The sequence below is a fragment of the Nonomuraea purpurea genome, from assembly GCF_042650645.1.
Classification (GTDB): Bacteria; Actinomycetota; Actinomycetes; order Streptosporangiales; family Streptosporangiaceae; genus Nonomuraea; species Nonomuraea purpurea.
In genome coordinates, this window is the sequence record NZ_JBHSBI010000026.1 from 1 (window position 1) to 110950 (window position 110950).

Consider the following 110950-nt stretch of genomic DNA (forward strand, 5'->3'; position numbering starts at 1 on the left):
GGTTACATTCCGAACCCGGAAGTTAAGCTTCTTTGCGCCGATGGTACTGCACTCGGGAGGGTGTGGGAGAGTAGGTCGCCGCCGGACAATCTTTAGGAAGGGCTCTCGGCCGTACTGGCTGAGGGCCCTTTCTGCGTTTCGTGGTGGGGGGGTTCCCAGCTTCGGTTTCCGGGGTTGGGGGCCCTCCCTTTTTTGTTGTGGCCGGTCGCCCCTTGCCGGCGGAGACCCGGGACCGGCCCATTTCCGGATCGTCGACTGCCCCAGCAGTCCGCCCGGTCCGCCCTGACTCCCGGGTGACTGCCAACTCTGGACCGCCATTCACTCGGGCTGCCATCAACTCTGGGCCATCCGCCCATCCGACATCCGCCATCTGCCGGGCCGCGCAACCTTACAGTCGGGCCGAGACCTCCACGCGGGTGAGGCGAAAGTGGATTCTCATGCGGGGATCTGGCGAGGTGTCGTGGGTTCCTGTGGGATGGCGGGCCGGGGGAGCTCGTAGGCGAGGTCGGCGAAGACGGTGTCGCTCAGGGTGCGGAGGTGGTCGCGCAGGCTGGCCTCGATCGTCTCCCCTTTCGTCAGTGGGCTGGAGATGGTCCTGGTGTAGCTGAATGCCTTGGTCACCGCGTCAGTGAGCTCTTTGATGCCTTCCTTGCCCTCCGGGGAGCAGAGGGGCCAGAGGCGGGCGATGGCCATGGAGGCGGCCAGGTACTCCGTGCGGGCCTGGCGAATCTTGTCCAGGAGGTCCTCGTCGTCGAGGCGGGCGTTCTTGTCGCTGCGTATGTCGAGCGAGAGGCTGATGGTCAGGCCCAGCTGGAGGACGGCCGACTGTGCTTCGGTGAACGCCGGCGCAGTTCGTTGGCGAAGGCATCCTGACGTTCGGCGCTGCGCTGCTCGGCCGCGGTCCTGCGGGCCTGCGGGCCTGCTTGGCCTTCGCCCTCTCCGTCATCAGTGACCAGCCGGCGCCCGACATCGCGGCCAGGACGGCGCTTGAGCCGGTGATGAGCGCCACGAGGGCTGTGTCTGTGACCAAGGGCTCTCCACACTTTCGGGCCGAAGATGGCTGGGTTGAAGAAGACGGTGGCTGACGTCGGCCTTCCCCCGTCTGCCTGTCGTTGGGCTCCGCATGCGAGGGTTCCTTGAGGGGTGAGGTCGGGATGGGGCGAGCCGGTTCCGGGGGGATCTGCTCGTCTGCCGATCAGCCCCTGCGGTGCGTCGTCGTCAGGGCAGCGGGATGCCCGCGATTGGAGATCGGCAAACCGCGACGCATCGGGTCGGAGAACTGCGATGACTGTCGCTCCGGGCCGAACCGGGGTGGTCTGCTTGCGCCTCCGAGCGTGAGGAAGCTGATCGTTTTGTCGGACGTGTATGTGATCATCATGGAAGTTTCCGCGGTGAGGACCGCCCAAGAGGAGATTCGCCATGAGCACGCCCCTGGACCTGTACGAGATTTCTCGGCTGACGGACGATGGCTGGCTGTCGTCAGCCGCGCGGGCGAGCCGGTCGTCTACGACGTTCCCTCCTTGTCCGAGCGGCTGCGCGTGCACCCCCCCCGCCTCGGTTTCGGCGTTGTTCGGCGGGGACAAGGCGGTCGGCTCGTGAAACGTGACGGGATGTCGTGCCCGCGCCGTTCGCAGGACCGCCGACCGGCTCCGGCGGGCTGCGAAGATCACGCCGACCGCAGTGCGGTGTTCGCCGCAGGATGGTTCCCAGGGAGGGCCGGGCGGGGTGCTCAGCCGTTGGCGGCTGGTCACGATCCGATAACTCCGTTAGACGTGCAGGGTGCCGGAGAAGATGGTGACGGCGTGGCCGGACAGGTGGACGCGGTCCCCTGCGTGCCGGACGTGGACGATGCCGCCTCTGGGCGAGAGCTGGGCGCCGACGAGGGAATCCCGTCCCAGGCGGGCCGACCAGTACGGGGACAGGGCGCAGTGGGCCGAGCCTGTCACCGGGTCTTCGGGTACGCCGACGTTCGGGGCGAAGAAGCGGGAGACGAAGTCGGTCTCCGTGCCGGGGGCGGTGACGATGACGCCTCGGGCGTCCACGGCGGTCAGCGCCGCGATATCGGGCGACAGAGTGCGTACCGTTTCCTCCGAATCGACCTCGATCAGCAGGTCGAGGTGGCTTTTTCCGACCCGCAGCGGGGTGACGCCGAGTGCTTTCTCCAAGCCGTCGGGAACGGGTGAGGGGGTCACCTCCTTGGCCGGGAAATCCATTGTGATCATGCCGTCGGGCAGGTGATTCACGGTTAGCGTGCCACCGGCCGTCTGGAATTCGACCGGGCCGGTTGCCGCGCCCGTCGAATAGAGGATGTGAGCGGTCGCCAAGGTGGCGTGGCCACAGAGAGTGACCTCTACTGTTGGGGTGAACCAGCGAAGGGAATCTCCGAGCAGGAAGGCGGTCTCGGAGTGCTTGAGTTCTGCGGCTACGCTCCGCATCCATCGATCGTTAACCGGACTCTCCAGCAGGCAGACTCCCGCGGGATTACCCTTGAAAGCCGTGCCGGTGAAGGCGTCCACGGTGAAGAGCCGCATGGGGCCGATGCTATACGGGGGCGGATATCCAGCTGCAAGCGGGTTGCAAGCCGTACAAAATGGAATTAGGGCTGGGCGTGTCGCGTGGCGAATGCGGAATCGTCGGTTACCGTCCAATGTGTAGGGACGTGCCGATTACGGTGAGTTCCTGAGGAAAGGACAAGCCGATGGGGGCAGTGCGCAAGGTGGTGAGCTACCTTGGCCTGAGCGGGGTCGATCACTACGACGAGGGCTATGACGACGACGAGCACTACGAGGACGAGTACGTCCCCGCGACCGAGCGGGCTGCCAGACGGTGGCGCGCGAACGTCGACTCGTCACGCATCGTGATGGTCCAGCCGCTCAAGTACAACGACGCGCCGTTGATCGGTCAGCACTTCCGTGACGGCCAGACGGTGATCATGGACGTCACGGGCATGTCCATGCCTGAGGCGACGAGAATGGTCGACTTCGCCGCCGGGCTGGCGTTCGGTTGCGAGGGCCGGATCGAGCGGATCGCCGAGCGGGTCTTCCTGCTGGCTCCGGCGCACGTGGAGATCGAGACCACCTGAGCGCGACCTGGGCAGGGCACCCAGAACCAGGTCAGGAAGCGCGCGGGCCGCGACGGACGAGCCGGGTCAACTCGGCTGCGTCCTCGGCGGCTTGCGTCGCGCGTGCGTCCGATTCGCGGGCGTAGGCGTGCATGGCCCAGACTGCGCCCTCGGCCAGTTCCTTCAGCTCGTTGACCTGGGCGGCCACGTAACGGGCGTCGGCCTCGACGAGCCTGCGGCGTTGCCAGAGCTGCCAGCCGGCCAGGCCGATCATGGCCACGCCGGCCGCTCCGACGATCGCGCTGCTGGTGAGCAGCGCGCCGACCAGGCAGCCGACGCCCGCGACGATGAGCAGCATGGCGGCCCACGGGCGGGCGCGCGGCACGACCCCGTCGGTGATGATGGCCTGCTCCGCCTCGGCCAGCGAGGACTCGTCGGGGCCTTCGGGGCGAAGGTGGATGCGGTGGCCGAGCAGCGGCACGGTGAGCGTGGTGGGCGGTGCCAGGGCGCTGTCGGCCTGGAGTTCCTCGGCCACGCCGCGCAGGATGGGTGCGGCCACGTGCAGCGCGATCGCCGCCAGGTGCGGGTCGGCGCCAGGGCGCAGGTCTTCGAGCAGGTAGGAGTTGAGCGAGGCCATCGGCCCGGCCGGCCCGCCCTGGCCGATCATCGACCGCAGCACGGCCAGCGGCTCGTCTTCGGCCCAGGTGGTGGCGGGGCTGCCGGAGCTGTTGTCGAGTGGGGCGGAGGAGTCGTGCTGGGCCTGCCGCGCGGAGGTGATCTCCGCGCAGCGCCCGCGCAGGCGGGTCAGCCGGGCGGCCGCCACGGCGGGCTTGGCCAGCTCGGGGATCTCGGCCATGTCGGGGAAGTCGACCAGCGACGGCGGCACGACGACGGAGGGCTCGCCCGGCACGAGCGCCTGCACCCACTGCTGCGGGTCGGCGTGCTCCGGCATGGACAGCGCGTCCAGTTTGCGCAGCACGAAGATCTTGCCGGCGGGGCCGAAGGCGCCCCGGGCGGCGGCCAGCCAGAGCGAGCGCTGGCCGTGGGTGACCGGCCGTTCGAGTGACAGCTCGCCGAAGGCCGTGCCGAGCCAGGAGGCGTGGATGCGGCTGCCCTGGCCGGACACGGCGAGGGCCAGGCACAGGAAGAGCGCGGTCTGCTGCTGGTCGCGCCCTGCGGCTCTGCTGAGGGGCTCCAGCGGGTCGTCGCCGGAGAGGATGGCCACCAGGGCCTCGATGGCCGGGGGCAGCCAGTTGCCGGGTACGTCGGGAAAGCCAGGGGCGGTGGGAGGCTCGGTGCCCTTGGCGGCGAGGTGAGCGAGCAGCGCCTCAGCGTAGCGATGCAACTCCGTCGCTGCTGGGGGACTCGCAGTCAGGTCTGTGCTCAAGGCAGAGAACTCCCCCATTTCGGCCTCAATTCATGACCGCGTAAAGCCTAACCGCTGGGGCGCGCCAACGAGGTGAAGACGCGCCCCAGCGGAACGGGAGACTTTGGGTCAACTGCCTGTTACATACGCTCGGGAACAGGGACGCCCAGAAGGTCGAGCCCGGTCTCCAGGACGTCGAGGACCAACGCGCACAGGGCCAGCCGCTGCTTCCTGGTCTCGGCGTCGACGCCCTCCTTGGCCACCGGGCACTCGTCGTAGAACGTGCTGAAGAGGCTGGCGGTCTGGAAGAGGAAGGCGCACAGCCGGTGTGGCTCGGACTCGGCGGTGACCTGGGCGATCGTCTCGCCGAAGCCGAGCACCTGCAGGCCCAGCGCGCGTTCGGCCGGCGCGGCCAGCACGATGGGGCCGCTCGCGTCGGCAGGCTCGACGCCCGCCTTGCGGAAGATGGAGCGGATGCGCGCGGTCGCGTACTGCATGTAGGGGCCGGTGTTGCCGGTGAAGCTGATCATGCGGTCGAAGTCGAGGACGTACTCGCTGTCGTGACTGACCGACAAATCGGCATATTTCACCGCGCCCATGCCGACGGCGTGCGCGATCTCCTTCCGCGTGGCCTCGTCGTAGTCGAGGCCACGCTCGGTGATCGCCGCCTCGGCCCGGTCGACGGCCTCATGCAGCAGGTCCATCAGCTTGACGGACTCACCGGAACGCGTCTTGAACCTGCGCCCGTCCTTGCCCAGCATCATGCCGATCTGGACGTGCTCGGCCGAGACCGACTCGGGCAGCCAGCCCGCCAGCTTCGCTGCGGCGAACACCATCCGGAAGTGCAGCGCCTGATCGGAGCCCACGACGTAGAGGATGCGCTCGGCCTTGAGGTCGTGGACCCGGTAGCGGATCGCGGCCATGTCGGTGGTGGCGTAACCGTAGCCGCCGTCGCTCTTCCTGATGATGAGCGGCAGCGGCTTGTCGTCGGAGCCGGTGAAGCCGGGCGGGAACAGGCAGAGCGCGCCCTCGCTGAGCACCGCGACCCCGGAGGACTCCAGGTCGTCGCAGGTCTTGCCCAACATGGGGTTGTACATGCTCTCGCCGGCCAGATCGGCGTCGGTCAGCGTGACGCCGAGCAGGGCGTAGAGCTTGTTGAAGTAGCGGACGGTGGCGTCCATGAACACGTGCCAGAGCCGCATCGTGGCGGGGTCGCCCGACTGCAGCGTGGTCACCCGCGTCCGTGCGCGCAGCTTGAAGTCGTCGTCGCCGTCGAACTTCGCCCTGGCCGCCTGGTAGAACTCGGTGCCCATGCCGGCCTCGAGCTGCGCGACCGCGGTCTCCTCGCCGATCTCGAGCAGGTGCTCGATGAGCATGCCGAACGGCGTGCCCCAGTCGCCGAGGTGGTTCTGCCTGATCACGGTGTTGCCGAGGTGGGAGTGCAGGCGGGCCAGCGAGTCGCCCACGATCGTGGTGCGCAGGTGGCCGACGTGCATCTCCTTGGCCGCGTTGGGCGCGGAGTAGTCGATCACCACGGTCTGCGACGGCGTGATCGAGCCGACGCCGAGCCGGGGGTCGTCGAGCATGCGCTGGGCCTCGGACTCGATCCACGAGTCTGCGAGGGTGATGTTGAGGAAGCCGGGGCCGCTGACCTCGACTGTGCCCGGGAAATCGGACAACTCCGTTTTGATCGCCTCTGCGACCTCCCGCGGGGCCCGTCGCAGTCGCTTGGCCAGGCTCATCGCGACGTTCGCCTGGAAGTCGGCGAACTGGGAGGGCCGGATCAGCGGATCTGCGTCGGCGTACTCGGAGCCGAACGCGTTGGCCAGCGCCTGCTGGACGCGCTCGGTGAGCACTATCTGCGGGTCGGTCATGGTCTAAGAGTACCGGCGAGCTTGACCGCGGCGCTTATCACAATCGCCGCGACGATCGAGATGCCGACGGCGGTCAGATCGCCCGCGACGCCGCCGGGTTCGAGGGCGAACAACGTCCTGACGAACGGCAGCGTCAGGCCGATCCCGAACAGCGCCGCCATGGAGCCGACCAGGGCCACGCGCCACCAGCTGAGCGGCCTGGCGATCAGCACGAGCACCCACCACGTGGTGAGGAACAGGGTGATCACGGCCGCGGTCTGGCTCTCGACGAGGCTGGTGGCCTCCTGCTGGGCGATCCAGAACGACAGCAGCACGGCCGCCGCGCAGACCACCCCCGCGGGCACGGCGAAGCGCAGCACCCGGCGGACGAACCCGGGCTTGGAGCGTTCGAGCGTGGGCGCGAGCGCGAGGAAGAAGGCGGGGATGCCGATGGTCAGGGCGTTGGTGAGGGTCGTGTGGCGGGGCGCGAACGGGAAGGCCATCCCGGCGGCGCCGACGAGCAGCGACAACATGATCGCGAAGAAGGTCTTGGTGAGGAACAGGTTGGAGACGCGTTCGATGTTGGCCAGCACCCGGCGGCCCTCGCCGACCACGTGCGGCAGTGTGGCGAACTTGTCATCGAGCAGCACCACCTGCGCGACCGCCTTGGTGGCGGGGCTGCCCGCGCCCATCGCGATGCCCAGGTCGGCGTCCTTCAGCGCGAGCACGTCGTTGACGCCGTCGCCGGTCATGGCCACGGTGTGGCCGCGCGCCTGCAGCGCCTTGACGAACGCGCGCTTCTGCCGGGGCGTGACCCGTCCGAAGACGGCGTTGGAGTCGAGTGCCTCGCCGAGCTGCTCGGCGTCGCCGGGCAGGGACCTGGCGTCGATGGCGCGCTCGCCGTCGGGGATTCCCAGGCTCGTCGCGATGGCGGAGACGGCGACCGGGTTGTCGCCGGAGATCACCTTGACCGTCACGCCCTGTTCGGCGAAGTACCGCAGGGTCTGGTGGGCGTCGGGCCTGATGCGCTGTTTGAGGGTGACCAGCGCGACGGGTTTCGCGCTTTCTGTATGGGACAGGCTTTCGGCCTGGCACAACGCGAGCACTCTGGCGCCGGTGGTGGCCAGCTCGGCGGCCCTGTCGTAGCCGTCGCCGCCGTCGAGCAGCACGTCGGGAGCTCCGAGCAGCCACGTGCCGCGTTCGCCGAAGTCGGCGCCGCTCCATTTGCGCGCCGAGGAGAACGGCACGCTCTCGGCCGCCGTCCACCCGTCGGGGACCTCGGGGTAGTGGGCCCTGATGGCCTGGGCGGTGGCGTTGGGCTGGTGGTCGACGTGGGCGAGGGCGGCCAGCGCGGCGTCGACCGGCTGACTGTCACCCAGCGGCAGCACCTGGTCGAGGTCCATCCCGCCGGCGGTGAGCGTGCCCGTCTTGTCCAGGCACAGCACGTCCACCCTGGCCAGGCCCTCGATCGCGGGCAGCTCCTGGACCAGGCACCTGCGCCGGCCCAGCCGGACGACGCCGACGGCGAACGCGATCGAGGTCATCAGCACCAGACCCTCGGGGATCATGGTGACGATGCCGGCGACGGCGCCCGTGAGCGCGGTGCCGAAGTCGGCGGAGCTGCGGAGCTGGCTGTAGATCAGCAGGGCGCCGATGGGGACGACCAGCCAGGTGATGTACTTGATGAAGTTCGCCACGCCTTCACGCAGCTCGGAGTGGGCCAGGTGGAACTTGCTCGCCTCTTCCGCGAGCTTGACCGCGTACGCGTCGGTGCCGACCTTCGTGGCCACGAACGCGCCCGAGCCCGCCACCGCGAAGCTGCCCGACAGGACGGGGTCGCCCGGCTGCTTGTGCACGGGGTCGGCCTCGCCGGTCAGCAGCGACTCGTCCACCTCCAGCCCGTTGGACTCGATCACCTCGCCGTCGACGAGCAGGCGGTCGCCCGGGCCGAGCAGGATCAGGTCGCCCAGCACCAGCCGGTGGGGCTCGATCGAGCGCTCCTCGCCGTCGCGCCGGACTCTGACGGGGGCCTCGTTGATCACCGCGAGCTTGTCGAGCGTGCGCTTGGCGCGTAATTCCTGGATGATGCCGATCAGCGCGTTGGCCACCATGATCAGCCCGAACGCGCCGTCCTGCCACTCGCCGAAGATCAGGATCAGCGCCCAGAGCACGCCGATGACCAGGTTGAACAGGGTGAAGACGTTCGCCCTGATGATGGCGCTCAGCGATCTGCTCGACCGCCGAGGGACGTCGTTGGTCTTCGCCTGCGCCACCTGCGCTGATGTGAGCCCTTGGGCCATCGGGACCAGCCCGTCCACAAAGCCCCCTGTTTCTGTGGATCGGTCTCACACCCTATGGGGTCACCAGAGCCGATGGGAGCGATGTGTGGCGGCAATCCTGTCGGCGATGCCTGAGACGATCCCGCCGGCCGACAGGTCGGCGGCGAGTTTGCAGGCCGCGCTGATGCCCTGGGCCTTGGAGGAGCCGTGGGCGATGACGACCGTGCCGTTGAGGCCGAGCAGCACCGCTCCGCCGTACGCCTCCGCGTCGAGGCGGCGGCGCAGCTCGCGGACGCGTGAGCGCTGCATGGCGGCGCCGAGCCTGGCCAGCCTGCTCTCGCTGAGGGTCTCGCGCAGTTCGTCGAAGGCGTAGCGGACCGCGCCCTCCATGGTCTTGAGCGCCACGTTGCCGGTGAACCCGTCGGTGGTGATCACGTCGACCTTTCCCGCCAGCAGGTCGTGGCCCTCGACGTTGCCCGCGAAGGTGAGACCGGGGGAGCCCTGCAACAGCTCGTGGGCGCGTTTGACCAGTTTGTTGCCCTTCTCCGGCTCGCTGCCGATGGTGAGCAGGCCGACCCTGGGGTCCTCGATGCCGTGGGCCAGCTCGGCGTAGGCCGCTCCCAGGTGCGCGAACTGCACCAGCATCTCCGGCTTGACTTCGGCGTTGGCGCCGGCGTCGAGCAGCAGGGCCGGTGTCGGGCGGGTGGGCAGGGCGACGGCTATGGCGGGCCGCAGCACGCCCTGCTGGGCTTTGAGCCGGAGTCTGCCGGTGGCCACGATGCCCGCGGTCGAGCCGGCCGACACGACGGCGCTCGCGTCGCCGCGGCGTACGAGGTGGCAGGCGATCGCGATGCTGGAGCGCGGCCGGCGCAGGCTGGCCAGCGCGCCCTCGTTCATCTCCAGGGCCTCCTCGGCCCGGACGATCGGGACCTCCTTGGTGGCGTCGTGGTCGGCCAGCGCCTCGTAGAGCACGCGCGGCGCGCCGACGAGCACGACGGAAAGGCCGCGCTCGCGCACGGCGTGCACGGCTCCGGCCACGATCTCGTGGGGTGCGTGGTCGCCGCCCATGGCGTCGAGCGCGATGGGCCTGCTGTCGGACAATGCTCACCTCGTACGGCATCGAGCCCGCCGCCACACGCGGGCTCGGTGTGTCCGCATCACAGGCAAGGCCGGTGTCAGGTTAACCGGCGGGTAGGCCATGTTGGTTCCCGGCCTGGTCCGATCCACTCGCGTGGGGCCTCAGTGCAGGTTCCAGTCGGCCTTTCCGCGCGACACGATCACCTTGGAGAACTTGGACGCGCCCGTGATCCGGATCAGTGGCCCGTCGGCCTGGGAGCCCCCGGTCACGTTGCGCTTGCCGAACATGGAGCTGCCCTCGTCGATCACATGGGCGTTGTCGGGCACGCGCACGATCATCTTGCTGAACCACGCGTCGGTCTCGATCGTGATCTCGCGGCCCGGCAGCACGGCCTCGGACAGGTCGATGATGAGCGCGCCGAACCTGGCCGACAGCCGGGTCTGGCGGGAGGCCACCCAGCGGCCCTTACGCACGATCTTGCTGAACTTCGAGTCGATGACCTGGCCTTCTATGGCTGCGGGTACGTTTGACGCGGACACATCGGGCAAGTCTCGGGTGAGGGGCACGAGTTCGCCGACCGTTGTGGCCGTGTAGGCGAGATCGAGGCGGTCGGCGTGCTCGACGCTGGTGAGTCGGCCTGTGGCGAGGGCCTCACTCAGCACCGCGGCCACGCGGTCGCGGTCGGCGTCTGAGGCGCGCAGCTCGGGTTGGTTTGTCACAGTGAACGAGTCTATGACGAATCAAGATATGTCGCGAGTGTCGGTGAACCTGAGGGAAATCTTGGAGCCCAGTGGAACCAGTGACGGCGGTGACAACGTCCGGGTATTAAGGACCGTAGACGCGCGGCAGGCTCGTGAGGTTTACACCTGATCGAACAAAAAAGATGGGAAAGGCCTAGTGATCTTGAACCAGGCAGGTACTCGACGCTTCAAGGCGTACACGTCCAAGCATCTCGACGAGCTCCTGCGGCGGGCGGGGCTCGGGGATGAGGAGCGGCTGAAGGTCCGCGCCGTCGCGACGGTGCTGCCGTTCCGGACCAACGCCTACGTCGTCGATGAACTCATAGATTGGTCGGCCGCGCCCGACGATCCCATTTACCGGCTCGTCTTCCCGCAGCAGGACATGCTGCCGCAGGCGGACGTCGCCCGGCTGGCCGACCTGCTCAAGGCCGAGGCGCCGAACGCCGAGATCCAGGCCGAGGCAAACCGTGTACGGGCACAGCTCAATCCTCACCCTGCCGGTCAGAAGGAGCTCAACGTCCCGAAGCTGGGCGACGAGCCGGTGCCCGGCATGCAGCACAAATATGCGGAGACCGTGCTCTTCTTCCCCAAGCAGGGGCAGACCTGTCACGCGTACTGCACCTATTGCTTCAGATGGGCGCAGTTCGTGGGCAACGCGGACCTCAAGTTCGCATCCGACGACATCGATCAGATGGTGTCCTACATCCGCCAGCATCCCGAGGTCACCAGCGTGCTGATCACCGGCGGCGATGCGATGATCATGGGTGAGCCGGTCATCAGGCGATATATCGATCCTTTGCTGGAACTGGAGCAGCTCGAATCCATCAGGATCGGCACAAAGGCGCTGGCCTACTGGCCGCAGCGCTTCACCACGGACCCCGACGCCGACGCCACGCTCGGCCTCTTCGAGGAGGTGGTCGCATCAGGCAAGAACCTCGCGTTCATGGCGCACTTCTCGCATCCGCGCGAGCTGGAGTCGCCGCTGGTCGAGTCGGCGGTCAAGCGCATACTCGGCAGCGGGGCCACGATCAGGACCCAGGCGCCGTTGATCAGGTCCATCAACGACGATCCCGCCGTGTGGTCGTCGATGTGGCGGCGGCAGCTCAGGATGGGGATGATCCCTTATTACATGTTCGTCGAACGTGACACCGGGCCGCAGGACTACTTCGCGGTCCCGCTGGCGCGCGCGTACGAGATCTTCAGGGACGCCTACGCCTCGGTCTCGGGGCTCTGCCGCACGGTGCGGGGGCCGTCGATGTCGGCCACGCCGGGCAAGGTGTGCGTGGACGGCGTCATGGAAGTCGCCGGAGAGCAGGTCTTCCTGCTCCACTTCATCCAGGCGCGCGACCCTTCGCTCGTGGGGCGGCCGTTCTTCGCACGCTACGACCCGACGGCGGTCTGGCTGACGGATCTGCGCCCGGCCTTCGGCGAACGTTTTCCGTTCGAGCCGGCGGAAGCGCTGCTTCCCGCCTGAACGGCGGCGCCGCCGCCCAGTTGATCGGCCGCGCGTCCATCGCGACCGGAAAATCTACGCTCCCGGCCCGTGGCAATTGTTTTCGCGACCCTTTGTTCACGGGCCGCCGGAGTTGGTGTAAGCGCACCCCGTAAGTGCGTGCAATATTGGAAACAAGACCCTCCTATTTCCCGTTTTGTCTCCCCGCTCAACGGTCCTTCTTTACTCGGTAACCGTGCTGCAAACCCCTGCTACATGGGAATTCATGCGCCTGCGGGCGGTCACAGTGAGTGATAGAACTGCTTTCGTAGCTCAGCCGTGACGGCACGCTTCGTGTGGTGCCCATAGCGCGCCCGCCACGGCATTCGGGGGTTATCGATTCGCATTTCCACCGCATTCGAGAGCGATCGATCACGAGCCGGGAAGGCAATCATGAATCGAGTAGTGAAGACGGCCGTCGCCGTCACAGCATTCGGTCTGGCGGCGGCTTTGGCCGTGCCGGCCCAAGCAGACGTTCGTCACAACAACACCAAGCACAACACCTCGCGCAGCGCCACCCTGGGCGACAGCCCCGTGGGCGGCCTCCTCGGCGGTCTGGTCGGAAGCGGCCTGCTGACCGGGCTGCTCGGCGCCACACCCAAGTCGGCCGCGCAGCCGGACGCCCGCATGTCGGAGATCGAGCGCGACCGCGCCAGCGAGGCTGCGGCACGCAAGCAGACCCAGGCAGAAGAGGCCGGCTTCACGGCCAACGCGGCCGAGGACGTCATCAGCGGCGGCGCACCGCTCAGGGAGCTGTCGCCGATCGTCGGCGGGTTCGCACTCGGTCAGGCCGGCCTGGCCAAGTCGCTGCCCGTGCTGGGCGCGGCCCGCATGGCGCAGCCCGCCACCCCCGCCGTCAAGGGCGGGGCCGCCTCCCAGAACACGGACGTGTACGGCTCGGTCAGCGGCCTGGTCGACTCGTCCATCGGGGGCACGATGTTCGGCTGGTCCTCCGGCCGCCTGCTGCCGGAGAGCGGCAACGGCCTCATGAACACCGGCAACGCCACGGTCGGCAAGACCGCCAAGGGCTTCGAGTCCCTGTCGGCCGAGACCGCCCTGGGCGGGCTCAGCTCGACCGCCAAGCGCACGCTGCCGCGCGTCACCAGCAGTGAGCTGGCCCCGGTGGTCGGCCAGGTGGCGCCGAAGGAGGTCGCGCCCGTCGTCGAGGCGCTGCCCGGCACCACCCAGACCGCCTCCGCCGAGGAGCTCAAGCCGATCGTCAAGGACGCCTCGACCTTCGTCGAGACCAACGGCTACAAGGCCGCCGACCGCTACGGCGACGTGATGGTGGCCCTCGGCTGGTCCTCCGAGTCGCTGGCCGGCTCGGTGCGGGAGTCCTGGAAGCGCGACTGAGGCGCCGCGTCGCGAGCAGGCGCTGTGGAACATGACTCGCCGGGAGTCCATTGACTCGCGATGAGTCGACATGACGGTTCGCGGGCGTCCTAGGTGCCGACGCCCGGCGGTCCCGCCCCTATGAACGATGACACCGCGATGAGCGGGACGTCGTCACGGGCGAAATGCCGTCACAAACCAATGTGGCCGGCCGATGGTGCGCTCAAAGGTGCCGAGCGCCCGGCTGTGATTTCAAGGCCGCAACTGTGATCTCAAGGCCGCGTGGCCTTGATGATCGGGCCCGGACGGACGCGTCCGGGCCCGATTCTCACCGCTTTTCTCACACCGCGCCGCGCTGCAGGGCAGCGGCGTCCCGCCGACCCGGATCTTTCTGGGTCGGCGGCTTTTTTATGATCGTTTTTTACGGTCGCCCAGCCAGACGGCCGAACGCCGTACGTGGCCGGTGGCCTCCAGGGGAACGGCCTCTGACCCGCACATGGCCGGGCGCCGTTACGACGCGCATTCTTGGCCCCCTGAGGCTGACATGCAGGCCGGGAGCGGGACGAAGGGTCAGGGGAGGCGGACGCCTGTGCGGCGGGCTATCTGGGCCTGGAGTCTGGCCATCTGCCAGTGGAGCTCCAGGAGCTGCTCAGCGAGCTGCATTCTCGGGATCTCGGACACGTCCTCGGTGGCCAGGTGGTCGATCGCGGCCGAAAGCTCTCCCATCGCGCGCCCCTACTCCATCACCGTTCCTTGGATCGAATTGACGTTCGAATCTTATCGGAACGGGAGGCTCGCTGTCAGTCATTTACCCCTCGCGTCGCGTGTGTTTCGCCCGCGAGATCGAGTGCGGGCATGACGAAGGGCCGCACCCTTGTGGTGCGGTCGGGGTGGGGGAGGCTCAGCCCTTGTTGTAGGCGGAGATGACTTCCTTCGGGTCGCCGTCCATCCGGATCTTGCCCTTGTGCAGCCAGATGACCCGGTTGCAGGTCTCCTCGATGACCTTGAGGTCGTGGGCCACGAGGAAGACCGTGCCGGCCGACTCGCGGATCTGGCTGATGCGCTCCTGGCTCTTCTTGCGGAACTCGCGGTCGCCGGTGGCCAGGGCCTCGTCGATGAGCAGGACGTCGTGGGTCTTGGCGGAGGAGATGGCGAAGCGCAGGCGGGCGCCCATGCCGGAGGAGTAGGTGGACATGGGGAGCTGGACGAACTCATCGATGCCGGAGAAGTCGACGATGTCCTGGTACTTCTCCCGCACCTCGGCCGGGGTCATGCCCATGGCGTAGCAGCCGAGGACGATGTTGCGCTCGCCGGTCAGCTCGCGCATGAGGGCCGCGTTGACGCCCAGCAGCGAAGGCTGGCCGTCGGTGTAGACGGCGCCCTCGTGGGGCGGCAGCAGGCCCGCGATGGCGCGCAGGAGCGTGGACTTGCCCGAGCCGTTGCGGCCCACGATGCCGATGGCGTCGCCGTGATAGGCCACGAAGGTCACGCCCTTGACCGCGTGGACCTCTTTCATCTGCGGACGGCCCTGACGCTTGAGAAGGCGCGTGAGGGCGTTGACCGCGTTGCCCTTCTCGCTGTCGGAGGCCGCGCCGTAGACGCGGTAGACGATGTGGAGGTCGTCGACGATGACAGTCGGAGTGCCCGTGGGGACGTCGAGTGGCCGTTTGCCCGTGGGCTCCGGCTTGGGATGCACCTTGACATCCTTGCCGGGGACGGCGGGCTTCTCGCCCTTCACCTGTGACAGCTCCTTGGTCAGTTCAGCCACGCCCGTACCTCTCCTCGGACCGCCAGAAGTACCAGAAGCCGAAGCCGAGAGCGAACACCGCCCAGAATACGCAAGACATCCACACCAATGGGGGTGGGTGGTGGCCGAACTCCGGATTGTGCGTCGAGATCAGGATCTCCCGCATCCACTCGATGAAGGAAGCGGCGGGATTGAGATACATCAGGTTGGCCACCCACTGAGGCAACTCTGCGGACTCGACGACTTTGTCTTGGATGGAGAAGAAGACGCCTGAGGCGTAGAGCCAGGTGCGGGTGATGAAGGGCAGCAACTGGTTGAGGTCGCGCAGCGTGGCGCCCATCCTGGCCACGATCAGCCCAGCGCCGATGTTGAACATCGTCTGCAGCAGCAGGACCACCGGGATCATGAGCCAGAACCAGGTGGGCCACTCGCCGGTGGCCGCCACGATGGCGAGGAGCACGCTCATCGAGATGGCGAGCTGCTGCAACTCCTGGATCGTGTAGGCCAGCGGGAGCGAGGCGCGGGGGAAGTGGAGCGCCCGGATCAGCGAGAGGTTGCCCGAGATCGACTTGGCGCCCACGGTGACCGTGCGCTGCGTGAAGGTGAAGACGAACATCCCGGTCAGCAGGAACGCGGGGTAGTTCTCGATGTCCTTGGCACCGCCCAGGATGACGCCGAACATCAGGAAGTAGATCCCGGCGTTCAGCAGTGGCGTCAGGACCTGCCAGAGCTGACCCAGGGCCGAGTTGGAGTACTTCGAGACGTTGCGTGAGGTCGCGTACGTCAGGATGAAGTGACGCCGCTCGTAGAGCTGGCGCACGTAGACAGGAAACCTCGGCCGCGCGATGGCACGGCGAAGTCCGTATCTCTTGGCGAGCTTGGCCAGCGGCTCCTGCCCGCTTCGGCCGCCCGCCTGGGCGTCCGCGACAGCGGATTCCGGCTGGCTCATGGCAAGGACTCTATTGGATCCCGGTCGGTGAGGTGCCTGTCGCGCGGGTCGGCGACAGTCGGTTGGACGGGGTCTTCGGACGCCGGGTTTCAAGGCGCCGTCAAGACCTGCTCAACCGTAGCCCAGCGAGCCGGGGTGTGGTGGCAAGGGCGCGACCACTCTCCTGTAGGGGGTACTTTTCACCGGCTGTTCACGTCCAGGCTGCACCTGTGAGCGGTCTTTTGTACTATTTGATCCACATTGCCCCAAATGTCTGTGACGCTGGTTTGGCACACGTGTGACCGAACTGCAACGCGCCAGAGACTCCCTGGTGGCAAGTAGTAAGGGATAGTCGCGATCGACTGGCAGGGCGTCGGCTGGTTTGACCATGTCAGCCAAATCCGGGGGGAGACCAGGAACCTCCCGTCAGGCTGCTCACGATCACCGCAGCTCAGCGCTTACGCCCACTGTAGAGGGAGGAATTTCTTTCACCATGCGTGTTACTAAGGGCGCACAGATCGTCGCCGGTACCGCGCTGCTCGCCCTCGCGGTTGCCGCGTGTGGCGGCGGTGCCTCGGACAACGGTGGTACTGCCGCGGGCGGCGCGGAAACGCCGGTCCGCATGGAGCTCGGTGAGCCCCAGGAGCTTCTGGTCCCGTCCAACACCACGGAGTCCGAGGGCTCCGAGGCCCTGGCCGCTGTGTTCGAGCCTCTCGTCAACTACGACGAGAACAAGAACGCCGTCGAGGCCGCTGCCGCCTCGATCGAGAGCTCCGACCAGAAGGTTTGGACGATCAAGCTCAAGCCTGGCTACACCTGGCACAACGGTGAGCCGCTTGTCGCGCAGAACTACGTGGACGCGTGGAACTACGCGGCCAACCAGGAGAACGCCCAGGGTGCCGGGTACTTCTTCCAGCGCGTCGACGGCTTCGCCGACCTCAACCCCGGTGAGGGCAAGCCGGTCACCACGAAGACCATGAAGGGCCTCAAGGCCGTTGACGACACGACGCTCGAGGTCACCCTCGCGGCGCCGTTCTCGCAGTTCAAGGTCATGCTCGGCTACACCGCGTTCTACCCGCTGCCCAAGGCCGCCTTCGGCAGCGACGGCAAGGTGACGCAGGCGTACGGCGAGCAGCCCATCGGCCAGGGCCTGTTCAAGCTGGACAAGCCCTACAGGAAGGGCACCGACCAGAGCATCGACCTGACGGTGTACGACAAGTACCCGGGCAAGAAGCCGTCGAACTGGACCAAGCTCCAGTTCAAGATCTACACCGACTCCGACGTCGCCTTCAACGACCTCCAGGCCGACAACCTGGACATCCACGACTCCCTCGGCCCTGCCTCGATCGCCACCGCCAAGTCCACCCTCGGTGAGCGTTACCAGGACCAGCCGGACGCCGGCGTCGGCTACATCGGCGTTCCGCTCAAGTACAACCCCGAGCTGAACAAGGTCGACGTCCGCAAGGCCATCTCGATGGCCATCGACAGGAAGACCATCTCCGACACGGTCTTCTCCGGCACCCGCTCGCCGGCCGACGACTTCATCAACCCGGCCATCGCGGGCTACCGCCAGGGCGCCTGCAAGGCCTGCACCTACAACCCGGCCGAGGCCAAGAAGCTCTACGACGCCGCCGGCGGCCCCAAGACGCTCGAGATCGGCTACAACGCCGACGGTGCGCACAAGGAGTGGATCGAGGCCATCGCGAACAACCTGCGGGCCAACCTGGGTATCGACGCGACCGCCAAGCCGTTCGAGAAGTTCGCCACCATCCTGGACGAGCTGGACTCCAAGAAGTACAAGGGCCTGTTCCGCATGGGCTGGGCCATCGACTACCCGTCCGCCGAGAACTACCTGGCGCCGATCTTCAGCACCGGCGCCATCGCGAACGGGTCCAACTACGGCGGCTACTCCAACAAGAAGTTCGACGACCTGATCGCCCAGGGCGACCAGGCGTCGTCGGTGGAGGAGGGCCTGAAGTTCTACCAGCAGGCCGACGACATCCTCAACGAGGAGCTGCCCTACATCCCGGTGTACTTCTACCGGAACAACTCCGGCTACTCGACGAAGGTCAAGAACGTCCACATCAACCTGCTCAACCAGGTCGAGTGGGCCAACGTCGAGAAGGTCTGACGATTGTTCCCGGGGGCGGGCGGGTGACGTCCGTCCCCGTGAGGTAAGCGTGGGGGCAGTCTCTTTCGACCGGGAACCCCTAAGGTCGAGGGACTGCCTTCTTCGCGTGTACGGGAGGCTTAAATGGGCCGATACATCATCAGGCGCCTGCTGCAGGCGATACCTGTGCTGTTGGGCTCCACCCTGCTCATCTTCACCATCGTCTTCGCGCTCCCTGGTGACCCCATCGCGGCGCTGGCCGGCGAGAAGCGGGCGGACCCCAACATCGTCGCGATCCTTCGCGAGCAATACCATCTCAACGACCCGCTGCTGCTCCAGTACTGGTACTACATCAGCGGCGTCCTTTTCCGGGCGGACTTCGGCGTCACGTTCGCCGACATCCCCGTGTCCCAGATCATGGCCGGGAAGTTCCAGGTGACGCTGAACCTGGCGCTCACCGCCCTGATCATCGAGGCGGTCATCGGCGTCGGGCTCGGCCTGTGGGCGGCGCTGCGCCGCGGCCAGGCCATCGACACCCTGATCCTCGCCGCGACGCTGCTGCTGATCTCGGTGCCGACCCTGGTGTCCGGCTTCGTGCTGCAGTTCATCCTGGGTGTGAAGCTCAAGCAGTGGACGGGGCTCGACATCTTCCCGATCGCGGGCATCACCAACGGCTGGCGCAGCTATTTGCTGCCCGGCTTCGTGCTCGCGGGCGTGTCGATCGCCTATCTCACCCGTCTGACCAGGACCAGCCTGGCCGAGACACTACGGGCCGACTTCATCAGGACGGCCACCGCCAAGGGTCTGTCACGCCGGCGCGTGGTCGGCAGACATGCCCTGCGCAACGCGCTGATCCCGCTCGTCACGTTCCTGGGCGCCGACCTCGGCAACCTCATGGGCGGGGCGGTGATCACCGAGCGAATCTTCAACCTGCCGGGCATCGGCAACCAGCTCTTCAACTCGGTGTATCTGCGAGAACAGTCCGTCGTGGTCGGTATCGTGACAATCCTGGTGCTGATTTACATCCTGGCCAACCTGGCCGTCGATGTGATGTACGCAGTGCTCGACCCGAGGATCCGCTATGAGTGACATCCAGCCGGGCGGACCCGTCATCGCCCCCGAGGAAAACCCCGTCCCCGCGTCGCAGCAGAACGTCAAGGCGGCCAAGCCGGCCAGCCTGTGGACGGACGCCTGGCACGACCTACGGCGCAACCCCGTCTTCATCATCTCCTGCGGCATCATCGCCGTGCTGGTGGTGATGGCGGTGTGGCCGTCGTTGTTCAGCCCGCTCGACCCGTTCGACGCCAGGACCTGCGATCTGGTCACCGCCAGGCAGGGGCCCAGCAACGGCCACCCGTTCGGCCGTGACAACCTGGGCTGCGACCTGTACGCCCGGACGGTCTACGGCGCGGCCAACTCGCTGGTGATCGGCATCAGCACCACGATCGCGGCCGCGATCATCGGCGGACTGGCCGGTCTCGTCGCCGGTTTCTTCGGCGGCAAGACCGACACCGTGGCCTCCCGCATCACCGAGATCTTCTTCGCCATCCCCAGCATCCTGGGCGCCCTGCTGATCGGCTCGACCTTCCGCGACAGCGGGTTCGGCATCTGGCTGGTCGTCGCGGCGCTGACCATCCTGGGCTGGCCGATGACGTTCCGGATCATGCGGGCGGCGGTCATCACCGCCAAGAACCAGGACTTCGTGGTCGCCGCCAAGGCACTCGGAGCCGGTTCCGGACGCATCATGTTTAGACATCTCCTCCCGAACGCGCTGGCCCCCGTGATCGTCATCACGACGATCAACCTCGGCGGGTTCATCGCGGCCGAGGCGGCGCTGTCGTACCTGGGCGTGGGCGTGCCGCCGTCGGAGATCTCCTGGGGCCTGATGATCTCGGACGCGCAGCGCCGGTTCCTCGACGCCCCGCTGCCGTTGATCTTCCCGGCCGTGTTCCTGAGCATCACGGTGCTCGCGTTCATCATGCTGGGCGACGCCGTGCGCGACGCGCTCGACCCGAAGCTCAGGTAAGGGGGGATGAAAGTGAACAAGACGTCGGCAAACGTGTTGCCCGCCGAGGGAGGGCAGGGCGAACACCCGCTGCTGGCGGTCGAGGAGCTGCACGTGGAGTTCCGCACCCGCGCGGGCATCGTGCGGGCCGTGAACGGCGTGAGCTACACGGTCAACCCCGGCGAGACGCTGGCGGTGCTGGGTGAGTCGGGTTCGGGCAAGTCCGTGACCGCTCAGGCGATCATGGGCATCCTCGACATGCCGCCCGCGGTCATCCCCAAGGGGCAGATCCGCTTCAAGGGCACCGATCTGCTCAAGCTTTCCGAAGAGGCCCGTACGCAGGTGCGCGGCCAGCGGATCGCGATGATCTTCCAGGACGCGCTCTCGGCGCTCAACCCGGTCTTCACCGTGGGCTGGCAGATCAGCGAGATGTTCCGGGTGCACCGGGGCATGTCCAAGGCCGAGGCCATGAAGAAGGCCGTCGAGCTGATGGACCGGGTCCGCATCCCGGCGGCCAAGCAGCGGATCAACGACTATCCGCACCAGTTCTCCGGCGGCATGCGGCAGCGCATCATGATCGCCATGTCGATCGCGCTCGACCCCGAGGTGCTGATCGCGGACGAGCCGACCACGGCGCTCGACGTGACCGTCCAGGCCCAGATCATGGAGCTGCTGGCAGAGCTGCAGCGCGAGAGCCAGATGGGTCTCATCCTGATCACGCACGACCTGGGCGTCGTCGCCGACGTGGCCGACAAGATCGCGGTCATGTACGCGGGCCGCATCGTCGAGAACGCCCCCGTGCACGACATCTACAAGGGGCCGGCGCACCCGTACACGAAGGGCCTGCTGGAGTCGATCCCCCGGGTCGACCTCAAGGGCCAGGACCTGTACGCCATCAAGGGGCTGCCGCCCAACCTGCTGGACCTGCCGACGGGCTGCTCGTTCCACCCGCGCTGCCCGTACCGGCAGGACGACTGCGTGACGGACGTGCCGCCGCTCCACGAGATCAGCGGCACGCGGAGCAGCGCCTGCCACTACTGGAGGGAGGTCCTCGATGGCGAGCGGTGACGAGCGCATCCTTGAGGTGCGCGATCTGGTCAAGCACTTCCCGCTGACCCAGGGCATCCTGTTCAAGCGGCAGATCGGCGCGATCAAGGCCGTCGACGGCGTCTCGTTCGACCTGCACAAGGGCGAGACGCTGGGCATCGTGGGCGAGTCGGGCTGCGGCAAGTCCACGCTCGCCAAGGTGCTGATGGCGCTGGAGCGGCCGACGTCGGGGTCGGTGCTGATCAACGGCCAGGACATCGGCAAGGCCAAGGGCGCCGACCTCAAGCGGATGCGCCGCAACATCCAGATGGTCATGCAGGACCCGTACACCTCGCTGAACCCCCGGATGACCGTCGGCGACATCATCGGCGAGCCGTACGAGATCCACACCGAGGTGGCGCCCAAGGGCGGCCGGCGCAAGAAGGTGCAGGAGCTGCTGGAGGTGGTGGGGCTCAACCCCGACCACATCAACCGCTACCCGCACCAGTTCTCCGGCGGTCAGCGGCAGCGCATCGGTATCGCCCGTGGGCTGACGCTCCAGCCCGAGATCATCGTGTGCGACGAGCCGGTGTCGGCGCTGGACGTGTCGATCCAGGCCCAGGTGATCAACCTGCTGGAGCGGCTGCAGAACGAGTTCGACCTGGCCTACATCTTCATCGCCCACGACCTGTCGGTGGTCCGCCACATCTCCGACCGGGTCGGGGTGATGTACCTCGGCAAGTTCGTGGAGATCGGCAAGGACCTCGAGATCTACGACAAGCCCGCGCACCCCTACACGCAGGCGCTGTTGTCGGCGGTGCCCGTGCCCGATCCCGAGGGACGGGAGCAGCGCGAGCGGATCATCCTCCAGGGTGACCCGCCCTCGCCGGCCAACCCGCCTTCCGGCTGCCGGTTCCGTACGCGGTGCTGGAAGGCGCAGGAGATCTGCGCCGAGGAGGAGCCGCTGCTGCAGATCCGGCCGGGCGTCACCCACGACAGTGCCTGTCACTTCGCGGAGACGCACGACGTGGTGCACGTGAGCTGAAACCTGGCGGGCCCTCCGGCGAGTTCCGGAGGGCCCGCGTCAGGTGGTGGCGATCAGGGCGGAGCCGTGGCCGAACAGGCCCTGGTTGGCGGCCAGGCCGACGCGGGCGCCCGGCACCTGGCGGGCTCCCGCACGGCCCCGCAGCTGGGTCGTCAGCTCGCAGAGCTGGGCGATCGCCTGGGCGGGGATGGCCTCGCCGAAGGACGCAAGGCCGCCGGAGGGGTTCACGGGCAGCCGGCCGCCGAGCGCCGTGGCGCCCTCGCGCAGGAGCTTGTCCGCCTCGCCAGGGGCGCACAGGCCGACGTCCTCCATCCAGTCCAGTTCCAGGGCCGTGGACAGGTCGTACACCTCCGCCAGCGAGACGTCCTCCGGCCCGAGCCCGGCCTCCTCGTAGGCGGCGTGGGCGATCGCCGCCCTGAACGGCCTTTCCCGCGGCGGGACGGCGGCGCAGGAGTCCGTGGCGAAGTCCGGCAGCTCCAGGACCGTGTTGGGGAAGGTCGGGGTGACGGTGGAGACGGCGGCCAGGCGTACCAGGGGGCCCGTGGCGCCGTGACGGCGGGCGAAGGACTCCGAGGTCAGCACCACCGCCGCGCCGCCGTCCGAGGTGGCGCAGATGTCCATGAGCCGCAGCGGGTCGGCCACCATGGGGGAGGCCAGCACCTGTTCGGCGGTGACGGTCTCGCGGTAGCGGGCCATCGGGTTGAGCGAGCCGGCCAGCGCGTTCTTGACCTTGACGGCGGCGAAGTCGGCGGTCGTGGTGCCGTGGAGCGCCATGCGGCGGCGGGCGTACAGGGCGAAATAGGCGGGATTGGTGGCGCCGAGGAGGCGGAAGCGGAGCCAGTCGGGGTCGTCCGGCCTGTCGCCGCCCACCGGCTTGAAGAAGCCCTTGGGGGTGGAGTCCGCGCCGACCACGAGGGCCACGTCGCACAGCCCCGCCAGGATCCGGGTACGCGCGAGGTCCACGGCCTGCGCTCCCGACGCGCACGCCGCGTAGCAGGAGGCCACCCTGGCCCCCGACCAGCCCAGCGCCCGGGCGTAGGAGGCGCCGGCGACGAAACCCGGATAGCCGTTCCTGATCGTGTCCGCCCCCACCACGAACTGCACGTCCGTCCACGCCACCCTGGCGTCGCGCAGGGCGTCGCGGGCCGCGGCCACGCCGTATTCCAGGAAAGGGCGTCCCTGTTTACCCCACGGGTGCATGCCCGTTCCCAGTACCACGACGCTCATTGGACAGGTCTCCACATCCACACCAACGGCCCGTCGGCCAGGGGGCCCGAGGTGAGCTCCAGTTCCATGCCGACCTCCAGTTCGTTCACCGTCAGGTCCCTGACCTGGCCGAGTACCACGATCCCCACTTCGTCCAGCTCGACCGCGGCCAGTGTCACCGGCACGTAGGGATCCGCCGCCACGAACGGCGCCGGCGGCGGGTAGCAGGCGTTGGTGTACGACCAGACCCGCCCCCGCCTGGGAAGCGTGACCTCCTCCATCGAGTCCCCGTCGCAGCGCGGGTTGGGGCAGAGGTCCCGCCTCGGTGGGAAGCACACGGTGCCGCAGGCCGCGCACCTGGTGCCCAGCAGCGCGACGCCGTCCTCGCCGAGCGCGAACCAGCCCTCGATCGCCATCGTCATACGCAGGAGTATCACACAAGCGCTTGTTAGGTTGAATCCCCGCGCCGCCGGTACATGATGAGCACCCGCGCCGACATCCCCGCCATCAGCAGCAGCAACCCCGCCACCACCGGCGTCCTGGACGCGGGCGCGGGAACGGGCATCGGCCGGCTCCCGCCGACGTAGGGGCCAGGGCGGGCGAGCGCCGATGCCGTGGGAACGTCCATGCGCGCCGCCGCCCGCAGGGCGAGCAGCGCGTTGGCCACGCCGTGCCCGTAGGAGGAGCTGTAACCGTCCGAGGGACGGTGCCTGGTGCCCAGCTCGATGGCCATGCGCACGTGAGCCGGCGACATGCCGGGATGCGCCGACTTGATCAGCGCGGCCACGCCCGCCACCATGGCGGCGGCCGAGCTGGTGCCGTCGCCGACCACGTACGAGTCGCCGCCGTCGGCCGTCACGATCTCCGTGCCGGGGGCCACCACCGACAGGTAGTCCTGCCGGTTGGAGAAGCCGGCCACCTGGAGCCGCTGGTCCACCGCCCCCACGGCGATCACGCCCGGGTAGGCGGCGGGGAAGTTCTTCTTGTTGGCCGCGGCGCCGTCGTTGCCCGAGGAGGCCACCAGCACGATGCCCTTGCCGACGGCGTACTGGACGGCCTCCTCCTCCGAGGCCGACCCCTCCCACGAGCCGCTGCCGCCGCCCAGCGACATGCTGATGACGTCGGCGCCGTGGTCGGCCGCATACCGGATGCCCCTGGCCAGCGCGTCGCGTCCGCCGGAGCGCCGCTGTTCGCGCCGCGGGTCGCCGTTCTCCAGCGTGACGCGTACGGACAGGACCTTGGCCTGGGGCGCCACCCCGACGACGCCGCGTGACGCCCCGTGCCCACGCCCGGCGATCAGGCTGGCCATGGCGGTGCCGTGCTGCCCCCATGGGCCCCTGGCGGCCCCGGTCAGGTCGGGCCCCTGGATCACGGCGCCCTCCAGGTCGGGGTGGTCGCCGTTCACGCCGGTGTCGAGGACGGCCACCAGCACGCCCTCGCCCTTGCTCGACCGCCACGCCTCCGGCAGCCGCATCGCGCCGAGCTGCCACTGCCCGGCGCGCGCGACCTCGCCCACGTCGTCGGAGGCGCTCGTCGGCGCGAGCCCGAGCACGAACGCGGCCGTCAGCACGGGCACGAGGAGCCCCCTCATGGGGCCGGCACCCGGGACGGCGCCATCGCGAGCGAGCGCGACCGCCCGCCGGGGAAGGTCGTGGGGGCGATCACGGCGCACGTCACCCGCGCCCTCCAGGGGCTCGGGCCGGCGGACATTATGAAGATGTGCACGGCGGACAGTTGGTACACGTCAACCTCGAACGGGAGGGGAGGGGCGCCCGATCTGCCCGTGCATTCTGACACGAGGGGGTCGGTGCAATCCGACGCTTCAGTAAACAGGCCGATACGTGGAGTAATTCCTATCTGCGGCCTTCGTCCAAAGAAGTCGGTGAAAGTCGGACATGTGAGCCAGGAGGGAGCGGGATGGTCCAGGCGAGAACCGCCACGCCGCGACTGTACGTCTCTCAATCCGCCGTGAACAGCCGCACTCCGCACATTACGATGGCCACGGGCCGCGTGCGGGCGTGCCGATCGTCGCCCGCCCCTTCCGAGGAGGACACCATGGGAGCACCGCTCAGCGGTGACGATGCCCAGGAGACGTCCCGCCAACCGCTGACAGAACGAGAGCTGGAGCTCCTCGCCTTCGAACGCCAGTGGTGGCGCTACGCGGGCGCGAAGGAGCAGGCCGTCAAGGAGGCCTTCGGGTTCTCCGCCACCCGCTACTACCAGTTGCTCGGCGAGCTGATCGACAGACCGGAGGCGCTGGAGCAAGATCCGATGCTGGTCAAACGGCTGCGCAGGTTACGGTCCACCCGCCAGCGCGACCGAGCGGCCAGAAGGTTTGGCATGCGTCCCTGACCGGCTGGGTACGGCAGCCGCGTGAGGAACATCCCTGGAATGAAAGCGATCTTGAATGATCCGGCGGGCGCCGTGATCGGGCTCGACTTCGACGGCACGCTGTCGCCGATCGTGCCCGATCCCGCCGAGGCCGTGATCCATCCGAAGGCCCCCGCGGTGCTCGCCAGGCTGGGCGCGCGCGTCCGCGCGCTGGCCGTCGTCACCGGCCGGCCCCCTGCCACCGTGCTGGAGCTCGGGCCGGGCCTGGCCGACGTGCCCGGCCTGGTCATCCTCGGCCACTACGGCTTCGAACGCTGGGAGAACGGCCGGATCTCCGCCCCGCCCCCGCATCCCGGCGTGCCGCGGGTCGAGGCCGAGCTGCAGCTGCTGCTCGACTCGCTGGGCCTGCGAGAGGTGATGGTGGAGGACAAGGGCCGGGCCGTGGCGGTGCACACCAGACGCGCCCCCGACCCCGGGGCCGCGCTGGCCGCGTTGCGCGAGCCGCTGGCCAAGCTGGCCGACAAGCACGACCTGGTGGTCGAGCCGGGGCGCTTCGTGCTGGAGCTGCGGCCGCCCGGCATGGACAAGGGCCAGGCGCTCAGCCTGTTCCTGACCGAGCGGGCCGCCAGGTCCGTGCTGTTCGCCGGTGACGACCTCGGCGATCTGGCCGCGTTCGAGGCCGTGCGCGCCTGCGGGCTGCCCGGCGTCACCGTGTGCAGCGGCTCGGCCGAGGTGACGGCGCTGACCGAGCTGGCCGACCTCGTGGTGGACGGGCCCGAGGGGGTGGTGGAGTTGCTCGACGAGCTCGCCTCCGCGATCAGCGCCGCGTGACCGGGCGGCGGTTTTCAGCCATTGGCGACTGATCTGCAAGTGGCGCCCCCTACCGTCAGTCGCATGTCCAAGCGATACCTCGCCGTCGCGGCCCTGGCCGCGATCACCCTCCTGGCCGCCCCCCTGCCCGCGCACGCCGCCCCCGCCCAGCCGCTCAAGCTCAGAGGCGGCCTGACCCTCTACCTGCCGATCAAGTGGGAGGTGCGCCGCGTCAGCCCCGACTGGATCCGGGTGGTCACCGGCAGGTGCGCCAAGCCCGGCGGCGCCTACGGCACCGCCGAGTGCGACAGCTTCTGGGTGCTCGGCCCGAAGGCCATCAAGGAGGGCAACGAGCTCTTTTCTCCCTACACCGGTGCCAAACCGTTCTATCCCGCTACCGACGTGCAGCTGTGCCCGCACAACCGCAAGTGGGGCCAGACGCTCGGCGCGGCGAAGGTCAAGGGCCTGCGCCAGGTCGGCCCCGGGCACAAGGCCGCCTACCGCGAGTGGAAGGCCACCTGCGTCTCCTACTCGGGCGGCGCGGTGAAGTCCCGCTACGTGCAGCGCGAGTGGTTCCTGCCCACCACCAAGATCCTGGTCGTCGACCAGTGGAACACGCCCGGCCTGGCCGGCGTGCTCGAGCACGCCGACTGGCGTTAGAGCGCCTGCTGCTCGTCGATGGGCCCCAGAGCGTCGAGCTGGGCCGCCAGCCACTTCTGCGGCGGCAGGGCGGTGGCGGCGGCGTGCAGCTTGTCACGCCGCATCCTGCGTTCGTCCTCCGGCATGACCAGCGCCTCGTGCAGGGCGTCGGCCGTCTCGGTGATGTCGTAGGGGTTGACGACGAGCGCGTGCGGCCCCAGCTCGGCCGCCGCGCCGGCCTCCCGCGACAACACCAGCGCGCATCGCGGCGACAGGATCGGGCCCTCCTTGGCGACCAGGTTCATGCCGTCGCGGATGGGGTTGACCAGCAGGACATCCGCCATCCTGTAGGCGGCCAGCGAGCGCGGATAGTCGTCGTTGACGTTGAGGATCAGCGGATCCCAGTCCTCCGTGGCGTAGGTGTCCTCGATCTCCTGGGCGCAGCGCTGCACCATGGCGGTGTACTCGCGGTATTCGGGCAGGTCGTGCCTGCTGGGGTAGGCGAAGGCCAGGTGCACCACGCGGCCGTGCCACTCGGGGTGGGCGGCGAGGAACTCGCCGTAGGCCACCAGGCCGCGCACGATGTTCTTCGACAGCTCGGTGCGGTCGATGCGGACGATCAGGCTGCGCTCGCCCACCTGCTCCCTGAGCGCCGCCATGTGCGACTCGACGTCGGGCTCGACGGCCCGCTCCCACAGCGCGTCGCCGTCGACGCCCAGGCTGTGGACGCCGATGCGGGTCGTCCTGCCCTGGTGGGTGACGCTGCGCCCGGCGCGGTCGGCCTCCGCGCCCAGGAGAGCCTCACAGCAGTCCATGAACGCCTGGGCCCACCTGTCTGCCAGGAACCCGGCGTGATCGGCTCCCAGAATGCCTTCCAGGACCTCTCTGGCCACAGCGTCGGGCAGCAGGGAGAAGTATTCGGGCGGCGCCCACGGGGTGTGGCTGAAATGGGCGATGCGCAGATCGGGCCGTTCTGCGCGGAGCATCGCCGGGGTCAACGTCAGGTGGTAGTCCTGCACCATCACGCGGGCGCCGTGGCCGGCCTCCTCGGCCAGTGCCAGCGCGAACGCGCCGTTGTAGTCGCGGTAGGACTCCCACTCGCGGGCGAAGCGGGTGCCGAAGCTGGGCGAGTTGGGGATGTCGTAGAGCAGGTGGTTGACGAACCACAGGGTCGAGTTGGCCACGGCGTTGTAGGCGCGGTGGAAGGTGGCGGGCGGGATGTCGAGCATCCGCACCTTGCCGATGTCGTAGCCGGCCTGGTCGATCCGGCCGCCAGGAGTCAGGCGCACGGCGCTGCGGTCGCCGTCGGACAGCGCCGCGCACACCCACAGCACGCCGTCGTCCTTGGTCGCCCCGGACAACCCGGACACCAGGCCGCCCCCGCCGCGTTTCATGGTCAGTTCGCCGTCGTCGGAGACGGTGAAGGAGACAGGTCCTCTGTTGGAGGCCACCAGAACGCTGTTCATCGAGGCTCCTTTCGCCCATAGGATCCCAGCTATGGCGCTAGATGAGCTAACCGAGGAACTCGCCCGCTCCGCCGCCGCCGGAGATCATCGCGCACTTGGCGAACTCCTGGCACGGATCGAGCCTGATGTGATGCGTCACTGCGCCCGAATCCTGCCATATCATCAGGACGCTGAGGAGGCCTCGCAAGACACATTGCTGGCCGTGGCGCGTAACATCGGGCGCTTCGAGGGACGGGCGAGGTTCAGTACCTGGCTGCACATCGTCACGGCCAACTGCGCGCGTACGACGTACCGCTCGCTCAAGCGCAGGGCCGCCGAGCAGACCTCCGACGAGCTGCCCATGCAGAAGCCCGACGTTCGGCGGGTCAGTGTGATCGCGGGCTCGCGGCTCGACCTGCTCGACGCCATGGAGGCGCTGGAGGCCGACAAACCCGACCTGGCTCAGGCGCTGGTTCTGCGCGACATCGTCCAGCTCGACTACAACGAGGTGGCCGAGCAGCTGGGAATTCCGCTCGGCACCGCCAAGTCGCGTATCCACCAGGCACGCAAATACGTACAGGGTGTGCTCGGGGAGGACTATCGCTGAGACTATGCGTCTCATCTGCTGAGACGGATGGTCGTTTGGGTCACTTGGGCGGGTAGAGTCCAATTCAACAACTGAATATTGCTCATCCAGAGGGGTGGAGGGACCGGCCCTGCGAAGCCCCGGCAACCCTCCCGGCTTTCGACTCGCGACCTGGCGAGGCCGACCGGGACAAGGTGCCAATTCCGGTTCGCGGTCAAGGTGGCCGCGGGCGAAGATGAGGGAAGGCCTCGCTTCATGCCGCTTGACTTTGGTCCTGCCGTCGCTCTGTCCTGCCGCGAGTGCGGCACCCGTTACCCCCTCGGCCCCAGTTTCGCGTGTCAGGAGTGTTTCGGGCCGCTTGAGGCGGCCTACTCCTTCGGCGAAGTGACCCGCGCGGACATCGAATCGGGCCCCGCCAACATCTGGCGCTACCGGTCGTTGCTGCCGGTGCCCGCCGACGTCATCAGTAAGCCCAATATGAACCCCGGCTGGACCAAATTGGTCAAGGCCGGAAATCTGGGGCGAGCACTCGGCATCAAGTCCCTGCATGTGAAGGACGACTCGGGCAACCCCACCCACTCCTTCAAGGACCGCGTGGTCGCCATGGCCGTCGAGGCGGCGCGCAACTTCGGTTTCCACACCCTTTCCTGCTCCTCCACCGGCAATCTCGCGGGCGCGGTCACGGCCGCGGCGGCGCGGGCGGGGCTCGAGGCGTGCGTGTTCATCCCCGCGAACCTCGAACACGCCAAGATCGCCATGGCCCGGGTGTTCGGCGGCCGGCTGATCGGCATCGACGGCACCTACGACGAGGTCAACAGGTTCTGCTCGGAACTGATCGGCGACCCGCTCGGCGACAAGTGGGGCTTCGTCAACGTCAACCTGCGGCCCTACTACGCCGAGGGGTCCAAGACGCTCGCGTACGAGATCGCCGAGCAGCTCGGCTGGCGGCTGCCCGAGCAGATCATCATCCCCATCGCCTCCGGCTCGCAGCTCACGAAGATCGACAAGGGCTTCAAGGAGCTGGTGGCGCTGGGGCTGGTCGAGGACACCCCCTACAAGATCTTCGGGGCGCAGGCGGCCGGCTGCTCGCCGGTCTCCACCGCGTACAAGGCGGGACACGACGTCGTCCAGCCGGTCAAGCCCGACACCATCGCCAAGTCGCTGGCCATCGGCAACCCGGCCGACGGCCCGTACGTGCTCGACATCGCCCGGCGCACGGGAGGGGGCGTCGAGGACGTCACCGACCCTGAGATCGTGGCCGCGATCAAGCTGCTGGCCTCGACCGAGGGCATCTTCGCCGAGACCGCCGGCGGGGTGACCGTGGGCGTGCTCAAGAAGCTCGTCGAGACGGGAGCGCTCGACCCGGAGGCCGAGACCGTGGTGCTCAACACCGGCGACGGGCTCAAGACGCTCGACGTGCTCGCCGACGCCAAGCCCACCGCCGTGATCCGGCCCTCTCTCGACGCGTACCGCGCGACTGTCTGACAACCAGGAAAGGCGACTTAAACCATGGCCGTATCTGTGCGGATTCCCACCATTCTGCGTACGTACACCGGCGGCAACGCCGAAGTGAGTGGCGAGGGCGCGACTCTTCGTGACGTGCTCGCCAAGCTCGACTCCGACTACCCGGGGATCGGCGCGAGAATACTTGATGAATCGGGCAAGATTCGACGTTTCGTCAACGTTTATGTTGGGGAAGAGGACGTCCGTTTCGTCGAAGGACTCGACACTCCCGCCCCTGAGGGCGCTCAGATCTCAATCATCCCGGCGGTCGCCGGAGGCTGAGTGCACCACCACACGTGAGAAGGCGCCCCTAGTGGGCGCCTTCTCCATTTCCAGGCCATTTCAACCCTGAACCGCCTTCAGATCGTAGAAATACGTAGTTTGTGGATTGACTCTGTTGCCAAACCCCGTGCCACAGGTATGGTCGAGGGCGATCGTCTGGCTGATTTTCTGTTAAGTCATGCGATTACAGGTCTCGCGGAGGAATGGGCGAGATCTGTGAGCCCAGTAAGAGGAGTCGGAAGTGGCGCAGGGCACCGTCAAGTGGTTCAACGCGGACAAGGGCTACGGCTTCATCGCGGTAGACGGTGGTAAGGATGTATTCGTCCATTACTCAGCGATCCTGATGGACGGGTATCGATCTCTCGAACAGGGGCAGCGCGTCGAGTTCGAGATCACGCAGGGCCAGAAGGGGCCGCAGGCGGAGGCCGTCCGCGCGGTCTGAAAACACCGCTGGTATGCACCGGGCCGGATCGCACGGCAGCGCAGTCCGTGCGAGCCTGCCACCTCCCATTTCGTCGATCCGGGTACGGCGAGTCGTGCGGTGGGCCGCGTCCAGTGGTCCGCCGTAGGTTGCGAGGTTTACCCCCATTAGGGGCGGTTCGCCGTACTGACCTGGGCCAGGACACCCAGGGCCGCAGGCTGTCGCTTGCACTCGGCAGGGTAGAGTGCTAAACAGTCGTTGGCACTCTGTACGGCAGAGTGCCAACACTCGGATCGAGACGATGGGGCCTGCCGAACGGAGATGCAGGCCCATGCCGTCGCGGGCGTCGGCTCGGTCCAGGACAGCCACCCTGCATCTGGGAGGTCTAGCCTTATGGCAGCCAAGATGATCGCGTTTGACGAGGACGCCCGGCGCGGTCTCGAGCGCGGTATGAACCAGCTCGCCGACGCCGTCAAGGTGACCTTGGGCCCCAAGGGCCGCAACGTCGTTCTGGAGAAGAAGTGGGGCGCTCCCACGATCACCAACGACGGTGTGTCCATCGCCAAGGAGATCGAGCTCGAGGACCCGTGGGAGAAGATCGGCGCCGAGCTGGTCAAGGAAGTCGCCAAGAAGACTGACGACGTCGCGGGCGACGGCACCACCACGGCCACCGTGCTCGCCCAGGCGCTGGTGCGTGAGGGTCTGCGCAACGTGGCCGCCGGCGCCAACCCGATGGCTCTGAAGAAGGGCATCGAGGCCGCCGTCGAGCGCGTCAGCGAGGAGCTCTCCAAGCTGGCCAAGGACGTGGAGACCAAGGAGCAGATCGCCTCCACCGCCTCCATCTCCGCGGCCGACCCCGAGATCGGCTCGCTCATCGCCGAGGCGATGGACAAGGTCGGCAAGGAAGGCGTCATCACCGTCGAGGAGAGCAACACCTTCGGCCTCGAGCTCGAGCTCACCGAGGGCATGCGCTTCGACAAGGGCATGACGTCGATGTACTTCGTGACCGACTCCGACCGCATGGAGGCCGTGCTCGAAGACCCGTACATCCTGATCGTCAACGGCAAGGTCTCGGCCAACAAGGACCTGCTGCCGCTGCTCGACAAGGTCGTCCAGTCGGGCAAGCCGCTGCTGATCATCGCCGAGGACGTCGAGGGCGAGGCCCTGGCCACCCTGGTCGTCAACAAGATCCGCGGCCTGTTCCGCTCCGTGGCCGTCAAGGCCCCGGGCTTCGGCGACCGCCGCAAGGCGATGCTGCAGGACATCGCGATCCTGGCCGGCGGGCAGGTGATCTCCGAGGAGGTCGGCCTCAAGCTGGAGAACGCCACCCTCGACCTGCTGGGCCGGGCCCGCAAGGTCGTGGTGACCAAGGACGAGACCACGATCGTGGACGGCGCCGGTGACGCCGAGCAGATCGCCGGGCGGGTCGGCGAGATCCGTGCCGAGATCGAGCGCACCGACTCCGACTACGACCGTGAGAAGCTGCAGGAGCGGCTGGCCAAGCTCGCCGGCGGCGTGGCCGTCATCAAGGCGGGCGCGGCGACCGAGGTCGAGCTGAAGGAGCGCAAGCACCGCATCGAGGACGCCGTTCGCAACGCGAAGGCGGCCGTCGAGGAGGGCATCGTGCCCGGCGGTGGCGTGGCGCTGCTGCAGGCGGGCGCCAAGGCGTTCGACAAGCTGGAGCTCGGCGGCGACGAGGCGACCGGCGCGGCGATCGTGCGCAAGGCGCTGGAGGAGCCGCTCAAGCAGATCGCGGTCAACGCCGGCCTTGAGGGCGGCGTCGTGGTCGAGCGGGTGCGCAACCTCACCCCGGGTGAGGGCCTCAACGCGGCCACCGGCGAGTACGTCAACATGTTCGAGGCGGGCATCCTCGACCCGGCCAAGGTGACGCGCTCGGCGCTGCAGAACGCCGCCTCCATCGCGGCCCTGTTCCTCACCACCGAGGCCGTCATCGCCGAGAAGCCCGAGAAGACCCCTGCCGCTCCGGCCATGCCGGGTGGCGGCGACATGGACTTCTAGGTCTTTTCTTCGCTGTTCATAACAAGAGCGGCCCGGGTTTTCCGGGCCGCTCTTGTTTTCGTTTCCCAGCCATTACGTTTCATAATTGATCCGCTACTTGGAGTGAGGAAAGGTGGTGATCACACGCCTCACCAAAGGAGATGCGGATGTTCTCTCGTACCAAGCGTATTCTCGGCCTCGCCTTCGTGAGCATGGCCGCCGTGGGGGTCATGGCCGTGCCCGCGCACGCCGGCAAGGATTACATCAACGAGGTCGTGATCCTGGAAGAGCTGCAGAGGCCGTTCTGCCTTGCGGCGGCGCAGACCGGGGTAGGGCTCGTCGACGGGCTGGTGTGGAAGGTCATGAACTGCCAGAATCTGACCGGCTGACCTTCAGATCACCATGCGAAAGGCGCCCCGCCAAATGACGGCGGGGCGCCTTTCGTTGTGCGTCAGTCAGATGCCGTACTCGGGGATGATGTGGCCGCGGGCCAGGGTGTTGGCGGTGATGTTGAAACCCACCACCGCCGGGCTGGCGTCGGAGCCCACGCCCAGCTTGTCGACCCCCAGGGCGTGGACGGTGAAGACGTAGCGGTGCGGGGCGCCGGGGGGAGGGGCCGCGCCGCCGTACTGCTTGGTTCCGTAGTCGTTGCGGGCGTGGACCGCCTCCGTGGGCAGCCCCTTGAACTCGGGGCCCGTGCCCGCGCCCGCCGGCAGTTCGGTCACCGAGGCGGGCAGGTCGAACAGTACCCAGTGCCAGAACCCGCTGCCCGTGGGGGCGTCAGGGTCGAAGCAGGTGACGGCGTAACCGCGCGTCTCGGCGGGGGCGCCGGACCAGCGCAGGTGGGGCGAGATGTTCTGGCCCGTCATGCCCCAGTCGTTGAAGACGTGGAGGTCGCTCAGCCTCCCGCCGTCCTGGACGTCGTCGCTCTCGACCGTGAGCGCTGGGACCGAGGGCAGGTGTTCATGGGGAAGCGGTGCGGGCACGACGACCTCCTGGGTTGGCAGCTCCTTGCCCAGCCATCCTAGAAGCGGCCGTGCCCGCCGCGGCTCAGGCCGTCAGCTCGGCCGGCAGTGCCTTGTCGTGCAGGACCGTCAGGGACGTGACCGCGCGGGTCAGGACCACATACAGCCTGGCCAGGCCACGGGGCTCGGCGGCGACGATGTCGGCCGGCTCCACGACGATGACGTGGTCGTACTCCAGACCCTTGGCCAGCGTGGCGGGGACGATCAGGAGGCGGTGCTCCTCGGCCGAGTCGGGGTCGAGGACGGCGTGCGGAAGGTCGGCCAGCTCGTGGGAGGCGCCGGCGACCAGCGCGTCGGGGACGATGACGCCGATCGAGCCCTCCTTGGCCAGGGCGTCCCTGGCGGCCTCGGCGATCGAGCCGGACGGGTGTACCGCGAGCGAGCCCAGACCGGGGCGCAGCGACCGCGGGGCGGCCAGGTCGGGGGCGATGGAGGGGAGCAGGCGGGCGGCGTAGTCGAGGACCTCGCGCGGCACGCGGAAGCCGAGGGTCAGCTCCGTCACCTCGCCCTCGCGCTGCCCCAGGTGCTCAAGGACGGACTCCCACGAGCGGGTCGACCACGGGGTCGTGCCCTGGGCCAGGTCGCCCAGGACGGTGGCCGAGCCGTTGCGGCAGCGCCGGCCGAGCGCCCGTAGCTGCATCTCGGACAGGTCTTGGGCCTCGTCCACCACCAGGTGGCCGAGCGAGGGTGTGCGCTCCATCAGGTCGCGCAGTTCGTCGAGGAGCGCGGCGTCCGCGGCGGACCATTTGGCGGACTTCCAGCTTCGGTAGGGTTTCCGCCAGATGAGCATTTCTTGCTCGTCAGGCGACAAATCGGATTTGGCGGCCTTTTTGGCGGCCTGCGCGAGGAATTCTGGGTCCGACAAAAGCCGATATAGCACCTGTTCCGGGGTCAATTTTGGCCACACCGTATCCACGAGCTGCTTGACCGGCTTCGACCTGGCCACCGCGTCCTGAACCCGGTCGTCGGGCGACTCGCCGCGCTGCTCCATCCTGACCAGCACCATGTGGGCCAGACGCTGCGCCAGAGCCGCCCGGCCCGGGTTGTAGCGGGTGGTGCCGCGCAGGGAGGCCACGATCTCGCGTACCTCGTAGTCGGCCACCCGGAAGCGGTAGGCGCCCTTGGTGAAGACCACGCCCTCCTCGGGCTTGACGATGTGCAGCCACAGGGCGCGTTCGAGCACCGCCGCCATCCTGGCGTCGCCCTTGACCGCGGCCACCAGCGGGCCTTCGGGGGTCGCGTGCTCGCCGAGCAGCCCGGCCACCGTGGTCTGGTCGACCTTGACCTCGCCGAGCGCCGGCAGCACCGAGGAGATGTAGGACAGGAAGGCCTTGTTGGGGCCGACGATCATGACGCCGGACCTGGCCAGCCGCTCGCGGTGGGTGAAGAGCAGGTAGGCCGCGCGGTGGAGGCCGACGGCGGTCTTCCCGGTGCCGGGGGCGCCCTGCACGCAGACCGTCTGGGCCAGGGTGGAGCGGACGATCTCGTCCTGGTCGGGCTGGATGGTGGCGACGATGTCGCGCATCGGGCCGGTGCGGGGGCGTTCGATCTCGTCGGTGAGGATCTTCGACGGGCCGATCTCGCTGCCTTCGCCGAGGGGTTCGTCCTCGAACGCGGTCAGCGCGCCGCCGTGGTAGCCGAAGCGGCGCCGGCGGACGACGCCCATGGGGTCGGCCGGGCTGGCCTGGTAGAAGGCGCGGGACACCGGCGCGCGCCAGTCGATGACCAATGGCTTGCTGTGGCCGTCGTGCACGTGGCGGCGGCCGACGTAGATGGTGCCTGGCAGGTCGTCGCCCGCCGCGCGGTCGAGGCGGCCGAAGAACAGCGGCGTGTCCGGGTGGTCTGCCAGCGCGGCCACGCGCTGGTCGAGCAGCGACTGGAGGATCTGCTGCGACACCCAGTCGCCGGCCGCGTCCGCCGACAACGACTGGGCGTGGGCGCGCATGGCCTTGAGCGCGGCTCTGGAGTCGGCCAGGTGAGTCTGCTCGGAGGCGAGCACGTCGGAGGGTATGTCGGGGGCCAGCTTGTGTGCGGGCATGCGGAAGCGCCTCCCTGAGTAGGTGACGGAGGTGGTTAAGGCAGCGAATCGGCCAGTTTAATAGCGACCGGCGTGGGGTTCCAAAGTGTTTACCGCGTGAGTCCGAAGCCCGGAGGGTAGGGATAGGAGGTGGCGCGGCTCGAACTCCGTTACTCGCCGATCATTCCCACGATCGCGAGCTTCCTGCTCGCGGCGTTGTGGGGGCTGTCGGTGTTCGCGGGCTGGGGCCTGCAGGCCTTCTGTGCCGACGGTGAATCCGTTTCGACGTGCTCGCAGCGTCTTGACAGCGTCTCGACGGTGTCGGGGCTGTTCGCCGCGCTCGCCGCCTGCTGCACGGCGGCGGCGTGGCTTCTGCCGTGGAGCAGACACGACGAGCGCACGTTCGGGCGCCTCATGGGCGCGGGAGTGATCTCCTGGATCGTCGCGGAGGGCGTGCTGTTCCTCGGGGGCCTGCTGGTGGGGTGAGGGGCACCCGGTACCCCCAAAGACAACCAACCTGGAAATACCGAAAATAACGGGCATTTCACGTGGGTTTGTCGGATCATGAGGGTATGTCGCAGGCGGCGTGATAGTACGCAGGTGAGGGGGGTGGTGCGAAATGTCTTCGGCCCGTGGAGTCTCGTGGACGTGATGCCACGCTGATGCCTGGCCGCTCGCCCGAGCGGCCAAGCATCACGGCTCTCACACCCCGCCGTGCACGTCGTCAGCGTCGATGATCTGGTACGCGTACCCCTGCTCGGCCAGGAAACGTTGCCGATGCGCCGCGAACTCCTGGTCGACCGTGTCCCTGCTGACCACCGTGTAGAACCGGGCGCCACCGCCGTCGGCCTTGGGCCGCAACACCCGGCCGAGCCGCTGGGCCTCCTCCTGGCGCGAGCCGAACGTGCCCGACACCTGGATCGCGACGGCCGCCTCCGGCAGGTCGATGGAGAAGTTGGCCACCTTCGACACCACCAGGACCTGGATCTCCTTGTCGCGGAAGGCCTGATAGAGGCGCTCCCGCTCCTTGACCTTGGTCTCGCCCTTGATGACCGGCGCGTTGAGGTGCTCGCCGAGCTCGTCGAGCTGGTCGATGTACTGGCCGATGACCAGCACCTGCTCGCCCAGATGCCGGCGGACCAGCGCCTCGGTCACGTGGGTCTTCGACGGCGTGGTGGCGCAGAAGCGGTAGCGCTCCTCCGACTCGGCCATCGCGTACGCCAGCCGCTCCTCGTCCGACAGTGTGACCCGCACCTCGACGCAGTCGGCCGGCGCGATCCAGCCCTGGTTCTCCATCTCCTTCCACGGCGCGTCGTAACGCTTGGGGCCGATCAGCGAGAACACGTCGCCCTCGCGGCCGTCCTCGCGCACCAGCGTCGCGGTCAGGCCGACGCGCCTGCGGGCCTGAAGGTCGGCGGTCATCCGGAAGATCGGGGCGGGCAGCAGGTGCACCTCGTCGTAGACGATCAGGCCCCAGTCGCGGGCGTCGAACAGCTCCAGATGGCTGTAGACACCCTTACGGCGGGTCGTCATCACCTGGTAGGTGGCGATGGTGACCGGGCGGATCTCCTTCTTCGAGCCGGAGTATTCGCCGATCTCGTCCTCGGTCAGCGACGTGCGCTTGAGCAACTCGGTCTTCCACTGGTGGGCGCTGACCGTGTTGGTGACCATGATCAGGGTCGTGGCCTGGGCGTGGGCCATGGCCGCGGCGCCGACGATGGTCTTGCCTGCCCCGCACGGCAGCACGACCACGCCTGAGCCGCCGTGCCAGAAGGCGTCGGCGGCCTCCTGCTGGTAGGGGCGCAGCGCCCAGCCGTCCTGCATCAGCGTGATGGGGTGCTGCTCGCCGTCGACGTAGCCCGCCAGGTCTTCGGCCGGCCAGCCCAGCTTGAGCAGGGCCTGCTTGACGTTGCCGCGGTCGCTCGGGTGGACGACCACGGAGTCGCCGCCGAGCCGTTCGCCCAGCATCGGCTGGATCTTCTTGGAGCGGAGCACCTCCTCCAGCACCGCCCGGTCCGTGGAGGTCAGGACCAGGCCGTGGACCGGGTCCTTCTCCAGCCGTAGCCGGCCGTACCTGGCCATCGTCTCGGCGACGTCCACGAGCAGCGCGTGCGGCACCGGGTAGCGGCTGAAGCTGATCAGCGCGTCGATGACCTGCTCGGCGTCGTGCCCGGCGGCGCGGGCGTTCCACAGCGCCAGCGGGGTGACGCGGTAGGTGTGCACGTGTTCTGGGGCGCGCTCCAGCTCGGCGAAGGGCGCGATCGCCTTACGGCAGGCGTCGGCCTGGTCGTGGTCGACTTCGAGCAGCAGCGTCTTGTCCGATTGGACGATCAGTGGTCCATCGCTCACTGGCATGTCTCCGTGGGTTCAGTACGGGGGGCCTGGTGCAACAGGACCATCGTCTCCTGATCCCGGCTCGGCCGCTCCGAGACTCCAACAACCAGGGCGCCGAGATTAGTCCGCAGGGCCCGCCGTCAGTCGTCGAACTGGCCGGTCAGGCCGAGGGTGAGGAACGTGCCGATCGCCAGCACGAAACCGAGCCCGAACAGCACCCAGCTCCAGATCACCATCGTACGGGCGCTCTGGGGTTGGGTGCGGGCTCTGCTGAGCGCCATTCCTGCCAGGATCGCGCCGGGCAGCCCGAGGACGTTGCAGCAGGAGACGAGCGCGACGAGGTTGAGCACGAGCGAGACGATGGCGCCCGCATTCGGGCCGGCGTCGCGTGGCGGCTGGTAGCCGTACCCGTAGCCGTACTGCGGGGGCGGCTGCTCGCCGTAGGGTGCTCCGTAAGGCTGGTACGGATACCCCGACGGGTTTTCCTGGCTCATGGTCACCTCCAGACACGTCAACAATTATCACGGAAACCACTGGTGTCTGACCATGGTTCGTGATCTGGTGATGGCTCAGCCGAGCCGGGCGCGCAGCGCCTTACGGTCGAGTTTGAGCACGCTCGTCACCGGCACCGCGTCCACGAAACGCACCTCCCGCGGATACTTCACCCGGCCGACCCGGTCGCGCGCCCACGCGATCAGTTCCTCGGCCGTCACCTGGGCGCCCGGCTTGAGCTGGACGAACGCCACGACCTCCTCCCCGTGCCGCGGGTCGGGGCGGCCGACGACGCCCGACATCACCACGGCGGGGTGCCGGTCGAGCGCGTCCTCGACGTCGCGGGGGAAGACGTTGAAGCCGCCCCGGATGATCAGGTCCTTCTTCCTGTCGACGATGTAGAGGTAGCCGTCGTCGTCCACGCAGCCGATGTCGCCGGTCCGCAGCTCCGTGCCGACCAGCGCCGTGCCCTCGGGGTCGGGCTCGTGCTCGCCCCAGTAGCCGAGCATCAGCGACTCGCCGGAGACGCAGACCTCGCCGACGTCCCCGGCCTCCACGGCCTCGCCCTCGTTGTCGCGGATCGTGATCGTGTAGCCGGCCAGCGGCAGGCCGACGCTGCCCGCCCTGCGCCGGCCCGGCGGGTTGAACGTGGTGACCGCGCTGGTCTCGGTCAGTCCGTAACCTTCGAGGATCTGCACGCCGGGCATCCTGCGCTCGAACTCCTCCAGCGTCTGCCTGCCGAGCGGGGCCGCGCCGCAGGTGAGGTAGGCCAGGTCGGGCAGCGGGTGCGATTCGAGCGGCTCGGCCAGCAGGAGGCGGATCATGGAGGGGACGACGGTGCCGTACTGGACGTGTTGTTCGGCCGCCAGGTTCAGGAACGCCTTCGGCTCGAACCAGCGCATCAGCACCGCCTGCTGGGGGTCGCGCGCGTGCATCCCGGCGACCGAGATGATCAGTCCGTACGCGTGGGAGAGGGGCACAGGCACCAAACCACGATTTTTCCCCTCTTGATGGGATATTTCATAGGCGTCCTTGGCCACCTGCCAGAGGCCCCGATGGCTCAGCATCACGCCCTTGGCCCTGCCCGTGGTGCCGCCCGTGTACATGAGGGCGGCCAGGTCGCCCGGGTCTCTGGTCACGGGCCCGCGCTCGGAGGCGCGTTCGAGGTCGGTCGTGTCCACAAATGTTGGGATCTCGATGCCCGTGGCGCGTACCGTGCCGACCAGTTCGGGCGACGTGACGATCGCGGAGGCCCCGCTGTCGGTGAGGATGTGGCGCAGCTCCTCGGGCCCCACCAGGAACACCACCGGCGTCACCACCGCGCCCGCGGCCCACAGCGCCTGGTAGATCAGCGGCACCTCTGGACAGGTCGCCATCATCACGACCACCCGGTCACCGGGCCGCACCCCAGCCTCGGCGAACCCGCCGCACATCCGGCGCGCCCGTTCGGCGAGCGTGTGGCTGCGGTGCCAGACCCCTTCGTAGAACACCGATTCGTGGTCGTCGAAGCGGTTCCATGACTCCTCGGCCAACTGGCCCAGCGTCTGCTCGGTCACATGCCCAACCTGATGTGACGGCGGTTGCGCCGTCAAGCCTTGACTAGGCTGTGTGGGGCGGGCCGGTATGCAACGTAAATAGACATAAATCTCCTTATATAGTCATTCGTGTTTTCTCGTTGGGCTAGATCGTGTATTGGTGGAGATCAAGGGGTGGCAGGGCCGGTCATGCACGACCGGCCGGCGGCCCCGGTGGTGAGCTCGCGAGAGGATGCCTGGTCAGACGGGCAATGTGACATAGCGCGGCTCTCTGGTATTAAGCGAAAAATCTCGTTAGGCAAGAATATTTCCCGTAGAAAACCTTCATAGTAAGACCCGAGGTGACTTTCGTGACCGACACGCCTGAACCAGGCGGGATCGACCTCGACGACATAACGCCCAGGCTGAAGGCCGTCAACGACCACCTGCGAACCGTGGCCGCCCCGATCACCGGGGACCTGGAGCGGAGGGAGGCCGACGCGCTGCTCCGCTCGTACCTGGAGCCCGGCGGTTTCTCCGAGGCCGTGCGCAAGCTGGCCATCCGCCACCTGCTGGTCCTGGTCGGCGACGACGACACGGGTCGCCGATTAGGGGCCATCGCGCTGCTGTCACGCATGTCGCTGGCCGAGAGCAGGATCACGGTCCTGTCACCGGCCACCACCGCGTCCGAGCTGCTGTCCGGGACCGAGTACGGGCCGGGCCGGGCCTACCTGCTCCACGACTGGATCACCGCGAGCACCGACAGGATCGAGCTGGTCAACCTGTCCCGCAAGCTGGCCGAGCTCGGCTCCTACCTGGTCGTCACCCGCGACGGACCGCTCTCCCAGGCGATCGAGGTCGAACAGCCGTGGGCCGTGCCCGACCCGCGCGAGCTGTTCGACCTGTGTCTCAGCGCGTTCGGCCTGCGGGCGGGCCGCAGCTCCGAAGAGCTCGCCAGCGCCAGGGACCTGGCGCCGACCCTGCCGACGCCCGCCGCCGTCGTACGCCTGGCCAGCCGGCTGACCTCCGACGACGCGCCGGAGAACGAGGAGGTGGCGGCCTGGTTCGACACCAAGCCGCCGATGCGGGAGGTGCTGGCCGCAGCGGCGCCGGCGTTCGCGCACGGGCTGCCCGAGACGGTCTTCAAGCCGCTGCTGGCCAGGCTGGAGAGGCTCTGCGACGAGGAGTCGCCGTCCGGGCCGCATCCGCTCCTCACCGTCTCCGACGGCCTCGTCGTCTTCCGCGCGCCGGGACAGCGCGCGCAGGTGCTGGCCGAACTGGTCGCACGGTATGGGTACTGGGTGTGGCAGCCGCTGCGCGAGTGGGTTCGCTCGCTGGCCCGGGAGGGGCCGGAGGTCGGCGTACAGGCCGCCGAAGGGGTGGCGCTGCTGGCGGCGTGCTCGTTCGACGAGACCCGGCAGGAGATCGTGGAGATCTGGGCCAGAGGGGACGCCGGGGAGCGGGAGATGGCGGGGCACGCGCTGTCGTACATGTGCGCCGACGACACCCTGGCACCCGAGGCACTCCGGCTCGCGCTGACCTGGACCGCCGACCCCGACACGGCGACGACTGCGGCTCTTGCGCTGGCCGGCGGGCTGTCGGTGCGCTACCCGGGTGACGCCGCGAAGCACCTGCAACTGCTGGCAGCAAGCGACGACCCAGCCGCGCCGGTAGCCGAGCAGGCGCGCGCGCGGGTCGCCCTTTGAGACCGTGGTTCCTGTTTCCATCCTGCACGCGCTGCCGTGGCCGGCCACTCGCCGCAGTTGGCCGGCCTCTATCCAGGGAAACGCCCGCTGACCGTGGTGCTGTTGTCCATCAGGTACGCGCTGCCGTGGCCATCCACCCGCCGCAGCTGGCCGGCCTCCATCCAGGGAAACGCCAGCTGACCGTTCAGTGGCGCACCACCGCTACGAAGCGCCTCCTGGGCCGATTCCGTGGTCATGCGACACCACGGAGTCGGGCAACTTGGGCTCGCGTAACGGCGAGGTAGCGGTGAAGGGTCAGAAGCTGTTTCCTGGAGGGCCATCTGCCGGAGTGCGGTGGGTGGCCGGCCGTGGCAGCGCGTACAGGATGAAAGTAAAACGGGTTAGAGGCCGGAGACGCCTGTGATGCGGTGGAGGGCGAAGCGGTGGACGGCGGCTCTGGTTTCGTCGTAGGCCGTCAGGTAGCCGCCCTCCATCCGGGCCGGCTCCAGGATGCGCGAGGTCGCGTTCCCCTGCGAGTCGGTATAGCCGATCCACACCCGGACGCCCTGTTTGATCGCCTCCTGCAGCGCCGAGATCGTGGCGGTCGCGGGCCCGCGCGGCACCTGGCCGCCCGGCGCGTCCATGGGTTCGCGCCGCGCCAGGTGCGCCGCGTCGCCGGCCCGCAGCGCGCGCACGGCCGCCGCCGCCACGCCGGGGTCGAGGCCGTTCTGGGCGGCCACGGGGCGGGCGGGGGCGACCGCCTCGGTGCGGCGGACGTCGAGCTGCGAGATGATCACGTCGCCGTCGAGCGACTCGGCGACGGGCGCGTACCCCATGGCCCGCAGCGAGTCGACCAGCGCCGCCCTGGAGGAGCGGGAGGCGATGACGGTGGGCGCCAGCCGCCGCAGCCGCAGCGCGGCGGAGCGGCGGTCGGCGGTGATCTGGTCGAGCAGCGCGGGGTCGTCGCAGCGGATGTAGGCGCTGGCGGTGCCGACGCGGATGCGGCCGTGGCGCCGCGCCACGTCGGTCACCAGGTATGACAGTGCCTGCGGGACCGGCGTGGCCGAGTGGCGGGCCAGCATGGAGACCAGCTCCTCGCCGCCGTGTCCCGCGTCGAGCGCCCGGCGGATGGAGGTCTCGCTGAACCGGTAGACCGTGGCCCCGCCCTTCGACTCGACGTCGGCGGTGAGCGTCATCCAGCGGTTGAGCTCGCTGGTCAGCGGCCCTGGCGCGACGGCGGTGAGGTCGGCCTGGAGCAGCACGTGGTCGACGGGCTCAGGCAGCAGCGGCGCGAGCACTCCCGCAGGGTCGGCGCCGTCGAGCAGCCCGCGTCCGTGTGCCGACAGCACGCCCAGCCCGGTCATGCCGACCTGCTCGGCCTCCCGCAGCGCGAACTCGGTGAGCTGCTCGCGCAGCGGCCCCCGTCGGCGCGGCTGCTCCCAGGCCAGCCGTTCGAGCACGGAGTCGCGGGCGGGGGCCAGGCCGGGGGCGGAGGCCAGCACGCCGAGCGTGGCCGACCTGATCCCCGGGGCGGACGAACGGCGCAGATCGGTGTGGAGCGCGTTGAGCGGCCTGTCACGCTCGTCGCTGCGTTTGATGGTCGCGCCCGCTTCGCCACTCGTTGGCATCGCTGCGCCCGCTCTCTCCTGGCGAGCTCCTGCGCTCCGGGTGCCGACCAGCCCCGGCATACGGTCCATGTGCAGCCACGTGGCGGCCAGCGTCACCCAGCGCTCGGCCGTGGCCCTGATCCGCCACAGGTCGTAGCCGGGGGTGGGCAGCCACTCGCCGTCCACGCCGCCGCCGGCCGCGATCAGCCCGGCCGCGTGCGCGACCTCGATCACCAGCGCCGCCGCCCACTCGGGCAAGTCCAGCTCGGTCGCCGCGCGTTTCAGGTCGCGCACGCCCAGCCCGCCCGTGCGCAGCACGCCCGGCGGCTCGATGCTCCACCGCTCGCACAGCTCCTCGACCGACCTGACGAACCAGAACGCCTGCCCGGCCGCCGTCCTGTCGGCCAGCTGACGGTCGCGCGCGGAGCCTTGGAGCGGCGGGGGGACGGCGAGCAGGTCGCGGTGGACCCGGCCGCCCCGCAGGTAGAGGCCCACTTCGCGGGGCAGGGCCACGCTCTCCTCACCGGTGGCCGCCAGCAGCCCTCTGGCCAGCAGCTCCTCGATGGGCGAACGGGCGGAGCCGACGCGTACCTCGCGCCTGGCGTTGGGCACGCGCCCCGTCGGCGGGCCCCAGACGAGCTGGTCGAGCGCCCCCCTGGCCTCGGGCGAGACGGCCTCGACCAGCTTGCCGGGCGCGGCCAGCGCGGCCGCCAGGCGTTCCTTGCCCGTGCCGGAGGTGCCGGGGGCGACGTCGTCGGCCATCTCCTCAAGCTGCTCGGGGGCGTGGTGGCGGAAGGCGTCGACGGCTCTGGGGCCGAGCCCGGCCGGGTCTTCGAGCGCTTTGCGTACGCCGGGGCCCAGGTCGAGCGCGTCGTCGGCGCCGTATACGAGGGCCAGGTCGCACAACCTGTCGAGCGCGGCCGTCAGCGCGGGCTCGGGGCCGCTGTCGTCGCTCAGGGCCGCGCCGACCAGCTCGCGCAGCCGTTGCCTGGGCACGGGACCGTCCTGCACGGCCAGGGTCTCGACGACGGCGAGCGTGAAGCGGTCGAGCCTGTCGAGCACCCTGGCGACGGCAGAAGGGCTGCCCGCGCGCGAGGCCAGGCCTTCCAAGTGTGCGGGCACCGGAGTGATCAGCTCGGGACGCGCGGAGACGAGCGCCCGTAGCTGGTCGTCGGTGCGCCCCCTGATCCACTCCGTGAACTCCATCGTTGCCATGGTATGTCCCCCCTGATTGGGGCAGCATTGCTTGACGTGATTGAGCGAGCTGATCAACTGGTACTGAACTACGTCTCCCAAGCGGCCGATGCCGCCCACGGCGTGCTCAGAGCCGACCAGCGGCTCGACTTCGTCAAACGGCTGCGCGCCAGGATCGAGGTCGAGCGGCACGGCAGTCAGAACGCCCGTGAGGTGTCGAAGGTGCTGGCCAGGTTCGGCGATCCGGCGGCCCTGGTGCAGGAGGAAGCCCGCAGGCTGGCCGAGGCCGCAGGGGAGGAGGCCCCTGCCGTCCCTGCTCTCGCGGCTCAGCGGTCCGGCTCCACGCTACGATTCCCGGCGATCGTCGACGATCGTGACGCGCCGACCGGTGTCCGGAGGATCGCGGAGGAACGGTTCGGCGGGCGGCCGTCCAGGGGGCTGCCGTTCGCGGGGCTGCGCAGGGCGGCGATGTTCAGCGCCAACCCGATGGCCACCGGCGGCAGGGACGCCAGGACGGTCGTCAAGGAGCATCCGCGCGACACGGCCGCCCTGGTGATCCTGGTGGTGGCGGCGCTGCTGGTGCCGTTCGACCTGGTGCCGGTCGCGATCTTCGAGGTGCCCGTGGTGGTGTGGGCGGTGGGCGCGGCGCTCGTGTTGTTCAGCGACAGCTGGAACACCGGCGACAAGCTCGCCGGCGCCGTGGCGCCGCTGCTCGGCTACTCGCTCGGCGGGGCGCTCATCGGCGGTCTGCGCGTGGGGCCGCAGGCCGGGTTCGAGGCGTTCGTCACGCAGTTCTTCGACGTCAGCGGCACGATGTTCATGATCGGGACGGGAATCGGCGTGGTCTGGCTGGCCTACCGGCTGCTCGACCTCAACTGACGCTCAACTCACTGGGGCAGGGCTCGGAAGCAGGCCGACGGCCAGACGTACCCAGGCGGCGACGAACTGGTCCTTCTCGGCGTGTCCCGGCAGCTCGCCCACGGTCTCCTGGAACAGCCGATAGTGCACCACGGAGCCGCCCAGCACCGCCGCGATGCCCTTCCAGTCGACCTTGACGTCTCGGTACTCCGGCTGCGCCTGGAACCAGGTGACGATCGCGTCGAACATCGGCTGCAGCAGCCCCTCGCGCACCACGGTGACGAGTTCGGGGAACTGGCTCAGGTCGCGGAAGAAGACGCGGGTCAGCTCCGACTCCTCGCGCACCTTGGCCAGCCCGGCGCGGCACAGGACCGACAGCCGTTCCTCCAGGTTCTCGGAGGACTCCATGGCGCTCAGCGCGGCCAGGCTCTCGGCGACCTGGACCCTGGTACGGCCGGCGTGTTCGTTGATCGCCGCGGAGAGCACCTCGTACTTGGACTTGAAGTGCCTGTAGAGCCCTCCGGCGCCAGGAGACAGCCCTGAGGCGGCCTCGATCTCGGCCACGGACGTGGCGGAGTAGCCTCGCTCGGCGAACAGCCGCAAGGCCTCATCGATGATCCGCTCACGGGTCGATCTGGTCATGTCTGTGCAGATACCTCCGCCAAGAGAGTAGTCGTTTCACGTGCGGTCCTGCTCATGGGGCGGCCCGCCGGACGAGGCCCGCCAGGGCGGAGCCGATGATCAACCAGACGATCGCGGCCAGGCCGTAGTTGACCATCGCGGTCCATCGCGGGTCGGCGAGCTGGAACAGGTTGGCCAGGCCCAGCGACAACACCCCGGCCAGCGACTCGACGAACTGGTACCAGACGTTGGCCGGGTTCGCCTTGAACGCCGTGAACACCGCGTAAAGCACCAGGGCGAGCGCGGCCACCTTGGAGGCGAGTTTCACCAGGTAGACCACGGTTGAGACGGCGCGTTGCCGGGTCGTTGCGGGGCGTCCGCCCGGCAGGGCGGGCCGGTGCGGGCGGGGCGGGGCCGAGGAGGCGACGAGCCGGTCTCCGGGTTGCGGCGGTTTGGGGGTGTGGGGCACGGCCGCTCCTCTCCGATAAGTAATTCCTTTCTTCCCATTCCTGGGGGCGTGGAACAAGGGCAGTTTCGCGGCGAAGGGGGCTGTTTGGCATCCTGCACCTGTGGCGACTTCGGTGGGATTCGACCTTGACATGACATTGGCGGACACGCGGTCCGGGATCGCGGCTGTTTACGATGAGCTGTCCGTGCGTTTGGGCGTGGTCTTTGACAGTGCGGCGATCGTGCGCCGGCTGGGGCCGCCGTTGGAGATGGAGCTGGCGAACTGGTTGCCGGCTGGGGAGGTGGCCGCGGCGGCCGATCTGTATCGGGCGATATATCCGGACGTGGGGGTTCCGGTGCACACCGCCATGGCGGGCGCGTACGACGCCATCGCCGCCGTACGCGCCGCGGGCGGCCGGGTCATCGTGGTCACGGGAAAGAACCGGCGTGACGCGATCGGAACGGTCGACGTGCTCGGGCTATCCGTGGACGAAGTCGTCGGCTCGGTTTTCGGCGCAGCGAAGGGAACGGCACTCGCGCGGTTCGGCGCGGCGGCTTATGTTGGTGACCACGTCATGGACATCGAGGCGGCCCGCGCCGGTGGCGCCGTCAGCGTGACGGTGGCGACCGGTCCGTACACAGTGGGAGAGCTGCGTGATCACGGAGCAGATGTGGCGCTAGGCGATCTGACCGAATTCGGCGCCTGGTTCGCTGGTTGGCGCGAGCGCGAGGAACTCAGGTAATTGTCCGGCATTTACCTGGTCGCCCCAGAGCGCTTCGGGGCATAACCTACATCCATCTATTGTCTTTTCGACTGTTTGAACGAGGTCCTCCTGTGCCGAGTGGCAAGGTCAAGTGGTACGACGCCGACAAGGGTTTCGGCTTCCTCACCCGCGACGACGGCGGTGAGGTCTTCGTGCATTCCTCAGCGCTTCCCACTGGTGCGGGCCCGCTGAAGCCCGGCCAGAAGGTCGAGTTCGGGGTGGCCGAGGGGCGCAGGGGGCAGCAGGCGCTGTCCGTCAGAATCCTGGAGCAGCCGCCGACGCTGGCCAAGACGAAGCCCAAGGGCAAGCGGAAGAAGCCGGACGAGATGGTGGTCATCGTCGAGGACCTGATCAAGCTGCTTGATGACGTCTCGACCTCCTACCAGCGGGGCAAGCACCCTGACGCGGCGCACGCCAAGAAGATCGCGCAGGTGCTCAGGGCCGTCGCCGACGACCTGGACGCCTGATCGCTCCTGGGGGAGGTGGCTAGCCGTTCGGGTTCGTCAGGGGTTTGGTTGTGTCGAGGGTGTCCGTACGCGGCGGGGGTTCGGAGGCTTCCGCCCGTTTCATACGTAGTTTGGCGGCGGTCGCCCGTACCCGTTTCCTTCTGGCGATGAGCAGCCAGCCGAGCGCGGCCGTCAGCAGGACGGCCGGCGTGACGAGCCCGGCCACGCTGCTCTGCGTCAGCGAGAGCACCAGCCCGACCAGGCCGCCGAACACCCAGGCGAGCTGGAGCATCGCCTCCACGACGCCGAACGTGGACGAGCGCACCTCCTCGCCGATCTCGCGCTGGACGATCGCGTCGAGGGCCAGTTTGCCCAGTTCCTGCGCGAAGGCCGTGATGAGCGAGATCGCCAGCGCCGTCCACACCCCGAAGAAGATCGCGGTCGCGATGGTGGTCACGCTGGTCACGGCCAGCGTGACCAGCACGATGAGCTGGGGCGAGTTGTTGCGCGTCCAGTTGGCGACCACGGCCCCGACCAGGCCGCCCAGCCCGGCCGCCCCCGCGAGCAGCGCGATCGTCCTGGGGATGTCGAAGAACGGGTCCTGCGCCCACGGCTCCTCGGCCGCCAGCCACGGCACCGCCTTGTCCTGCACCAGGAACAGCAGGAAGAACAGCAGAAACCCGGAGAAGACCCGGATGGACACGTTGGCCCAGACGGCCTCGGCGACCGCGGGGCCCACCTTGAGCAGGGTGCGCCAGCGGGGCGCGGCGCCCTCCTCCTCCACGTCGGGGGAGTCGACGTGCCGCGGCAGGCGCACGGCGACGACCCCGAGCAGAAGGAAGGCCACCATGGCGACGCGCAGCACGAACGCGCTGCCCAGCCACGCGGTCAGGCCCGCGCCGATCGGCACCGCCACCCCGGCGGAGACCAGCGTGAACAGCGCCACCCGCGCGTTCGCCGACACCAAATTGATGTCGGCGGGCAGCACGCTCGGCATGATCGCCGCCCGTGACACGTTGTAGGACTTCGACAACACCAGCACGCCCAGCGCGCCGATGAACAGCGTCGGCAGATCGCCGGGGCCCACCGCGGCCGCCATCGCGAAGCACAGCAGGCCCCGCCCGAACAGCGTGCCCGCCATCACGTAGCGCCGCCCCGACCTGAACTTGTCGAGAATCGGCCCCACGAACGGCGCCAGCAGCCCGAACGGCAGCATCGTGATCACCAGGTAGAGGGCGACGGAGCCGCGGGCCTCGCCGACCGGGACGCCGAAGAAGACCGTGCTGGCCAGCGCCACCGTGACCAGGGCGTCGCCGGCGCTGTTGCCCGCCGACAGCTCGATCAGCCGGCCGAGCCCGGTGCGGCCCGCGCCGTTGGCGTAAGTAAGCTTCCTGGTGGCTTTGCCGACTTTTTGCGCACCTCGCGCCGTGGCCTTGCCGGCCCTGGCCGTGCCGCCGGCGGTGGCCTTTCCCGCGCGCACCGTCGCGCGACCCGCGTCGGCGGCTCCGCGAGCCATCCGCCGCGTGATATCGCGTGCCCGGTCCCAGCCACCCTCCACAGCTACCAGTCTTACCCGATTCGTCGCGGATCTTTGAGTGGGATCCCCCGTTGTGGGCCTTGCACGTCCGGGCATGGGTGAGAATGAAGTGTGAGCGAACAGCACCTTCAGGCGGAGGTGGCCCGATGAGCCGTACCAGGGCCCGTGTCTCCGCCCCCGACCAGGCCTGTGTCGCCGCGGTCGATCTGGCGCGCGCCGCGGCCGAGGAGCTTGCGCGGCCGGGCGAGCCCGGTGAGCACCTCGGCTACGAGGGCGAAGGCGACCGGATCGTCACCCACTACTTCGCCTGCCTCGACCGCGCCTATCGCGGCTGGCGCTGGGCCGTCACGGTCACCCGCGCCTCGCGCGCGAAGATGGTGACGGTCAGCGAGGCCGTGCTGCTGCCCGGCTCCGGGGCGCTGCTCGCGCCCGAGTGGCTGCCGTGGAGCGAGCGGCTGCGGCCCGGTGATCTCGGTGTGGGCGATCTGCTGCCGACCCCCGTCGACGACGACAGGCTCACGCCCGGTTTCACCGAGACCGACGACGACGCCGACCACCAGGCGGTTTTCGAGTACGGCCTGGGCCGGGCACGTGTGCTCTCGGCCATTGGCAAAGACCGGGCTGCCAGACGATGGCACTCGGGCGAGCACGGGCCGCACACTCCGATCGCACACGCCGCTCCCGCGCAGTGCTCCACCTGCGGCTTCTACTGGCCGCTCGCGGGTGGGCTGAGGCAGACGTTCGGGGTTTGCGCTAACGAGTACGCCCCCGACGACGGCAAGGTCGTCGCCGTCGATCACGGCTGCGGCGCCCACTCCGAGGCCGCGGTCCTGCCGCCGCCCGTCGAGCAGGCCATCCCCATCCTCGACGACCTCGGCTACGACCTGATGGAGGAAGTGGCGGGCTCGGTCGACGAATCCGCCTCGGAGGAACTCGGCCACTCCTGAGCCGGGCTCCTGGGCTTTGCCGGGCGTGCGCTGAGGCGAGGCGTCCTGATTTCGGCGTTTCGCCGGGCGTCCGTCGCGGCGGGGCGTTCCTGTCGGCCGGGGCCGCTAACCTACCCTGGCCCCCTATCCTCAACCAGGATCGTGATCGATGACCGACACCTACGGCACTGACCGGATGCGAGCCGCCGTCCTCTCCGCGTGGACGGCCTCGCCCGCCAGGTTCCGCGAAGACGCCAACGCCGAAGAGGACTTCGCGCTCGGCGGTTACCGTGACCGGCTGATCGTCGAGCTCGCGCAGAACGCCGCCGACGCGGCCCTGCGCGCGGGCGTGCCGGGGGTGCTGCGGCTGACGCTCCAGGGCGACGTGCTGCTGGCCGCCAACACCGGCGCCCCGCTCGACGCCACCGGCGTGGAGAGCCTGTCGACGCTGCGCGTCTCGGGCAAGCGCGACGAGGTCGGCGCGGCGGGCAGGTTCGGCGTCGGGTTCGCGGCGGTGGTGTCGGTCTGCGACGCGCCGTCCATCGGCTCGCGCGGGCTGGGCGCCGTTCGCTGGTCGCGTACGGAGACCGCGGCGCTGGTGGCCGAGATCCCGGCGCTGGCGGGCGAGCTCGCCGACCGCTCCGGCCACGTTCCGCTGCTGCGGCTGCCCTTCGACGAGCCGCCCCTGCTCGACATCCCCGAGGGCTTCGACACGCTCGTCCGGCTGCCGCTGCGCGACCAGGCCGGCGTCGACGCGGTCCGGCGCATGCTGACCGAGACCAGCCCCGCGCTGCTGCTCGGCATGCCCGCGCTTGAGGCCATCGAGATCGAGCTCGACGGGGTCGTCCGCGGCGTGGCCGCCGAGGGCTGGCACGTGGTGTCGCAGTCGGGCGAGTTCACGGCCGAGCAGGTCGCCGAGCTCTTCGCCGACCGGCCCACGGAAGAGCGCGCCCGCCCCTACTGGTCGCTGCGCTGGGCGGTGCCGCTCACCGGCACGGGCGAGCCGGGGCCGCTGCCCGCCGCGGTGCCGCAGGTCGTGCACGCGCCCACGCCCAGCGACGAGCCGCTCGCCCTGCCCGCGCTGCTGATCGCCTCCTTCCCGATGGCCACCGACCGGCGCCACGTCGCCAAGGGGCCGCTGGCCGACTTCCTGGTCGAGCGGGCGGCCGACGCCTACGTACGCCTGCTGCGCGAGCTGCCGCGCACGTCCAAGCTGCTCGACCTCGTCCCTGCCCTGATGGGCAAGGGCGAGCTCGACGCCCGCATCCGCCGCGCCGTGCTCGGGCGGCTGCCCGGCACGCCGCTGCTGCCTGCCCTGTCCGCGCCCGCGCCGGCCGTGCAGACCCCGTCGTTCGCCGACGCGACCGTCTACGAGCCCGACGCCCAGTGGGAGGTCGAGCACCCCGCGCCCGAGCCTGACGGCGACGGCTGGGTGATCTCGGGCCGTGAGGCGTCCGTGGTCGTCGCCGGCTCGGCCGAGCTGCTGACGACTGTGGCCGACTTCGTGCCCGGTCTGCTGCCCGCCGGCTGGCCCGCCAGGCATCCCGCGATGACCTCGCTCGGCGTGCGCAAGGTCGAGCTGGCCGACGTGGTCGATCTGCTGTCCGGCGAGGCCGTGGAGACGCGTGAGCCGTCGTGGTGGCGTTCCCTCTACGAGGTGCTGCCCGCCGACGACCCCGAGTCGCTGGGCGCGCTGCCGGTGCCGCTGTCCGACGGCCGGCTGGTGCGGGGGCCGCGCGGCACGCTCATCCTCATCGACGGCGGGGCCGAGCTCGACCTCACCCCTCTGGGGCTGCGCATCGTGCATCCCGAGGCGGCCCACCCCACGCTGCTGCGGCTGGGCGCCGCCGAGGCCACGCCCAGGACGATCCTCGAAGACCCGCTGACCAAGGCCGCTGTCGCGCAGTCGCTCGACAGCTCCGACCCCGAGCCGGTGGCGCAGGCCGTTCTGTCCCTGGTCGGCGCCGCAGGGCTGGTGCCGGGCGAGGCGCCGTGGCTGGCCGAGCTGGCGCTGCGCGGCGCCGACGGCGAGCTGTACCCGGCGGGCGAGCTCATGCTGGCCGACGGGGCGCTGGCGGGGCTGCTGGAGGCCGACACGCATCTCGGGGTGGCCGCCGCCGAGCTGGAGGAGGCTTACGGCGCCGGGGTGCTGGCCGCGGCGGGCGTGCTCGACGGGTTCGCCGTCGTGCAGGAGTCCGACGTGCTGCTGGACCCCGACGACTGCGACCACGACCTCGACGGCGAGGACGAATGGCTCGACCACGTCCTCGACCTGCTGCCCGACCTCGACGTGCCGCCGCTGGTGCCCGAGTTCGCGGCGGTGCGCGACCTTGAGCTGGTGGCCGACTGGCCTGCCGCGCTCGCCCTGCTGACCCGGCCGCCGCTGCGCGCCGCCCTCCACCCGCTGCGTGTCGCCGGCGTGGAGGTGCCCTCCTACACGGCGTGGTGGCTGGCCAACCATTCGGTGCTCGGCGGGCGCAAACCCCAGGAGCTGCGGCTTCCCGGGGCCGACCCGCTGCTGCACGGCCTCTACGATGACGCGCCGGCCGGGCTCGACGAGGCGGCGCTGTCGATGCTCGGCGTCCGTACGACGCTGTCCGACCTGCTCGCCTCCCACGGCGGGCCAGAAGAGCTCCTCGACCTGATGGCCGATTCCTCGATCACGGTGGACCGGGCCCAGTTGCGCGCCCTCTGGGTGGCGCTGGCGGGCGTCGACCCGTCGCGGGTGGCGCCGCCCTCGCGGGTCAGGGCCGTGCTCGGGGGCTCCATCGTGGTCGCGGCGGCCGAGGACGCCGTCGTCGTCGAGGCGCCCGACCTGCTGCAACTCGTCACCGACCGGCCGCTGGTGCTGGCCCCCTACGATCTGGCCGAGTCGCTGTCCGAGCTGCTCGACCTGCCGCTCGCAGGAGAGCTCACCTCGGGGGCCGTCACCTCGCAGGGGGCCGAGCGCGAGGTGCCCGCCGCGGTGCTCGCCCTGCTGCCCTTGGCGCCTTCCACGTATGTGGAGCACGAGAAGCTGCTGGTGGACGGGGTGGAGTGCGCCTGGCGGTTCTTCGAGGGGTCGGTGCACTGCACGGGGGTCGACGGGCTGGCGCGCGGGCTGGCCTGGGCCACGGGGCAGTGGAACGATCGGCTCGCGGTCGCCGCCCTGCTCCGGGACCCTGACTCCGTCCCCCTCCTGCTGGCCGAGGCCGACCTGTCCTGACCCGAGCGTCCCGGCGGCGGTTGCCGCCGGGACGCCGGGGGTGGTGGTCAGGCGGCGCAGGTGGTGTTCGCGGCGGGGGCCTTGCCCTCCAGCACGTATGCGTCCACCGTCTCCATCACGCACCCGTTGCCGCTCAGGTAGGCGCCGTGCCCCTCGCCCTCGTACGTGACCAGGACACCGGTCTTGAGCTGCTGGGTGAGCGTGGTGGCCCACTCGTAGGGGGTGGCCGGGTCGCCCTTGCCGCCGACGACCACGATGGGGGCCGAGCCGGTGGCGTCGATGCGCTTGGCCGCGTCGTCCCCCGGCACCGGCCAGTGGGCGCACGCCCCGCCCGTGCCCTCAGCCGACAGGATCGGGAAGATCTTCTCAACCTTGTCGTTGATCTTGGCGGTCTCGGCGACAGTGGGGCGTTCGGTGCTGTCGGCGCAGCTGATCGCCTGCAGGCTCGTCATCATCGTCGTGTACGTTCCGTCGGCCTTGCGGCCCACGTACGAGTCAGCCAGGGCGAGCAGCGCGATGCCGTTGCCCTTGAGGGCCGCCGCCGCGGCCTGTTCGAGCATGGGCCAGGTCGTCTTGGCGTACAGCGGGGTGATGATCGCCAGCTGCGCCAGCCCGTAGGTGAGCTCGCGATCGCCGACCTTGAGCGGCTTGGTCTTCAGCCCGTCGAGCAGCCCTTCGACCGTCCGCTCGACGGCGGCAGGGTCGGCTCCGAGCTCGCAGCTCTGCGCCACGCAGTCCTTGGCGAACGCCTCGAAGGCCCGGTCGAACCCCGTCGCCTGGGTCACCGCCCGCTCCTCGACGGTGACCGTGGGGTCGAAGGCGCCGTCGAGGACGAAGCGGCCGACGTTCTTGGGGAAGTGGGTGGCGTACACGGCGCCGAGGTGCGTCCCGTACGAGATCCCGAAATAGTTGAGCTTGTCGTCGCCGAGCGCGGTCCGCAGGAGGTCGAGGTCCTTGGCGGCGTTCACGGTGCCCACGTACGGCAGGACCTTGCCCGAGTCCTTCTCGCAGGCCTGCGCGAACTCCTTGGCCAGCGCGTCCCCGTTGGCGTCCGTGCCCGCGGAGATGAGCTTGTCGAGTTCGCCGCCGCACCTGACGCCGGAGCTGCGTTCGACGCCGCGCGGGTCGAAGCTGACCAGGTCGTAGCGCCCGCCCAGCTTGCCGAACGCCTTGGAGGCCAGGGCCAGCGTGTCCACGCCCGACGCGCCGGGCCCGCCGAAGTTGAAGACCAGTGAGCCGAGGCGGTCGTCGTCGGTGGCCTTGACGCGGATCAGGGCGAGGTCGATCTTCTCGCCCTCCGGCTCGGCGTGGTCGAGCGGGACCTGGATCTTGCCGCAGTCGACGCCGGGCCCGGGGTTGGCCGACTGGCCGTTCGGGCTGGTCAGGTCGGTGCAGCGGCCCCAGGCGACCGTCCCGTCCTGGGCGGCCGTGGGTTTGGCGGCGGGCGGGTCGGCGGGCTGGTCGGCGCTGCCGCAGGCGGTGAGGACCATCGCCCCCAGGAGGACTGTCACGATGGGCTTCTTCATGCTGTCAAGCATGGTTGGCCGGGGATGTGCCGATGTAGTGGGGCAAAACACCACTTACGAATGACTTCGGCGAACCGCCGGAGATGACGAATGTCAGGTCACTTGCCCCGGGGACGGCGCACGAGCCAGAGGCCGACCAGCCCGAACCCCATGCCGGTCACGCAGGTCCAGATCCACCACGAGTTCTCGGGGGCCGGGCGGAAGATCAGCAGAACGACCAGGGCGACGGCCCACAGCGCGATGCCCACGCCGACGGCCGCGGTGTCGTTGGTCTCGATCGGCTCGGGGTCGGGATGCCACTGGCGCTCCTGCACGTGTCCAGCCTAGCTTCCAATCGGGTCTCGATCTCATCACTGGCTCTTTTCGCAGCTCACCACTACTGTCACTGTTCGCGTCGTGAATGACACAAGTGGTGCGATAGATCGTTTCTTCGCAATCTCCGCACGAGGTTCGACAATCTCCCGAGAGGTACGCGGCGGCCTGGCCACGTTCTTCACGATGGCCTACATCGTCGTGCTGAACCCGATCATCATCGCCAACGGCACAGACGTGGAAAAGCAGGTCATCGGTGACGGGACGACGCCCAACGTGGCGCTCGTGGCGGCCGGGACCGCGTTCGTCGCGGGCGTGCTGACGATCCTCATGGGCGTCGTCGGCCGGGTGCCGTTCGCGATGGCGGCAGGGCTGGGCCTCAACGCCTTCGTGACCTTCAACATCGCCAGCGTGATGACCTGGGAGGAGGCCATGGGCCTGGTCTTCCTCGAAGGCGTCATCATCGCCATCCTGGTGCTGACCGGGCTCAGGACGGCCGTTTTCCACGCCATCCCGGCCCAGCTCAAGACCGCGATCAGCGTGGGCATCGGCCTGTTCATCGCGCTGATCGGCTTCGTGGACGCGGGATTCGTGCGTCGCGTGCCCGCCGGGCCTCCGCTGGAGCTGGGCATCGGCGGCGCGCTGACCTCGTGGCCGATCTTCGTGTTCATCGTGGGGCTGCTGGCCACCGTTGCCATGGTGGCGCGCAAGGTCAGGGGCGCCATCCTGATCGGCATCGTCGGCACGACCGTGCTGGCCATCGTCGTGGAACTGCTCACCAAGTCGGGCCAGGCCACGGCCGACAACCCCGACGGCTGGCAGCTCAACGTCCCCAGCCTCCCCGAGCAGATCCTCGGCTTCCACAACCCGCTCACGCTGTTCACGGAGTTCGACCCGTTCGGCGCCTTCAGCAGGGTCTCGGTGCTGCTGGCCGTCTTGTTCGTCTTCACGCTGCTCATCACGGACTTCTTCGACACCATGGGCACGATCGTGGGCGTCGGCCGCCAGGCGAACCTCGTGCGCGAGGACGGGACGATCCCGCGTACCAGGGAGATCCTGCTCGTCGACTCGATCGGCGCGGCGGTGGGCGGCGCGGGCTCCGTCTCCTCCAACACCACCTACATCGAGTCGGCCGCCGGCGTCGGCGAGGGCGCGCGGACCGGTCTGGCCAGCGTGGTCACCGGCCTGCTGTTCCTGGTGGCGATCTTCTTCGCGCCGCTCGTCACGGTCGTCCCGTATGAGGCCGCGGCCCCCGCGCTGGTCGTCGTCGGCTTCCTCATGATGACCGCGATCCGTGACATCGACTGGAACGACTACGAGATCTCCATCCCGGCCTTCCTCACCATCGTGATCATGCCGTTCACCTACTCGATCTCGAACGGCATCGGCGCCGGCTTCATCAGCTACGTGCTGATCAAGGTCATCCGGGGCAAGGCACGCGAGATCCACCCACTGCTGTGGGGGGTCGCTGTCCTGTTTGTGCTCTACTTTGCGATAGGCCCGATCCGGGCTCTTTTTGGAATCTGAGTACGCAGGTCGGAGCCGTCCCGCGCGTGTGGGGCGGCTTCGATGTATCAAGGGGTGAGACACCCAATATGGGAAATTTCCTGACTTCGCCTATAGTTAGCAAAGGTAATGACTCATGCTAACCAAAACCCAGCCCAAGATGGACCTGCGCGGCGACGCAGGCCTGGCTTCAGCCCTGCGCGTATCGATGGCAAGGCTGACCAGGCGCCTACGACGACAGGCGGCGGAGCACTCGCTGACTCCCACACAGTTCGCGACGCTCGCCGCGGTGGAACGGCATTCCGGGATAACCCCCGGCGAATTGGCCGAGCTCGAGAAGGTACAGCCGCCCTCGATGACCCGCGTGATCGCCAAGCTCGAGGAACGCGGCCTGGTCGCGCGCAGCGCGCACCCGACCGACCGGCGTCAGGTGACCGTGACCGTGACGGAGGCCGCCGAGAAGCTGCTGAAGGAGGAGCGACGTCGCAAGGAGGCGTGGCTCACGCAGCAGCTGAAAGAACTCACGCCGGAGGAGAAGGCGGTCCTCAGGCAGGCGGCGCCGATCCTGGAGAAGCTCAGCAAGATTTAGAGCCTGAAGAACCCAAGACCGGCATGTTCCGGTCTCTCAGGATTCGTAACTACCGCATGTTCGCCGCCGGCGGCACCGTCTCGAACGTCGGCACGTGGCTGCAGCGCACCGCCCAGGACTGGCTGATCCTCGACCTGACCAACGGCAGCGGGGCGGCGCTCGGAACGGCGACCGCGCTGCAGTTCCTGCCGATGCTGCTGTTCGGGATGTTCGGGGGTGTGCTCGCCGACCGCTACCCCAAGCGGCCGATCCTCATCACCGCCCAATCGCTGATGGCCGGGCTGGCGCTCACCATCGGCATCCTCACGATGACGGGTGCCGCCCAGGTCTGGCACGTTTACGTCATGGCGTTCACGCTCGGCCTGATCTCCTGCGTCGAGGTGCCGACGCGGCAGGCGTTCGTGGTCGAGATGGTGGGCCGGCGCGACCTGCCGAACGCGATCGCCCTCAACAGCTCCATCTTCAACCTCGCCCGCGTGGTCGGTCCGGCGATCGCCGGTGTGCTGATCTACCTGTTCGGCGGGACGGGCCCGATCTTCCTGATCAACGCGCTGACCTTCGGCGCCGTGATCTCCAGCCTGGTCTTCATGCGCAAGTCCGAGCTGAACCCCTCCGTGATCGTGCCCCGGGCCAAGGGGCAACTCCGCGAAGGGCTGCGTTACGTGATCGGGCACGAAGAACTGCTCATGCCGGTGCTGCTGATCGGGTTCGTGTCGATGTTCTCGCAGTCGTTCTCGATGTCGATCGCGCTCATGGCGCGGGAGGAGTTCGGGGCGGGGGCGTCCTCGTTCGGGCTGGCCTCCAGCATGTTCGCGGTGGGGGCGCTCGGCGGGGCGCTGCTGGCGGCCCGGCGGGTCCGTCTGTCACGCAAGCTGCTGATCTCGGGGGCGCTCGGGTTCGGGCTCTTCCAGATCGCCACAGGGGTGGCGCCGTTCTACCCCGTCTACCTGCTGCTGCTCGTTCCCACCGGGATCGCGCTGATCACCATCAACACCGCCGCCAACGCCAGCGTGCAGATCGCCACCTCTCCCGACATGCGGGGGCGGGTCATGGGGATCTACATGCTCGTGTTCACGGGCGGGGCTCCGCTGGGGGCGCCGCTGATCGGGTGGCTCTCTGAGCTCGGCGGGCCCCGGATGGGGGTGGTTCTGTCCGGGGTGCTGGTGCTGGTCGGAACCGGGCTGGCGGTGCTGCTGACGCGACTGATCAGCGCACGGGTCGGAAAGGCGGCGCTCGCGGTGGCCTGACGATCAGGCCGAGTTGGTGATCACACAGTCCGTGGTGGCTGGGACAATTGGTTGGCATGAGGCTATTCGCGGCCCTGGTGCCGCCCGACGAGGTGCTGGACGAGATCTCACACGCGATCGCGCCGCACGTCGGGCAGGTGCCGGGGCTGCGCTGGCCCGATCGCGACACCTGGCACATCACGCTGGCCTTTTTCGGCGAGGTGCCCGATCACGTGCTGCCCGAGTTGGAAGTGCGACTGGCCCGTGCCGTGCGCCGCTACAACGTTCTCGACCTGGCCTTCAGCGGGTTCGGGGCGTTCTCCTCGGCGAGGCGGGCCCGGGTCTTCTGGGCCGGCGTCACGGGGGACTCCATGGTGCGGCTGGCCGACTCGGTCAAGGCGGGGGCGCGCAGGGCCGGGGCCGCACAGACGGACGAGAAACGGTTCCACCCGCATCTCACGCTGGCCAGAGCCAAGCAGGAGGTCGATCTCCGGCCGCTGGTGGAGGCGCTGTCCGGGTTCAGCGGCACGCCGTGGCGGGCCGAGCACGTGCGGCTGTTCCGCAGTCACCAGGGGCCTCCGGTGAGGTACGAGTCACTCGCCGAATGGGCGCTGGCACCCGCCGAGCGGAGCTAGGCTCCAGGGCGTGGATCGTCCTCGCCCCTGGTTGCTGCCCATCGTGCTCGGCCTGCTGCTGCTGATCGTCGTCATCGGAGCCCTGCTGACCTGAGCCCGCCTGGTCGTGATCTTGAGTGGAACGGCCTCCCCGGGCGATGGGGAGGCCGTTGCGCGGCCGGCTACCAGGCGTAGTCTTCCGGGGCGGTGCGGTGGCCGGGGAAGATCTCGTCGAGGCGGGCCAGGGCGGCCTCGTCGAGCTCGATCTCCAGCGTCCGCAGGCTGCCCTCGAGCTGCTGCAGGGTGCGCGGCCCGATGATCGGGGCGGTGACCGCGCGTTGCTTGAGGATCCAGGCCAGGGCGACGTTGGCCGGGTCCTCGTTCAGCTCGTCGCAGAACTTCTCGTACTGCTCGATCTTGTCGCGGTGCATCTCGAGCTGCTTGAGCATGTTCTCGCTGGCCGAGCGGCCCTTGTCGAGCTTGCGCAGCACGCCGCCGAGCAGACCGCCGGCCAGCGGGCTCCACGGGATCACGCCGAGGCCGTAGTCCTCGCAGGCGGGCAGCACTTCCAGCTCGACCGTGCGGGTCAGCAGGTTGTAGTGGCTCTGCTCGCTGACGAGCCCCGTGAAGTTGCGCCTGGCGGCCGTCTCCTGGGCCTTGGCGATGTGCCACCCGGCGAAGTTGGACGAGCCGACGTAGATGATCTTGCCCTGCTGGCGCAGGACCTCCATCGCCTCCCAGAACTCCTCGAACGGGGTGTCCCGGTCGACGTGGTGAGCCTGGTAGATGTCGATGTAGTCAGTCTGCAGCCGCTTCAGCGAAGCGTCGCAGGCCCTGCGGATGTTGAGCGCGGACAGCTTCTGGTCATTGGGCCAGTCGCTCATCCTGCCGTTGAGCTTGGTCGCGATGACGGTCTTCTCCCGGCGTCCGCCGCCCTGCGCGAACCACCGGCCGACGATCTGCTCCGTGATGCCCTCGCCCAGCTTCCATCCGTAGACGTTGGCCGTGTCGAAGAAGTTGATCCCCAGATCGAGAGCTCGATCCATGATCGCGAAGGAGTCTTCCTCCGAGGTCAGCGGACCGAAGTTCATGGTGCCGAGGCAGAGCGGGCTCACCTGGAGACCGCTGCGTCCGAGGTTGACGTATTCCATGAGGTCAAGCCTAAATAGCTGGAGTGCACTCCAGGCCATAGACTAATTTCATGATCTCTGATGAAGCGGACGACCGCCTGCCGCGACTCCGCTTCTCGTGATCGCGCTCCTTCGGGCGGCCGTGCCGATCGGTCTCGCGATGATCATAGGGATGATCGGCACGCTGGTGGTCACCTCGGTGCTCGGCAAGCATGACACCGTGACCCTCGCCGCCTTCGCGGTGGTGACCGCCGTGCTCAACCCGGCCAGCGCCGCCGTGCAGGGTGCGCTGCGCGGGCTCGGGCCGTTCGTCGCACCATACCGGGACGATCCGGGGGCGGCCGTGCCGATCGTCAGGGACGCGCGCTGGCTCAGCATGGCCGCCGGCACGGTGGGGGCCCTCGCCCTGCTCTGTGTGCCGTTGCTGGCGAGCCTCACAGGGGTGCCCGGCGAAGTGGTGCGCGAGATCGGCCCGCTGCCGTACTTCCTGGCGGTGTATCTCCTGGTCTTCGCCTCCACCGGGGGCGCGACCACGATCCTGGTCGCGCTGGGACGCAGCGGCAACGTGCTCTGGCCGACCCTGGCCTTCGGCACCGGGCTGGGCGGGCTGACCGCCCTGCTGGTGCCGTCGCTCGGGATCACGGGGGTCGGCATCGCCTGGGCGGTCTCGGGCATCGTGTCGGCCGTCGTGGCCGCGATCACGCTCCGCCGCGCGCTCGGGCGGCCCATCGGGCAGGGCAAGCCCAGGATCCGCGAGATCGTCGGCCTGGCGAAGGTCAGCATCCCGCTCGCGGGCACCGTACTGATCAAGTTCGGTGTGCTCGGGGTCGTCACCTTCGCGGCGAGCACCACCAGCACCCGCGACACCGCCGCCCACGCGGTGCTGACCACGTTCACCGGCTTGATCATGATGGCCTCCCTGTCCGTCGCCCAGGCGTCGGTGCCGGAGGTCGCCCGCGCCCTCGACACCGCCGGGGCGCGGCGGGCCAACCGGACCGCGGCTCTGCTCGCCATAACAGGGACGCTTGTGGTGGCCGTTTTGCTGCTCGGATTCGGAGAGCAGGCGCTGGTGCTGTTCAGCGACGACCCCGCCGTGCGCGAGCGGGTGCTCGGGCTGCTGCCGCTGATGCTGCTGGCCTCGATGCTCGACGCGGCGCAGGCGGTGCAGGGCCACGGCCTGACCGCGCTCAAACGCTCCGCGTCCAGCCTGGTGTACTTCGCGATCGGGTACGGGCTGCTGGTCCTGGCCGCCGTTCCCGTGGCCAGGACCTGGGGGATCACCGGGCTCTGGGCGGCCATGGCGGTGGCCAACGGGCTCCTGGTGGTGCTTCAGGGCACGGGGTTCCACCGCCACAGCGCCAAGGTGAGTACGGTCAGGGCCGAGCCGGCTGCCTGAACACTAGGGGAGACACTTTCCGCCGGAGACCCTCTTGATGTGATTGGCGCTCGCCCAATAGCTGCCCGAGTGGTAGCGGCCGCTCGTCAAGGAGGTTATGTCGGCGTAGATGATCGCCCCCTGCTTCCACTCTCCGTCCCACCTCTCGCTCGTGGCGCCCAGCCACCTCTTGGTGTTCTGCGTCACTGTGAACGGGCAGTTGTCGTTGGCGGCGACCTTCGACGAGGCGGCGGTGGCGGCGGGGGCGGTGACCGCCGCGACGCCCGTCGCCAGGACGGCCGCGGCGATCAGCGTGGTCAAACGGCTCTTGGAGATCATGCGGCCAAGGCTATGCACGCGCCCCTTGCCGTGTCGTTGACCGTCAGTGGCCAGATCCTTGACAATGCCTCCACATGCGCAGACGGTCACGTCGACGCCGGAAGCGGACGCGTGGGGCATGATGGCGGCGTGGGGGATGTCGTCGTAAGAGTGCTCGCAGTCGCGCTGGTGACCGGTCTGCCGGTCGCCGTTCCCGCCTATGCGGCGGCGGACGAGGGGCCGGAGAAGCTGTTCACGTTCAAGGACCCGGCGATCACGGAGTCAAGCGGGCTGGCCGTGTCGCCGACGCACGACGGCATCTACTACACGCACAACGACAGCTCCGCCGCCCCGACGTTCTACGCCGTGGACAAGAACGGCCGGACGAAGGCCACGTTCCAGCTCGGGGGCGCCGAGGCCAGAGACTGGGAGGCCATGGCCGCGAGCAAGGATCCCGCGACGGGGCGCGGGGTGTTGTGGTTCGCGGACATCGGCGACAACCTGGATGGGGCCTGGCCTGATGTTTCGGTTTATCGGGTGATGGAGCCGCAGACCATCCGCGACGCCACGCTGCCCGCCACCCGCTACCGGTTCCGCTACGCCGACGGCGCACGCAACGCGGAAGGGATCATGGTCCACCCGAAGACCGGGCGGCTCTACGTGGTGTCCAAGGAGTTCGCGGGGTCGGTCTACGCGGCGCCGAAGAAACTCCGCGCCAACAAGACGAACATCCTGCGCAAGGTCGCCTCCGCGCCCATCATGGCCACGGACGCCGCCTACGCGCCCGACGGCTCCTCCTACGTCATCCGCACCTACTTCTCGGCCACCCTCTACCGGCCCTCCGGCGAGGTGATCAGCCGGGTGTCGATGCCGGAGCTCAAACAGGCCGAGTCGATCGCGTACACCCTGGACGGCAAGGCTCTTCTCACGGGCTCGGAGGGGCCACGCAGCCCGGTGTACCGGGTGCCGATCCCTCAACTCGCCGTCGGGGCGCCCACCCCGACGCCCAGCCCGGCCGCCGCCAAGAAGAAGGAGGACGAGGACCAGACGGCCCCCGCGAGTACAGGCGGGTTAAAGCTGAAGGACATCCTCATCTGGCTCGCCGCAGCAGGCACGGCGGTGGGCGTGATCACCTTCATAGCCCGCCGCACCCGGTGAGTCGCCGGGCAGTCGGTCACCAGAGATCAGCGGGAACGATCCTTCAGCGGGCGTCGCGCAGCATTGCCGTGAAGCCTTCGCCACGAAGGGCCCTTTCGACGGCGTCTATGGAGCGGGCCAGACGGACCAGGCGCGGCCCCTCCTCGCGGTAGACGTCGAGCACCGCCTCGACGGCATGAGGAGGGAGATGACCTTTGAGATCTACCGCCGCGCTTCGGTAGCCCGCCCTCGCTGCTTCGACAGATGCGTTCACGTGGTGGATGGCCATCCTCGCCAGGGCGATCGGGTGTCGTTTCAGGACTTCGTAGGCCCTGTAGTCGGGCGGGACGGCGTCGAGCAACCAGGACACGGCCGAGGTCTCCCACTCGGGAACGCTGGGCGGGCGGACCTCGGGCGGCCACTCCGGCGGGAGATACATAACGTCATCGTACTCACGTTCGATTGCGGATGCAGGAGGCGCTCGCTGGACTCTCCCCTTATGGGAGGCATCATGCTACTTCCGGCCGCGCCCGGCTATCGAGGAGAGCGACGCATGAGAATCGTGGAAGGCATTGAGGCTCGCGGCACGCAACACTGCGAGACGACGGCACTGGGTGTGCTGCTGCGGCATGAGGGGCTTGATCTGTCCGAGCCCTTGCTGTTCGGGCTCGGCTCGGGCCTGTCCTTCATCTATTGGGACGCCAAGAGCATGGAGTTCCCCTTCCTCGGAGGCCGCGTCAAGCCCTTCGAGCTCACCAGGAACCTCGCCGCCAGACTGGGGCTGACCTTGCAGGTCGAGGAGACCGGCTCGCCACGCAAGGCGTGGCAGAACGTGTCCGCCCGCATCGATGCCGGAGTTCCGGTCGGCCTCCAACTCGACTGCTACCACCTGGACTACTTCCGGTCGAAGGTGCACTTCGGCGGCCATGTCGTCGCGATGTACGGCTACGACGAGCGCCATGCCTACCTGGTGGACACCGCGCAGCAGGGAGGAGCCGTGCGGACGAGCAGGGACACTCTGGCCATGGCGAGGGCGGAACGCGGCCCCATGACCGCCAGGCACCGCTCCTTCTCCATCACCCTGCAGGGGCGCCCGCCCTCCTGGCAGGACCAGCTCATCCCCGCGATCAAGGCCTGCGCCGACGCCTTCCTCGCCGCGCCCATCGCGAACCTGGGCCATCGTGGCATCGAGAAAGCCGCCCGCCAGGTGCCCAAGTGGCTGCTGCGCACGGACGAGCCGAAGCGGAACCTGCCGCAGGCCGCCGAGCTCATGGAGAAGGCCGGCACCGGCGGCGCCCTGTTCCGTGCCCTCTATCGCGATTTTCTCGGCGAGTGCGCCCGGCTCATCGACGATGACCGCCTTCGCACCGGTCACCGGCTGTACTCGGAGGCCGCCGCCCTGTGGACGGACGTGGCCACCTTGATCGCGAGGGCCGGTGAGGAGGACGACGTGGCGTCCCTCGATCGGGCCGGCGCCGTCCTTCACGACCTCTCGCGCATCGAGAGGGACGCCATGCGGGCGCTGAGTGAGATGTGACCGCGGAGGCTCATGTTCGATTCGCCCGGATATGGCGGGGACGGGAGGGAAGTCGGAAAATCGTCTTGTGACGGAGAAGATCGGAATCGTGGGGGCGGGCATCGTCGGCCTGGCGGTGGCCCGTGAGCTGGCCCTGACCAGAGGCGCCGAGGTGACCGTGCTGGAGAAGGAGGGCCGGGTCGGTGCCCACCAGACCGGGCACAACAGCGGCGTCGTCCATGCCGGCATCTACTACCAGCCGGGTTCGCTCAAGGCCAGGCTGTGCCGCGAGGGCGTGGCACTGCTCAAGGAGTACTGCGCGCAGCACGACCTGCCCTACGACGAGGTCGGCAAGCTCGTCGTGGCGAGCACGCGCGCCGAGCGGCCGCAGTTGACGGCGCTGGCCGAGCGGGCGCGCGCCAACGGCGTTCCTGGCATCGCCGTGCTCGACGCGCTCGCGCTGCGCGAGATCGAGCCGCACGCGGTCGGCGTCGGCGCGATCCACTCGCCGCACACCGCCATCTGCGACTTCCCCGCCGTGGCGCGGCGCCTGGCGCAGGAGGTGGTCGAGCTGGGCGGGTCCGTACGTCTGGCGCACCAGGTGCGCGCGATCCGTGAGGGGCCGAGAGGCGTGGAGGTCCTGACGGATTCGGGGGACGAGGAGGCCGGGACGGGACGGCGTAGGTTCGTCTTCGACCGCCTGGTGGTCTGCGGCGGCCTGCACACCGACACGATCGCCAGAATGACGGGCCACCCGGGAGACGTCAGGATTGTCCCGTTCAGAGGGGAGTTCTACGCGCTGAAGGGCGCGGCCAAGGACCTGGTGCGCGGGCTCATCTATCCGGTGCCCGATCCGCGCTATCCGTTCCTGGGGGTCCATCTGACGCGGCAGACCGGTGGGGACGTGCTGGTGGGGCCGAACGCGGTGCTCGCGATGGCGTATGAAGGCTACAGATGGCGAAATATTAGGAATTTTGGCCAAATTATCAGTTGGCCGGGGACCCTGCGCATGGCCAGGACCCACTGGCGTACCGGGCTCAAGGAGATCCGCGGCTCCCTCTCCAAAAGCGCCTTCCTCGACGGCGCCCGCCGCTACGTCCCCGAGCTCACCGCCTCCGACCTCGAACGCGCCCCCGGCGGCGTCCGCGCGCAGGCCGTGGCCAGAGACGGCAAACTGGTCGACGACTTCGTGGTGGACGTGCACGGTCACGTCGTTCTGGTGCGCAACGCGCCCTCTCCGGCCGCCACCTCCAGCCTGGCCATTGCCAGACACATTGCCGGAATTGTCCCAGCACTCGTCCGATGAGGGCATCCTTGGAGGTGATGGAATCACGCCTGCTCATAGTCGAGGACGACCCCAACATCCTCGAACTCCTCGCCGCGAGCCTGAGGTTCGCGGGATTCGACGTGACCACGGCCAAGAGCGGCCTCGACGCCGTCGCCGCCGTGCAACGGCACCGCCCCGACCTCGTCGTACTCGACGTCATGCTGCCCGACCTGGACGGATTCGAGATCGTCAGACGGCTGCGCGGGGGAGGGCTGCACACGCCCGTGGTGTTCCTCACCGCCCGTGACGAGACCGAGGACAAGATCCGCGGGCTCACGATCGGCGGCGACGACTACGTGACCAAGCCGTTCAGCCTGGAGGAGGTGGTGGCCAGGATCCACGCGGTGCTCCGCCGCACGAGCGGGGAGCCGCAGGCGGCGCCGCCCCGGCTGACGTTCGCCGACATCGAACTGGACGAGGAGAGCCACGAGGTGTGGCGCGGCGGCACCGCGATCGCGCTGTCGCCGACCGAGTTCAAGCTCCTGCGCTACTTCATGACGAACGCCGGCCGCGTCCTGTCCAAGCCGCAGATCCTCGACCACGTGTGGGACTACGACTTCAGGGGCGAGGTGGGCATCGTGGAGTCGTATGTGTCCGTCCTGCGCAGGAAGATCGACAACCGCAGCCCGCGGCTCATCCACACCCTGCGCGGTGTCGGGTACGTACTCCGCCTGCCACCGAGCCCCTAATGAGCGGCCTGCCGCTGAGGATCAAGCTCATCGCGTCGATGCTGGCGTTGCTCGGCTTCGGCATGACCTTCATCGGCGTGGTGAGCGTCTCGGTGCTGCACGGCTACCTCATCGACCGGGTGGACAGCCAGCTCCACCTGCTCGCCGCGCGCATGGACAAGAAGATCAGGAGCGACTGGAAGAACGACAGGGAGACCGACGACCGGCCGATCCTCATCGAGTCGGACGCGATCGCCCTTGTCAAGGAGCCGGGCGGCACCTTGGCCCCGATGCGCACCGACCGCGACGTCGACCTCAAACCCAAGCCGGTGCTGGTGGCCTCGCCGGGCGCGGAGCCCTACACCGCGCCCGCGATCCGGGGCGACGGCGAGTGGCGGGTCATGGAGAGCATGGTCCAGCGGCGTACTCTCCTGGTCGCGGTCGACCTGGAGGAGGTCGACGCGATCACCAAGCGCCTGGTGCTCATCGAGCTGCTGGGCGGAGGCGGCATCCTGCTCATCCTCACGGTCCTGGGCGTCACGATCGTCCGCCGCAGCATGCGCCCGCTCGGCCAGATCGAGCGGACGGCCGAGGCCATCGCCGCGGGCGAGCTCGGCCGCCGGGTGCCCGACAGCGATCCCCGTACCGAGGTGGGCCGCCTGGCAGGCTCGCTGAACGGGATGCTCGCCCAGATCGAGGCCGCCTTCGCCGCCCGGTCGGCCTCCGAGGCGGCGGCCCGCCGTTCCGAGGACCGCATGCGCCAGTTCGTCGGCGACGCCTCCCACGAGCTGCGCACGCCCCTGACCTCCATCCGCGGCTTCGCCGAGTACGCCAGGCAGAACCCCGGCGCCGACCCCGCCGAGCTGATGCAGCGCGTGGAGAAGGCCGCGGGCCGCATGAGCCTGCTGGTGGACGACCTGCTGCTGCTGGCCAGGGTGGACCAGCAGCGGCCGCTGCAGATGCGGCCCGTGGACATGCTGGCGCTGGCGGCGGACGCCGTGCAGGACGCCAGGATCCTGGCGCCCGATCGGGTGATCAAGCTGGACGTGGTCGGCGGCGCGGCCCTGATCGTCTCGGGCGACGAGGTACGACTGCGCCAGGTCATCAGCAACCTCGTCACCAACGCGATCATCCACACCGAGCCGGGCTCGCCCATCATCGTGCGCGCGGGGGCGGGCACCGACACGTTCTTCCTCGAAGTCGTCGACAACGGCCCCGGGCTCACCCCCGAGCAGGTCGAGCACGTCTTCGAGCGCTTCTACCGCGCCGACTCCGCCAGGTCGCGCCGCCGCTCTGGCGAGGACAGGGGCAGCGGGCTCGGGCTGGCCATCGTGTACGCGCTCGTGCAGGCCCACGTCGGCACGGTCACCGTGGACAGCTCGCCGGAGGGCGGCTCCACGTTCCGGGTGGAGCTCCCGCTCGCGTTGGAGTGAGGAGAGGCCCGGAGGGGCTGAGGACGAGCCCGAACGGATCGAGGAGCGGCCCGAACTCCCATGCGCCCTGGAGGGACCCTTCAGCAAACCCTCAGGTCACTGCGTCACTCTAAGTAGGTGACGAAACCCGAGGCGCTGATCATGGTGGTGGACGACGAGCCCAGCATCAGAGACCTGCTCTCGGCCAGCCTGCGCTTCTCCGGGTTCGAGGTCCTGACCGCCGCCGACGGCCAGGAGGCCGTGGAGGTGGCCGAGCGGGCCTCACCCGACCTGGTCGTGCTCGACGTCATGCTGCCCGATCTGGATGGGTTCGAGGTGGCCAAGCGGATCGACGCGCCGGTGCTGTTCCTGACCGCCCGCGACGCCACAGAGGACAAGATCGCCGGGCTTCGGGTCGGGGACGACTACGTGACCAAGCCGTTCAGCCTGGAAGAGGTGCAGGCCAGGATCCGGGCGGTGCTGCGGCGCACCCGGGCCGAGGGAGCGCCCGCCAGCAAGCTGAAGGTGGCCGACCTGGAGCTGGACGAGGACGCCCGCGAGGTCTGGCGCGGCGGACGGCAGGTGCGCCTGTCGCCGACCGAGTTCAAGCTGCTGCACTACTTCATGGTCAACGCAGGGCGCGTGTTGTCGAAGGCGCAGATCCTCGACCACGTCTGGAACTACGACTTCGGCGGCGACGCCGGCGTCGTCGAGTCGTACGTCTCCTACCTCAGGCGCAAGGTCGACGACGTCGAACCGCGGCTCATTCACACGCTCCGTAGCGTCGGTTACGTGCTGAGGGAGCCACCCGCGGGCTAGCGTGGGCCGTATGGACCTGCTTGGCGCCTTGGAGGCGTTGCGCCGGCCGCTGGATCGCGAGTTGTTCCCGCTGGCGATCGGTGAGGCGGCCGCCGATCGGCGCGCGCTGCGGGAGCTGACCGGGCAGCTCGACGACTACCTGCTGCCCCGCCTGCGCGCGCTCGACGCGCCGCTGCTCGCCGTCGTCGGCGGCTCCACGGGGGCGGGCAAGTCCACGCTGGTCAACTCGCTGGTCGGGGCCGACGTGGCTGAGCCGGGCGTGCTGCGGCCCACCACACTGGTGCCCACGCTCGTGGTCAGCCCGGCCGACCGCCCGTGGTTCATGGGCCAGAACGTCCTGCCGGGCCTGTCCAGGGCCACCGGCTCCGGCCCGGGGGCGCTGCGCGTGGTCACCTCCGACACGCTCGGGGCCGGCCTGGCGCTGCTCGACGCCCCCGACATCGACTCGGTCGTCACCGCCAACCGCGAACTGGCCGCCCAGCTCCTGGCAGCGGCTGATCTGTGGCTGTTCGTCACGACCGCCGCCCGCTACGCCGACGAGGTGCCGTGGAGCTTCCTGCGCTCGGCCCGTGAACGCAGCACCGCCCTGGCCGTCGTCCTCGACCGCGTCCCCCCGGACGCCGCGGAACCCGTCTCACGCGACCTGTCCCGCCTCCTCGTCGAGAACGGCCTCGAAGGCACCCGCCTGTTCACCGTCCCCGAGGCCGACATGCCCTCAGAGAAGGCCCGCCTGCCCGCCGAGGCCGTGCGGCCCATCTCCTCGTGGCTCGCCGGGCTCGCCGCCGACGCCGCACAGCGGTCCCGCGTCGTGCGCCAGACGCTGTCAGGAGCGCTCGACAGCCTCGCCACCCGGGTGCCCGCGCTGGCCGAGGCCGTCACCCGCCAGCGGACGGCCTTCGACGGGCTGCGCTCCATCGTGACCGGCGCGTACGCGGGCGGCATGGCCGACTTCGACGAGGGCATGCGCGACGGGTCGCTGCTGCGTGGCGAGGTGCTGGCCCGCTGGCAGGACTTCATCGGCACCGGCGACCTCATGCGGTCCCTGGAGAGCCGCGTGGGATGGCTGCGCGACCGGATCGTCGGCTTCTTCACCGGGCGCGTCCCGGAGACACGGCTCAGGAGCGCCCTGGAAAGCGGGGTCGAGGCGCTGATCAGGGGCGCCGCCGACGGATCCGCAGAACGAGCGCTCGAAGGCTGGTCGGCCGCTCCCGGCGGGCCCGGCCTGCTCGAACAGCTCGGCGCCATCGAATCGGCCCGCCTCGGCCGTGCCTCGCCCGACCTCGGCAAACGCGCCGAAGCCGCGGTGCGGGGGTGGCAGGAGTACGTCCTGGAGCTGGTGCGCCAGGAAGGGGCCGAGAAGCGGACGGCGGCCAGGGTGGCGTCCTTCGGGGTGAACGGGGCCGGGCTGCTGCTCATGCTGGCCGCGTTCGCCTCGACCGGCGGGCTGACCGGCATCGAGGTCGGCATCGCCGGCGGCACCAGTGTGCTGTCGCAGAAGCTGCTGGAGGCGGTGTTCGGGGATCAGGCCGTGCGGACGTTGACCGTGCAGGCCCGGCACGATCTGCGGGAGCGGGTGCGGGGGGTTCTGGAGGAGGAGGCGTCCCGCTTCACGGCCCGACTGGAGGCGATCGAGCCGCCTCAGGGGACGGGGGAGGCGCTGATGACGGCAGGGCACACGGTAGGGGCGCACCGCGCCGAGCTCCCGGCGGCCGCATCGGCCCCGACCGTCGAGCTTCCGAAACCGACGTCGTCGTCGCGGCCAGGGGAGGAGGGGGCGTGAAGCTGCTGCGCCGTAAGGAGGGGCCGTCCCTGGACGTCCGGCTGGCCGCGCTGCTGCAGGCGGCCTCGCTGGCAGAGGGGCGGCTGTCGGAGCAGGCGGTGTCCGGAGCGCGGGCGATCGCCGAACGGGCCGGGGTCCGCCGCGACCTGTCCATCGACCACACCGTCGCCGCACTGGCGGGCGCGACGGGCAGCGGCAAGTCGTCGCTCTACAACGCCCTGGCCGGCGAGGAGCTGGCGGCCGTGGGCGTCACCAGGCCCACGACCTCGACCGCCCAGGCGGCGCTCTGGGACGGAGAAGGGGCCGGCCCGCTGCTGGACTGGCTGGACGTTCCGCGACGCCACTCCGCCACCCCGAACCCCGACACCTCCGGCCTGATCCTCCTCGACCTCCCCGACCACGACTCCATCCGGCTCTCCCACCGCCTGGAGGTGGACCGCCTGGTGGAGCTGGTCGATCTGCTGGTGTGGGTGGTGGACCCGCAGAAGTACGCCGACGCCGCCCTCCACGACCGCTACCTGCGCCCGCTGGCGGGGCACCGCGGCGTGATGCTGGTGCTGCTCAACCAGGTGGACCGCCTGCCCCCGCAGGCCGTCGACCGGTGCGTTCGCGACCTGCGCCGCCTTCTGGACGAGGACGGGCTGGCGGGCGTGCCGGTGCTGCCCGTCTCGGCCCGTACCGGGACGGGGATGGCCGAACTTCGTACGCTGCTCGGGGATCGTGTCTGCGAACACAAGTCCTGGTCCGCGCGCCTGGCGGCGGACATCACCGCCGCCGCCGACCACCTCGCCACCGCCGGCCCCGTCGCGCACGCAGAAACGATCGAGGGCACGCCCGAACCCGACACCGGGACGGCCGCGGCTGAACCGGCCGGTGTGCTGGAGAGCAGCCGGGAGACGGGTGCCGGTGTCGCGGTGGTGGGGGAGCCGGGCGCGGAGGGTGAAGGCAAGCGGATGGCAGGGCTGGACAAGGCCCTGACCACGGCGCTGGCCGAGGCCGCCGGGGTGCCGATGGTCGTGGAGGCGGTGGCCAAGGGGCACAGGCACAGGGCGGTGGTCGCCACCGGTTGGCCGGTCACCAGGTGGCTCAGGAAGTTCCGCCCTGACCCGCTCCGCAGGCTCAGAATCGGGGCGATGGCCCCGGCCAAGCCATCGCGGCCCGACAGGGAGATCGTCGGTCGTACGTCCGTTCCCGCCGCGTCGGCCGTGCAGAGGGCGCAGGTCGAGACGGCGATCAGGGACGTCGGCGAGGCGGCCGCGTCCGGCCTGCCGGGGCCGTGGGCGTTGGCGGTGCGGCAGGCGGCGAGGTCCCGCGCCCAGGACCTGGCGGACGCCGTGGACCGGGCGGTGGGCACGACGTCCGGCCCCGCCACGAGGCGTCCCCGATGGTGGCGGGTGGTGAACGTGCTGCAGTGGCTGGTGTTCGCGACGATGCTGGTCGGCGCGGGCTGGCTCGGGGTGCTGTTCGGCATGGACTATCTGCGGCTGCCGCAACCGCCACTCCCGACCGTGGGCGTGGTGCCGTGGCCGACCGTGCTGCTGCTGGGCGGGGCGGTCGCGGGGGTGCTGATCGCGTCCCTGTCGAGGCTGGCGGCGTGGGCCGGTGGCAGGCGCAGGGCTCGGCGTGCGGCCAGAGCGTTGCGTACGGCCATCAGTCAGGTGAGTAAGGAGTACGTGCTGGACCCCGTGGAGGCGGAACTGGACCGGCACGCCCGCTTCGCCGCGGCACTCGAACTCGCCCGATCCTGAACCCCGTCAGGTGCGGCGTCGTTTGCGCAGGATCGTCGCCAGACCCGCCCCCATCAGCGCGAACGCCGCACCCGCGAGGAACGGCGCCGAGGGGCCGAATCGTTCCCCGACCACCCCGGCCGCCCCCGACCCTGCGGCGGCGCCGACTCCGAGTGCCGTGGAGACCCAGCCGAACGCCTCCGCCGGCGCGTCCGGCGCGATCTCGTCCACCAGCAGCGACATCGTCGTCAGCAGCGGGGTGAACACCGTCCCCCCGGCGAACAGCCCCAGCCATAACAGCGGCCACGCCTCCACCAGCACCAGCGGCGCCAATACGACCCCGAGCACCAGCAGCAGCCCGACGAGCCGCGCCTCCACCCCGGCCCGCCACGAACGGGCCCCATAGACGGCGGCCCCCGTGATCCCGCCGAGCGAGAGCGCCGCCACCAGCAGCCCGGTCGCCGCGGGGAGGTCCCGGGCTGCGGCCAGCGCAGGAATCCCGACCTGCAGCGCCCCGAGGGTCCCTCCGACCAGCAGCACGACGACCATCAGCACCACCATCCGCAGATCCCAGGACACCCGGCCACGACCGCGAGCGGCCGGCGCCACGCTGACCCGCAGCGCGCGGGAGAAGGCCACCGTGCCGGCCCCCGTCGCCACGGCCACCGCCCCCAGAGACAATGACGCCGAGGCCACCGCGACCAGCAGACCGAACAGCAGCGGCCCCACGAGCATGGCCAGCTCCTGCACCAGGTACACCAGGCTGTAGGCGGTCGTCCGCCCCTCGTCGGCCATGCGGCGGCCCCACTCGACCCGCATGCTGACGGAGATCGGCGGCAGCCCGAGCCCCGCGATCCAGGCCAGCGCCACGATCGTCCACCAGGGCCAGTTCCCCGCCCCCACGACGAGGGCCACGAGCGCCGCTACGTGGGTCAGGGCGGTGAAGTCCAGTACGGGACGCGTCCCGCGCAGGTCCATGAACCGGCCCTGCACCGGCCGTCCCATGCCCGCTCCGACGCCGAACGCCGCCGCGATCAGCCCGGCCAGGGCCAGCGAGCCGCCGGAGTAGCTCACCACGAGCACGATCCCGACGGGCGCGACCTGCTGCGTGAGCTGCGCCAGGAACCCCAGGAGGGCCTGCGCGGGCACTCCGGGAAGGCCGAACAACCTGCGGTATGGCACGCCCCCGGATCCGCTCATACCACCGAAACTAGCCCCAAGATCAGGACGAGGGACACCCGTTGGCCTTGTTGAGCCGGTCGACGATCTCCTGGGGCATTCCTGTCTTGTACACGTGGACCGTGGCGACGCCCGGTTCGTGGAGGCTCCCGTTGGTCACCAGCCAGGAGTCGGGCACGGTGTCCTCCATCTCGTAGTCCCTGCTGGTGGGCTCGCGGACCACGAACTCCTCGATGCGGATTCCGCGCTCCTTCAGCATGCCCCGCACCTCGGCGACGGTCTTGTTGCGGTACGGGACGCAGTGCATAGGCTCGCCCTTGACGTCCCAGGTGGTGAAGGACTGGTAGCGCTCGCCCGGTTCGGCCTTTCTGCCGATCTCGATGCTGGCCGTGCCCTTGAAATCGACGGGAATCTTCACCCCGATGGCGCAGCCGTCCAGCTTGTCGCACGGGCCAGGTGGGTAGATGCCCGTGATTTCGGTGATGTACTTGTTGTCCGGGCTTGTCGGGAACACCTGGCCCTCAAAGGCGGCCGTGGCGGGGATCACTTTGAGCGAGACGTCGAGCCCGACGGTGCGCAGCTGCGTCTTGTAGCTGTCCGGGTCGGCATACAGGTCCTTGATCTGGATGACGTAGTAGTCGCCTTCCCGTTCGATGTCCAGCGCGCTGGCGGTGGAGTTCGGCAACATCCAGGTCAGTGCGACGGCTGCGGCGGTCAGCAGCGCGCCCGCCGGAATGGCGACCCACCGGCGCGGCCTGCGGCGGGCTTCGGCGGGCGACTCGGCCGCCATGATCTCGTGCATGAGATCCTTGGCGCCCTCGCTCACATCGGTGACGGGTGGTGGGGCGAATCGCGCGACGACGCGGTCGATGTCCTGTTTCATGACTGGCCTTTCGCGAGGGCGACGGCACGTTCGCCGTAGGCGGTGAGGTCCGGGTCGATGTCGGCCAGCTCCTTGGCCAGCCGCTTGCGGGCGCGGTGCAGCCGGATCCTGGCGGCACCGCGTGAGCAGCCGAGTACCTTCGCGATCTCGGGCCCGCTCAGCCCCTCCCAGGCGGCCAGCGCGAGCAGCTCCCTGTCGTCGTCCGACAGCCGTTTGAACGCCTGGTAGGCGGCGCTGTCGTGGCCGGCGGCGGAGTGCGTCCAGGTCGTGGTTTCCTCGCGCAGCCGTACGGCCAGGGCGGTCCGGCGTTCCTCGGCGCGGAAGTGGTTGGCCAGGACGCGGCGGGCGACCCCATACAGCCAGAGCCGGGCCTCGTCACCCTCGGGGATGTCACGGATCCGGCGCCAGGCCGTCGTGAACGTCTCCGCGATCACGTCCGCGATGTCGTCGGGCGAGGTGGCCCGCCGCCTGACATAGGTGGCGACGGCGGGGTAGCACGTCATGTAGATCTCCTCGAAGCGCTGTTCGGGCCCGGCTTCGGGTGGCCCCATGGGGCAATTCCTTCCGTTAGGTGAATCAACACACCTCTGGAGATGTCCGGCTAAGTCGGAGTGTTTCGCAGAATGCATCAACCGATCGGTGGATTCTGCGCTGAGCCGTATCAGCAGCGGATCCTGGCTGGGCGGGCGATTCGGGGCGAGGGGGTGTCCGGCCAGGGTGGGTGCATGGCAGTCATCGAGGCGAACGCCCTCGTCAAGAGGTATGGCAGGCTCCCAGTGGTGAACGAGGTGTCCTTCTCCGTGGAGCAGGGCGAGATCTTCGGCATCCTCGGGCCCAATGGGGCGGGTAAGACGACGACGGTGGAGTGCGCCGAGGGATTGCGGCGGCCCGACTCGGGATCGATCAGGGTGCTCGGCCTCGACCCGGTCAAGGATCGACGGGAGCTGAGCCACCAGGTCGGCGTGCAGCTTCAGCAGTCGCTCCTGCCGGAGAACATCAAGGTGTGGGAGGCGCTCGACCTGTACGCCTCCTTCTACCGCGCGCCCAAGGACTGGCGTGAGCTGCTGGAGGAGTGGGGGCTGGCCGACAAGCGCCAGGCCAGGTTCGGCGCCTTGTCGGGCGGGCAGAAGCAGCGCCTGTTCATTGCGCTGGCGCTGGTGGGCGACCCGAAGGTGGTCTTCCTGGACGAGCTGACCACGGGGCTGGATCCGGCCGCGCGCCGGGTGACCTGGGAGCTGATCAAGCGGATCCGGGCGGCGGGCGTGACGGTCGTCCTGGTCAGCCACTACATGGACGAGGTGGAGGAGCTGTGCGACCGGGTCGCGGTGTTCGACCGCGGACGGATCGTCGCTCTGGACACTCCCTCGAACCTGATCTCGGCCGTGGACGCCGACGAGCATCTGCGGTTCCGGCCGCTGAGGCCGTTCGACGACGCGGTGCTGACGGCGCTGCCGGGGGTGGTGTCGGTGACCCGCTCCGGCGACCGGGTGATCGTCGCGGGCCGAGGGGACTTCGCGGGCGTGGTGACCTCCGCGCTGGCCCGTGCCCAGGTCCCGGTGGCCGAGTTGCGGGTCGAGCAGCACACGCTCGACGACGCCTTCGTCGCCCTGACCGGCCGTGCCTTCGACACCCAGGAGATCTGATGACGGGCTTTTCGAAACTCGCCAAGGTCGAGTCCAAGCTGCTGCTGCGCGACCCCGCCGCGCTCTTCAGCATGGCGGTCCCGCTCTTCATCCTGGTGATCTTCAGCAGCGGGGCCGGCCCGGGGGACACCACGCTGCCCTCGATGTCGATGACGATCGCGGTCGGGCTGGTGGGGCTCTACATGGTGCCCACCACCCTGGCCACTTATCGGGAGCGGGGCATCCTGCGCCGGCTGTCCACCACGCCGGTCAGCCCGGGCGCCCTGCTGAGCGTGCAGATGATCCTCCAGCTCGTGTTCGCGATGCTGGCCTCGGCGGTGCTCGTCGCGGTCTCGGTGGTGATCTTCCAGGCGTCCCCGCCCGCCCGCGTCGTGGCGATGGTGGCCGCCTTCCTGCTCGGTACCTCGGCGATCTTCGCGGTTGGCCTGCTCATCGCCGCGACCGCGGCGAGCGGGCGCGCCGCCAACGGTGTCGGCGTGCTGCTCTACTTCCCGCTGGCCTTCCTCGGCGGCCTGATGCAGCCCAAGGAGGCCATGCCCGAGCTGCTGGCCGCGATCGGCGAGTTCACTCCGCTCGGCCTGTTCAGGCAGGCCGTCCACGACGCCTGGAGCGGGGCGGCGACACAGCCCCTACTTCTTGCGATAATGGCGGCATATGCGCTGGTCATCGGTTTGGTCGCGGCCCGTTTCTTCCGCTGGGAGTAAGTCGGCGATGTCATCCGACGCGCTCGACACCGCGGAAGGGCGGGTGGCCACCGGTCTGGCTGTCCTTCCTTACGTGCTGCTGGCCGTCTCGGCGGCGCTCGCGCTGCTCGCCGGGGACCTCTCGTGGGAGCAGCGGTTCGGCGTCCTGGGGCTGAGCGCGCTCGCCGCGGGATGGATGTTGTGGATGGTCACGCTGCACCCTGACCGGATGGCGAACGGCAAGGCGGCGGGCCTCTACATCGCCGGGCTGGTGGCGTTCGTCGCGGCGCTGGGCCTGCTCAGCCCATGGTTCGCCGGTTTCTTCGCCTTCACCGGCTACGTGCACTCCTGGCACCTGCTGCGTGGGCGATGGCGAATCGTGGGTGTGGCCGCGACGGCGGTGGCCGCGGTCACCGGCTACTCCGGCGGGCTGCCCGGCCCTGACCCGGCCATCATCTCCTCCTACGTGCTGTTCATCGTCGCCATCGTGGTCCTGGTCGTCCTGTTCAGCACCTTCGGTGATGTGACCGCCGACCAGAGTGTCCGCAGAAAGAAGATGGTCGATCAGCTCGCCGAGACCAACGCCAAGCTGGAGGAGACGATGCGGGAGAACGCCGGGCTCCAGGCCCAGCTCCTCCTGCAGGCCCGCGAGGCAGGCGCCACCGACGAGCGCCAACGCATGGCACGGGAGATCCACGACACGCTGGCGCAGGGACTGGCCGGGATCATCACCCAGGTCCAGGCGGCCTCCCGGGCCAAGGAGGACCCGGCGGTGTGGCAGCGCCACCTCGACAACGCCGCACGGCTGGCCAGGGACAGCCTGGCCGAGGCCCGCCGGTCGGTGCACGCCGTCGGACCGGCCGAGCTGGAGTCCGCCCGGCTGCCGGAGGCGCTGGCGGAGGTGGCCAAACGGTGGGAGGACATCCACGGCGTGCGGACCGAGTTCGCCACGACCGGCACGGCCCGGCCGCTGCACCCCGAGGTGGAGGTGACCCTGCTGCGAGTGGCGCAGGAGGCCCTGGCCAACGTGGGCAAGCACGCGGGCGCCGCCCGGGTCGGCGTCACCGTGTCGTACATGGACGACGTGGTCACGCTGGACGTGCGCGACGACGGCGCCGGGTTCGTCCTGGGCGCCCACAGCGGCGGCTTCGGCATGACCTCCATGCGGCAGCGCGTGACCAGGCTGGCGGGCAGCTTGGAGGTCGAGTCGGAGCCCGGCGCCGGCACCGCCGTCTCGGCCACCGTCCCGGCTCAGGAGCCCCGATGAGCGAGCCCCCGATCCGGCTGATCGTCGTCGACGACCATCCCATCGTCCGCGACGGCCTGCGCGGCATGTTCACCGGCGAGCCGGGCTTCGAGGTGGTCGGGGTCGCGGGTGACGGCGCGCAGGCGGTCAGCCTCGCCGAGGAGTTGCGGCCCGACGTGATCCTGATGGACCTGCGGATGCCGGGCACCGACGGGGTCACCGCGATCAGGCGGTTGGCCGAGCGCGGCAGCACGGCCAGGATCCTGGTGCTGACCACCTACGACACCGACAGCGACGTGCTTCCGGCCATCGAGGCGGGCGCGACCGGCTACCTGCTGAAAGACGCGATGCCCGAGGAACTGGTCCGCGCCGTGCGGGCCGCCGCGCGCGGCCAGGCAGTTCTGTCTCCCTCCGTGGCCACCCGGCTGATCGGCCAGGTGCGCGCGCCGTCCGATCCGCTGAGCGCACGCGAGCTGGAGGTGCTCGCGCTGATCGCCCGCGGCTCCACCAACCGCGAGGCCGCTTCCCGCTTGTTCATCAGCGAGGCCACCGTGAAAAGCCACCTGCTGCACATCTACGCCAAGCTCGGCGTCAACGACCGCGCCGCCGCCGTCGCTGTGGCCTTTGAGCGAGGGCTGTTCAACCGGGCCTGATTCCTCTCACCCCGTGCCGAGCTCACCCCGTGCCGAGCGAACGGGCGACCGTCCGGAGTGCCGACCTGAGCGGGCTCAGGAGGGGATGGGAGTCGGCGCCTCGGCGTACGGCGGCGAAGACGCGGCGTTCAGGCCCCGGCGTGTGACGCACCACGACTCCGGTCAGCGTCATGTCACGTAGCGCCAGCCGGGGCACGAGCGCCACCCCCGACCCCGCCCCGACCAGGGCGACCACGGCGCGGAAGTCGTCGGAGCAGTGGGCCAGGTTCGGCGTGAACCCCGCCTGCTGGCACGCGAACGTGATCACATCATGCACAGGATTGCCCGGATAGGGGCCGATCCAGGTCTCGTCGGCCAGCGACACCAGGGTCGCCGACTCGGCCTCGGGGTGGTCGTGGGGAAGCACCAGATCGAACGGCTCCGCGTACAGGGGCGAACGGGAGATCCGGCGGTCGGCGGCGTCGGGGGCGCCCCGGTACTCGACCGCGATGGCCAGGTCGGCCTCGCCGTCCAGCAGCATGGCCAGGCCGTGGTCGCCCTCGGCGTCGAGCACGCGTACGCGCAGACCGGGGTTCGTGGCCCGCAGGGCCGCGATGGCGGGGGAGAGCACCGCGCTGATCGCGGTGGCGAAGCAGGCCACGGTGACCTCGCCCGCCGCGCCCGTGGTGTAGGCGGCCACCTCTGCCTCGGCGCGTTCGAGCTGGGCGAGGACCTCGTTGGCGTGGCCGAGCATGATCTTGCCGACGGCGGTCAGGTGGACGCCGCGCCCGTCACGGGTGAACAGGCGGTGGCCAACCTCGTGCTCCAGCGCGACGAGCTGCTGGGACACCGCCGACGGGGTCAGGTGCAGTGCCGCCGCCGCGGCGGTGACCGTGCCGTGGTCGGCCACCGCGCGCAGGGTGCGCAGCCGCCGCGTGTCTATCACGCTGTGAGGATACTTGTGCGCGGACGTCCAGGATGATGCTGAAGGCGCCGTTCGGGCACTTCGCTGCCGTTCCGTCGCTGACTGTGCGTTAGGGTTTGCTTGTGCGAGCAAAAAACAGCTCACCCGAGCAACGGTCGCTGACCGAGCAGGCCAGACGGGCGCAGATCGTCGAGGCCGCCGTCGAGGTGATCGCCGACGAGGGTTACGCCAAGGCGTCGTTCGCCAGGATCGCCACGAAGGCCGGGCTGAGCAGCACCGGGCTGATCACCTACCACTTCGCCAACCGGCAGGACCTCATCGACTCCATCGTCGACGAGGTCATGACCGCGTTCGCCGGACATGTCCGCGAACGCGTCGACGCCGAGTTCGCCCCCGCCGCCCGGCTTGACGCCTTCGTCAGCGCCAACCTCGACTTCATCCGCACCCACCGCAAGCACCTGGTGGCCGTGCTGGACATCACCGCCGGCTCGCGCACCACCCTCGCCAAGATCATGAAGGCCGATATCGACGCGCTGGAAGACCTGCTCGTCCAGGGCCAGCGGCAGGGAGAGTTCCGCGCGTTCCACCCACGGTCCGTCGCGATCGCCATCCGCTCCATGCGTGACGGCATCCTGCGCGTGCTCAGCGTGGAGCCCGACTTCGACCTGACCAGTTACGAGCACGAACTGCGCACTCTTGTGCGCCTTGCTACATCAGGAGAGATACCGTGAACTACCGGCCGGACAAAGCCTCGCTCGACACACGGCCGATCCCCAGCTGGTACCAGGACGCGAAGCTGGGCGTCTTCATCCACTGGGGCCTGTACTCCGTCCCCGCCTACGCCGACACCGAGGCGGGCGACTTCCTGAGCTTCATGAACGACCTCACGGCGATGAAGGACACCGGGGGCGACATGCCCTACGCCGAGTGGTACCTCAACGCGCTGCGTGTGCCCGGCTCGCCCACCGCCCGGTACCACGCGCGGACGTACGGCGAAGACTTCCCCTACACCGGCTTCCGCCGGCAGTTCGACGACGCGGCGGCGAACGTCGACTTCGGCGACTGGGCGCGATTCTTCGCCGGCGCGGGCGCCCAGTACGTCGTCATGCCAGGCACCTCGACGGCTTCCCACTGTGGCCCACGAACGTGCCGAACCCGCACATGCCCGCCGACTACCGGGCCTCCCGCGACCTCGTCGGCGATCTCACCGAGGCCGTCAGAGCCGAAGGGCTGCGGATGGGGCTCTACTACGGTGGCGGCATCGACTGGACGTTCACCGACAAGCCGGTCCGCACCATGCCCGACCTCATGGAACAACAGGCCCTCGGCCCCGAGTACGCGCGCTACGCGGCCGCGCAGTGGCGGGAACTGATCGACCGGTACGAGCCGTCGATCCTCTGGAACGACATGGGCTGGCCCGCGGAGATCGACCAGCACGAGATCTTCGCCCACTACTACGACACCGTCGCCGACGGCGTGGTCAACGACCGCTGGACCCAGCTCGGCATGCCGCGCAACCCCATCGGCCGCTTCCTCTACCTCAAGTTCATCGGCGCGACGCTGAAGATGCTCGCCAAGAGCGGGAAGAAGCTGCCGGTCAAGCCCCCGGCGTTCCACTTCGACGTGGAGACGCACGAGTACAGCTGCCCTGAGGAGGTGATCCCGCGCCCCTGGGAGCTGACGCGCGGCCTCGGCACCTCCTTCGGCTACAACGCCCAGGAGACCAGGGCCGACCTGCTCGGCGGCGCCGACCTCGTCCACCTGCTGGTGGACGTCGTGAGCAAGGGTGGCAACCTGCTCATCAACGTCGGCCCCGACGGCAACGGGCGCATCCCCGAGATCCAGCAGGAGCCCCTGCGCGAGCTGGGCCGGTGGCTGGAGACCAACGGGGAGGCGATCTTCGGGACACGGCCGTGGAACCGCACACGTGCGGTCACCGCCGACGGGAGCGAGATCCGCTTCACCCAGGCGGGCGACCGCGTCTACGCCGTCGTCCTCGCCGGCCTGCGGCCCGGACCCGTCGTCGTCCGCGACCTGACGCTCCCCCCGGACACCCACGTCGGGCTGCTCGGCGCGCCCGGGGAGCTGGCGTGGGAACAGCGCGGCGCCGACGTGGAGATCGAGATCCCGGCGCAGCTCGCACCCGCCCACACCTTGACGATCACTCGCTAGCCCACAACGAGCGGGTGCTCACCCCCGAGCCTGGACGAACGCCCGCACGGCGTGGTCGACGTCCTCGGTGGAGTGGGCGGCCGAGAGCTGCACCCGGATCCTGGCCTGGCCGTGCGGCACCACGGGGTAGGAGAAGCCGATCACGTAGATGCCCAGATCGAGCAGGCGATCGGCCATGGCGCTGGCCTTCGCGGCGTCGCCGATCATCACGGGCACGATCGGGTGGTCGCCGGGCAGGATGTCGAACCCGGCCGCGCTCATCTCGCCGCGGAAGCGGGCCGTGTTGGCGCGGAGCTGCTCGCGGGCCTCGCTCGAGGTCTCCAGCAGGTCGAGGATGCGCAGCGACGCCGAGGCGATGACGGGGGCGAGGGAGTTGGAGAACAGGTAGGGGCGCGAACGCTGGCGCAGCAGCTCGCAGATCTCCTTGCGGGCCGCCACGTAGCCGCCGCTGGCCCCGCCGAGCGCCTTGCCGAGCGTGCCGGTGATGATGTCGATCCGGTCGGTGACGCCGTGCAGCTCGGGCGTGCCCCGGCCGGTCGGGCCGACGAAGCCGACGGCGTGGGAGTCGTCGACCATGACCATGGCGTCGTACCGGTCGGCCAGGTCGCAGATTTCCCGCAACGGGGCGACATATCCGTCCATGGAGAACACGCCGTCGGTCACGATCAACCGCCGCCGCGCGTCCGATGACTCCTTGAGCCTGGCCTCCAGCTCGGACATGTCGCGGTTGGCGTACCGGAGGCGCTGGGCCTTGGAGAGCCTGATGCCGTCGATGATGCTGGCGTGGTTGAGCGCGTCGGAGATCACCGCGTCCTGGGCGTCGAGCAGGGTCTCGAACACGCCGCCGTTCGCGTCGAAACACGAGCTGTACAGGACGGTGTCTTCCATGCCGAGGAAGTCCGACAGGCGGGTTTCGAGCTCTTTGTGGACTTCCTGGGTGCCGCAGATGAACCGTACGGACGCCATGCCGAACCCCCACCGGTCCAGCGCCTGCTTGGCCGCCTCGACCACGTCGGGATGGTCGGCCAGACCCAGGTAGTTGTTGGCGCAGAAGTTCAGGACCTCACGGCCGGCCACACTGACCTGGGAACCCTGCGGGGTGGTGATCACGCGCTCAGGCTTGAGCAGCCCGGCCTCGGTGATCTCGTCGAGCGTGGTACGCAACTGCTGGCGCACGTTCGTGAACATCAAGCGCTCCTGTCCATGGTCGCGGCCGCTTCGGCCTCCGTTGGCTCGTTCCTCGCTCTCTCCGGCCGAGCTCCTCCGCTCCAGTCCAAAATGACCTTGCCCGTTCGGCCACTCGCGGCCGTGTCGAAGGCGGCGTCGAAGTCTTGGTAGGAGAAACGGTCGGTGATCACCGGAGTGAGGTCGAGGCCCTTCTCCAGCAGGACGGACATGTTGTACCAGGTCTCGAACATCTCGCGCCCGTACACGCCCTTGATCGTGAGCATGGAGGTGACGACCGTGGCCCAGTCGATGGCGAACTCCTCGGACGGCAGCCCGAGCATGGCGATCTTCCCGCCGTGGGTCATGTTCGCGATCATGTCGCGGACGGCCGCCGGGTTGCCCGACATCTCCAGGCCCACGTCGAAGCCCTCCCGAAGGTGGAGCCGGCGCATGCCCTCGGCGATGCCGGAACGGGAGACGTTCAGCGCCAGGGAGACGCCGAGCTTGCGGGCCAGATCGAGCCGCTCGTCGCTGACGTCGGTGATCATCACGTTGCGCGCGCCCACGTGCGTGGCCACGGCCGCCGCCATCAGCCCGATCGGGCCCGCGCCCGTGATCAGCACGTCCTCGCCGACCAGGGGAAAGGACAGGGCGGTGTGGACGGCGTTGCCGAACGGGTCGAAGATGGCCGCCACGTCGGGGTGGACCGCGAGCCGGTGGACCCAGACGTTCGAGGCGGGAAGCGTGAGGTACTCGGCGAAGGCGCCGTCCCTGTTGACGCCGAGGCCGACCGTGTTGCGGCACAGGTGCCGGCGGCCGGCCATGCAGTTGCGGCACTTGCCGCAGACCAGGTGACCCTCACCGCTGACGAGGTCGCCCACGGCCACGTCCTCGACGCCCGGGGCCACCTCGACGACCTGGCCGGAGAACTCGTGCCCGACGATGAGCGGGAGCTTGAGGGTATGCCGCGCCCAGTCATCCCACTTCCTGATATGCAGGTCGGTGCCGCAGATGCCCGTTCGCAGAACCCGGATCTTCACCTCGCCCGGCCCCACCTCCGGCTCCGGCACGTCCATCAACCTGAGGCCCGGCTCGGCCGTCTCCTTGACCAGCGCTTTCATGGCTTCGCATTCCCCCTAGTCCGAACCTAACGCACTGTGCCCGTTCTCCTTCGAGCGTGTCCATCGAGGGATTCTTAAGTGCCCCCACAGGTTTGCTTCATGTGGTGGTCAGGGGAACGCCAGAAGGGCTCTCAAGGGCGGTGGGATCCCGCATGGGCGGCTCGCGGCTCCGGTGGCCGAAGCTCGCGCACGCCGAACCTACACCTGCAAACCCATTATCTGGGCTTATGTAATTATCGGCAGGCGTAATTCTCAACGGTACGGAAGCGAAACGGAAGAGGGCCTCACGCCGTCGAACAAGCCCTATTGGAATGAGGCCGACAAGTGCATGCAGTAACCTCCCACGTCATCCAATGACGGACTCACGTGGGCGCCGTCCCAAGTCGGCGTGAAGACTTTTCGCACCTCCTGCTGAGTCACGAGCCGGCTCCCCTCCAATAGTCGGAATGGGCAGGCCGCCATCCGGCTACTGTTACTCCGCATGACTCACACCGAGATCGAGATCACCGCGGAGTTGGTGCGGGATCTGCTGCGTGACCAGCACCCCGACCTGGCCGATCGCCCGGTGCGGCTCGGCGCGCTTGGCTGGGCCAACCAGCTCTGGCGGCTCGGCGACGACCTCGCCGTCCGGTTGCCCTGGGTGGGGGAGATCGCGGACGAGCTGCTGCTCAAGGAGCACACCTGGCTGCCCGCCCCCGCCCCGCGCCTTCCTTTGCCTGTTCCGGTTCCGCAACGCCTCGGCGAGCCCTCGCCGCGGTTTCCGCGGCCCTGGATCGTCACCACCTGGGTTCCAGGCGAGCCCGCCGACCGCGCCCCCGTCACGCGCGGTGCCGGCCCGGCGCTCTGGCTCCACGGCGACCTGCATCCGGCCAACGTCCTGACCGCGGACGGCGCCCTCTGCGGCGTGGTCGACTTCGGTGCCCTGTTCGCCGGCGATCCGGCCGTCGACCTCGCCGCCGCCTGGACCCTGCTGCCGGACGGCGCCGCCGACCTCTTCTACGCGGCCTACCAGCCGACCCCGGACGCCGCGACCCGTCGCCGCGCCCGCGGATGGGCCGTGATCCGCGCCCTCGTCGGCCTCCACGTCGGCGACGCCGGTGTCCACGGCCGGCCAGGCGGCAAGGCCACGTGGGGCCCACCGGCCCAGGCGGCACTGCGACGCCTCATCGCAACGGCCCATCCCTGACGACGCCGCTCCGCGACTGGGTACGCGTCGGCAGATCACGCGGGAGATGCGGCAGGCGGGCGTGGTGGGCCCTGTCCGGCGGCCTGACCCGTTCGCGTTGTCCGGGGCGCTCGCGCATCAGGCCGTGCGGGTGCACAGCTCCCATTCCTTCACCTGGCCCGATCCGCAGGGCGGATGTGGGCGGGAACCTGAGGGGCGGGGCGGACAGTAGATAAATGTGGATATGTCGTTACGCGGCCGAATACGTGATGGAGACAGAGCCGCCTTCGAGCAGCTCTTCGACGAATGCTCGAAGGCCGTCTACAACCACGCCTTCAGGCTGACCGCAAACTGGTCCACCGCCGAAGACATAATGGCGCTGACCTTCCTCGAAGCCTGGCGGCTGCGCGGCAGGATCGACGCGGAAGGAGGTTCGCTGAAGCCGTGGTTGCTCGGCATCGCCACCAACGTCGCCCGCAACGTCCGCCGCGCCGCCCGCCGCCACGACGACGCCCTGGCCCGGATGCCCAGGGACGAGGCGGTGCCCGACTTCGCGGACGAGGTCGTGGGCCGCATCGACGACGCCGAACGCCTCGCCGCCGTCCGCCAGGCGTACGGGCGCTTACGCCGCCACGAGCAGGACGTGTTCGCGCTATGTGTCCTGGCGGGCCTCGACTACGCCCAGGCGGCCGAGGCGCTCGGCATCCCGGTGGGCACGGTCAGGTCCCGGCTGTCACGTGCGCGCAAAAGACTCGCCGCAGCCGGGGAACCGCCTCCGGCGAACCGACAGGTAATAGGTGACCGAGGCCCCGACAAGGAGGAGATCCAATGAACTGGCCGGCCGAACGCGATCTTCCCGAGGGCCGTCACCGACTGCTCAAGGAGTTCGTCATGACCGAGATCGACCGGCGTCCCCGCCGCCGCCCCCGCCTTGCCGTCCTGGCCCCCGCCGTGGGGCTCGCGGCCGCCGCCGCCGTGGCGGTGCCCCTGCTGTTCGGGACTCCCGCGTACGCGCTGGACAAGCGCGCCGACGGCCTCATCCACATCACGATCAACGAGGCCAAGGACCCGAAGAAGCTCCAGCAGGACCTGCGGGACATGGGGGCGAACGTGGTGGTCGACTACATCCCGCACGGCAAGAAGTGCAGCCCGCAGCCCCGCAGCAGCCACTTCCTCAGCCCGGAGGAGGCGCCGCTGTCGGCGTTCCAGGCGCCGCGCGACGAGCCTGGATTCGTCATCGACCCCAAGGTGATCGGCCCGGGGCAGACGGGAGTGCTGGAGTTCAGCGTCTCGGAAACGGGCGCTGGAACCGTGGCGGGCATCTGGGCCAGGGTCGGCGAGGGGCCGATCGCCGACTGCGAACTGGTGGACACGACGGACGCGCCGCTGTCCCACTGATCCGGGATTGTTGAACGATGCCCGTCGCACGAATGGTGCGGCGGGCATCGTCGTGAAGAACGTCGGTGTTCCAAGGTTGGATAAGCCGCATAGGTGATGGTGCACCGCCGGAGTTCCTTGCCGATCGCTCGCGGGAAGAACGACCGGCAAGGAGCGGTCAGCGTTCGGCTTCCGTGGGTTTGCGCTCCAGGTCGGCCAGCGGGTCCGGTTCCTGGCCCCCCTGCGTGAGCTGGCGCGGGCCCTTGGGGCTTTCGGCCTCCTGGGCGTCGGCCACCGCTTCGGCGGCGGCTTCTGAGGCCTTGGCGACGTCCTCGTCCATCTCCGATGTTTCCGGCACCTCTTCCCGCGTGGCCGCCGACCGGGGCAGGGCCTCGGTGAAGGCCTTGGAGACTCCCTGCAGGGCCGAGGTGACCTCGCTGGGGATGACCCAGAAGGTGTTGCCTTCGCCCTGGGCGAGTTGCGGCAGCACCTGCAGGTACTGGTAGGCGAGCAGTTTCGGGTCGGGGTCGTTGCGGTGGACGGCCTGGAAGACCTGGTCGATGGCGCGTGACTGGCCTTCGGCCTCCAGGATCGCGGCGGTGCGCTGGCCTTCTGCGCGCAGGATGCGGCTCTGCTTGTCGCCTTCGGCGGTGAGGATCTGCGACTGGCGCTGGCCTTCCGCGTTGAGGACGGCGGCGCGTTTGTCACGCTCGGCCCGCATCTGCTTCTCCATCGCGTCTTTTATGGTTTTTGGGGGGTCGATGGCCTTTATCTCGACGCGGTTGACGCGCAGCCCCCACTTGCCCGTGGCCTCGTCGAGGACGCCGCGCAGTTGGCTGTTGATGGCGTCGCGGGAGGTCAGGGTCTTTTCGAGGTCCATGGAGCCGACCACGTTGCGCAGCGTGGTGACGGTGAGCTGTTCGACGCCCAAGATGTAGTTGGCGATCTCGTACGCCGCCGCCCGGGGGTCGGTGACCTGGAAGTAGAGGACCGTGTCGATCTCGACCACCAGGTTGTCCTCGGTGATGACGGGCTGCGGGCGGAAGGACTGGACCTGTTCGCGCAGGTCAATCGTGGGGTAGACGCGGTCGATGTAGGGGATGACGAAGTTGAGGCCAGGTTTGAGCGTGCGGTGGTAGCGGCCGAGCCGTTCGACGTTGCGCGCCCGCGCCTGCGGGACGATCCTGACGGCCTTCAGCACGGTGAACACCGCGAACAGGATGATCAGCAGCCCGACCAGGAACAGCGGATCCATGACTCACTCCCGGGGATATACGAGGGCTGTCGCCCCTTCGATCTCGATGATGTCTACGGTCGCCCCCGTGGGGATCACCAGGGTTTCGTCGTAGGCACGTGCGGACCACTCCTCGCCTGCGACGCGCACTCGCCCGTCGCGGCCCGTCACTTCGACGACCACGTACGCGGGCTTGCCGACGAGTGCCTCGACCCCGAACCGTTGCAGCGGCGGCTGTCTGATGTGGCGCATCGCGATCGGCCGCAGCACCACCAGGCCGGCCGCGGACGAGACGGCGAAGAAGAGTAACTGCAGGGGGACTGGCAACCCGATGGCCGCGGTGGCGGCGGTCAGCAGCGCAGCCACTCCCAGGAGCCCGAATGCGGCCGTGAGTGTGAACAGTTCGGCCATGCCGAGAACGACTGCGAGGATTACCCAGATGATCCATTCATCCATGTCCGGCCCTCCTACTAGGACAACGGGCCTGTCTTCGCTAGTGTTTCCCCTTTTCTACGGTAATCCTGGTTTTACCTTTTCGACACCCATCCACCTGCGGGATCGGCGTCACGACGCGCGCTCCCCAATGTCCATTTCTCCCAGGGGAGTTGCCAGAAACCCCATCCGTTGTCCCACTCCAGCTCACGGCCGGTTCCGGTGATGATCACCGGGTCGCCGCGCAGGGAACTGTCGTAGAACCAGGCCGCCTGATCGGGGCGCGCGTTGACGCAGCCGTGGCTGACGTTGACCCGGCCCTGGGCCCACACGTTGTCCTTGGCGTGCACGTATTCGCCGCTGTTGGAAATGCGCACGGCATGATCGATCATGATGTCGTAGAAGCCGGGATCGCCCTCCTGCCGCCCCGGCGAGATCATGCGTACGGGATTTCCCTTGTCCATGGTCAGATGGACGCCGCTGGTCGTGGTGTATTCACGGGTCGTGGCGTTGCCCGCGCTGATCGCCATGCGCTGCACGACCTCGCCGTCGCGCTCGACGATCATCTCGTGGGCCTTGGTGTCGATCACGCTGGTCTGCCTGCGGCCGACGGTGAAGGCGAAGGTGGAGTCGGTGGCGCCGTACAGGCCGGGGCCGCCGCGCACCCCGGCCAGGTGGGCGCTGACCGTGACCTGCTGCCTGGCCGCCCAGAACCGGCGGGTGCGGTAGATCACCTGGGTGTCGCTGGTCCACCGCCATGCGCCCTCGGCCGGGGTGGCGGCGGTGACTTCGAGCGCCCGCTCGACGGCGGCCTTGTCGGTGATGGGGCCGTCGAAGTCGATGATGACCGGCATGCCGGCCCCGACCGTCTCGCCGGGCAGGGGTGTGGTGGAGGCGACCTGGAACGTGCGCTGCGCCGCGCGGGTGTGGAAACGGCCCGTCGCCACGGTGGCCGGGCCCGCCTCGCCCGCGGCCGTGGCGTTCACGGTGTACTCGGCCGAGGGTTTGAGCGTCCAGTCGGAGCGCCAGATCGTGCGGGAGCCGTCGAGCCGGCCCGGCACCGGCTCGCCTCCCTCGTAGACCAGGACCCGGCTGAGCGTGCCGCCGAGCGCCGTGACCACCACGCCGTGGTCGGTCCTGGCGTGCCTGCTGTCGAGGGCCGGTGAGACCCGCACGACGGGCGGCGCGGACGGCGTCTCGGCCGTCACGGCGGCGCAGCCGCACGCCAGGAGGAGGACGACGAGCATCATCGGCACGGCACGCCGCATGGGAGTCCTGCTTTCCGAGGGAAGGGGTGGTCCCAGGGTAGCGGGGAGTCACGGCGCGAGCACGTCAAGTTACATGTCGGAAAAATCAGGAAACGATGGTGCCGGTCACCTCGCCCAACGCCAGCCCACCGGCCGACCCCCGGATCGTCACCGTGTCGCCGTCCTGCAGGAACGTCCTGGTCTCACCGCCGGCCAGCTTGATCGGCTCGCTCCCGTTCCAGCTGAGCTCGATCAACGAGCCGCGCTCGTCGCGCTCGGGCCCCGAGATTGTGCCGCTGGCGAACAGGTCCCCGGTACGCAGGCGGGCCCCGTTCACCGTCATGTGCGCGAGCATCTGATCAGGCGTCCAGTACATGGACGCGTACGGGGGCCGCGACACGACCTCCCCGTTCAACAGCACGTCGAGGGTGAGGTCCAGCCCCCAGTCGGCCCGCCTGCGCAGGTAGCCGACGGGCTCGGGGTCCTGGGCGCGGCCGGGGATCCTGGGCAGGGCCTCCAGCGGCGTGATCCACGGCGAGATCGACGTGGCGAACGACTTGGCCAGGAAGGGCCCGAGCGGCACGTACTCCCACGACTGGATGTCACGCGCGCTCCAGTCGTTGACCAGCGTCACCCCGAAGACGTGATCCTCGAAGGCCCCGGCGGGAGAGCCGGGATCGGTGGGCGCCCCCACCACGAACCCCAGCTCCGCCTCGATGTCCAGCTTCGCGCACGGCCCGAACACGCCCGCCCCGAGCTGCCCGTGCGGGCGCCTGACCGGCGTGCCCGACACCACGATCGTGCCCGACCTGCCGTGGTAGCCGACCGGCAGGTGGCGCCAGTTGGGCTGCAGCGGCTCGGTGCCGGGGCGGAACATCTTGCCGATGTTGCTCGCGTGGTCGATCGAGCAGTAGAAGTCGACGTAGTCGGCCACCTCGAACGGCAGGTGCAGCTCCACCTGCGCCAGCGGGATCAGGTGCCGCTCGGTGACGGACAGGTCGCCCGTGAGCTTGTTCCTGATCAGCGTCCTGGTGTCGTGCCAGGCCGCGCGGCCGCGGGCCATGAACGCATTGAGCGAGGGGGTGGCGAACACCTCGTCGTGCAGCGCGGACGCCAGGTCGAGCACCCTGTCGCCGTAGCGCACGCCCACCCTGGGCTCGCGCCCGTGACTGGAGAAGACGCCGTACGGCAGGTTGTCCACGCCCCAGTTCACCGGCTGTCCTCCTCGATCAGGCCGAGCGCGCGCAGGTCCTCGATGGGCGCGCTGGTGCTGCACGAACCGTAACTCACCAGCAGCCGCCGCGCCCGTTTCGCGGTGTCCTCCTGTACGGTCCGCGCCAGACGGACGAGATTGCCCACGTCGGTGCTGCGCAGGACGGGCACGGGATCGCGCCCCTCCACGGCCTCGCAGACCGCCAGCAGCAGGTTGAGGAAGCCGTGCCGGTCGACGCCGAGCGTGGGGTCGAAGTGGCGCACGGCGTGGTGCAGCCCGGCCGTGGCCTTGAACGGCACGTCGTGCTCCACGCAGAACCTGATGAACGTGGCCAGATGCTCCACCGCGGGGAAGGATTCCCCCGTCGCGCCGCCGCAGCGCACCTTCAGCCCCACGCCGTCGGGCACGTCGATGGCCATCCTGCGCGGCGCCACCTCGACGAACAGCCGCACGTGGGCGGGCAGCCCCAGCTTCTGGACCAGCTGTTCGACGGTGGTGTCTGCGGGCAGCGCCGCCTCGACGAAGTCGACGGGCAGGTCGTCGAAGGCCGGCACCTCCCGGGTGTCGAGGATCAGGCCGATGCGCCGGGGACGGAAGGCCATGCTGCGCAGCCGGTCGAGCCGGCTGCCCGGGCACAGGAAGCGGTTGGTGAGCACGGAGCAGCCGTGTTCGAGGTCGCGGCGGTTGCGGGCCAGCGCCTCGTCCATGTGCAGCGACGTCGGCGGGAACAGGCCCGCGTCGTCGATCAGTGCGGTGTAGACGCTCATCGTGCCCAGGTCCACGCGTACTCGGGATCCTCGCAGGCCAGCGCGCCCTGCCCGAGGTCGAGCGGGCGGAAGGTGTCGATCATGACGGCCATCTCGCTGGTGGCCGTAACACCGCGCGAGACCGCGTCGATGACCGCCTCGACCGCGCCGGGCTGCGGCCCGTGGGTGAACCCGGCCGGATGCAGCGAGATCGAGCCGATGTCGATGCCGGACCCCTGACGGGCCGAGTAGTCGCCGCCCACGTAGAACATGAACTCGTCGGAGTCCACGTTGTGATGGTTGTAGGGGATCGGCACAGACTCGGGATGGAAGTCCAGCGGCCGAGGGCAGAACGAGCACACCACGAACCCCGGCCCCTCGAACGTCTGGTGCACCGGCGGCGGCGCGTGCGTCCTCTTCACGATCGGCTCGAAGTCGTTGATGTTGAAGGCGAACGGATACAGGCACCCGTCCCAGCCGACCACGTCGAACGGGTGGTCGCGGTAGACGAGCCGGCTCAGCCCGCCCCGCGTGCGCACCAGCACCGGCACCTCCTCGCCGGAGGCGAGCAGCGGTTCCGCGGGGGCGCGCAGGTCGCGCTCGCTGTAGGGCGCGTGCTCCAGGAACTGCCCGTACTGCGACAGGTAGCGCCTGGGCGGCCTGATGTGCCCGGCCGCCTCGATGGCCAGCACGTTGACCTGGCCGTCGGGCACCCACCGGTGGATCGTGCCGGTCGGGATGACCACGTAGTCGCCCTCGCCGGCCTCGATCACGCCGTAGGTGGACTCGAAGCGCACGTTGCCGCGCTGGACGTAGACGCACTCGTCGCCCATCGAGTTGCGGTAGAGCTCGCTGGGCCGCTCGCTCGTGGCGTACGACAATCGGACGTCGCCGTTGCCCGCCAGCGGCATGCGCCCCATGACCAGGTCGCCGGCGCTCGTCAGCTCTTGGGTGCGGAAGTGACGCGGCGAGAGCGGCAGGTTGGGCTCCAGCCGTGTCTCGGCCCGGGGCGTGACCGCCTCCGCCTTGACGATCGCGGTCGGCAGGTGGCGGTGGTAGAGCAGCGAGGAGTCGGAGGAGAACCCCTCCTCGCCCATCAGTTCCTCCGCGTACAGACCGCCGTCCGGCCGCCTGAACTGCACGTGCCGCTTGCGCGGCACCTCCCCAACGACCCGGTAGTACGGCATCCGCTCCTCCAAGATGTCCGTTAAGCGGACGTTAGCGTCCTTTATATGAAACTAACCGTCCGCCATCGGTTCGGCGATGTCAACCCAGTGCCGCGGCCAGCTCGGCCGCCGCCTCCACCACCCTCGGCCCGGTCGACTCCTCCAGCGGCCCGAACGTCACCACCCCCACCGACGCCTCCAGCCAGGGCAACCCGGTGACGGGCGCGGCGACGCCCCGAGCCCCTTCCTGCAACTGCCCCTCTGACACGAAGTAGTCGCCACGCCCTTCGCGAAGCGCCAGGATCGCCCGCCCAGCAGCGCCTTTGGCCAAGGGATGCCGCGAGCCCTCGCGGTAGGCCACGTGCATGTCGGTCCAGGACGGCTCCACCACCGCCACGGCCAGCCCGTCGTCGCCCTCGGCGACGGTCAGGTGCGCGGTCGCGCCGACCTGCTCGGCCAGCCGCCGCAGCGTCGGCAGCGCCGCCGCGCGCAACAGCGGCTGCACGGCCTGGGCCAGCACCAGCAGCCCGAACCCCAGATGCACCCGCCCCTCGCCGTCCCTGCGCACGAAGCCCTCGTTGAGCAGCGTCGTCAGCAGGCGGTACACCACAGGACGGCTCAGCGACAACTCCGCGCTCAGCTCTGTCGGAGTGCGCCCGCCCCTGCCGTCGGCGAGCAGTCTCAGCAGGCGAAGCCCGCGTTCGAGGGTCTGGGCGGATTCAGCGGCCATGCGTTCGATTATGTCGTGACGCTATGTAGTGACGCGGGGCCGTGAAGGGGTAGGTAACGAAAGAGCGAGCCAGGGGGGTGACGATGCGGCGAAGGTGGGTGCTTCTGCCGGCCGGGTTGCTCATCTGCGCCCTGACGGCCGCCGTCCCCTCGCTCACCACCCCCATGGTCAACATGGCGCGCAGGCTCCCGCTCAGTCACCCGGGCCAGACCCTGGTCGAGAACACCTTCTACCTCACCGAGGGCATCGAGGCGAGCCAGTCGCTGCTGCCCACCACCAAGGGCCTGACCTTCCGCCCCGCCTACCTCGCCGTCGGGGTCAAGGTCGACCGCGACGGCAGGCTGCACGGCAGGCCGCAGCGCCCCGGCACCTACGTCGTCCCGGTCCACATCTGCGCCGGCCGCTCCTGCAAGGAGCACAAGCTCACCCTGATCGTGCTGAGCAACGTGCCCTGGGAGCCGCGCGAGCTGACCTTCCCCGGCAAGGCGGGCGTGGCGCTGCACGGCGAGATCGGCGTCAACGGCGGCCCGACGGGCGTCGTGCCCACCTTCACCGTGACCGACCACGCCAAGCTGCCGAAGGGCGTGACGATCGGCCCCGACGGCCACGTGGGCGGGGTGCCCGCCGCCGCGGGCCTGTCGGAGGTGCCGGTGCGCATCTGCGTGGCGGGCAACTGCGCGGGCGTCGTGGTCCGGTTGATCATCGTCTGAACGAGCCTTGCCATCCGGGGCGGTCTGTGGTCACCGTGTTCTCATGAAATCGGTCATTGTGGTAGGAGCGGGCATTTGGGGGTCGTCACTGGCGTTGCGGCTGGCCGAATCCGGCTGGCAGGTGACGCTCGTCGAGCAGCACAAGCCGGGCCACGTCCGCCAGGCCAGCGCGGGGGAGACGCGGCTGCTGCGCTGCGCGCACGGATCCGACGCCTGGTACGCCGGCCTGGCCTGGCAGGCCAGGAGCGGCTGGCGGCGGCTGGAGGAGCGGGCAGGCGAGCGGCTGTACCACGAGGCCGGCATGGTCTGGTTCGCCAGGACGCCCGACGGGTGGGAGCGGGCCAGCGCCCGCGTGCTGAAGGAGCTCGGCATCGACTGCGAGTTGCTCGACCCGGCCGAGGGGAGCCGCTTCTTCCCCGACTTCCGGGGCGACGACCTCAGCTTCCTGCTCTGGGAGCCGCACGCGGGCGTGCTCAGGGCCAGGCGGGCCACCCAGGTGACGGCGGGTCTGGCGGTTGAGGCCGGGGTCAGGCTGGTCAGGGGGCGGGCGGTGCCGGTGGCAGGGGACGACGCGCCGTACACGAACGCGGTCGAGGTCGACGGCGCGCCGCTGCGGGCCGACCGGGTGGTGTGGGCGTGCGGCGCGTGGCTGCCCGGCCTGTTCGACGAGGTGCCGATCACCGTGACCAAGCAGGACACGGTGCACTTCGCGGTGCCGTCCGCCTGGTCGGTCCCCGAGACGCCCGCCTGGGTGGACTACGGGGCCTCCGCCTACGGGCACGGCGACGTGGACGGGGTCGGGATGAAGGCCACCTCCGACGCCGAGGGGCCGCCGTACGAGCCTGAGCACGGCCCGCGCGCGGTGGACGCGGGCAGCGTCGAACAGGCCCGCTCCTACCTGCGGCGCAGGTTCCCCACGCTGGCCGACTCTCCGGTGCTGTTCAGCCAGGTGTGCCAGTACCCGCTCACGCCCGACGCCGAATGGGTGATCGCCGAGATCTCGCCCGGGGTGTGGCTGCTGGGCGGCGACTCCGGGCACGGGTTCAAGCACGCGCCCGCGCTGGCCGGCTACGTGGCGGGCGTGCTGGACGGCGACCACGAGCCCGAGCCCCGTTTCGGCCTGCACGACCGGACCCCGTCACGCGGCCTGAGGACGAGCGGCCAGGTCGGGTAGGGCGCCTATTTCACATCCGCGTGAACGAGCCGGGACGCGCGAAGATCGCGCACCCCGGGGGAGAGCAGGGCGGCCAGCGAGGACACCGTGACCAGGGCCGCGCAGCCGAGCAGCGCGGCCTCCGTCCCGAACAGCCCGGCGGCGGGCCCGGCCAGCAGCAGCCCGATCGGCCCGAACATCAGCGACCCGAGCGCGTCGTACGAGCTGACCCGCGACAACGACTCGGCCGGGATCTCGCGCTGCATCGTGGTCTGCCACAACACCCCGAACACGTCGAAGCACACCCCGAGCACGAAGGCCCCCGCCACGATGGCCCACAGCGGGGCGTCCAGGCCGAGCAGCACGTACGGCAGCGCCGTCGGCAGGCACAGCAGCACCGCCACCAGGATCGGCCGGCTCGGCCGCACGCGCAGGGAGACCAGCACGCCGACGATCGTCCCGACGGCCTCGCCCGTCAGGAACGCCGACCAGGCGGCGGGACCGCCCAGGTTCTCCTTGGCGTACAGCGGCCCGAGCACCCCGTGCCCGGCCTGGATGCCCATGATCAGCACCGAGAACTGCGCGACCACCACCCAGATCCACTGCCGCGAGCTGAACTCCCGCCAGCCGTCCCGCAGGTCGGCCAGCACCGAGTGCTTCGCGCCGCCATCGTCCGCCGGGGCCGGCGTCCGGTGCAGCATCGCGATCAGCACCCCGGCCACGGCGAACATCGCACCGCTGACCACCAGGGCCCAGCCGCCGCCGAACAGCACCACCGTGCCGCCGCCCAGCACCGCCCCCGCCACGCGCGAGGCGTTCGCGCCCAGGCCGAGCAGCGCGTTGCCGGTCTGCAGCCGGTCGGGCGGCACCACCTCGGGGATGATGCCGGTCAGCGCCGGGAACGTGATCGCCGCGGCCACCCCGGTCACCGCCGCCGCCACACCCAGCGCGGCCAGCGGGGTCCAGCCGGTGAGCAGCATCGCCGCCAGCGCGAAGTACCCCGCCGCCATCAGGATCTCGCCGGCCATCATCACCCGCTGTCGCGGCAACCGGTCCGCGATCACGCCGCCGACCAGGATGAACACGATCATCGGCACGGACTGCGCGGCGAGCACGACCGACAGCGAGGTGGCGGTCGCGCCGGGCAGGTCCAGCACGCCGAACGCCAGCGCCACGGGAGCGAACGCGTTGCCCAGGACCGAGATCGTCCTGGCCGCCAGCAGCAGCGAGAACCGGCGGTCTCGAAGCAGGCTGAGGTCGCGGAGATAGCTGTGCACCGGCGTGAACCCCTCTGGAAAAACGGCCAAACTCAGTAATTCTGCCGTTCTCCTCCGCCGCTGTCTCCCCAATATTTCTTGTCACGGAGGTGACAAGACCGAACGCGTAATGTGCCGGGCTTTGGCAAGAATCGAACCTCTTCGTCCCGTAATTTTCTAGGTCCCTGCTGTCGGCGTACCTGGAGGGCGCCCTTGTTCGAGTCGGCGGGCCGCCTGGTCTATCGCGGGAGGTGGACGCTGCTGGTGCTGAGCCTGGCGGCGGTGGTGCTCGCCGCGCCGCTCGGGATGGAGCTGTTCGGGCGCATGGCCGACGGCGGCTTCGACGACCCCGCCGCCGACTCCACCACCGCCGCCCACTGGGCCGAGGACTGGTACGCCGCCGACACCCCCGACGTCGTCGTGATCTACCGGCACCCGACGGTCAAGGTGCGCGACGCCCGCTACAAGAAGGCCGTGCACGACTCGTTGCGGAAACTGCCGGGCCGGTACGTGCGCACGTCCGCCACGTACTGGACGACCGGGTCGAAGCGGATGGTGTCGAAGGACGGGCATTCGACGTACGCGCTGGTCACCCTCAAAGGCGACGGGCAGCGCGCGTACGCGGAGGTCGCGGACCGCCTCAGGGACGTCGAGAACCTGCGGGTCCAGGTCGGCGGGCCCGTGCCGCTGCTGGCCGAGCTGAACGACCAGAGCGCCGCCGACCTGGCCAGGGCCGAGGCCATCTCCACGCCGGTGCTGCTGGTGCTGCTCGTCGTGGTGTTCGGCAGCCTGGTGGCGGCCGTGCTGCCGCTGGTCGTGGGGCTGGTCGCGGTGGTCGGCGCGCTGGTGCTGCTGCGGCTGCTCACCGAGGTCACCGACGTCTCCGTCTTCTCGCTGAACGTCGTCACCATGCTCGGGCTCGGGCTGGCCGTCGACTACTCGCTCTTCGTGCTCAAGGCGTTCAGGGAGGAGATCAGGGCAGGGGCGTCCAACGAGCAGGCCGTGGTCGCGACCATGGCCACGGCCGGTCGTACCGTGGCCTTCTCCGGGCTGACGGTGGCCACGGCGCTGCTGGGGCTGCTGCTGTTCCCGCAGATGTTCCTGCGCTCGATCGGGCTCGGCGCGGCGGCCGTCGTGGTCGTCGCGACGGCCGCCGCGCTGCTCGTGCTGCCCGCCGTGCTCGGCGTGCTCGGGCGGCGTGTGGACGCGCTGCGGCTCACCCCCGACTTCGGGTACGCGCGGCGCGACGGCGGGTTCTGGCACGCGGTCGCGTCGAGCGTAATGCGTCGGCCCCTGCTCCATCTCCTCGCCGTGACCGCCGTGCTGGTGGCGCTGGCCGTACCGTTCCTGCACGTGTCCTTCGGGAACGTGGACCATCGCGTGCTGCCCGCCGCCTCCGAGAGCCGCCGGGTCGCCGAGATCGTCGACCGTGACTTCGCCAGGAACTCCATGTCGCCGATCGACGTCCACGTCCTGGTCGAACGCTCCTTCACCGACGACCCCGCCACTCCTGGCCCGACCGGGCAGGGCCATTCCGCGATCGGCGCCGTCACGCCCGTGACGCCGTCCGACGCCAAGCCCCTCGCCAACCGCATCAGGCGGCTGCCCCACGTCACGGGCGTCGAGGTGGCCGGGCTGTCGCAGGAGGGCGGCGCGGTGCGGCTGGCCGTCCGCTACGATCGCGACCCCATGTCGGAGGAGGCCAGGGCGCTGGTCACCGCGATCAGGGCGCTGGAGCCCGGGCCGAACGTGCGCGGGGTCGTGGTCGGCGGGCCGACGGCGGCGCAGATGGACCTGATGGCGAGCCTGGCCGCCACCCTGCCGTGGATGGCGCTGGTGGTCTGCGCGGTGACGGGGGTGCTGCTGTTCGCCGCGTTCGGTTCGCTGGTGCTGCCGCTCAAGGCGCTGCTGATGAACGTCCTGTCCGTCGGCGCCTCCTTCGGGGTGATCGTGTGGGCCTTCCAGGACGGCCACCTGGCCTCGGCGCTGAACTTCACCTCTACGGGGACCGTCGAGGCCACCGTGGCGGTGCTGATCCTGGCCGTGGTGTTCGGGTTGTCGATGGACTACGAGGTGTTCCTGCTTTCGCGGGTGCGGGCGGAGTGGCTGCGCACGGGGGACAACGCGGCGGCCGTGGCGGCGGGGCTGCGGCAGACCGGCGGGGTGATCACCAGCGCGGCGCTGTTGCTGCTGGTGGTCATCGGGGCCTTCTCCACGGCGGGGATCACGATCGTGAAGCTGCTCGGGGTGGGGATGTTCGTGGCGATCCTGGTGGACGCCACGCTCGTGCGGGCGCTGCTGGTGCCGGCCGCCATGCGGCTGATGGGCGGGGCCAACTGGTGGCTGCCAGGGCCGTTGCGGCGGCTCCACCGGCGGGTCGAGCTCCCGGAGGGGCCCGCCGAGGCCCCGGTCGAGCCCGTCAAGGAGGAGTGGTACCGGCCACTGACGCGGGGCGGGCGGCCGGCCGTGTTCGGCGCGGACACCGATCCGGTGATCACCCTCGCCAAGCCGGTGCCCTCGGCTGATCGGCCAGGGTGGGTTCGGGTCACCGAGGGGCGTACCCGGGTGGTACGGACGGACGGCTCCGGCTGGAGGTGGGTGGAGGTGGACGAATGACTCTCGCTGTCGCCCGGTGTGAAGAAGGCGGTGGATCTCATTGAAGGTTGTTGATCGTCCGGATATTGTGCTATTTGCCCACGATCACCCCCTGGAAGCATAGGTGCCATGCGACTGCGGCTGCGGCAGCTCTTCGTCATCGGACTCGCCCTCTCACTCCTAGGCATCGGCGTTCCAGCGTGGTCGCAGGACGACCCCCGAAGCTGCAACGACCTCATGGCCGACGACACCCCGGCGTACGTGGTCTGCCGCTGGATGGCCACCCCCGAGGAGGCCGCCGACATCGCCAGGTTCTGGCTCGACAACGACGGTCAGAACATGATCGACGCGGGCCCCATGGACTCGATCATGGTCGACTGCACCGAGCCGGGCGCCGAGTGCCCGACCGACTCCGAGGGCGACGGCGAGATGCACGACGTCGGCGACCCGGACGTCGAGGGCGCCGACGACGGCGGCACGCCGGAGTGCCAGAACGGCGAGCAGTGCTTCGTCGACCCGACCGGCATCACCGCCGCCGACAAGAGCGCCGCCCAGGAGACCCCCGCCGGGCAGGCCGCCAAGGCAGTCGCCGAGACCAAGACGAACACCCGCATCTGGATCGAGACCGAACTGGCCGACGACTTCAAGGCCGGCAAGCTCGCCGAGGCCGCCAAGAAGATCGCCGCGCTGGCCGCCGCGCAGCCGGGCGTCGTGGGCATCCGCTTCACCTCGCAGCTCGGCTTCAACCAGACGTTCACGACGGCCGAGGAGATCGACAAGTTCGTCGCCGAGGCCTCGACCGCGCTGCGCACCCTCGCCCCCGGCAAGAAGCTGGCCGCGCACACGGTGGTGCCGCTGTTCGGCTGCGGTGCGAACGACGCCTGCAAGGCCGAGATGACCAAGAAGTACCCGCTGCTCGACCCCGAGCGCATCGGCGCCTGGCTGGCCAAGGGCCAGATCGACCAGCTCGCCCTCGACAACGGCCACATGGCCGCCGAGTACGCCACCTGGAAGATCGACGCCGCCAAGGCCCAGCGCAACCAGTGGATCCAGGTCCGCGCCCGCGCCTGGGACGCCTTCGCCCAGATCGCCGCCGAGGACGCCTCCTTCGCCGCCGTCGGGGCCGCCCAGCTCAACGCCGAGCAGGCCGCCAAGGCCATCACCGAGCGCATCGCCGCCCCGCTCCAGGACGACGCCGCCGAGACCGTCACCCTGTGGACCCGCTGGAAGGACAGCCAGGGCCAGGTCAACCGCGTCCACGGCGAGAAGTGGGCCGCCAACGCCACCTGGGACCAGCTCAAGAAGCTCGGCACCGTCCGCGCCCGTCTGGCCACCATCTACGACCCGGCCAACCCCGAGGTGGACGTGGCCACGGACCTGAAGAACCTGTCCGAGGTCTTCGGCCAGGTCTACCTGCACGCCGCCTGACACGAGCCGGTTGCGGCGCCGCCCGCTGCGGCGTCGCAACCCGGTGGCCCCGCCGCCAGGGTGTTGTCCCTGTTCCGGAATGTCCGTTGCTCGGCCCCCTGCTCCGTGAGACTTTCTTAGCCCACCGGCGCTTTCCGCCCGTGGTCAACAGGGGGTGTCAACCATGTCCGAGGACTTCTCCTCGCTGCCCGCCTCGCAATCCTCGCGCCTCATCGACTGGGACGACGTCAGCATCCATCCGGGGATCGTGCCCGGCACGTTCATCCTGGTCGTGAGCGGCACCAAGCCCTACATGAACATGTCGGTCCAACTGGTGCCGCTGGTCTACGTCAGGCAGCCCGAATACTGGGGCATCGAGGTCGTCGGCACGCTGCCCGGCATCGGACTGCCCGCCACGGCCCCCTACACGGTCTCGCTCCCGCTCGACGGCGTCCTCGGCACCAAGGGGATCGAGGTCGTCGGGGCGACCAGACGCAAGACGTTCGACGTGCCGTGAAGGAACTCGCCGTTCAGGGGGTGAGGGCCTGGCGGGCGCGGAGGGCGATCTCCAGCTCGAAGCGGATGTCCGGGTCGGCGAGCTGGTCGCCGTAGAGCTCCTCGAGTTGCCGCAGCCGGTAACGCACGGTCTGCGGGTGAACGTGCAGCCTCGCGGCCACCTCGCCCGCGCCGCGCCCGTGCCGCAGCCACGCCAGCAGGGTCTCGGCCAGCCGGTCCTGCTGGGTGGGCCGCAGGTGGGAGAGCGGCGCCAGCCGCACCTCGGCCATCGCGCTGACCAGTTCCTCGTCCTTGAACACCACCAGCGTCGCCATGTGGTCCTCGCACCGCAGCAGCCCGCGAGGCAGCACGCCCCGACGCGACAGCTCCAGGGCCTCTCGCGCCCACCGCAGGGAGGTCTCGGCGGCGGCCAGCGGGACGGCGGGTCCGATGGCGGCCGGGAATCCGCGCAGCGCGTGCCCCAGCATCTGGGCCTGGCCGGGGCCGCGGGGGTCGGGGACGAGCAGGCAGGGTACGGGCCGGTCCAGCCCCATCAGCACGTCGAGGGGCAGCGCGGGGGCGCAGGGGTGGTCGTCGAGGGCGACGCAGGCCACGCTCTTGGGCAGCCGCCAGCCGGCCGCCTTGGCCAGGTCGGCGATGGCCTCCGCGCCGGCGGGCGGCCGGCTGAGGAGGAGGTCGAGCAGGCGGCCCCGGCGGCGTTCCATCTCGCCGGCGGCGCGCGCCGTGGCCTCCTCGAAGCCCTCGGCCGCGGCGGCGGCGAGCTGATCGAGGTAGACGAAGATGGCCTCGCCCAGGTCGTACAGGGACTGAGGGGACAACCCGAGCGGGCCGGCGATCTCCGTCAGCCGCCGCCAGCCGACCCGGGCGCCCAGCCGCATCGCGGTCTGGAGCGCCTCCAGGGTGCGGCCCTCGGCCGCCTCGCCCTTGCCGATCATGCGGAACGGCTCGGGGTCCCAGGGGGCGTCCGGGTTCTCGACCCGGTCGAGGAAGCCCTCGACGGCCTGCTCGACCGCCATCCTGACGACCTTGATGTAGAGCTCGTCCGACGGCCGGGCGTACTCGGGGATCCGGGTCTGGATCTCCTCGATCACCTCTTCGGAGACCCGGCCGATGCCGGCTCTGAGCGTTCGTACGATGTCCGCGGGTGTGCGGCTTTCGCTGCCTTCACTCTTGATGGCCATCGTCCCTCCTGCCGCCATTGTGACCCAGGCAACAGAAGTTGTGTAGCAAGAGCTTGTTTTTAGTTACTTGTCCACGAAGGCGGCGAACTCCTCGAGATCGATCAGGCCGTCGCCGTCCTTGTCCAGCTTCAGCACGCCCTCCTGCGCGGTCTCCAGCGTGACGGGCTGGCCGAGCACCTCCATCAGCCGGACGAGTTCGACGGCCGAGATGCGGCCGTCCTTGTCGGCGTCGATCAGGTTGAAGGTGGTCGTGTAGTCGCTCATGGGTCACCCTTCTGCGAGATCCGATGTCGCGTCAGACCTTAGTAGTGACTTGCCGTAGTGCGTCGATGAATGCCCTGACTTGTGGACTTCTATCCTCTGCCCGCCAGGCGATCGCCAACTCCCCCGGAGGCAGCCCGGTCACCGGCCGGTACGTCATGCCCGGTCTGTTGTACAGCGTCGCGTTCCCCTCCGCCACCAAAACGACCCCGAGCCCGCTGGTCACGGCCTCGAACACCTCCTCGGCCGTGTTCGCGGTCACCCCGACGACCGGCTCGTCGTCACGCTCCTCGCGCGCGAGCCAGAAGTCACGCAGCGGCCCCGCCGCCGAGGGCAGCGCGATGAACGGCTCGTCGCGCAGCGCCTCGAACGGGATCTCCGGCAGGCGGGCCAGCGGATGGCTCATGGGCATGGCCACGCCCCTGGGCTCAGTCGCCAGCACATACGTCTTCAACCCCGGCGGCACCGGCAACCAGATGAACGCCACATCGGAGGAGCCGTCGGCCAGCCCGCCGCTCGGATCGTCCCACCCGACCAGCCGCAACGACACCTCCCACCCCGGCATGACCTCGCGGAAACGCCGCAGCGCCGCCTGCTGCAACCCCCTGCCCACGGCCGTCTGCATCCCGATCACCAGCGTCCCCGTGGGGGCCGCCGCCCGCGCGCTCTCAAGCCCGGCGTTCCAGCGTTCGAGCAGCTCGCGGGCCACCGGCAGCAGCGCCTCGCCCTGCCTGGTGAGCGTCACCCCGCTGGGCATCCGCTCGAACAACCGCAACCCGATCTGCCGCTCCAGCACCCTGAGCTGCTTGGACAGGGCGGGCTGGGAGACGAACAGCCGCTCGGCGGCGCGCGTCACGTTCAACTCCTCGGCCACCGCGACGAAGTACCGCAATTCGCGCAGATGCACATCCATAACCAGTGGTTATAGCAAAGGGTCTTGGACTCCGCCGCCCCTCCCGCAGCAGGATCGAGGCCATGAAGACACGCTCACTCGGAACGCTGCAGGTCCCCGCCATCGGGTTCGGCGCCATGGTGTTGTCGCCGGGCGTCTACGGCGACATCGACGACGCCCGCGCGGAGGCGGCGCTCAAGGCGGCCCTCGACTCGGGAGCCGCCCACGTCGACACGAGTGACGCATACGGGACGAACGGCCACAACGAACGCCTGGTCGGCCGCGCCATCAAGGGTCGCAGGGACGAGGTGGTCGTGGCCACCAAGTTCGGCCTGGCCATCCCGGAGGGGGAACCGAGCAGGTCGCACCCCGTCGGGTACGCGTACAAGGAACTCCGCGTGAACGCCCACCCCGCCCTCGTCCGAGGCTATGCGGAACGCAGCCTGCGCAACCTGGACACCGACGTCATCGACCTGTACTACGCGCACTACCCGGACCCCGGGGTGCCCATCGAGGACACCGTCGGGGCGATGGCCGACCTCGTCAAGGACGGCCTCATCAACCACGTCGGCCTCTCCAACGTCACGGCCGCCCAGCTCAGGGCCGCCCACGCCGTCCACCCGGTGACGGCCGTCCAGAACGAGTGGTCGATGTGGCGTCCGGTGGACGCCGACCTGCTGGCGGCGGCCCGCGAACTGGGCGTCGGCATCGTCGCCTGGAGCCCCCTGGGCACGGGTTTCCTCACGGGCACCGTGCAGTCTCTTGAGGACGGCGACTTCCGCCACAACGCCCCCCGCTTCTCCGCCAGGAACCTGGCCGCCAACAACGACAGCTACGCCCCCATCCGCGCCCTGGCAGCCCAACTGTCCATCACTCCGGCCCAGCTCGCGCTGGCGTGGCTGCTGCACCAGGACGAGCACGTGGTGACGATCCCCGGCAGCCGCGCCCCCGCCCACATCCTGGAGAACCTGCTGGCCGCCGACCTCACCCTCCACCCGGACACCCTCGCCAGAGTCGACGAAGCCCTCACCAAGTTCGACGTAACCGGCGCCACCCTCCTCTAGGAGCACGCGCGTCGGGGACGCCGCTTAGCTAGCGGCCGTCGTGGCGTACGTGGAGGAGAACTGGACCGACATGCGTCCCAAGAGCGTGGCACGGCAGAGCTGAATTCCTGACAAGCTGCCTCTATGACGGTGAAACTGGTGCTCGTGGACGATCAGGAGATGGTCCGGCGGGGGATGCGAGTCATCTTCGAGAGCCAGCAGGGCATGGAGGTGGTCGGTGAGGCGGCCGACGGGGTGGAGGCGGTGGAGATCGCCCGCCGCCTCCAGCCGGACGTGGTCCTGGCCGACATCAGGATGCCGCGGATGGACGGCCTGGAGGTGGTCCGGCGGCTGGCCGGGCCCCAGGCGCCGGAGCCGAGGCCCAAGGTCGTCGTGGTCACCACCTTCGACCTCGACGAGTACGTGTATCCGGCGCTGCGCAACGGCGCCTCCGGGTTCCTGCTGAAGCGCTCGGGCCCCGCCCTGCTGGTGGAGGCGGTACGCGCCGCCATGGCCGGGGACAGCCTGATCAGCCCGTCCATCACGGTACGGCTGCTGCGGCACGTGACCGGCAACAGGGCGCCGGGCGACTCGGCACTCCCCTCGGAGGCGCTGACCGAGCGGGAGGGCGAGGTCGCCGCCCTGGTCGCCGAAGGCGGCACCAACGCCGACATCGCCGCCGAGCTCTTCATCTCGCCGGGGACCGTCAAGACTCACGTGGCGAGCATCCAGCGGAAGTTCGGGGTACGGAACCGGGTCGGCATCGCCATCCGGGCCTTCGAAGCCGGATACACCTTCAGCCGCCGCCCGAAGTGACGCCGGCGGGCGGGGCGGAAGTGGGCCCGAGCCCCGTACGGGAAGAGGATTCCGCCGTGCTCCGCCTCTACCGAACGGCAGATATCAGACGCGCCGTTCGTGCGTACGCTCGCCCCCATGCGGACTGACATGATGCGTGACACCAACCGCCGGGCCACGGTCTGCGCCTTGGTGACCTGCCTGGTTGTCCTGCCCGCCTTCGTGGCACCCATCGAAGCCCTGTTCGTGGTGGTCCCGACCGCCCTCGCCGTGGTGGCCGCCATGGCGGCCTATCCCCTAGGCAGCCTCACGCTGCCGAGGGCAGTGGCGGCCGCCACTGCGGTCTCCGTGCTGGGAGACCTCGGCTTCCTGCTGTTGCGCGACGGCTGGGCGGAGGCCAAGTGGGCGCTGCCCTGGCTGCCGTTCGAGCTGACGGCGCTGCTGGTGCTGCTGGTGAGGGTGGTGCGCCGGGCGCCCGTACTCCCGGCCGCCGTCCTCGGGACGCTCACCGCGTCCGCCGCCGTCGTTCTGCCGCTCCGCTTCTCGCTGAAGAACTCCCACAGCGTGCTGGAGCAGTCGGTCCTCGGCGTCCTGGCCGCCGCCGTGCTGGCCCTGACCGCAGTGGGGATCGGGCTGCACCAGCGTGCCCAGGACGAACGCAGGGCCGAGGCGATCAGCAGGGCCCGGCGCGACCAGCGCCTCCAAGTCGCCCGGGACCTGCACGACTTCGTGGCGCACGAGGTGACCGGCATCCTGCTGGAGACGCAGGCGGCGCGCCTCGTCGACTACGACGAGGCGCGGACCAAGGCTCTGCTGGAGCGGCTGGAGGCCGCCGGGCAGCGGGCCCTGGCCTCCATGGACGACACGTTGCGGGTGCTGCGCGAGCCGGGCACCCAGACGGAACCCCCGCCCACCCGCGTGCACGGCCTCGGCGACCTGGCCGGCCTGCTGCAGCGTTTCGAGGGGTCCGGCAGCGTCCGAACCGCCCTCGACCTGGCGCCCGGGCTTGCAGGGGCGCTGCCCCTGGAGGTCGAGGACGCCGCGTACCGCCTGGTCATCGAGGCGCTGACCAACATCCGCAGGCATGCCTCCGAGGCCCGCCTGGTGACGGTCGCGGTGGCTCGCGGCGCGGGCGGGCTCAGGGTCGCCGTCTCCGACGACAACGGGCGGCCCACCGGGCCCGCCCCCGCCCCCCGCGCCGACGGTGGTACGGGCCTGGTGGCGCTCACCGAGCGCTTCACCGGCCTGCGGGGCAGCCTCGAAGCGGGGCCAGGCCCGGCGGGCTGGACCGTCGTCGGCGTGCTGCCCCTGGACGGACCGGCGGCCTGACCGGGCCGGGGTGACAGACCGCCCCCGGATATCTGCCGAACGGTAGATGGCAGGGGACCCGCACTCCGGGAATCTTGAGCCATCACCATCCGACCGGAGACGGAGAACCCGATGTTCACCCGAGGCAAGAACACCGGCGGCAGGACCGTCACCGCCCTGATCGCCCTCACCGCCGGCTTGCTGCTCACCGCCACCGCCTGCGCCGAGGCGAAGAAGGCCGACCCGCAGGAGAAGGTGTTCCCCTTCAGCGGCAAGAAGCTGAACGTCCGCACCAACGACAACCCGACCGATCTGGTCGCCGCCGACATCAAGGATGTCCGCGTCACCCTGTGGTTCCACCAGGGCGTCTCGCTCGGCGGCAGCGACATCACTTGGGAGCTGAAGGGCGACACGCTCGACCTGGACGCCTCCTGCAGTGGCTTGGCCGACTGCGACACCAAGTTCCGCGTAGAGGTGCCGCGCGACACCACCGTGCTGCGCGACGGCAACCCCACCGACCTCAAGGGCTGACCGGGCCGCGAGCCAGCCCCTCACGTACACAGAACTGCCGGACAGAGCAGTCGGAGAAGGCGGAGACCATGCTTGAGCTGATCGACATCACCAAGGTCTACAAGGGAGGCAAACGCGCGGTCGACGGCTTGTCCATGACCCTCGGCCACGGAATGGTGGGCCTGCTCGGCCCCAACGGCGCGGGGAAGTCCTCCCTGATGCGGATCATCTCCACGGTGACCAGGCCCACCAGCGGAACCCTCCGCTACGAGGGCACCGACCTCACCGCCGACCCGGACGCGATCCGCCGCCACCTCGGCTACCTGCCGCAGGACTTCGGCGTCTACCCGCACCTGACCTCGCGCGAGTTCCTCGCCTACCTCGCCGCCGCCAAGGGCCTCTCCGCCCGCTCGGCCAAGGCGCGGATCGAGGAACTGCTCGAACTGGTCAACCTCACCGAGGCCGTGAAGCGGCCGCTGCGCGCCTACTCCGGCGGCATGCTGCGCCGGGTCGGCATCGCTCAGGCGCTGCTGGGCGACCCCCGGGTGATCGTGGTCGACGAACCCACCGCCGGCCTCGACCCCGAGGAGCGGGTCCGGTTCCGCAACCTGCTGAGCGACCTTTCCGCCGACCGCGTGGTGATGCTGTCGACCCACATCGTCTCCGACGTGGAGTCCGTCGCCTCCGACATCGCGGTCATGGCCGGCGGGAGGCTGCTGCGCCGGGGTGCCCCGGAGGAGCTGATGGGGGACCTGAAGGGACGGGTCTGGGAGATCCTCGTCGACCCCTCCACCGTCTCCGCCGTGCAGAGCCACTACGTGGTCAGCCGCATGATCCGCACCTCGGCCGGGGTACGGCTGCGGGTCCTGTCGGCCCAGCCCCCGGTCGGCGACGCCACCCAGGTCGCCCCGGACCTGGAGGACGCCTACCTCGGCGTCATCCGGGGGGCCGCGGACCGGCGTTCCGACGACCGCCCGGCGGTGCGGCGATGAACCTGAGCGCCCTGCCCGGCCTGACCGCCGGGGACTTCAAGGACCGGGTGCGCCGCCCCGTCTACCTGGTGGTCCTGCTGGCCGCCGTCGGCCTCGGCTACCTGGCCGTGCCCCCGGCCGACGGCCGATGGGTGATCCTCGCGCTCGGCGAGTACCGGGGCACCTACAACAGCGCGTACGTCGGTGTGGCGACCGCCCTGGCTGGGGCGCTCTGGCTCACCCTGGGCGGCTTCTACGTCGTCCGCAAGGGCATCGCCCGGGACGAGGAGACCCGCGTCGGCCAGATCCTGGCCGCCACCCCCGTCCGTAACGCCCTGTTCCTGGCCTCCAAGTTCCTCAGCAGCTTCCTGGTGCTGGCCTCGATGCTCGGCGTGCTGGCGGTGACCGCGCTCGCCATGCAGCTGGTGCGCGGTGAGGACCGGGGGATCGACCTGGTCGCCCTGCTCAAGCCCTTCCTGGTGATGGCGCTGCCCCTGCTGGCGCTGACGGCCGCCGCGGCCGTGCTCTTCGAGACCGTCCCGGTGCTGCGCGGCGGGGTCGGCAACGTGATCTGGTTCTTCGTCGCCCTGGTGGTGGGGATCGGCGGGCAGTCCTCCAGCGCCCCGCTCGGCGGGCTCGGCGTCGGCCGGGCCACCGACTCGATGGGGGCGGCCCTGACCGAGGAGTTCGGGAAGGGCGGCGACCGCGCCTTCAGCCTTGGGCTCACGCAGGTCGCCGAACCGCTCACGCCATTCCGCTGGGACGGGTTCGAACTCGGCGGCGGGTTCCTCGCGAGCCGCCTGCTGATCGTGGTGATCGCGGTGGCGCTGGCCCTGCTGCCCGCCCTCTGGTTCGGCCGTTTCGACCCCTCGCGCGCCCGGCGCGGCGACGCCGCGCGGGTCCCCGCCGAGGACGAGGCCGACGCCGGTTCCCTGGCCGGGGCGGACGCCCCCGGGCCCGCCGTCCCCGTGTACCGCCCGGCGCCCACCGCCGCCCTCACGCTGCCGAAGACGGCCACCGAGAGCGGCGGCACCTTCGGCAGGCTCCTCGCCGGGGAGGTGCGCATCCTGGTGGGCGGCGTCTCCCCGTGGTGGTGGGTGGTGGCCGCCGCGCTGACCGTGACCGGATTCGCCGTGCCGGGCGACCTCGTGACCGGGCTCGTCCTCCCCGCGGTCTGGATCTGGCCCGTGCTGATCTGGTCCCGCCTTGGCAGCCAGCAGGTGGAGCACGGCATGGAGGGCCTGCTGGGCGCCTACCCGGCGGTCCGCCGGAGGCTGCTGGCGGAATGGGGGTCCGGCGTCGTGCTGACGGCTGTCCTGGGCGTGGCACCGCTGATCCGCATGGCGCTCGCGGCGGACGTCCCGGGCCTCGCCGCCTGGCTGGCCGGTGTGCTGTTCATCCCCTCACTGGCCATGCTGCTCGGCGTCGTGTGCCGCACCCACCGGGTGTTCCAGGCGGTCTACCTGCCGATCTGGTACCTCGTGGTCAACAAGGTGGCGGCCGTCGACTTCATGGGCGCCGTACGCGACGCGGGCGCGCCGACCGGGCCCACGCCCCTCTTCTACGCGGCGGCACTGCTCATGCTCGGCGCGGCCTTCCTGGCCGCCGAAACCAGGCGCAACCTCTCGGCCTGATCCAACCGCGCGCCCCGCCCCGGGGCGTCGCCGCGTAGGGTGATGCATTGGACTTTAGGGCAGGCGCCCGCGCTCGGGATCGTCCAGCCAGATCCGCTGCCCTTCGGGGGTGACGGTCATGCCGAAACGGTCGCGGCCGGGCTCGCCCCAGGACACCCAGCGGAAGTAGGCGTCGGTGACCTCGTCCCAGAGGGGCCGGTCGCCTACCTGGTACACCTCGTACTCTTCGGCGTCCGGTCGCCATCTCACCGTTCCCCATGAGTACGGGTCGGCGGGGTCGGCCAGCCACAGGCGGTAGAGTGCGCCGTCCTCGTCGTGGCCGTCGCCGAAGCCGGGACAGTACGGGAGCACGATCACCGCGCCGGGCCTGGACTGCTCGATCCAGGCGTGGGGGACGGTTCGGATACCGCAGGTGACGTGGACTCGATCGTAGGGTGCGCGGCCGGCGTGTCCGTGCGCGCCGTCTCCGATGATCAGCTGGGGATGGGTTCCGGCGGTGGCGAGGTTCTTGCCGGCCTGGTCGGCGACCTTGGCGTCCACTTCGATCGAGGTCACGCTGCCATGCTCGCCGACCAGGTGGGACAGCAGCGCGGCGGTCCAGCCGGTGCCGGTGCCGATCTCCAGGATGTGGTGGCCGGGCCCGGCGTTCAGCAGGCGCAGCAGGCTGACCACGGTGCTGGGGGCTGAGGCCGAGGAGGTGTAGTCGCCCCGGCCTGAGGTGAGCTCCGTGGCGCCGTCGTCGAGTTGGGTGACGATGGTGGCGTCGCTGTAGACGGCGTCCCACCATGCGGCGGGGTCGGCTTCGCGATCGATGGGGTGG

103 protein-coding genes, 1 rRNA gene, 1 pseudogene and 1 riboswitch (1 of these 106 cut by a window edge) are annotated in these 110950 nt (G+C 69.6%); of the genes and pseudogenes, 58 read left to right on the forward strand and 47 right to left on the reverse strand.

The window, feature by feature from the left end; translation table 11 throughout:
* Positions 1-87, forward strand: a 5S ribosomal RNA gene (rrf, locus tag ACFOY2_RS38360); the annotation flags it as partial.
* Between the two features lie 348 nt (positions 88-435).
* Here rrf and ACFOY2_RS38365 read toward each other — a convergent pair.
* Together ACFOY2_RS38365 and ACFOY2_RS38370 are read right to left on the reverse strand one after the other, a co-directional pair.
* Positions 436-693 (reverse strand): hypothetical protein, encoded by a 258-nt coding sequence (locus ACFOY2_RS38365; protein ID WP_379533022.1) that lies wholly within the window; start codon positions 691-693, stop codon positions 436-438.
* 1073 nt (positions 694-1766) lie between these two features.
* Positions 1767-2531 carry a PhzF family phenazine biosynthesis protein gene (locus ACFOY2_RS38370; RefSeq protein WP_379533023.1) on the reverse strand — a complete coding sequence of 255 codons (765 nt, stop codon included), beginning with the start codon at positions 2529-2531 and terminating at the stop codon, positions 1767-1769.
* A 167-nt stretch (positions 2532-2698) separates the two neighbouring features.
* Here ACFOY2_RS38370 and ACFOY2_RS38375 point away from each other — a divergent pair, with 167 nt between their 5' ends.
* Positions 2699-3082 carry a cell division protein SepF gene (locus ACFOY2_RS38375; protein WP_357832030.1) on the forward strand — a complete coding sequence of 128 codons (384 nt, stop codon included), beginning with the start codon at positions 2699-2701 and terminating at the stop codon, positions 3080-3082.
* 31 nt (positions 3083-3113) lie between these two features.
* On the opposite strand, the gene ACFOY2_RS38380 is transcribed toward ACFOY2_RS38375, so the two are convergent.
* From ACFOY2_RS38380 to ACFOY2_RS38400, 5 genes are all read right to left on the reverse strand, one after another.
* The gene (locus tag ACFOY2_RS38380; protein ID WP_379533024.1) at positions 3114-4406 is read right to left on the reverse strand and encodes a hypothetical protein; all 1293 of its coding nucleotides are present in this window, start codon (positions 4404-4406) and stop codon (positions 3114-3116) included.
* A gap of 161 nt (positions 4407-4567) precedes the next feature.
* Positions 4568-6301, reverse strand: a complete 1734-nt coding sequence (argS, locus tag ACFOY2_RS38385) for an arginine--tRNA ligase (protein ID WP_379533025.1) — start codon at positions 6299-6301, stop codon at positions 4568-4570.
* Positions 6298-8598: an HAD-IC family P-type ATPase gene (locus ACFOY2_RS38390; protein WP_379533026.1), complete on the reverse strand. Its 2301-nt coding sequence runs from the start codon at positions 8596-8598 to the stop codon at positions 6298-6300. The genes argS and ACFOY2_RS38390 overlap by 4 nt, the downstream gene beginning before the upstream one ends.
* A 42-nt stretch (positions 8599-8640) precedes the next feature.
* Entirely contained in the window at positions 8641-9660 is a 1020-nt protein-coding gene (gene plsX, locus ACFOY2_RS38395; RefSeq protein WP_379533027.1) for a phosphate acyltransferase PlsX, read from the reverse strand.
* A 138-nt stretch (positions 9661-9798) separates the two neighbouring features.
* Complete coding sequence (locus tag ACFOY2_RS38400; protein ID WP_379533028.1) at positions 9799-10356, reverse strand: DUF1707 SHOCT-like domain-containing protein; 558 nt, start codon at positions 10354-10356, stop codon at positions 9799-9801.
* A 178-nt stretch (positions 10357-10534) separates the two neighbouring features.
* Here ACFOY2_RS38400 and ACFOY2_RS38405 point away from each other — a divergent pair, with 178 nt between their 5' ends.
* Together ACFOY2_RS38405 and ACFOY2_RS38410 are read left to right on the forward strand one after the other, a co-directional pair.
* Positions 10535-11851 (forward strand): KamA family radical SAM protein, encoded by a 1317-nt coding sequence (locus tag ACFOY2_RS38405; protein WP_379533029.1) that lies wholly within the window; start codon positions 10535-10537, stop codon positions 11849-11851.
* A gap of 411 nt (positions 11852-12262) precedes the next feature.
* Positions 12263-13222 (forward strand): hypothetical protein, encoded by a 960-nt coding sequence (locus ACFOY2_RS38410; RefSeq protein ID WP_379533030.1) that lies wholly within the window; start codon positions 12263-12265, stop codon positions 13220-13222.
* 549 nt (positions 13223-13771) lie between these two features.
* Here ACFOY2_RS38410 and ACFOY2_RS38415 read toward each other — a convergent pair.
* From ACFOY2_RS38415 to ACFOY2_RS38425, 3 genes are all read right to left on the reverse strand, one after another.
* Positions 13772-13927, reverse strand: coding sequence for a hypothetical protein (locus ACFOY2_RS38415; RefSeq protein ID WP_165977444.1), 156 nt, complete (start codon positions 13925-13927; stop codon positions 13772-13774).
* A gap of 175 nt (positions 13928-14102) precedes the next feature.
* Positions 14103-14969, reverse strand: a complete 867-nt coding sequence (locus ACFOY2_RS38420; RefSeq protein WP_379533031.1) for an ABC transporter ATP-binding protein — start codon at positions 14967-14969, stop codon at positions 14103-14105.
* A complete protein-coding gene (locus ACFOY2_RS38425; RefSeq protein ID WP_379533032.1) occupies positions 14962-15897 on the reverse strand; it encodes an ABC transporter permease in 936 nt (311 codons plus the stop codon). Before ACFOY2_RS38425 ends, ACFOY2_RS38420 begins: the two co-directional genes overlap by 8 nt.
* Before the next feature lie 472 nt (positions 15898-16369).
* Here ACFOY2_RS38425 and ACFOY2_RS38430 point away from each other — a divergent pair, with 472 nt between their 5' ends.
* The 5 genes from ACFOY2_RS38430 to ACFOY2_RS38450 all read left to right on the forward strand — a co-directional run bounded on the left by ACFOY2_RS38430 (position 16370) and on the right by ACFOY2_RS38450 (position 22062).
* The gene (locus ACFOY2_RS38430) at positions 16370-18007 is read left to right on the forward strand and encodes a peptide ABC transporter substrate-binding protein (RefSeq protein WP_379533033.1); all 1638 of its coding nucleotides are present in this window, start codon (positions 16370-16372) and stop codon (positions 18005-18007) included.
* A gap of 123 nt (positions 18008-18130) precedes the next feature.
* Complete coding sequence (locus ACFOY2_RS38435; protein ID WP_379533034.1) at positions 18131-19075, forward strand: ABC transporter permease; 945 nt, start codon at positions 18131-18133, stop codon at positions 19073-19075.
* Positions 19068-20012, forward strand: a complete 945-nt coding sequence (locus ACFOY2_RS38440; protein WP_379533035.1) for an ABC transporter permease — start codon at positions 19068-19070, stop codon at positions 20010-20012. Before ACFOY2_RS38435 ends, ACFOY2_RS38440 begins: the two co-directional genes overlap by 8 nt.
* A 12-nt stretch (positions 20013-20024) precedes the next feature.
* A complete protein-coding gene (locus ACFOY2_RS38445; RefSeq protein WP_379533036.1) occupies positions 20025-21059 on the forward strand; it encodes an ABC transporter ATP-binding protein in 1035 nt (344 codons plus the stop codon).
* Positions 21046-22062 carry an ABC transporter ATP-binding protein gene (locus tag ACFOY2_RS38450; RefSeq protein ID WP_379533037.1) on the forward strand — a complete coding sequence of 339 codons (1017 nt, stop codon included), beginning with the start codon at positions 21046-21048 and terminating at the stop codon, positions 22060-22062. Before ACFOY2_RS38445 ends, ACFOY2_RS38450 begins: the two co-directional genes overlap by 14 nt.
* A gap of 39 nt (positions 22063-22101) precedes the next feature.
* Here ACFOY2_RS38450 and ACFOY2_RS38455 read toward each other — a convergent pair whose 3' ends face one another.
* The 3 genes from ACFOY2_RS38455 to ACFOY2_RS38465 are packed head-to-tail and all read right to left on the reverse strand — an operon-like array spanning position 22102 to position 24859.
* The gene (locus tag ACFOY2_RS38455) at positions 22102-23289 is read right to left on the reverse strand and encodes a lipid-transfer protein (RefSeq protein WP_379533038.1); all 1188 of its coding nucleotides are present in this window, start codon (positions 23287-23289) and stop codon (positions 22102-22104) included.
* Positions 23286-23690, reverse strand: coding sequence for a Zn-ribbon domain-containing OB-fold protein (locus tag ACFOY2_RS38460; protein WP_379533039.1), 405 nt, complete (start codon positions 23688-23690; stop codon positions 23286-23288). The genes ACFOY2_RS38455 and ACFOY2_RS38460 overlap by 4 nt, the downstream gene beginning before the upstream one ends.
* A gap of 26 nt (positions 23691-23716) precedes the next feature.
* Positions 23717-24859, reverse strand: a complete 1143-nt coding sequence (locus tag ACFOY2_RS38465; protein WP_379533040.1) for a S8 family serine peptidase — start codon at positions 24857-24859, stop codon at positions 23717-23719.
* A gap of 464 nt (positions 24860-25323) precedes the next feature.
* Here ACFOY2_RS38465 and ACFOY2_RS38470 point away from each other — a divergent pair, with 464 nt between their 5' ends.
* The 3 genes from ACFOY2_RS38470 to ACFOY2_RS38480 all read left to right on the forward strand — a co-directional run bounded on the left by ACFOY2_RS38470 (position 25324) and on the right by ACFOY2_RS38480 (position 27069).
* Complete coding sequence (locus ACFOY2_RS38470; protein ID WP_379533041.1) at positions 25324-25620, forward strand: DUF3263 domain-containing protein; 297 nt, start codon at positions 25324-25326, stop codon at positions 25618-25620.
* A gap of 39 nt (positions 25621-25659) precedes the next feature.
* Positions 25660-26430 (forward strand): trehalose-phosphatase, encoded by a 771-nt coding sequence (gene otsB, locus ACFOY2_RS38475; RefSeq protein ID WP_379533042.1) that lies wholly within the window; start codon positions 25660-25662, stop codon positions 26428-26430.
* A gap of 63 nt (positions 26431-26493) precedes the next feature.
* Positions 26494-27069: a hypothetical protein gene (locus ACFOY2_RS38480; protein ID WP_379533043.1), complete on the forward strand. Its 576-nt coding sequence runs from the start codon at positions 26494-26496 to the stop codon at positions 27067-27069.
* On the opposite strand, the gene ACFOY2_RS38485 is transcribed toward ACFOY2_RS38480, so the two are convergent.
* On the reverse strand, positions 27066-28514 hold the full coding sequence (locus ACFOY2_RS38485; protein ID WP_379533044.1) for an alpha,alpha-trehalose-phosphate synthase (UDP-forming): 1449 nt from the start codon (positions 28512-28514) through the stop codon (positions 27066-27068). The genes ACFOY2_RS38480 and ACFOY2_RS38485 overlap by 4 nt on opposite strands.
* A 31-nt stretch (positions 28515-28545) precedes the next feature.
* On the opposite strand from ACFOY2_RS38485, the gene ACFOY2_RS38490 reads away from it, so the two are divergent.
* From ACFOY2_RS38490 to ACFOY2_RS38515, 6 genes are all read left to right on the forward strand, one after another.
* Positions 28546-29100: an RNA polymerase sigma factor gene (locus ACFOY2_RS38490; RefSeq protein WP_188197597.1), complete on the forward strand. Its 555-nt coding sequence runs from the start codon at positions 28546-28548 to the stop codon at positions 29098-29100.
* Positions 29101-29179: 79 nt separating this feature from the next.
* Positions 29180-29321, forward strand: a riboswitch (SAM riboswitch).
* Positions 29322-29334: 13 nt separating this feature from the next.
* Complete coding sequence (thrC, locus tag ACFOY2_RS38495; RefSeq protein ID WP_379533045.1) at positions 29335-30564, forward strand: threonine synthase; 1230 nt, start codon at positions 29335-29337, stop codon at positions 30562-30564.
* A 24-nt stretch (positions 30565-30588) separates the two neighbouring features.
* On the forward strand, positions 30589-30864 hold the full coding sequence (locus ACFOY2_RS38500) for a MoaD/ThiS family protein (RefSeq protein WP_379533046.1): 276 nt from the start codon (positions 30589-30591) through the stop codon (positions 30862-30864).
* Positions 30865-31105: 241 nt separating this feature from the next.
* The gene (locus tag ACFOY2_RS38505; RefSeq protein WP_357831957.1) at positions 31106-31306 is read left to right on the forward strand and encodes a cold-shock protein; all 201 of its coding nucleotides are present in this window, start codon (positions 31106-31108) and stop codon (positions 31304-31306) included.
* 372 nt (positions 31307-31678) lie between these two features.
* Positions 31679-33304 (forward strand): chaperonin GroEL, encoded by a 1626-nt coding sequence (gene groL, locus ACFOY2_RS38510; RefSeq protein ID WP_357831954.1) that lies wholly within the window; start codon positions 31679-31681, stop codon positions 33302-33304.
* Between the two features lie 146 nt (positions 33305-33450).
* Positions 33451-33672, forward strand: coding sequence for a hypothetical protein (locus ACFOY2_RS38515; RefSeq protein ID WP_379533047.1), 222 nt, complete (start codon positions 33451-33453; stop codon positions 33670-33672).
* Positions 33673-33738: 66 nt separating this feature from the next.
* Here the strand turns inward: ACFOY2_RS38515 and ACFOY2_RS38520 are convergent, their stop codons facing one another.
* Together ACFOY2_RS38520 and ACFOY2_RS38525 are read right to left on the reverse strand one after the other, a co-directional pair.
* Complete coding sequence (locus ACFOY2_RS38520; protein ID WP_379533048.1) at positions 33739-34269, reverse strand: YbhB/YbcL family Raf kinase inhibitor-like protein; 531 nt, start codon at positions 34267-34269, stop codon at positions 33739-33741.
* A 64-nt stretch (positions 34270-34333) separates the two neighbouring features.
* The gene (locus ACFOY2_RS38525) at positions 34334-36346 is read right to left on the reverse strand and encodes a HelD family protein (RefSeq protein WP_379533049.1); all 2013 of its coding nucleotides are present in this window, start codon (positions 36344-36346) and stop codon (positions 34334-34336) included.
* A 129-nt stretch (positions 36347-36475) separates the two neighbouring features.
* Here ACFOY2_RS38525 and ACFOY2_RS38530 point away from each other — a divergent pair, with 129 nt between their 5' ends.
* Positions 36476-36811, forward strand: coding sequence for a hypothetical protein (locus ACFOY2_RS38530; RefSeq protein WP_379533050.1), 336 nt, complete (start codon positions 36476-36478; stop codon positions 36809-36811).
* A gap of 216 nt (positions 36812-37027) precedes the next feature.
* Here ACFOY2_RS38530 and ACFOY2_RS38535 read toward each other — a convergent pair whose 3' ends face one another.
* The 3 genes from ACFOY2_RS38535 to ACFOY2_RS38545 all read right to left on the reverse strand — a co-directional run bounded on the left by ACFOY2_RS38535 (position 37028) and on the right by ACFOY2_RS38545 (position 40707).
* Positions 37028-38680 (reverse strand): DNA repair helicase XPB, encoded by a 1653-nt coding sequence (locus ACFOY2_RS38535; RefSeq protein ID WP_379533051.1) that lies wholly within the window; start codon positions 38678-38680, stop codon positions 37028-37030.
* Between the two features lie 119 nt (positions 38681-38799).
* Positions 38800-39153 carry a DUF4190 domain-containing protein gene (locus tag ACFOY2_RS38540; protein WP_379533052.1) on the reverse strand — a complete coding sequence of 118 codons (354 nt, stop codon included), beginning with the start codon at positions 39151-39153 and terminating at the stop codon, positions 38800-38802.
* A gap of 75 nt (positions 39154-39228) precedes the next feature.
* Positions 39229-40707, reverse strand: coding sequence for an AMP-binding protein (locus ACFOY2_RS38545; protein ID WP_379533053.1), 1479 nt, complete (start codon positions 40705-40707; stop codon positions 39229-39231).
* A gap of 329 nt (positions 40708-41036) precedes the next feature.
* On the opposite strand from ACFOY2_RS38545, the gene ACFOY2_RS38550 reads away from it, so the two are divergent.
* Positions 41037-42371, forward strand: coding sequence for a hypothetical protein (locus ACFOY2_RS38550; RefSeq protein ID WP_379533054.1), 1335 nt, complete (start codon positions 41037-41039; stop codon positions 42369-42371).
* Between the two features lie 68 nt (positions 42372-42439).
* On the opposite strand, the gene ACFOY2_RS38555 is transcribed toward ACFOY2_RS38550, so the two are convergent.
* Together ACFOY2_RS38555 and ACFOY2_RS38560 are read right to left on the reverse strand one after the other, a co-directional pair.
* Positions 42440-42607: a hypothetical protein gene (locus ACFOY2_RS38555; RefSeq protein WP_379533055.1), complete on the reverse strand. Its 168-nt coding sequence runs from the start codon at positions 42605-42607 to the stop codon at positions 42440-42442.
* A gap of 144 nt (positions 42608-42751) precedes the next feature.
* Entirely contained in the window at positions 42752-45163 is a 2412-nt protein-coding gene (locus ACFOY2_RS38560) for a helicase-associated domain-containing protein (RefSeq protein ID WP_379533056.1), read from the reverse strand.
* A 45-nt stretch (positions 45164-45208) separates the two neighbouring features.
* Here ACFOY2_RS38560 and ACFOY2_RS38565 point away from each other — a divergent pair, with 45 nt between their 5' ends.
* Positions 45209-46030, forward strand: coding sequence for a hypothetical protein (locus tag ACFOY2_RS38565; protein WP_379533057.1), 822 nt, complete (start codon positions 45209-45211; stop codon positions 46028-46030).
* A gap of 3 nt (positions 46031-46033) precedes the next feature.
* Here the strand turns inward: ACFOY2_RS38565 and ACFOY2_RS38570 are convergent, their stop codons facing one another.
* Together ACFOY2_RS38570 and ACFOY2_RS38575 are read right to left on the reverse strand one after the other, a co-directional pair.
* Positions 46034-46651 carry a TetR/AcrR family transcriptional regulator gene (locus tag ACFOY2_RS38570; protein WP_379533058.1) on the reverse strand — a complete coding sequence of 206 codons (618 nt, stop codon included), beginning with the start codon at positions 46649-46651 and terminating at the stop codon, positions 46034-46036.
* Between the two features lie 52 nt (positions 46652-46703).
* Positions 46704-47099, reverse strand: a complete 396-nt coding sequence (locus tag ACFOY2_RS38575) for a hypothetical protein (protein WP_379533059.1) — start codon at positions 47097-47099, stop codon at positions 46704-46706.
* Between the two features lie 100 nt (positions 47100-47199).
* On the opposite strand from ACFOY2_RS38575, the gene ACFOY2_RS38580 reads away from it, so the two are divergent.
* Complete coding sequence (locus tag ACFOY2_RS38580; RefSeq protein ID WP_379533060.1) at positions 47200-47820, forward strand: HAD family hydrolase; 621 nt, start codon at positions 47200-47202, stop codon at positions 47818-47820.
* 92 nt (positions 47821-47912) lie between these two features.
* Positions 47913-48308, forward strand: a complete 396-nt coding sequence (locus ACFOY2_RS38585) for a cold-shock protein (protein ID WP_326634559.1) — start codon at positions 47913-47915, stop codon at positions 48306-48308.
* A 19-nt stretch (positions 48309-48327) separates the two neighbouring features.
* Here ACFOY2_RS38585 and ACFOY2_RS38590 read toward each other — a convergent pair whose 3' ends face one another.
* Entirely contained in the window at positions 48328-49803 is a 1476-nt protein-coding gene (locus tag ACFOY2_RS38590) for an MFS transporter (protein WP_379533061.1), read from the reverse strand.
* 167 nt (positions 49804-49970) lie between these two features.
* On the opposite strand from ACFOY2_RS38590, the gene ACFOY2_RS38595 reads away from it, so the two are divergent.
* Both ACFOY2_RS38595 and ACFOY2_RS38600 read left to right on the forward strand, forming a co-directional pair.
* The gene (locus tag ACFOY2_RS38595) at positions 49971-50771 is read left to right on the forward strand and encodes a DUF3027 domain-containing protein (protein ID WP_379533062.1); all 801 of its coding nucleotides are present in this window, start codon (positions 49971-49973) and stop codon (positions 50769-50771) included.
* 148 nt (positions 50772-50919) lie between these two features.
* Positions 50920-53955, forward strand: coding sequence for a sacsin N-terminal ATP-binding-like domain-containing protein (locus ACFOY2_RS38600; RefSeq protein ID WP_379533063.1), 3036 nt, complete (start codon positions 50920-50922; stop codon positions 53953-53955).
* A gap of 47 nt (positions 53956-54002) precedes the next feature.
* Here the strand turns inward: ACFOY2_RS38600 and ACFOY2_RS38605 are convergent, their stop codons facing one another.
* Together ACFOY2_RS38605 and ACFOY2_RS38610 are read right to left on the reverse strand one after the other, a co-directional pair.
* A complete protein-coding gene (locus tag ACFOY2_RS38605) occupies positions 54003-55481 on the reverse strand; it encodes an alpha/beta hydrolase (protein ID WP_379533064.1) in 1479 nt (492 codons plus the stop codon).
* 98 nt (positions 55482-55579) lie between these two features.
* Positions 55580-55795, reverse strand: coding sequence for a DUF2530 domain-containing protein (locus tag ACFOY2_RS38610; protein WP_379533065.1), 216 nt, complete (start codon positions 55793-55795; stop codon positions 55580-55582).
* A gap of 82 nt (positions 55796-55877) precedes the next feature.
* Here ACFOY2_RS38610 and ACFOY2_RS38615 point away from each other — a divergent pair, with 82 nt between their 5' ends.
* The 4 genes from ACFOY2_RS38615 (at position 55878) to thpR (ending at position 59749) form a co-directional block, all read left to right on the forward strand.
* Positions 55878-57320: an NCS2 family permease gene (locus ACFOY2_RS38615; protein ID WP_379533066.1), complete on the forward strand. Its 1443-nt coding sequence runs from the start codon at positions 55878-55880 to the stop codon at positions 57318-57320.
* Positions 57321-57435: 115 nt separating this feature from the next.
* A complete protein-coding gene (locus ACFOY2_RS38620) occupies positions 57436-57888 on the forward strand; it encodes a MarR family winged helix-turn-helix transcriptional regulator (protein ID WP_379533067.1) in 453 nt (150 codons plus the stop codon).
* A 23-nt stretch (positions 57889-57911) separates the two neighbouring features.
* Complete coding sequence (locus ACFOY2_RS38625) at positions 57912-59135, forward strand: MFS transporter (protein ID WP_379533068.1); 1224 nt, start codon at positions 57912-57914, stop codon at positions 59133-59135.
* 56 nt (positions 59136-59191) lie between these two features.
* Complete coding sequence (thpR, locus tag ACFOY2_RS38630) at positions 59192-59749, forward strand: RNA 2',3'-cyclic phosphodiesterase (RefSeq protein ID WP_379533069.1); 558 nt, start codon at positions 59192-59194, stop codon at positions 59747-59749.
* Positions 59750-59910: 161 nt separating this feature from the next.
* Here thpR and ACFOY2_RS38635 read toward each other — a convergent pair whose 3' ends face one another.
* Positions 59911-60879, reverse strand: a complete 969-nt coding sequence (locus ACFOY2_RS38635; protein WP_379533070.1) for an aldo/keto reductase — start codon at positions 60877-60879, stop codon at positions 59911-59913.
* A gap of 151 nt (positions 60880-61030) precedes the next feature.
* On the opposite strand from ACFOY2_RS38635, the gene ACFOY2_RS38640 reads away from it, so the two are divergent.
* Positions 61031-62254, forward strand: coding sequence for an MATE family efflux transporter (locus tag ACFOY2_RS38640; protein ID WP_379533071.1), 1224 nt, complete (start codon positions 61031-61033; stop codon positions 62252-62254).
* 3 nt (positions 62255-62257) lie between these two features.
* On the opposite strand, the gene ACFOY2_RS38645 is transcribed toward ACFOY2_RS38640, so the two are convergent.
* Positions 62258-62572 (reverse strand): hypothetical protein, encoded by a 315-nt coding sequence (locus ACFOY2_RS38645; protein ID WP_379533072.1) that lies wholly within the window; start codon positions 62570-62572, stop codon positions 62258-62260.
* A gap of 129 nt (positions 62573-62701) precedes the next feature.
* On the opposite strand from ACFOY2_RS38645, the gene ACFOY2_RS38650 reads away from it, so the two are divergent.
* The gene (locus ACFOY2_RS38650) at positions 62702-63709 is read left to right on the forward strand and encodes a hypothetical protein (protein WP_379533073.1); all 1008 of its coding nucleotides are present in this window, start codon (positions 62702-62704) and stop codon (positions 63707-63709) included.
* 43 nt (positions 63710-63752) lie between these two features.
* On the opposite strand, the gene ACFOY2_RS38655 is transcribed toward ACFOY2_RS38650, so the two are convergent.
* Positions 63753-64127 (reverse strand): hypothetical protein, encoded by a 375-nt coding sequence (locus tag ACFOY2_RS38655; RefSeq protein ID WP_379533074.1) that lies wholly within the window; start codon positions 64125-64127, stop codon positions 63753-63755.
* A gap of 114 nt (positions 64128-64241) precedes the next feature.
* Between ACFOY2_RS38655 and ACFOY2_RS38660 the strand changes: the two genes are divergently transcribed.
* From ACFOY2_RS38660 to ACFOY2_RS38690, 7 genes are all read left to right on the forward strand, one after another.
* Complete coding sequence (locus ACFOY2_RS38660; RefSeq protein WP_379533075.1) at positions 64242-65225, forward strand: BtrH N-terminal domain-containing protein; 984 nt, start codon at positions 64242-64244, stop codon at positions 65223-65225.
* Positions 65226-65256: 31 nt separating this feature from the next.
* Entirely contained in the window at positions 65257-66510 is a 1254-nt protein-coding gene (lhgO, locus tag ACFOY2_RS38665; RefSeq protein ID WP_379533076.1) for an L-2-hydroxyglutarate oxidase, read from the forward strand.
* Positions 66511-66527: 17 nt separating this feature from the next.
* A complete protein-coding gene (locus tag ACFOY2_RS38670) occupies positions 66528-67220 on the forward strand; it encodes a response regulator transcription factor (protein ID WP_379533077.1) in 693 nt (230 codons plus the stop codon).
* Positions 67220-68632 carry a sensor histidine kinase gene (locus tag ACFOY2_RS38675; RefSeq protein WP_379533078.1) on the forward strand — a complete coding sequence of 471 codons (1413 nt, stop codon included), beginning with the start codon at positions 67220-67222 and terminating at the stop codon, positions 68630-68632. The genes ACFOY2_RS38670 and ACFOY2_RS38675 overlap by 1 nt, the downstream gene beginning before the upstream one ends.
* Before the next feature lie 141 nt (positions 68633-68773).
* The gene (locus ACFOY2_RS38680; protein WP_357817192.1) at positions 68774-69430 is read left to right on the forward strand and encodes a response regulator transcription factor; all 657 of its coding nucleotides are present in this window, start codon (positions 68774-68776) and stop codon (positions 69428-69430) included.
* Between the two features lie 10 nt (positions 69431-69440).
* On the forward strand, positions 69441-71210 hold the full coding sequence (locus ACFOY2_RS38685) for an ABC transporter (protein ID WP_379533079.1): 1770 nt from the start codon (positions 69441-69443) through the stop codon (positions 71208-71210).
* Positions 71207-72958: a GTPase family protein gene (locus ACFOY2_RS38690; RefSeq protein ID WP_379533080.1), complete on the forward strand. Its 1752-nt coding sequence runs from the start codon at positions 71207-71209 to the stop codon at positions 72956-72958. Before ACFOY2_RS38685 ends, ACFOY2_RS38690 begins: the two co-directional genes overlap by 4 nt.
* 6 nt (positions 72959-72964) lie before the next feature.
* On the opposite strand, the gene ACFOY2_RS38695 is transcribed toward ACFOY2_RS38690, so the two are convergent.
* The 3 genes from ACFOY2_RS38695 to ACFOY2_RS38705 are packed head-to-tail and all read right to left on the reverse strand — an operon-like array spanning position 72965 to position 75550.
* Positions 72965-74137 carry an MFS transporter gene (locus tag ACFOY2_RS38695; RefSeq protein ID WP_379533081.1) on the reverse strand — a complete coding sequence of 391 codons (1173 nt, stop codon included), beginning with the start codon at positions 74135-74137 and terminating at the stop codon, positions 72965-72967.
* A 22-nt stretch (positions 74138-74159) separates the two neighbouring features.
* Entirely contained in the window at positions 74160-74999 is an 840-nt protein-coding gene (locus ACFOY2_RS38700) for a hypothetical protein (protein WP_379533082.1), read from the reverse strand.
* Positions 74996-75550, reverse strand: coding sequence for an RNA polymerase sigma factor (locus ACFOY2_RS38705; protein ID WP_379533083.1), 555 nt, complete (start codon positions 75548-75550; stop codon positions 74996-74998). The genes ACFOY2_RS38700 and ACFOY2_RS38705 overlap by 4 nt, the downstream gene beginning before the upstream one ends.
* A 174-nt stretch (positions 75551-75724) precedes the next feature.
* On the opposite strand from ACFOY2_RS38705, the gene ACFOY2_RS38710 reads away from it, so the two are divergent.
* The 4 genes from ACFOY2_RS38710 to ACFOY2_RS38725 are packed head-to-tail and all read left to right on the forward strand — an operon-like array spanning position 75725 to position 79224.
* Positions 75725-76642 (forward strand): ABC transporter ATP-binding protein, encoded by a 918-nt coding sequence (locus ACFOY2_RS38710; protein WP_379533084.1) that lies wholly within the window; start codon positions 75725-75727, stop codon positions 76640-76642.
* Positions 76642-77346, forward strand: a complete 705-nt coding sequence (locus ACFOY2_RS38715) for an ABC transporter permease (RefSeq protein WP_379533085.1) — start codon at positions 76642-76644, stop codon at positions 77344-77346. Before ACFOY2_RS38710 ends, ACFOY2_RS38715 begins: the two co-directional genes overlap by 1 nt.
* Before the next feature lie 7 nt (positions 77347-77353).
* Positions 77354-78592, forward strand: a complete 1239-nt coding sequence (locus tag ACFOY2_RS38720; protein ID WP_379533086.1) for a sensor histidine kinase — start codon at positions 77354-77356, stop codon at positions 78590-78592.
* Positions 78589-79224 carry a response regulator gene (locus ACFOY2_RS38725; RefSeq protein ID WP_379533087.1) on the forward strand — a complete coding sequence of 212 codons (636 nt, stop codon included), beginning with the start codon at positions 78589-78591 and terminating at the stop codon, positions 79222-79224. The genes ACFOY2_RS38720 and ACFOY2_RS38725 overlap by 4 nt, the downstream gene beginning before the upstream one ends.
* A 22-nt stretch (positions 79225-79246) precedes the next feature.
* Here ACFOY2_RS38725 and ACFOY2_RS38730 read toward each other — a convergent pair whose 3' ends face one another.
* Positions 79247-80149 (reverse strand): LysR family transcriptional regulator, encoded by a 903-nt coding sequence (locus ACFOY2_RS38730; protein WP_379533088.1) that lies wholly within the window; start codon positions 80147-80149, stop codon positions 79247-79249.
* Positions 80150-80250: 101 nt separating this feature from the next.
* Between ACFOY2_RS38730 and ACFOY2_RS38735 the strand changes: the two genes are divergently transcribed.
* Positions 80251-80859, forward strand: a complete 609-nt coding sequence (locus ACFOY2_RS38735) for a TetR/AcrR family transcriptional regulator (protein ID WP_379533089.1) — start codon at positions 80251-80253, stop codon at positions 80857-80859.
* Positions 80856-82300, forward strand: a pseudogene (locus tag ACFOY2_RS38740) (alpha-L-fucosidase). Before ACFOY2_RS38735 ends, ACFOY2_RS38740 begins: the two are co-directional and overlap by 4 nt.
* An 18-nt stretch (positions 82301-82318) precedes the next feature.
* Here ACFOY2_RS38740 and ACFOY2_RS38745 read toward each other — a convergent pair.
* Positions 82319-83488: a glycine C-acetyltransferase gene (locus tag ACFOY2_RS38745; protein WP_379533090.1), complete on the reverse strand. Its 1170-nt coding sequence runs from the start codon at positions 83486-83488 to the stop codon at positions 82319-82321.
* A complete protein-coding gene (gene tdh, locus ACFOY2_RS38750) occupies positions 83488-84588 on the reverse strand; it encodes an L-threonine 3-dehydrogenase (protein WP_379533091.1) in 1101 nt (366 codons plus the stop codon). Before tdh ends, ACFOY2_RS38745 begins: the two co-directional genes overlap by 1 nt.
* Positions 84589-85069: 481 nt before the next feature.
* Between tdh and ACFOY2_RS38755 the strand changes: the two genes are divergently transcribed.
* The 3 genes from ACFOY2_RS38755 (at position 85070) to ACFOY2_RS38765 (ending at position 87151) form a co-directional block, all read left to right on the forward strand.
* Positions 85070-85774, forward strand: coding sequence for a phosphotransferase (locus tag ACFOY2_RS38755; RefSeq protein WP_379533092.1), 705 nt, complete (start codon positions 85070-85072; stop codon positions 85772-85774).
* A 223-nt stretch (positions 85775-85997) separates the two neighbouring features.
* On the forward strand, positions 85998-86585 hold the full coding sequence (locus ACFOY2_RS38760) for an RNA polymerase sigma factor (RefSeq protein ID WP_379533093.1): 588 nt from the start codon (positions 85998-86000) through the stop codon (positions 86583-86585).
* Positions 86582-87151 carry a hypothetical protein gene (locus ACFOY2_RS38765; RefSeq protein WP_379533094.1) on the forward strand — a complete coding sequence of 190 codons (570 nt, stop codon included), beginning with the start codon at positions 86582-86584 and terminating at the stop codon, positions 87149-87151. Before ACFOY2_RS38760 ends, ACFOY2_RS38765 begins: the two co-directional genes overlap by 4 nt.
* Before the next feature lie 157 nt (positions 87152-87308).
* Here the strand turns inward: ACFOY2_RS38765 and ACFOY2_RS38770 are convergent, their stop codons facing one another.
* From ACFOY2_RS38770 to ACFOY2_RS38800, 7 genes are all read right to left on the reverse strand, one after another.
* A complete protein-coding gene (locus ACFOY2_RS38770; protein WP_379533095.1) occupies positions 87309-88385 on the reverse strand; it encodes an SPFH domain-containing protein in 1077 nt (358 codons plus the stop codon).
* A gap of 3 nt (positions 88386-88388) precedes the next feature.
* Positions 88389-88820 (reverse strand): NfeD family protein, encoded by a 432-nt coding sequence (locus ACFOY2_RS38775; protein ID WP_379533096.1) that lies wholly within the window; start codon positions 88818-88820, stop codon positions 88389-88391.
* A gap of 71 nt (positions 88821-88891) precedes the next feature.
* Positions 88892-90064, reverse strand: a complete 1173-nt coding sequence (locus ACFOY2_RS38780) for a L,D-transpeptidase (protein ID WP_379533097.1) — start codon at positions 90062-90064, stop codon at positions 88892-88894.
* Between the two features lie 85 nt (positions 90065-90149).
* Positions 90150-91256, reverse strand: coding sequence for a fumarylacetoacetase (gene fahA, locus ACFOY2_RS38785; RefSeq protein WP_379533098.1), 1107 nt, complete (start codon positions 91254-91256; stop codon positions 90150-90152).
* Positions 91253-92038 carry a hypothetical protein gene (locus ACFOY2_RS38790; RefSeq protein ID WP_379533099.1) on the reverse strand — a complete coding sequence of 262 codons (786 nt, stop codon included), beginning with the start codon at positions 92036-92038 and terminating at the stop codon, positions 91253-91255. Before ACFOY2_RS38790 ends, fahA begins: the two co-directional genes overlap by 4 nt.
* Positions 92020-93189 carry a homogentisate 1,2-dioxygenase gene (locus tag ACFOY2_RS38795; protein ID WP_379533100.1) on the reverse strand — a complete coding sequence of 390 codons (1170 nt, stop codon included), beginning with the start codon at positions 93187-93189 and terminating at the stop codon, positions 92020-92022. Before ACFOY2_RS38795 ends, ACFOY2_RS38790 begins: the two co-directional genes overlap by 19 nt.
* 79 nt (positions 93190-93268) lie before the next feature.
* Positions 93269-93898 (reverse strand): IclR family transcriptional regulator, encoded by a 630-nt coding sequence (locus ACFOY2_RS38800; protein WP_379533101.1) that lies wholly within the window; start codon positions 93896-93898, stop codon positions 93269-93271.
* Positions 93899-93981: 83 nt separating this feature from the next.
* Between ACFOY2_RS38800 and ACFOY2_RS38805 the strand changes: the two genes are divergently transcribed.
* Together ACFOY2_RS38805 and ACFOY2_RS38810 are read left to right on the forward strand one after the other, a co-directional pair.
* Positions 93982-94608, forward strand: coding sequence for a hypothetical protein (locus ACFOY2_RS38805; RefSeq protein ID WP_379533102.1), 627 nt, complete (start codon positions 93982-93984; stop codon positions 94606-94608).
* 43 nt (positions 94609-94651) lie between these two features.
* Positions 94652-95782: an NAD(P)/FAD-dependent oxidoreductase gene (locus ACFOY2_RS38810; protein ID WP_379533103.1), complete on the forward strand. Its 1131-nt coding sequence runs from the start codon at positions 94652-94654 to the stop codon at positions 95780-95782.
* Positions 95783-95787: 5 nt separating this feature from the next.
* On the opposite strand, the gene ACFOY2_RS38815 is transcribed toward ACFOY2_RS38810, so the two are convergent.
* Positions 95788-97068: an MFS transporter gene (locus ACFOY2_RS38815; protein ID WP_379533104.1), complete on the reverse strand. Its 1281-nt coding sequence runs from the start codon at positions 97066-97068 to the stop codon at positions 95788-95790.
* A gap of 162 nt (positions 97069-97230) precedes the next feature.
* Here ACFOY2_RS38815 and ACFOY2_RS38820 point away from each other — a divergent pair, with 162 nt between their 5' ends.
* The 3 genes from ACFOY2_RS38820 to ACFOY2_RS38830 all read left to right on the forward strand — a co-directional run bounded on the left by ACFOY2_RS38820 (position 97231) and on the right by ACFOY2_RS38830 (position 101536).
* The gene (locus ACFOY2_RS38820; protein ID WP_379533105.1) at positions 97231-99633 is read left to right on the forward strand and encodes an MMPL family transporter; all 2403 of its coding nucleotides are present in this window, start codon (positions 97231-97233) and stop codon (positions 99631-99633) included.
* Between the two features lie 108 nt (positions 99634-99741).
* Positions 99742-101040, forward strand: coding sequence for a hypothetical protein (locus ACFOY2_RS38825; RefSeq protein WP_379533106.1), 1299 nt, complete (start codon positions 99742-99744; stop codon positions 101038-101040).
* A 163-nt stretch (positions 101041-101203) separates the two neighbouring features.
* Positions 101204-101536, forward strand: a complete 333-nt coding sequence (locus tag ACFOY2_RS38830) for a hypothetical protein (protein ID WP_379533107.1) — start codon at positions 101204-101206, stop codon at positions 101534-101536.
* 13 nt (positions 101537-101549) lie between these two features.
* Here ACFOY2_RS38830 and ACFOY2_RS38835 read toward each other — a convergent pair whose 3' ends face one another.
* The 3 genes from ACFOY2_RS38835 to ACFOY2_RS38845 all read right to left on the reverse strand — a co-directional run bounded on the left by ACFOY2_RS38835 (position 101550) and on the right by ACFOY2_RS38845 (position 103890).
* Entirely contained in the window at positions 101550-102716 is a 1167-nt protein-coding gene (locus tag ACFOY2_RS38835; RefSeq protein ID WP_379533108.1) for a helix-turn-helix domain-containing protein, read from the reverse strand.
* A 63-nt stretch (positions 102717-102779) separates the two neighbouring features.
* Positions 102780-102980 carry an EF-hand domain-containing protein gene (locus ACFOY2_RS38840; protein ID WP_379533109.1) on the reverse strand — a complete coding sequence of 67 codons (201 nt, stop codon included), beginning with the start codon at positions 102978-102980 and terminating at the stop codon, positions 102780-102782.
* 31 nt (positions 102981-103011) lie between these two features.
* The gene (locus ACFOY2_RS38845; protein WP_379533110.1) at positions 103012-103890 is read right to left on the reverse strand and encodes a LysR family transcriptional regulator; all 879 of its coding nucleotides are present in this window, start codon (positions 103888-103890) and stop codon (positions 103012-103014) included.
* A gap of 62 nt (positions 103891-103952) precedes the next feature.
* Here ACFOY2_RS38845 and ACFOY2_RS38850 point away from each other — a divergent pair, with 62 nt between their 5' ends.
* The 6 genes from ACFOY2_RS38850 (at position 103953) to ACFOY2_RS38875 (ending at position 110130) form a co-directional block, all read left to right on the forward strand.
* Positions 103953-104933 (forward strand): aldo/keto reductase, encoded by a 981-nt coding sequence (locus ACFOY2_RS38850; protein WP_379533111.1) that lies wholly within the window; start codon positions 103953-103955, stop codon positions 104931-104933.
* Positions 104934-105056: 123 nt separating this feature from the next.
* Positions 105057-105728 (forward strand): response regulator, encoded by a 672-nt coding sequence (locus ACFOY2_RS38855; RefSeq protein WP_379533112.1) that lies wholly within the window; start codon positions 105057-105059, stop codon positions 105726-105728.
* A 117-nt stretch (positions 105729-105845) separates the two neighbouring features.
* A complete protein-coding gene (locus tag ACFOY2_RS38860) occupies positions 105846-107036 on the forward strand; it encodes a sensor histidine kinase (RefSeq protein WP_379533113.1) in 1191 nt (396 codons plus the stop codon).
* A gap of 111 nt (positions 107037-107147) precedes the next feature.
* Positions 107148-107546: a hypothetical protein gene (locus ACFOY2_RS38865; protein WP_379533114.1), complete on the forward strand. Its 399-nt coding sequence runs from the start codon at positions 107148-107150 to the stop codon at positions 107544-107546.
* Between the two features lie 68 nt (positions 107547-107614).
* On the forward strand, positions 107615-108517 hold the full coding sequence (locus ACFOY2_RS38870; protein ID WP_379533115.1) for an ABC transporter ATP-binding protein: 903 nt from the start codon (positions 107615-107617) through the stop codon (positions 108515-108517).
* Complete coding sequence (locus ACFOY2_RS38875; RefSeq protein WP_379533116.1) at positions 108514-110130, forward strand: hypothetical protein; 1617 nt, start codon at positions 108514-108516, stop codon at positions 110128-110130. Before ACFOY2_RS38870 ends, ACFOY2_RS38875 begins: the two co-directional genes overlap by 4 nt.
* Before the next feature lie 54 nt (positions 110131-110184).
* Here ACFOY2_RS38875 and ACFOY2_RS38880 read toward each other — a convergent pair whose 3' ends face one another.
* Positions 110185-110950, reverse strand: partial view of a methyltransferase domain-containing protein gene (locus tag ACFOY2_RS38880; protein WP_379533117.1) — the 3' portion only. 149 nt of this gene lie beyond the right edge of the window; only the last 766 of its 915 coding nucleotides appear in the window; the start codon falls outside the window, past its right edge — the gene reads right to left on this strand; its stop codon occupies positions 110185-110187.

Excerpts from the sequence above, each read along its gene's own strand:
- ACFOY2_RS38435 (WP_379533034.1), top strand. The coding sequence starts at position 18,131 with ATGGGCCGATACATCATCAGGCGCCTGCTGCAGGCGATACCTGTGCTG.
- ACFOY2_RS38570 (WP_379533058.1), bottom strand. The coding sequence starts at position 46,651 with ATGACCAGATCGACCCGTGAGCGGATCATCGATGAGGCCTTGCGGCTG.
- ACFOY2_RS38700 (WP_379533082.1), bottom strand. The coding sequence starts at position 74,999 with ATGAAACAGGACATCGACCGCGTCGTCGCGCGATTCGCCCCACCACCC.
- ACFOY2_RS38540 (WP_379533052.1), bottom strand. The coding sequence starts at position 39,153 with ATGAGCCAGGAAAACCCGTCGGGGTATCCGTACCAGCCTTACGGAGCA.
- ACFOY2_RS38485 (WP_379533044.1), bottom strand. The coding sequence starts at position 28,514 with ATGAACAGCGTTCTGGTGGCCTCCAACAGAGGACCTGTCTCCTTCACC.
- ACFOY2_RS38430 (WP_379533033.1), top strand. The coding sequence starts at position 16,370 with ATGCGTGTTACTAAGGGCGCACAGATCGTCGCCGGTACCGCGCTGCTC.
- ACFOY2_RS38490 (WP_188197597.1), top strand. The coding sequence starts at position 28,546 with ATGGCGCTAGATGAGCTAACCGAGGAACTCGCCCGCTCCGCCGCCGCC.
- ACFOY2_RS38365 (WP_379533022.1), bottom strand. The coding sequence starts at position 693 with ATGGCCATCGCCCGCCTCTGGCCCCTCTGCTCCCCGGAGGGCAAGGAA.
- ACFOY2_RS38780 (WP_379533097.1), bottom strand. The coding sequence starts at position 90,064 with ATGCGGCGTGCCGTGCCGATGATGCTCGTCGTCCTCCTCCTGGCGTGC.
- ACFOY2_RS38450 (WP_379533037.1), top strand. The coding sequence starts at position 21,046 with ATGGCGAGCGGTGACGAGCGCATCCTTGAGGTGCGCGATCTGGTCAAG.
- ACFOY2_RS38440 (WP_379533035.1), top strand. The coding sequence starts at position 19,068 with ATGAGTGACATCCAGCCGGGCGGACCCGTCATCGCCCCCGAGGAAAAC.
- ACFOY2_RS38655 (WP_379533074.1), bottom strand. The coding sequence starts at position 64,127 with ATGTATCTCCCGCCGGAGTGGCCGCCCGAGGTCCGCCCGCCCAGCGTT.
- ACFOY2_RS38590 (WP_379533061.1), bottom strand. The coding sequence starts at position 49,803 with ATGGCTCGCGGAGCCGCCGACGCGGGTCGCGCGACGGTGCGCGCGGGA.
- ACFOY2_RS38535 (WP_379533051.1), bottom strand. The coding sequence starts at position 38,680 with ATGCCAGTGAGCGATGGACCACTGATCGTCCAATCGGACAAGACGCTG.
- ACFOY2_RS38660 (WP_379533075.1), top strand. The coding sequence starts at position 64,242 with ATGAGAATCGTGGAAGGCATTGAGGCTCGCGGCACGCAACACTGCGAG.
- ACFOY2_RS38605 (WP_379533064.1), bottom strand. The coding sequence starts at position 55,481 with ATGAAGAAGCCCATCGTGACAGTCCTCCTGGGGGCGATGGTCCTCACC.
- ACFOY2_RS38455 (WP_379533038.1), bottom strand. The coding sequence starts at position 23,289 with ATGAGCGTCGTGGTACTGGGAACGGGCATGCACCCGTGGGGTAAACAG.
- ACFOY2_RS38760 (WP_379533093.1), top strand. The coding sequence starts at position 85,998 with ATGTCGTTACGCGGCCGAATACGTGATGGAGACAGAGCCGCCTTCGAG.
- ACFOY2_RS38845 (WP_379533110.1), bottom strand. The coding sequence starts at position 103,890 with ATGGATGTGCATCTGCGCGAATTGCGGTACTTCGTCGCGGTGGCCGAG.
- ACFOY2_RS38715 (WP_379533085.1), top strand. The coding sequence starts at position 76,642 with ATGACGGGCTTTTCGAAACTCGCCAAGGTCGAGTCCAAGCTGCTGCTG.
- tdh (WP_379533091.1), bottom strand. The coding sequence starts at position 84,588 with ATGAAAGCGCTGGTCAAGGAGACGGCCGAGCCGGGCCTCAGGTTGATG.
- groL (WP_357831954.1), top strand. The coding sequence starts at position 31,679 with ATGGCAGCCAAGATGATCGCGTTTGACGAGGACGCCCGGCGCGGTCTC.
- ACFOY2_RS38515 (WP_379533047.1), top strand. The coding sequence starts at position 33,451 with ATGTTCTCTCGTACCAAGCGTATTCTCGGCCTCGCCTTCGTGAGCATG.
- ACFOY2_RS38410 (WP_379533030.1), top strand. The coding sequence starts at position 12,263 with ATGAATCGAGTAGTGAAGACGGCCGTCGCCGTCACAGCATTCGGTCTG.
- ACFOY2_RS38770 (WP_379533095.1), bottom strand. The coding sequence starts at position 88,385 with ATGGATCCGCTGTTCCTGGTCGGGCTGCTGATCATCCTGTTCGCGGTG.
- ACFOY2_RS38415 (WP_165977444.1), bottom strand. The coding sequence starts at position 13,927 with ATGGGAGAGCTTTCGGCCGCGATCGACCACCTGGCCACCGAGGACGTG.
- ACFOY2_RS38375 (WP_357832030.1), top strand. The coding sequence starts at position 2,699 with ATGGGGGCAGTGCGCAAGGTGGTGAGCTACCTTGGCCTGAGCGGGGTC.
- ACFOY2_RS38835 (WP_379533108.1), bottom strand. The coding sequence starts at position 102,716 with ATGGCCATCAAGAGTGAAGGCAGCGAAAGCCGCACACCCGCGGACATC.
- thpR (WP_379533069.1), top strand. The coding sequence starts at position 59,192 with ATGAGGCTATTCGCGGCCCTGGTGCCGCCCGACGAGGTGCTGGACGAG.
- ACFOY2_RS38825 (WP_379533106.1), top strand. The coding sequence starts at position 99,742 with ATGCGACTGCGGCTGCGGCAGCTCTTCGTCATCGGACTCGCCCTCTCA.
- ACFOY2_RS38635 (WP_379533070.1), bottom strand. The coding sequence starts at position 60,879 with ATGGAATACGTCAACCTCGGACGCAGCGGTCTCCAGGTGAGCCCGCTC.
- ACFOY2_RS38460 (WP_379533039.1), bottom strand. The coding sequence starts at position 23,690 with ATGACGATGGCGATCGAGGGCTGGTTCGCGCTCGGCGAGGACGGCGTC.
- ACFOY2_RS38640 (WP_379533071.1), top strand. The coding sequence starts at position 61,031 with ATGATCGGCACGCTGGTGGTCACCTCGGTGCTCGGCAAGCATGACACC.
- ACFOY2_RS38705 (WP_379533083.1), bottom strand. The coding sequence starts at position 75,550 with ATGGGGCCACCCGAAGCCGGGCCCGAACAGCGCTTCGAGGAGATCTAC.
- ACFOY2_RS38620 (WP_379533067.1), top strand. The coding sequence starts at position 57,436 with ATGCTAACCAAAACCCAGCCCAAGATGGACCTGCGCGGCGACGCAGGC.
- lhgO (WP_379533076.1), top strand. The coding sequence starts at position 65,257 with ATGGCGGGGACGGGAGGGAAGTCGGAAAATCGTCTTGTGACGGAGAAG.
- ACFOY2_RS38840 (WP_379533109.1), bottom strand. The coding sequence starts at position 102,980 with ATGAGCGACTACACGACCACCTTCAACCTGATCGACGCCGACAAGGAC.
- thrC (WP_379533045.1), top strand. The coding sequence starts at position 29,335 with ATGCCGCTTGACTTTGGTCCTGCCGTCGCTCTGTCCTGCCGCGAGTGC.
- ACFOY2_RS38555 (WP_379533055.1), bottom strand. The coding sequence starts at position 42,607 with ATGACCACGGAATCGGCCCAGGAGGCGCTTCGTAGCGGTGGTGCGCCA.
- ACFOY2_RS38775 (WP_379533096.1), bottom strand. The coding sequence starts at position 88,820 with ATGGATGAATGGATCATCTGGGTAATCCTCGCAGTCGTTCTCGGCATG.
- ACFOY2_RS38805 (WP_379533102.1), top strand. The coding sequence starts at position 93,982 with ATGCGGCGAAGGTGGGTGCTTCTGCCGGCCGGGTTGCTCATCTGCGCC.
- ACFOY2_RS38850 (WP_379533111.1), top strand. The coding sequence starts at position 103,953 with ATGAAGACACGCTCACTCGGAACGCTGCAGGTCCCCGCCATCGGGTTC.
- ACFOY2_RS38860 (WP_379533113.1), top strand. The coding sequence starts at position 105,846 with ATGCGGACTGACATGATGCGTGACACCAACCGCCGGGCCACGGTCTGC.
- ACFOY2_RS38480 (WP_379533043.1), top strand. The coding sequence starts at position 26,494 with ATGTCCAAGCGATACCTCGCCGTCGCGGCCCTGGCCGCGATCACCCTC.
- ACFOY2_RS38795 (WP_379533100.1), bottom strand. The coding sequence starts at position 93,189 with ATGCCGTACTACCGGGTCGTTGGGGAGGTGCCGCGCAAGCGGCACGTG.
- ACFOY2_RS38465 (WP_379533040.1), bottom strand. The coding sequence starts at position 24,859 with ATGAGGGGGCTCCTCGTGCCCGTGCTGACGGCCGCGTTCGTGCTCGGG.
- ACFOY2_RS38685 (WP_379533079.1), top strand. The coding sequence starts at position 69,441 with ATGGACCTGCTTGGCGCCTTGGAGGCGTTGCGCCGGCCGCTGGATCGC.
- ACFOY2_RS38525 (WP_379533049.1), bottom strand. The coding sequence starts at position 36,346 with ATGCCCGCACACAAGCTGGCCCCCGACATACCCTCCGACGTGCTCGCC.
- ACFOY2_RS38675 (WP_379533078.1), top strand. The coding sequence starts at position 67,220 with ATGAGCGGCCTGCCGCTGAGGATCAAGCTCATCGCGTCGATGCTGGCG.
- ACFOY2_RS38800 (WP_379533101.1), bottom strand. The coding sequence starts at position 93,898 with ATGGCCGCTGAATCCGCCCAGACCCTCGAACGCGGGCTTCGCCTGCTG.
- otsB (WP_379533042.1), top strand. The coding sequence starts at position 25,660 with ATGAAAGCGATCTTGAATGATCCGGCGGGCGCCGTGATCGGGCTCGAC.
- ACFOY2_RS38645 (WP_379533072.1), bottom strand. The coding sequence starts at position 62,572 with ATGATCTCCAAGAGCCGTTTGACCACGCTGATCGCCGCGGCCGTCCTG.
- ACFOY2_RS38870 (WP_379533115.1), top strand. The coding sequence starts at position 107,615 with ATGCTTGAGCTGATCGACATCACCAAGGTCTACAAGGGAGGCAAACGC.
- ACFOY2_RS38695 (WP_379533081.1), bottom strand. The coding sequence starts at position 74,137 with ATGAGCGGATCCGGGGGCGTGCCATACCGCAGGTTGTTCGGCCTTCCC.
- ACFOY2_RS38755 (WP_379533092.1), top strand. The coding sequence starts at position 85,070 with ATGACTCACACCGAGATCGAGATCACCGCGGAGTTGGTGCGGGATCTG.
- ACFOY2_RS38670 (WP_379533077.1), top strand. The coding sequence starts at position 66,528 with ATGGAATCACGCCTGCTCATAGTCGAGGACGACCCCAACATCCTCGAA.
- ACFOY2_RS38865 (WP_379533114.1), top strand. The coding sequence starts at position 107,148 with ATGTTCACCCGAGGCAAGAACACCGGCGGCAGGACCGTCACCGCCCTG.
- ACFOY2_RS38600 (WP_379533063.1), top strand. The coding sequence starts at position 50,920 with ATGACCGACACCTACGGCACTGACCGGATGCGAGCCGCCGTCCTCTCC.
- ACFOY2_RS38370 (WP_379533023.1), bottom strand. The coding sequence starts at position 2,531 with ATGCGGCTCTTCACCGTGGACGCCTTCACCGGCACGGCTTTCAAGGGT.
- ACFOY2_RS38500 (WP_379533046.1), top strand. The coding sequence starts at position 30,589 with ATGGCCGTATCTGTGCGGATTCCCACCATTCTGCGTACGTACACCGGC.
- ACFOY2_RS38720 (WP_379533086.1), top strand. The coding sequence starts at position 77,354 with ATGTCATCCGACGCGCTCGACACCGCGGAAGGGCGGGTGGCCACCGGT.
- ACFOY2_RS38425 (WP_379533032.1), bottom strand. The coding sequence starts at position 15,897 with ATGAGCCAGCCGGAATCCGCTGTCGCGGACGCCCAGGCGGGCGGCCGA.
- ACFOY2_RS38710 (WP_379533084.1), top strand. The coding sequence starts at position 75,725 with ATGGCAGTCATCGAGGCGAACGCCCTCGTCAAGAGGTATGGCAGGCTC.
- ACFOY2_RS38875 (WP_379533116.1), top strand. The coding sequence starts at position 108,514 with ATGAACCTGAGCGCCCTGCCCGGCCTGACCGCCGGGGACTTCAAGGAC.
- ACFOY2_RS38560 (WP_379533056.1), bottom strand. The coding sequence starts at position 45,163 with ATGGAGTTCACGGAGTGGATCAGGGGGCGCACCGACGACCAGCTACGG.
- ACFOY2_RS38830 (WP_379533107.1), top strand. The coding sequence starts at position 101,204 with ATGTCCGAGGACTTCTCCTCGCTGCCCGCCTCGCAATCCTCGCGCCTC.
- ACFOY2_RS38745 (WP_379533090.1), bottom strand. The coding sequence starts at position 83,488 with ATGTTCACGAACGTGCGCCAGCAGTTGCGTACCACGCTCGACGAGATC.
- ACFOY2_RS38725 (WP_379533087.1), top strand. The coding sequence starts at position 78,589 with ATGAGCGAGCCCCCGATCCGGCTGATCGTCGTCGACGACCATCCCATC.
- ACFOY2_RS38855 (WP_379533112.1), top strand. The coding sequence starts at position 105,057 with ATGACGGTGAAACTGGTGCTCGTGGACGATCAGGAGATGGTCCGGCGG.
- ACFOY2_RS38470 (WP_379533041.1), top strand. The coding sequence starts at position 25,324 with ATGGGAGCACCGCTCAGCGGTGACGATGCCCAGGAGACGTCCCGCCAA.
- ACFOY2_RS38595 (WP_379533062.1), top strand. The coding sequence starts at position 49,971 with ATGAGCCGTACCAGGGCCCGTGTCTCCGCCCCCGACCAGGCCTGTGTC.
- ACFOY2_RS38625 (WP_379533068.1), top strand. The coding sequence starts at position 57,912 with ATGTTCCGGTCTCTCAGGATTCGTAACTACCGCATGTTCGCCGCCGGC.
- ACFOY2_RS38680 (WP_357817192.1), top strand. The coding sequence starts at position 68,774 with ATGGTGGTGGACGACGAGCCCAGCATCAGAGACCTGCTCTCGGCCAGC.
- argS (WP_379533025.1), bottom strand. The coding sequence starts at position 6,301 with ATGACCGACCCGCAGATAGTGCTCACCGAGCGCGTCCAGCAGGCGCTG.
- ACFOY2_RS38810 (WP_379533103.1), top strand. The coding sequence starts at position 94,652 with ATGAAATCGGTCATTGTGGTAGGAGCGGGCATTTGGGGGTCGTCACTG.
- ACFOY2_RS38765 (WP_379533094.1), top strand. The coding sequence starts at position 86,582 with ATGAACTGGCCGGCCGAACGCGATCTTCCCGAGGGCCGTCACCGACTG.